This window comes from Phaeobacter sp. B1627 (genome assembly GCF_006265095.1).
In the GTDB taxonomy this organism is placed as follows: domain Bacteria; phylum Pseudomonadota; class Alphaproteobacteria; order Rhodobacterales; family Rhodobacteraceae; genus Epibacterium.
On record NZ_VCNK01000014.1, the window covers coordinates 114,433 to 220,036 of the forward strand.

Genomic DNA, 105,604 nt, shown 5'->3' on the forward strand with positions numbered 1-105,604 from the left:
TTCGTCCATAACTTCGCCCGCATCCTGGGCGAGAACGGCCAGATACCGGTGCTGCTGGCCGCCTGGGCCCCGCCGGTGGCCTCAATACTCTTGACGATGGGATTGCTCCTGCATGCCGAAGACGGTTGAATTCATGACACGTCAGCGCCGCCCTGTGCTGCTGGCGATGGTACCCCTGTGGCTGGGTCTGACCGGGGCGGCTGCGCTCGCGCAGACGGTGGCCACCCTCGCCCCCACCCCCCCTGCTTCGGCACCCGCGCAGGCGACCGAGGACGAGAACGCGCCCGCGATGCTGGTGGCCGACCGGGTCTTTATCTCACCCGGACACAAATTGGTGGCCGAAGGAAATGTCGAGGTCTTCCAGGGGGATATACGGCTTCAGGCCAACCGGATCGTCTATGACCGCCAGAACGGTATGCTGAATCTTGAAGGTCCGATCCGCATCGATCAGAGCGGCGCAATCACCGTTCTGGCCGATACCGCAGAGCTGGACAACGGTCTGCGCGACGGCATCCTGCGCGGGGCGCGGCTGGTGTTTGATCAGCAGGTGCAACTGGCCGCCCTGCAGATGACCCGGGTCGAGGGGCGGTATTCCCAGCTCTACAAGACCTCCGTGACCTCCTGCGATGTCTGTGACGACGGCCGCCCGCCGCTCTGGCAAATCCGGGCGGAACGGATCACCCATGACGAGCAGGAACGGCAGCTCTACCTGGAGAACGCGCAATTGCGGATCAGGGATGTGCCGGTCTTCTACTTTCCCGCCCTGCGCCTGCCGGATCCGACACTGAACCGCGCCAGCGGGTTTCTGATCCCGTCGCTGTCGAGCTCGTCCAACCTCGGGTTCGGTTTCAAACTGCCGTATTTCGTGACCATCGGCCCCCACAGGGACCTGACCATCACGCCCTATCTGTCGGCCGATACCACCACATTGGACCTGCGCTACCGCCAGGCCTTTCGCAACGGGCAGATCGAGATTTCCGGCGCGTTCAGCCGGGATGACATTCAGCCCGACGACGGACGCGGCTACCTCTTTGCCAGCGGCAGGTTCGACATCCAGCGCGGCTTCAGGCTGAGCTTTGATCTCAGGACGGTCTCTGATGACGCCTATCTCGCGGATTACGACATTTCCGACACCGACCGGCTCCGCTCCGATGTGACCCTCAGCCGGGCGCGACGGGATCAGCTGATCCAGATCGCGGCCTATAACTACAAAACCCTGCGGGACACGGAGAACCAGGATTTTGTGCCCGCGACCATCCTCACCGGGACGTTCGAACAACGCCTGTTTCCCAAACGGATCGGCGGCGAGCTGCGGCTCAGGCTGAACGCGACGCAATTCAACCGCGCCTCCTCTCTGGATGCCACCGCAACCGAGGCCAACGGGCGCGATGTTACCCGGGTCTCTGCCGACATCACATGGTTGCGCAGCTGGATCTTGCCCGGCGGCGTGGAAACCACCTGGACGGCGGGCATCGGGCTCGACAGTTTTGCCCTGTCCGATGATGCCGCCTTTGACAACGAAGCGAACCGGGTCACGCCCAAAACCGCGCTGACCTTCCGCCGGCCGATGGCGCGCCAGACGGCCTCGGGCGCCACCCAGATCCTGGAGCCGATCCTCCAGCTGGGGTGGACCAAGGTGAACGGCGATGATGTCCCGAACGAATCCAGCAACATCTCCGAATTCGATCAGGGGAACCTGCTCGCCCTGTCCCGCTTCCCCGAGGCAGATGCGCGGGAGGATGGCCGCTCTCTGGTCTACGGCGTGCATTTCTCGCATTTCGACCCCTCCGGCTGGGAGGCGACCGGCATCGTGGCACAGGTCCTGCGGTCAGATTCGCAGGACGGTTTCACCTCCAGTTCCGGGCTGGACGGGCAGAACTCCAATATACTGGTCGCCGGGCAGATCGGATTGCGGAACAATCTGACACTGACGGCACGGGGCCTGTTCGATGAGGAATGGTCCGTGTCCAAGGCAGAATTTCGCGGCGACATCAGCCGCGACCGGCTGACGCTTGCCGGCAGCTACCTCTGGCTGCAGGCCGACGCCGAAGAAGATCGCGACAGCGAAACATCGGAACTGTGGTTTGACGGCTCATATGCGCTGACCCCCGCATGGGAAGCAGGCGCCAGCATGCGATATGACATCACCGACGGCCGGGCCACCCGCGCGGGCATTGGTTTGACATATCGAAACGAGTGCGTGACCCTCGACCTCTCAGTCAGCCGTCGCTATACCTCCACCACAAGTGTTGAGCCGTCGACCGATTTCGGTTTTACACTGTCACTCAACGGCTTTTCCGTAAAAAGCGGCACCACAACAAGCAGGCGATCATGCAGCACAACGTAATTCTCCGCCGGGCCATCCGGGCCCTGATCAACCGGACGCGCACAGCTGCAGGCCTCGGCGCTCTGACCCTGTCGTTTGTGGCCGCTCTGCCGCTCTCACCGAGTGCCGCGCAGGGATTGTTTGCCCCGGCCATTATCGTCAATGAGGACGTGATCACCGCCTACGAACTGGAACAGCGCGCCTTGTTCCTGTCGGTTCTGGGCTCCGCGCAGGGCGATCCCCTCGTTGCCGCCCGCAAGGATCTGATCGAAGACCGGTTGAAACGGTCCGCAATGGCCGAGGTCGGGCTGACCCTCAGCGATGCGGAAATCACCGAAGGGATGCGCGAGCTGGCCGCGCGCGCCAATCTGCCGCTCGAGGACTTCCTCGCCCGGTTGCAACAGGCCGGTGTCGCCCCCGAAACGGTTCGCGATTTCGCCTCTGCCGGATTGGGGTGGCGTGAATATGTGCGGGGTCGTTACCTGTCCCGGGCGCGCCCGACAGAAGAAGAGATCGACCGCGCCATGGGCTCTGCCGGATCGGGCAGCGTTCAGGTTCTGCTTTCCGAAATCATCATGCCCGTGGATCAGAACAACGCCGCACAGGTCGAGGAACTTGCGACCCAGATCGCGGACGTGAAAACCAGCGAGGCCTTCGCGGCATCGGCGGCGCAGTTTTCCGCCTCTGACAGTCGTTTGGACGGTGGCCGCCTGCCCTGGATGCCCCTGACCCGTCTGCCGCCTCAGCTACAGGAGGTCGTGCTGGCCCTCAAACCGGGTGAAATCACCCGCCCGTTGTCGCTGCCCGGTGCGGTTGCGCTGTTCCAGATGCGGGGCCTGCGCGAAGTGGACGGCCGCAGCGCCCGTTTTGCCGCCATCGATTACGCGACATACCGCATTCCCGGTGGTCGCAGCGCCGACGCTCTGGCGCGCGCCAAGGAGGTCCGGGACGCGGTCGATACCTGCGACGACCTCTATGGCATCGCCAAGGATCAGGACCCGGCCGTGTTGTACCGCGGCAGTGTCGCCCCGGCGGACATCCCGCAGGACATCGCGCTGCAGCTGGCCAAACTGGACACAGGCGAATCCACCGCTGATATCACCCGCGACAACGGTCAGACCCTGCTTCTGGTGATGCTTTGCGGCCGCACGAGCGAGATCAACGCCACCCAGGAAGATGCCCGCCTCACGGTTGCCAACGCCCTGGTGCAGCAGCGGCTGAATGCCCTGGCCGACAGCCTTGTGGAACAGCTGCGGGCCAACGCGCGGATTGAGATGCGATGACACGACCGCCGCAGGTGATTGCGCTCTCCTGCGGCGAACCAGCAGGCATCGGACCCGAGATTGCCGTCGCGGCCTGGTCGCAGCTGCGCAGCTCCTGCCCGTTTGTCTGGATCGGCGACCCGCGCCACTTGCCGGCAGGAACAGAGTTCACCGAAGTCGCCACCCCGGCAGAGGCGCTCACCGTCAGTAGGAACAGCCTGCCCGTCCTGCCGATCCCCTTCGAGGGCGCCGCAACCCAGGGCACCGCGGATCCGCGCAATGCCACCGGTGTCATCCGGTCGATCGAGACGGCAGTCGCGCTGGTCACGGCCGGTCAGGCCTCTGCCGTCTGCACGGCGCCGATCCACAAGAAAGCGCTGATCGACGGAGCCGCTTTCGCCTATCCCGGACATACGGAATTCCTCGCCGCCCTCGCCGGTGTCGGACGTGTGGTGATGATGCTGGCGAGCGCCGAGCTGCGCGTCGTTCCGGCCACCATCCACATCCCGCTCTGCCAGGTGGCCGAGACGCTGACCCCGGCGCTCCTGCGCGAGGTGATCACCCTCACCGCAGAGGGTCTGACGCGCCAGTTTGGCATAGCCGCGCCCCGGATCGCGATCACCGGCCTCAATCCCCATGCCGGCGAAGGCGGTGCCATGGGGCAGGAAGAGCTGGCGTGGATGACCGGGCTGATCACACAGATGCAGGCCGAGGGCCATCTCCTGACCGGGCCTCATCCTGCCGATACTTTGTTTCACGCGGCCGCCCGTGCGCGCTATGATGCTGCAATCGCAATGTATCACGATCAGGCGCTGATCCCGATCAAGACGCTGGACTTCGACAAGGGCGTGAATGTCACCCTTGGCCTGCCCTTCATTCGCACCTCGCCCGACCACGGGACGGCCTTTGACATCGCCGGTCAAGGCATCGCATCGCCCTCCAGCCTGATCGAGGCGCTGAAGCTCGCCCAGACCATGGCCGCCTCCGTCTGAGCGCCCTACAATCGCGGTGACGGATGGCGCCCGCAAGCCGGTCACAACAGATCGGGGCAGATCAGGCCAAACCGTGGCATATCAGAAACAACCGCTTTCCAGATCGGTCCCAGCCGCCTATGAAGGCGCATCATGAGCGCCATCGACACACTCCCCCCGCTGCGCGAGGTCATCGCGACCCATCAGCTCTCGGCCCGCAAATCGCTGGGTCAGAACTTTTTGCTGGACCTGAACCTCACCGCCAAAATTGCGCGCCAGGCCGGCGATCTGTCCGGCTGTGACGTGCTGGAGATCGGACCCGGTCCCGGCGGGCTGACCCGGGGCTTGCTGAGCGAAGGCGCGCGCCGCGTGCTGGCGATTGAAAAGGATCAGCGCTGCCTGCCGGCCTTGGCGGACATCGCGGCCGCCTACCCCGGCCGGCTGGAGGTGATCAACGGCGACGCGCTGGAGATAGACCCGCTGGCCCATCTGACACCGCCAATCCGCATCGCGGCCAACCTGCCCTACAACGTCGGCACCGAGCTTCTGGTGCGCTGGCTGACGCCAAAAGAATGGCCGCCCGTGTGGCAGAGCCTGACATTGATGTTCCAGCGTGAAGTTGCCGAACGCATTGTCGCGCAACCCGGTTCCAAGGCCTATGGCCGTCTGGCGCTTTTGGCACAGTGGCGGTCCGACGCCAGAATTGTCATGTCGCTGCCGCCGGGCGCCTTTACCCCGCCGCCAAAGGTCAGCAGCGCGGTCGTCCACCTGACCGCCCTTCCCGAGCCACGCTTTCCCGCCGATGCGGCGGTGCTGTCGCGGGTTGTCGCCGCCGCGTTCAATCAACGTCGCAAGATGCTGCGCGCCTCTCTGAAGGGGATCAGCCCCGCGATTGAGGACCATCTGCGGGCCGCGGGCATCCCACCGACCGAACGGGCTGAACAGATCAGCCTGGAGGCCTTTTGCGCCCTCGCCCGCAGCCTCAAATCTCTGTAGCCACCGCAGGCAGGACCCGCCCGTCTTCAGGTTGACGACGTCAGATACGCATAAGACAGATACGCAAAAACCCCCGTGCGGCCGCATCGGGGGTTTTCATTGGCGTGCTAGGCTCCGATCAGAGATTACTCTGCCGCTTCCTGAGGCTCTTCCGGCTTGGGCTTCGGCTTCGGCTTTGCCCGGCTGCGCTTTGGCTTGGCCTCGGCATCGGGTTTCGCCTCGGAATGTCCGTCCGGATTGCCGTCTGGCATGCCATCTGAGGCGGGCTCTTTCGGAGCAGCAGGCTTGCGGTTGCGCGGTTTGCGGCTGGGGGCCTTCTTGACCTCGGGGGTCTCAGGGGCAGAGGTCTGCCCCTCCGGCGTCTCCACCAGACCGCTGCTTTCGCTCACGGGCGCTGCAGCGTCGCGCGGATCCTGGATCTCGGGCTGCGGGCCCTCACCGGAAGCCGCATCCGTCGTCGCTTCACGCTCCTGACGTTCAAGCCGCTCAGCCCGTTCCCGATCACGTTCGGCCTGGCGTTCACGGTTTTGCCGCTCCTGCTCCTCCCGACGAGTGTCGATTTCGCGCTGCGCTTCGTTCAGCATCCGCAGGTAGTGTTCCGCGTGCTGCTGGAAGTTCTCAGCCGCAACCCGGTCGTTGCTCAGCTGAGCATCCCGCGTAAGCTGATTATACTTATCGATGATTTGCTGCGGCGTACCGCGCACTTTACCTTCTGGTCCATTGCTGTCGAACACGCGGTTCACAACATTGACCCCATTCGGGCGATTTCGGTTCGACTTTGAACGCGAACGTGATTTGGACGATCTCATATGCCTAACGTCAGCCTTAATTCTAATTGTCGAAGTCCTCTACTGCGCATCCTGCGCTGGGTCTGCGAACTTTTTTGGGCTTGGCGTCGCCGAGAAAACTGTCGAAGTCCTCTTACAGCAGCGACACCTTGAGTAACCATTTTCCGACAGCACAAACAAGGGGGCAGTGCATGATATTTGACTCTTTTTTGTATTCCGCCGCCAAAATCGAGGAATTTCCGCCGAAATGTCACGTCTTCCGGCCCAAAACCACCCGGTCGCGCCCGTCCAGATCCTGCAGCCGGGTGACACCAACCAGCCCCGCTGCCCCCATCATTTCCGCAACCTCCGCCCCCTGGGTCGGCCCGATTTCCACAATCAGGCGGCCACCTTGCGTCAGATATGGCGCGGCGCTGCCGCAGATTTTGCGATAGGCCGTCAGACCATCGGCCCCATCGGTCAGCGCCATCTGGGGTTCATGGTCGCGCACCTCTGCCGACAGGCCATCCATTTCACTCAGCGCAATATATGGCGGATTTGAAACAATCAGGTCAAAACGCCCCTCGACGGCCGAAAACCAGTCTGATCGCCGGATATCCGCGCGCGCCTGCACCCGGTGCAGCACCGCATTCGCGCTGGCCTGCAGGCAGGCCGCCTCGCTCAGATCGACCCCAAGCCCAGTTGCCTGCTGCTGTTCGGCAAGCAAGGTCACAAGAATGCAACCCGACCCGATCCCGAGATCCAAAACCCGTTCAAAAGGATGCGCCAGCGCCGCCTCGATCAGCGTTTCCGTCTCGGGCCGCGGATCGAGCACATCCGCCGAGACTTTGAACCGTCGTCCGTAAAAATCCCGCTCCCCGACCAGATGAGACACCGGCACCCGGATCGCCCGCAGAGACACCAGCTGTTCATAGCGTTCGACAATCTCGGACGGCAGATCCTCCGGCGCGATCAGGGTGATGCGGCTGGCATCCACCCGGGCCGCATGTGCCAGAAGAACCCGTGCGTCCCGCGCCGGATCATCCACACCCGCCGCCCGGAGCCGCGCGGTCGCCGCGACCATGGCCTGCGCAGCGGTGGTGGTCATTGCCCCATCTCCGCCAGCATCTGCGCCTGGTGATCCGACGTCAGCGCATCGATGATTTCGTCAAGGTCGCCCCCCATGATCTGTTCAAGCTTGTAGAGCGTCAGGTTGATGCGATGATCCGACATCCGCCCCTGCGGAAAATTATAGGTACGGATCCGTTCGGACCGGTCGCCGGAGCCGACCTGGCTTGCGCGATCTGCGGAGCGTTCGGTATCGATCCGCTGCCGCTCCAGATCATAGAGGCGGGTCTTCATCACCTGCATCGCGATCTCACGGTTGCGGTGCTGGGATTTTTCCGAGCTGGTGACCATCAGGCCGGTGGGCAAATGGGTGATGCGTACGGCCGAGTCGGTGGTATTGACGTGCTGCCCGCCTGCGCCGGACGCCCGCATTGTATCGATCCTCAGGTCATTCGGGTCGATCTTGATGTCCACGTCTTCCGCTTCCGGCAGAACAGCGACCGTCGCCGCCGAGGTGTGGATACGCCCCCCGCTTTCGGTCACCGGCACACGCTGAACACGGTGCACGCCGCTTTCGTATTTCAACCGCGCAAAGACACCCTCGCCATTGATCCGTGCGACCAGCTCCTTGAGCCCGCCGAGTTCGGTGGACTGCTCTTCGATCACCTCGACCTTCCAGCCGCGGGCCTCGGCATAGCGGCTGTACATCCGGTACAGGTCACCGGCAAATAGCGCCGCCTCATCGCCACCGGTGCCCGGCCGGATCTCCAGAATCGCCGCCCGGCTGTCGGCCTCGTCCTTCGGCAGCAGGGCCAGCTGCAGCCGGTGTTCGGCCTCGGGCAAAGCCGCCCTGAGCGTCGGGATTTCCTCCAGCGCCAGCGCCTTCATGTCCGGATCGTCCAACATCTCTTCGGCATCGGCAAGATCGCTCAGAAGCTGCCGATAGGCACCGATCTGTTCCGCCACCGGGCGCAGATCGGAGTATTCCTTCGCCAGACGCGCGATATCGCCCCCAGGCCCATCGGCCATCGCCGCCTCGAGATACTGATAGCGTTGCAGGATCTGTTCCAGCCGGTCTTCGGGGATCATCGTCGGATCTGTCTCACTGTTTCGGGCGCCGTCAGGGCTTTGGCGCGGGGCTTCACCTGTGATAGGCTAGTGCCATGAAACATGCCAGTGTTCTTGTCTGTCTCGCCCTTCTGGTCGTCACGGCGGCCCGAGCAGATGTGACCGGCCCCGGCGGCAAGACCGTTGATTGCTATTGCACCGACAAACAAGGGGGCCGTATCGAATTGGGCGAAACCATCTGCCTGCAGGTCGACGGGCGCATGTTCATGGCCCAATGCCAGATGTCGCTCAATGTGCCGATGTGGCGCGAGGTACAGGAGGGCTGCCTGTCCGCGCGCGCCCACCAAACACCGGCGCCAGACAGCCTGCCGCAGCTGTAGCGCGCTCTTGGCCGGGCGAAGCCCGGCGCCCGGCCCAACAGGCGGGAGATTTCGCACGAAATCGAAGCGTCGGCGGGAGAGCCACCCCTGACCGGAGCGCACCCGCACTAACCTGCGCCCCCGCCCGACCCGCCGCAAGGCGCCATGGCGCGACCCGCCACAAGGCGGGATGGCCCGCGTGCAAATGCCCCGGCAGGGTCACCGGGATCACCGGCAGTTCAGCCCGCAGTTCAACCTTCTGGCACCTGCCCGGGGAGAATGCACAGCATCTCATAGATCAGATTCGCAGCCACCAATGCAGTATTGCCCGAGGTGTCATAGGGAGGCGAGACTTCAACCAGATCAAAGCCCACCACATTCAGCCCCTTGAAGGCGCGGATCAGCTCCAGGGCCTGCATCGTCGTCAACCCGCCGATCTCCGGCGTGCCCGTTCCCGGCGCAAAGGCCGGATCAAGACTGTCGATATCATAGGAAATATAGACCGGCCGATTGCCGATATCGCGACGGATTTCGGCCCCCATATTGTGCAGCGACCGGTTCCACAGCTCTGATGCGAGAAAATGCTGAAAGCCCCAGCCCTGGGGTTCTTTCAGGTCATCGGGACCATAGCCAGTCCCCCGGAGCCCGATCTGATACACTTTGTCATCCACCAGCAGCCCCTCTTCGTGGGCGCGGCGGAACACGGTGCCGTGGGTCTCTTTCTCGCCGAACATCTCGTCATTCACATCCGCATGCGCATCGATATGGATCAGCGCCACCGGCCCGTGTTTGCGGGCAATCGCGCGCAAAATCGGCAGGGTGATCGAATGGTCTCCGCCCATGGCGACGGGCATGACATCCTGCGACAGGATCGCATCATAGCTGTCTTCGATAATGCGGAGCGATTCCGGCAGGTTGAAGGTGTTGATTGCCAGATCGCCAATATCAGCGATGTTCAGGTGATCAAACGGAGCCCCGCCCGTGGTCATATTATAGGGCCGGATCATCGCGCTTTCGGCGCGGATCTGCTTGGGGCCGAACCGGGTCCCGGACCGCCACGAGGTCCCGATGTCCATCGGCACCCCCAAAACCGCAACATCCAGCCCGTCCAGCGAGGTCGCCTGCGGCAGGCGCATATAGGTATTGGGTCCCGAGAACCGGGCCAGATCATTGCCGCTGATCGGTTGATTGAACTCTGTCATCGCTCTCTCATCTTCCAGCCCAGAAGGCAGATAATACTCATTGCAACATGCGCGCCTGCGATTGCCGTGGCGCCGGTGGTATCAAAGGGAGGCGACACCTCGACCACGTCGCCGCCCTTGATGTTGATCCCGCGCAGCCCCTTGAGGATCGCCTCCGCCTGCGCCGAAGTCAAACCGCCCCAGACCGGCGTGCCGGTGCCCGGCGCATAGGCCGGATCGAGACAGTCGATATCAAAGGTCAGATAGACCGGCCGGTCCCCCAGTATCTCGCGGATACGGCGCGCGGTCTCTGCGGGGCCGATCTCGTGAACGGTGGGCGCATCGATCGTGGGCACGCCAAGAGTGTCCTCGTTGGTGGTGCGAATGCCCACCTGCACCGAGGTTGCAGGGTCGATGATGCCGGATTTCACCGCCTTGTAGAACATGGTGCCATGATCGACGCGGGTGAAATCATCATCGGCCCAGGTGTCGCTGTGGGCATCGAAATGCAACAGCGACACAGGCCCGTATTTCTCGGCATAGGCCTTCAGGATCGGGAAGCTGACATAGTGATCGCCGCCGATGGCAACCGAGGCCGTCTCCGTCGCCAGAATCCCCCGGATATGATCCGTCAGCGTATCCGGAAAGGCAGGCACATTGGCATAGTCAAAGGCCAGATCGCCATAGTCGACAATGGCCAGCTCGCTCGCCGGGCAGATGTCCCAACCATAGGGCGCATCCGGGCTCTGCAGCGCCGACGCCTCGCGCACGGCCCGCGGCCCCAGACGGGTGCCGGGACGGTTGGTCACCGCCTGATCGAACGGAATACCGGTGACGGCGATATCTGCGTGGGTCAGATCCTTGCTGTAGCGTCGTCGCAAGAACGACAACGCCCCGCCAAAGGTATTCTCGAAACTCAGACCTTTCAGGTCTTCTCGGGTGAACGCCTGATCCACCTGGGTCTTTGCGTCTTCCAACGCCATATCCGGCTGCTCCCTCTTCTCGGGTTGTGGCCCTCGCCATAGCGAAAGCGGACGGGCTTGTCATCCGAAAGCCCGCCCGGCTGTGAAACTCAGACCACCGGCTGTGCTTTCTCCACCAATCGGGCGAAAAACGACGCCCCAACGGGCGCGATGGCATCGTTGAAATCATAGTCCGGATGATGCAGGCCGGCTGTCTCTCCCTGACCGAGGAACAGATAGGCGCCGGGGCGGGCCTGCAGCATATAGGCAAAATCCTCCGCCCCCATTTCGCGCCCCCCGTCGGCCTCGACCTGCGAGGCCCCGGAGATATCGCGCGCCACATCTGCCGCAAAGGCCGCCTTTGCCGCGTCGTTGATGGTGGCGGGGTAGCCGACCTCATAGTCCAGCTCCGCACGGACGCCATAGGCCACCGCACAGCCTTTGACGATCTCGTCCAGACGGGTCATCACCATGCGCTGGACATCAGGATTGAAGGTCCGGATCGTGCCATTGATAAAGGCGGTTTCGGGGATCACATTGTCCGCCGTGCCGGTATGGATCTGAGTGACAGAAATCACCAGATCCTCGGTTGCGTGGTGGTTGCGGCTGACGATGGTCTGAATGGCCTGCGCCATGCCACAGGCGGCCATGACCGGATCCCGGGTTTCATGCGGCATTGCCCCATGCCCGCCCAACCCGGTGATATGGATGGTGAACGTGTCGACTGCCGCCATCAGAGGGCCCGGCGCTGTCAGAAATGCCCCCTCCGGCAGGCCGGGTGAATTGTGCAAAGCGTAAACTTCAGCGATGTCAAAGCGGTCCATCACCCCCTCTTCGACCATAATGCGGGCTCCGCCCGTGACCTCTTCGGCGGGTTGGAACAACAGCGCCACACGGCCCGCAAAATTGCGCGTCTCTGCCAGATACCTGGCCGCCCCCAACAGCATCGTGGTGTGGCCGTCGTGGCCGCAGGCATGCATGTTTCCCGGATGCGTGGACCGGTACTCCGCCCCCTCCGGCTCGGTGATCGGCAAGGCGTCCATATCGGCCCGCAGCCCGATGGTCGGCCCCTCGCCGCGGCCGTTGATAATCGCCACGATCCCGTTGGAGGCAATCCCGCCATGGATTTCGTCGACACCAAACCCTTCAAGGATTTCCGTGACATAGGCGGCGGTCTTCACGGTCTCCAGGCCCAGTTCGGGGATCTGGTGCAACCGGCGCCGCCAGATCTTCATATCCTCAGAGAAATCGGCAATACGATTGACGACCGGCATGGGGTGGACTCCTGTAAGATAGTCGGGAAAATGCACATCACCACACAACGCAGGCAGGTGCAATGAGTGACGACAGTCTGATCCACGACGAGACGGCAGGTATCGAACGGCTGCTGAAAATCATGCAACGGCTGCGCGACCCGGACACCGGATGCCCCTGGGATATCGAACAGGATTTCGCCTCTGTCGCCCCCTATACCATCGAAGAGGCCTATGAGGTCGCCGATGCGATCGAGCGCCGGTCCTGGTCCGAGCTGAAGGGGGAATTGGGGGATCTTCTGTTTCAGTCGGTGTTTCATGCCCAGATGGCCGATGAGGCGGGATATTTCAATTTTCAGGACGTGGTCACCACCATGTCGAACAAGATGGTGTCGCGCCACCCGCATGTTTTCGGAAACGAAGACCGCGAGAAATCCGTCGACCAGCAAGCGCAGGACTGGGAGAGGATCAAAGCTGCCGAGCGCGCGTCGAACGCCCAATCCGGCGCCCTTGACGGCGTGGCCGTTGGCCTGCCTGCGCTCCTGCGGGCCTTCAAATTGCAAAAACGCGCCGCGCGGGTCGGATTTGACTGGCCCTCGGCGCAGAATGTTCTGGCCAAGATTGCCGAGGAATCTGCCGAGTTGGTCGAGGCCCGCGAGCAGCTCAGTCAGACCGAAGTCGAAGAAGAATTTGGCGATCTGCTGTTCGTGATGGCCAATCTCGGTCGTCATCTGGGCGTCGAACCAGAGGCCGCCCTGCGCCGCACAAATGCAAAATTCACGCGCCGGTTCACCGCCGTAGAGGAAAAACTTGCGGCAATCGGAAAGCGCGCGGAGGACAGTGACCTCGACGAAATGGATGGTTTGTGGAACCAGGTCAAAGCCGAAGAAAAATCCCGCAACTGACCGCTCCGCCCACTGACTGCCCCGCCCGCAGGATGCAAGCGATAGCTGCCCCTAAATCAATCAGGCTGACGGAGTACCCCGCCCTTTTGGGCAGCGCCGCTCTGGACAAGCCATCGCAGGCTTGACACTGTCCCCCCTCAGCCAACGGAGACCACAATGAGAGCGCGTAAAATCATCATCGATACCGACCCCGGACAGGACGACGCGGTCGCCATTCTGCTGGCTTTGGGGTCGCCGCAGGACATCGATCTCTTGGGGATTACCACCGTGGCCGGGAATGTGCCGCTGGCGCTGACGCAAAAGAACGCGCGGATCGTTTGCGAGGTCGCAGAGCGCCGGGATGTGAAGGTCCATGCGGGCTGTGCGGCCCCGCTTGAGCGGGCCTTGGTGACGGCCGAACATGTCCACGGCAGAACCGGGCTGGACGGGCCGGAGCTGTTTGAACCGACCATGGCTCTGGCGGAGCAGAACGGTGTCGATTTCATCATCGAGAGCCTGCGACAGGAGGCCCCCGGGACGGTGACGCTCTGCCCGCTCGGCCCTCTCACCAATATCGCCGCCGCCTTTCGCAAGGCGCCGGACATCATCGGACGGGTGCAGGAAATCGTGCTGATGGGCGGGGCCTATTTCGAGGTCGGCAACATCACCCCCGCAGCCGAATTCAACATATATGTCGACCCCGAAGCCGCCCGCGAGGTTCTGGGCTGCGGTGTTGCCGTCACCATGATGCCGCTGGATGTGACCCACAAGGCGCTGGCCACCCCGGCCCGGGTGGCCGCCTTTCGCGATCTCGGCACCCGTGTGGGCAGCTTCACCGCCGATATGCTTGAGTTCTTTGAACGCTTCGATGTGGAAAAATACGGGTCCGAAGGCGGCCCCTTGCATGACCCATGTGTCATTGCCTACCTGATCAGGCCCGAGCTTTTCTCGGGGCGGCATGTGAATGTCGAGGTGGAGACCGCCTCCGAGCTGACCCTGGGCATGACCGTCGCCGACTGGTGGGGGGTCACGGATCGCAGCCCGAATGCGATGTTCATCGGCGATGTGGAAGCGGATGGCTTCTTTGCCCTGCTGACCGAACGTCTGGGTCGGCTATGAGCGCCTCGCTGCATCTTGCGGGCCCGGATGATCTGGAAAAGCTGCTGACTCTGGTGGCCAGTTTTCACGCCGAATGCGGCATCGACAGCACCGAGGAGCAACGCCGTGGCGCGCTGCTGCCACTGCTCGAAGGGATCCCCTATGGCGCGATCTATCTGATAGGCCCGGCCCGCGCGCCCATCGGCTATCTCGTCATGACCTTCAGCTGGTCGGTGGAATTCGGCGGGCTGGACGGGATGATAGACGAGCTGTTCATCCGGCCCGCAGTGCGGGGGCGCGGCATCGCAACCGAGGTTCTGCACGCCCTGCCCCGAACCCTCGGCGAAGCAGGCGTTGGTGCGATACATCTCGAAGTGGACCGCACCAACGAGGCCGCAATGAAGCTGTATCGGCGCGCCCGTTTCGAGCCGCGCGCGCAATATATGCTGATGAGCCGCAGGCTGTAGCCCGGGCTCAATTTTCAGCGTTCTCCTCAGTTTCCAGCGATCCGCTCAGTCTTGGGCGATCATCCCTGTGCCACTGGCGGCGGCGATTTGCTCGTCGCCAAGGGCGAACAGAATGGCGCAGGCCCCGTCACAGGCATGGCCCGCCGCCATCACCGTGGCGAGACGCACACCATGCTCCTGCGCCACGGCCAGAAGCCCCGCAATCCGCCGGGCCGCCGCCTCATCTCCGCCTGTGCCCGCCAGCCAGAGGGCGATGGGCGCATATCGCGGCTCTTCGAGCATGGCAGTTTCAAAGAGATGCAGGAAGGCGCCATAGTCGATCGCCTTCACTTCGCCATCAAGACGCAGACCACCCGGAACCCTGCTCCAACCGGCCTGCGCCTCCTGTCCTGACAGGGCGGTTCCAGACAGCGCAGTGCCAGACAGGGCGGTGCCAGACAGGGCGGCGCCAGACAGCGCGGTCCCGCAGATAAAACTCGCCATAAGAACCGCTATCAGTCGCGTTCCACGATACATGACATACCTCCAAATGCTTTCGAGGCGCCGCATTTGCAGGATGCGACAGGCTCAGCATGTCATGAAATCGTTACAAATGTCACGGCAGTCTCTGTGGAAGGGCGCAGCCCGGCCCCGTCAGGGGTGTGAAGGCCCAAAGTTTCAGCCGAACCGCTGCGCCCCCGACCGATCCTTCAGGGACGCAGCAACGGCACATGTGCCGCGCGGTCGAGGCCGATCACCCCGCTAAGACGCGGGTCATCCACGATCTCGATTGCACGTCCGTAGGGCACAAAACCCGCGCGCCTGTAAAATCCCAATGCCTGCGCGCTGTCCAACGTACAGGTATGCACAAAAAACCGTTTGATCGGGCGCGAGAATGCCCGATCAAACGCATGTTCCATCAGCCAGCGGCCCACGCCCCCACCGATCAAAGCGGGGGCGAGACCGAAAAACGACAACTCGCAATCGCCGTTTGGCATCCATTCCAGCTCCAGAAGGCCCAGATCCTCACCTGCTTTGTGAACCGACCACACTTCGACCGCCTCAGATGCCAGATGGGCCTTCAGCACATCCTCCGCCATCAGCAGGCGGGAAAACCACAGGTAGTCCTCGCCCACCCGGCGATAGAGCTTTCGGTACCATTCCAGATCGGGCGCATCATGCCGCAGGAGGGTCAGCTCCGCCGGCTTCTCCACCGCCCGCGCAACTGGGCGCGCTGTCATCTCGAGATAGGTCACAACCGCCGCGATCTTTCCGGGCGCTAGATCTGTGATGCCATCAGGCAGGGTCATGGGCCACTCCGCAGGCTGGGAAACAGGTTCCGCCTAGGTCTAGGGGCAGCGCCCCGTCATCGCAAGCGCTTGTGAAATATCGAAAGCTCTGGGTTTGATACGAAAAACGCCCCGGTGCAATGCCCGGGGCGCTCTCAGGATCATATGGCCGCGCGGCTCATCCCTTGAGGATGGACCGACCGGCATATTCCGCCACTTCACCAAGCGTTTCCTCGATGCGGATCAGCTGGTTGTACTTCGCGAGCCTGTCGGAACGCGCCAGCGAACCGGTCTTGATCTGGCCGCAGTTGGTGGCGACGGCGAGGTCGGCAATGGTTGCATCTTCGGTCTCGCCGGAGCGGTGGGACATCACGTTGGTATAGCCGGCCCGATGCGCCATCTCGACGGCCTCCAATGTCTCTGTCAGGGTGCCGATCTGGTTCACCTTCACCAGCATGGAATTGGCGCAGCCCTTCTCGATGCCCATCGCCAGACGCTCCGGGTTGGTCACGAAGAGATCATCGCCAACCAGCTGCACCTTGCCGCCCAGCGTATCGGTCAGCGCCTTCCAGCCCTCCCAGTCATCTTCGGACATGCCGTCTTCGATCGAGATGATCGGGTAGTCATTGACCAGCGCCGCAAGATAGGCTGCGTTTTCCTGCGATGTCAGGGTCTTGCCTTCTCCCGCCAGAACGTATTTGCCGTCCTTGTAATATTCCGTCGCCGCGCAATCGAGCGCCAGATAGATCTCCTCGCCCGGCTTGTAGCCTGCTTTTTCGATAGACTTCAGAATGAAATCAAGCGCCTCGCGTGAGGACGCGATGTTGGGTGCAAAACCACCTTCGTCGCCGATCCCGGTCGAAAGCCCGGCTGCGGACAGCTCTTTCTTCAGGGTGTGAAAGACCTCGGACCCCATACGCACGGCGTCGCGGATATTTTCCGCCGCAACCGGCATGATCATGAATTCCTGGATGTCGATCGGGTTGTCCGCGTGCTCTCCGCCGTTGATGATATTCATCATCGGCACCGGCAGGATGCGCGCCGCCGCACCGCCGACATAGCGATAGAGCGGTTGCGTGGTGAAATCTGCGGCCGCCTTTGCCACCGCCAGCGATACACCAAGGATGGCATTGGCGCCCAAACGCCCCTTGTTATCGGTGCCGTCCAATTCGATCATGGCCCGGTCGATCGAGACCTGCTCTGTCGCGTCGAACCCGACCAGCTCGTCGGCGATTTCACCATTGACGGCCGCCACGGCCTCCAGAACGCCCTTGCCCAGATAGCGGGCCTTGTCGCCGTCGCGCTTTTCCACCGCCTCATAGGCGCCGGTGGAGGCCCCGGAGGGCACCGCCGCGCGGCCCATGGTGCCGTCTTCGAGAACGATATCCACTTCGACGGTCGGGTTGCCCCGGCTGTCGAGGATTTCGCGGGCGTGAATGTCGATAATGGTGCTCATCGCAAATGGTCCCTCACTGTGACACGATTTGCCCTTGGTCATAACAAGCCCGTGTAAAAAGTAAACCGGATGCGTTATCGCTAACGGAGGCATTTCATGCGGTTTACCCCTCACAGGAGATATTTTTTACATCTTTGCGCGGCTTTCGGCCGGCCACCGCCCAGTTCAGCCCCCAGGCCACTGTCCCGTTCACCCTCAGTTCACCCCCAGCCCACCCTCCTGTCGCGGCAAAAATGACGCGTCCCGGGCCGCAATTTCGGACCAGATATCGCAGTCTCTTGTACAGATTCATTAACACAGCAAGCATACAGCCATGAACAACACTCCGGGTTTCCGTAGATTTCTGATCACCAATGCCCCGTATCTGTCGGCGGGCGCGATGCTGACATTCCTGTCCAGCTTTGGTCAGACCTTCTTTATCTCGGTCTTTGCCGGCCAGATCCGCGAGGAGTTCGGCCTCAGCCATGCCGGATGGGGTGGGCTGTATATGATCGGCACCACCGCCTCGGCACTGGTGATGATCTGGGCCGGTGGCTTGTCGGACATCCTGCGGGTCCGCCATCTCGGTCCGCTGGTTCTTTGCGGATTGGCGCTGGCCTGCCTCACTATGGCGTTCAATCACAGCCTCTGGCTGCTGCCGGTCGCGATCTTTGCGCTGCGGTTCTTCGGCCAGGGCATGAGCAGCCATCTGGCGGTGGTGGCAATGGCGCGCTGGTTCGTGGCGGCGCGCGGGCGGGCCTTGTCGCTGGCCGCCCTTGGGTTTTCCCTGGGCGAAGCTCTGCTGCCCCTGAGCTTCGTCGCCCTGATGACCGTGCTGGACTGGCGGGTGCTCTGGGTCATCAGCGCCGGTATCTGCCTCCTTGGCGCGCCGCTGCTGGCGCGGCTTCTGGCGCAGGAACGCACGCCGCAGTCCTCTGCCGGGGATGAAAGCGCGGCCGGCATGGACAACCGGCACTGGACCCGCTGGGACGCATTCCGCTCGCCGCTGTTCTGGTTCATGGTGCCTGCGGTTCTGGGGCCACCCGCCTTCAATACCGCGTTCTTTTTCCACCAGCTGCATTTTGCCACCACCAAGGGCTGGACGCATCTGGAACTGGTCGCCTTCTTCCCACTCTATACCGCGCTTTCCGTGGTCGCCATGATGGTCTCCGGCTGGGCGCTGGATCGCTGGGGCGCGGCGCGGCTGACACCGTTTTATCAGCTGCCCATGGTGGCCGCCTTCGTGATCTTTGCCACCGCCACCAGCGGCCCGGGCATCGGGGCCGCCTTCTTCTGTCTGGCCCTGACCACCGGCGCTCAGGCCACGTTGCCGAACTCCTTCTGGGCCGAACTCTTCGGGACCCGCAACATCGGAGCGATCAAGGCGCTGGCCACGGCCGTCATGGTCTTTGGCTCTGCCATTGGTCCGGGGCTGACCGGCCTTCTGATTGATCTGGGCTTCAGCTTTGATAGGCAAGCCTATGGGATTGCGATCTATTTCACAATCACGACCCTATTGATGATGGTGGGCGTCGGGCAGGCCCGCAAGCGCTTGCCGCCTCCTGCCGGAGGGGCCACCTAGGTCACGATGTCGCCCAACTGCCGGGCCGCCTGCCGGGCCACCTGCGCCAGCCGCCGTTCGCGCACAAACGTATAGAGGCCGGTCGCAATGATCAGCGCCGAGCCCGCCAGCGTCATCTGATCGGGGCGTTCTGCGAACACGATGGCGCCGCCGACCATCGCAAACACCAGGCGCGCGTAGCGAAATGGCGTGATCGCCGCCGCATCCGCCACCCGCGTCGCCGTGACGATACCGTAGTAGGCGATCACGCCAAAGACAGCGCCGCAGGCCAGCATCGCCCATTCAAACCCGGTCGGCGCAACCACACCCGTCGGTGAAATCACCAACAGGACGCCGCCCGCAACGACGACCGCCCAATAGGCCTGAACACTGACGAGCGACGACGGAATGGAAGCGTTCATGCGGCGGGTGATCAGGTCTCGGACCGCGACACACAGGACTGATATCAGAACCAGCAGCGCGTTGGGCTCAAACCCCGACAGTCCCGGCCTGATGATCATCAGCACCCCGACAAAGCCGACGAAAATGGCGGTCCACCGGCGCCAGCCGACCTGCTCGCCCAGGAACAGCGCCGCCCCCATGGTGATCGCCAGAGGGGTTGCCTGAAACACCGCCGCGACCACCGAAATATCGACCAGGGCCAGCGCCGTGGCAAAGCTCATCGCGGCGCCGCCCTCGGCCAGCGCCCGCAGCACCGGCAATGGCCGCCAGGCCGCAGGCACGAAAACGGAATGCCCCTGCAGCCACAACACCGCGAGAAACACGAAGCCTGCGCCAAAGCCGATCAGGATCAGGATCTGCCCCACCGGAATGGTGCCCGAGAGCTGCTTGATGAACAGGTCTTCGATGGTAAAACCCACCATTGCAAGAAGCAGCAGCACTATACCTTTGACGTTGTCCATGGTGTCGCCCTTCGGGTTGAGATCCGTCCTGTGTCAGACCTCCGCCTTCGCGCAGGGCACGCCCGGGGCGCAAGCGCAAATGCGACCAGCCAACAGCATAAGTTGTGAACCGCCGCATTCAAAACCGTGATGGCCCATTTGGCAGGCCCTCCGAAAGGCGCTCTCGAATGTCCTCTCGGGCCCGCCGCGCGCGATCAGCGCGCCTCAGCGTCCCTTGCGGATCGGCACACCGTAGAGCTCCAGCTTGTGCCCCTTCAGCCTGTAGCCGAGCTTCTGCGCGATTTTTTCCTGCAGCGCCTCAATGTCGGGGTCGCAGAATTCGATCACCTCACCGGTGTTGAGGTCAATCAGATGGTCATGGTGATCGCGGTCGGCATCCTCATAGCGGGCCCGGCCATCGCCAAATTCCAGCCGGTCCAGAATGCCCGATTCCTCGAACAATTTGACCGTGCGATAGACGGTCGCCAGCGAAATCCGGGAATCGAGCGCATTGGCGCGGGCATGCAGCTCCTCCACATCCGGATGATCGTCGCTGTCCTGCAGGATCCCCGCAATCGTGCGCCGGGGACCGGTCATACGCAATCCATGCGCTTCACATCGCGAGATGATGGTATCCGTCGTCATGCCTGTCCCTTCCCTTTGCCCGATCAGGGGTTCCTTGCTTGGCGCTTCTTTTTAGCGAATACAACCCCTGTCGAAAACAGCGTTCTGCGCGGATGCACCATTGACAAATGCCGCCCCGCAGGTCATGTGCCCCCACAGGCACACCCTCTGCCGCGTGAGCAGAGAGCCGAAGCGCCCCGGAATTCTTATGGATCCCGGCATGATATGTCCCCTGACCTCAGGCGGGCCTTTGCGTTTCAGACCGGCTCTTGTCGGGGTTGCCATGGTTCCAAGATCACGCGTGGGGCTACGTGCGAGAGATCGACCCGTCGGCATGAGGCCAGACGGAGTCGGAGATTTCCGCCCCACTCGAACGGGTGTCGCAGGCCAGAAAGCCGCGGCCCCGGCGGTATGCGTCGTTCTCTGACACGCCTGCCGAAGAAAGGCTATTTGTGACCGAATTTTCTACAATGGATCTGCCCGCGCAGCTTCTGACCCGTGTGACTGAAATGGGGTTCAAGGACCCGACACCAATCCAGGCACATGCAATCCCCCACGCCCTGCAGGGCAAGGATGTTCTGGGGCTGGCGCAGACCGGCACCGGCAAGACAGCCGCCTTCGGCATCCCGCTCGTGGCGCAGATGCTGGAATACGGCCAGAAGCCCGCGGCCAAGACCGTGCGCGGCTTGATCCTGGCCCCGACCCGCGAGCTTGCCAATCAGATTGCAGAAACGCTCAAGGGGCTGACGGACGGCACGCCGTTGAAAACCGGCCTTGTGGTCGGTGGCGTCTCCATCAATCCGCAGATTGCGCGCATCGCCCGGGGGACCGACATCCTGGTTGCCACCCCCGGTCGCCTTCTGGACATCCTCGACCGCCGCGCGCTCGACCTTGGGTCCTGCGATTTTCTGGTGCTGGACGAGGCCGACCAGATGCTCGACCTCGGGTTCATTCATGCCTTGCGCAAGATCGCCGCACTGCTCCCCGAAGAGCGTCAGACCATGCTGTTCTCGGCCACCATGCCGAAACAGATGAATGAAATCGCCAATGCCTACCTCAAAAGCCCCGTGCGCGTGGAGGTGACCCCTCCGGGCAAGCCTGCCGCCAAGGTGACCCAGTCGGTGCATTTCATCGCCAAAGCCGAAAAGCTGAAGTTGCTGAAAGAGCAGCTGGCCACCCATGAGGGTGAGCGGACGCTGGTCTTCGGGCGTACCAAGCACGGTATGGAAAAGCTGATGAAAGTGCTGGAGAAATCCGGTTTCAAAGCGGCCGCCATTCACGGCAACAAGAGCCAGGGACAGCGTGAGCGGGCCCTGCGCGCGTTCAAATCCGGCGAGATCACGGTTTTGGTTGCCACCGATGTGGCCGCCCGGGGGCTCGACATTCCGGATGTGAAATACGTCTACAACTATGAACTGCCCAACGTTCCGGACGCCTATGTGCACCGGATCGGACGCACCGCGCGGGCGGGCAAGGACGGCCAGGCCGTGGCCTTCTGCGCCCCGGATGAAATCGGCGATCTGAAGGCGATCCAGAAGACTATGGGGATCACCATTCCCGTTGCCTCCGGTCGCGCCTGGGAAGAGCTGCCCGATCCGGCCTCCAAACCGGCACGCGGCGGTGGCCGTGGTCGCCCCGGCGGCAGTGGCGGCGGACGCGGCAAATCCGCAGGCAAACCCGGCGGTGGACGTCGCCGCTTTGGCGGTGGTGGCAAATCTGAAGCACAGGGCGGCGGCGAAGCCCGCTCCGCAGGCGGCGGAGCATCCCGCCAGCGCCGGAAATCCTGACCCGGATCAGACCACCAGGTCAGCAGTCATGACCACAGGGGCGGGAGATCTCCCGCCCCTTTTGATCTGTGCCACAGGCACCGACAAAAGCGTTGGGCCGCGCAGGCCGCGCCGGAGGCGCGGCCTGCGCCCCCGCGCGACGCGAACCGCGGCGCAAAACCTCCTCTTTCCAGACAGCTGCCCAGAGACCTGTACAGATAAACGGCCAGATAGATCTCCAGACACCCGCCCGCCACCGCGCAGCGGGCAAGGTGCCGTCTTCAGTCAGTCAGGTCCCACAAAACGTGGCCTGCACCACCTCCCCCTCAGAGGGCGGGCGCCGCAGATCCTCAAACCCGGGCAGCGGTTCATAGGGGCGTGCAAGCGCCGTCATCAGCCGCTCAAACGGCGCAAGGTCACCGGCGACCGCAGCGGCTATCATCTGTTCAACCCGATGATTGCGCGGGATGAGAACCGGGTTGGCCCGGGCCATGACCGCCTCCGGGTCGCGCTCGCCTTCAAGCCGCCGCAACCAGCGGTCCTTCCACTTGTCAAAACCAGAGGGGTCCAGAAACTGATCCCGCGCCTCGGCGTCCATCAGGGCCCGGAATGTATTGGTAAAATCGGCCTGCCCTTCCGTCATCAGCTGCAACAGGTCGGTAATCAGCTCCGGATCATCGGCGTCTTCGGTCAGAAGTCCCAGTTTGGCCCGTAACCGCCTCAGCCGAGCCGCTTCGATCAGGCCCGGCATGGCATGGACGATCTCTGTTGCCTCTTCGACCGCGTCGCTGGGGTCCTCGTATTGCTGGATCAGCGCTGTCGCCAGTTGCGCCAAGTTCCAGACCGCGATCTCCGGCTGGTTGGAAAACGCATATCGCCCGGCACGATCGATGGAGGAAAACACCCGGTTCGGATGAAACACATCCATGAAGGCACAGGGGCCGTAGTCAATGGTCTCACCGGAAATGGAGCTGTTGTCCGTATTCATCACGCCATGGATGAACCCAACGCTCATCCAGGCCGCAATCAGCTCCACCTGCGCATCGCGCACGCTCCGCAACAGCCCCATCGGACCTCGGGCGTCCGGGGCGTGGCGCGCAATGGCATAGTCGGTCAGGGTTTTGAGAGCCGCCGTTTCTCCACGCGCGGCAAAGACCTGAAATGTCCCGACCCGCAGATGGCTGCGGGCCACCCGCGTCAGGACCGCACCGGGCAGCGCCCCTTCGCGCCAGATCGTCTCTCCCGTGGCGACGGCGGCAAGCGCCCGCGTGGTCGGGATCCCCAGAGCATGCATCGCCTCCGAGACCACATATTCCCGCAGCACCGGCCCCAGCCATGCCCGCCCGTCCCCGTTTCGGGAATAGGGGGTCGGGCCTGACCCTTTGAGCTGGATGTCGTGGCGGATGCCATCGGTGCCGACCACCTCGCCCAGCAACAGGGCGCGGCCGTCTCCGAGTTGCGGGTTGAAATTGCCGAACTGATGGCCCGCATAGAGCTGCGCCAGGGGTTCGGCCCCCTCCGGGATCTGATTGCCGCCAAAGACTGCGGCCAGTTCGGCCTCCTCGCTGGGCGCGATGCCCAATGTGTCGGCCAGTCCCGAATTGAAGGCCAGAAGACGGGGCGCCGCCACCGCCGTGGGCGCCTGTCGCGTATAGAACTGCGGCGGCAGTTGCGCATAGGTATTGTCGAATGGGATGTTGAGTGTCATGGGCGAAACATATGGCGTCGCGGCGCAATTACCACCCGGAAACGCCCCGCCCGAGCGGCGCCACGCAAATAAGGACCACCCCATGATGCACAACATGCGCGCAGAAGAGATCATTGAGACCCTGAGACTGGAGCGGCACCCCGAAGGCGGCTGGTATCGTCAGACCTGGATTGAAGAAACCGGCGCGCGTGATGCGCCAGAGGACGACGCCCCGCGCCCCAGTGGCACCTGCATCTATTTCCTGTTGCGCCGGGGCGAGGCCAGCCACTGGCACCGCGTGGACGCTACCGAGATCTGGCTGTACCACGCCGGGGCACCGCTGATTCTGTCGATGTCAGCGACGGACAGCGGCCCGGCCATCGACCATTTGTTGTCTCCTGACCTGAGACACGGACGGCCGCAGTTGATTGTCCCCAAGGACCATTGGCAGGCGGCCCGCAGCACCGGGGACTGGACGCTGGTGAGCTGCACGGTATCGCCCGGTTTCGATTTTTCGGGCTTTGAGCTGGCGCCTGAAACCTTTGATATTCCGCGTCAATCGCAGGCAAAATAGCGCTCTCATATCGGATCTTTCCGGGTCGTACCGGGGAGCAGGTATCAAAGGCCCGCATCAGGAGATGCGGGCAATCAAGAGCGCCGCCACAGAGCCCCACAGAGCACCACAGAGCGCCAGAAGGAGCGCTACCAGGAGCGCCACTGGTCGAGGGATGTCGCGAGGGATTTCGCGGCGGGCCTTGCCCGACGCGACCGGCCGCGCGCGCCCGTTCCGGGCGCGCGCGGCCCCGCCAAACCAGAGCAAAGCGCCCCGAGGCAGACGCTACCTCATCAGGCATCGACTGCAGGCAACCACCCCGCGGGGACCGTCACCACGCCTCCGCCCACGCAGGCCCGCACCCCCGTGGTCCGCGGGGCCGAAGTGGCCATGCCACGGGCAACACGCACGGCCAGATAGGCAAACGCCTGTGCCTCCAGCATGTCACCGTCGAGACCCACCGTCTCGACCGGTTCGACCGGGCAATCCAGCGACACCCGCAGCATTTCCATCAGCACCGGATTGTGCCGCCCCCCACCCGTGACCAGCACCCGCTCCGGAGGCTCGGGGCAATGCTGCATGCCCTGCGCCACGGCGGCGGCGCACATGGCCGTCAGCGTGGCGGCGGCATCGGCATCGCTCAGCTCTGTCACCAGACCGACCATTTCTGAGAAATCGTTCCGGTCCAGAGACTTCGGCGGCATTCTTGAAAAATACGGCTCGGCGAGAAACAGCTCCAGCGCACCGGTTTCGACGGATCCGTCGCTGGCAATCCGCCCGTCCTTGTCCATCTCCAGCCCCAGCCGGGCCTGAAGGAAATCATTCAGCGGCGCATTGGCGGGGCCGGTGTCAAAGGCCAGCAAGGCACCATCCTCCTCGGGGCGCGAATAGCGGGGATCCACATAGGTCAGGTTGCCGACGCCCCCCAAATTCAGAAAACACAACGGCTCGGCCGCGCCGATATAGTGCGCGCAGGCGTGATGGAAAAACGGCGCCAGCGGCGCGCCCTCCCCCCCAAGGGAGACATCATCCGAGCGAAAGTCCCAGACCACCGGCAGGCCGAGCGCCTGTGCCAGCACCGCCCCGTCGCCAACCTGCAGCGTCCCCTGCAGGCGCGGCGCGTGGGCAACGGTCTGGCCGTGGAACCCGATCACCTCGACATCAGTATGGGCGCTCAGCAGGTCGATATGCGCCTGCTCCACCACCCGGGCCGCCGCCACCACCTGAGGTCCGCTCCACTGTCCCAGGGCCGCCCGCAGGGTCTCGCGCTCCGCTGCCGAATAGGGCCGGAACCCGGCGCCGCCAAAGGCGAAAATCTCCCGGCCGTCCGTCTCCAGAACCGCAGCGTCAACCCCGTCCAGCGATGTGCCGCTCATGGCGCCCAGGGCGCGGACCGGCCCGGATTTGGAAATGGCTTTGCCCATCTCTGCCCTCTTTCATGCAAAACCGGGCCGTTTCGCCCGTTGCCCAGCAGTCTACACTGCGCATTTTGTCGCGAAAACAGGTTCCAACCCCGGCGGATGCGATTTATACCCGCGCTTGCAAATTCAAAAGCCGGGGCGTGCTATGACCTATCATCCAAAATCGGATTTCATCGCCATCATGATGGAGCGCGGGTTCCTCGCGGACTGCACCGATTATCAGGGCCTCGACGATGCTCTGGTGAACGGGACCCAGACGGCATATATCGGCTATGACGCCACCGCTCAGTCGCTGCACGTGGGGCATCTGCTCAACATCATGATGCTGCGCTGGCTGCAAAAGACGGGCCACCGGCCGATCACGTTGATGGGCGGTGGCACCACAAAGGTCGGTGACCCCTCTTTTCGCTCGGACGAACGGCCCCTGCTTGGCCCCGAACAGATCGACGCGAATATTGCGGGCATGCAGAAGGTGTTTGCCAAATATCTCAGCTATGGTGACGGCGCCTCAGATGCGCTGATGCTCAACAATGCGGAATGGCTGGATGAGCTGAACTACCTCGATTTCCTGCGCGATATCGGGCGCCATTTCTCGGTCAACCGGATGCTCAGCTTCGAGAGCGTGAAGTCACGCCTCGACCGCGAACAGTCGCTGTCGTTTCTCGAATTCAACTATATGATTCTCCAAGCCTATGACTTCCTCGAGCTGAACCGCCGCTACGGCTGCACCCTGCAGATGGGCGGGTCAGACCAATGGGGCAATATCGTCAACGGGATCGACCTGACACGGCGGGTTCTGGACAATGAAATCTACGGCCTCACCTCGCCGCTGCTGACCACCTCAGACGGTCGCAAAATGGGCAAATCCCAGGGCGGTGCCATCTGGCTCAATGACGAGATGCTCAGCTCATATGAGTTCTGGCAGTTCTGGCGCAATACGACCGATGCCGATGTGGGGCGCTTCCTCAAGCTCTATACCGAGATCCCTGTGGACGAATGTGACCGCCTCGGGGCTCTGCAGGGCTCCGAGATCAACGAGGGCAAGGTGATCCTCGCCAATGCGGTCACCAGCCTGCTGCACGGGCCGGAGGCCGCCCAGGCCGCAGAAGCCACCGCGCGCGAAGTGTTCGAGAAGGGCGGCATCGGCGATGATCTGCCCACCCTGACGCTCTCCTCCGCAGAGCTGGGCGACGGCATGTCCATCGTGCAGATGATCGTCAAGTCAGGCCTCGCCAAGACCGGCAAGGAAGCAAAACGGCTGATCGCGGAAAACGGCGCGAAAATCGACGACCAGCCCCTGACCGACGCGGGTCTGATGATCGACGCGAAAGCGCTGTCGGCTCCGATCAAACTGTCCGCAGGCAAGAAACGCCACGCTCTGGTTCAGCTGCAGGGCTGAGCTGCCACACCGCTCAACAGGCGCGGGCAAGAAGGGCTGTGTCTCTCTTGCCCGCGCCTGTTCCCCGACTTCGGATCATCCCGAGGCGCTCCTATTGCACCCTGTTGCACCGGACGCATGCGGGCATTCGCGCCGTCCGCACATCGGACCGGCGCCCCTCGCCCACAGTTTGCGCCCAAGCTGTGCGCCCAAAGTGTGCGCCCTGACGGCGAAGCCTCACAGAACCAGCAGATCAAGCACCGTCAGCACGACGAAAGTCGGAACCGACAGTAAACTGGCCAGAAGAACCGCAGCCGATTTTGTCATCCGCGCGCCAGGAGCTTCCTTTCCGTACACTTTAATCGCTTTTTTCATGGTTCCATTAACCCTCGCTTAGGTTTCAATCCGGTTAATGGCGCCATGTTTGATCTCGCCGCCTCAGATGCCATGCCCCGTACCACCCACCGCTCATCCCTCATTCCTGCGCTGGCGCAATCGCCGCACTTCGTGGCAGCCCTGCGCCATGCCGGACAGGCTCCGCTGCTGCTGGATCGACTGCAGGATATGGTCGTGCTGCGCCGCACCATCTGCGGCCTGCCCTGTGCCATGGTCAACCGCGCCGACCTGGTGAAACCCGCACGCCTGCTGGAGATCCTGCAGGAAGAGGGGTTGCGCCGCACTCCCGTCATCCTGTCGCCCGAACGACCGGTGCCGGAACTGGCCCGTCTCGGCGCCCTGCCCCTGATGACGCCCGCCAGTGTGGGGACCTTGGCAATCCATCAAAATCGTGAGGACCGGCGCGCGGGTCTGGAGCAGAAATGGCGCAACCGCCTGTCTCATGCCGAGTCGCAAGCGCTGCGGATCACGCGCCGGAATATGCCTCTCTCCCCCGACCATTGGTTGCTCCGGGCCGATGCGGCGCAACAACGCCGCCGTCGCTACCGCAGTTGGCCCGTGGCCCTGACCCTGGCCTATGCCGAGGCCAACCCCGGCTGTGCCAAACTGTTTGAGGCCTTCGATGATCACGAGCGGGTGGCCGGAATTCTGGTGCTCACCCATGGGGAGGGTGCGACCTATCACATCGCCCACAGCACGGAGCGCGGCAAAGACCTGTCGGCGCATAATCTGCTGATGTGGACGGCCATGGACTGGCTGGCCTCCAAAGGCATCCGGCAACTGGATCTTGGCGTGATCAACACAGAGGACGCGGCCGGGCTCGCGCGGTTCAAACTGGGCACCGGCGCCACCGTCGAGACGCTCGGTGGCACATGGCTCTTCTGGCCGCCACTCGGCCGGTGCCTGGCCCCTCTGGCCTCGATCGATCTCAACCTCATGGGGGCCTGAGCGCCCCGCGGCCCTCCCACGCGCCACCCGGCCCCGCTCCGGTCCCATTGCGGTCCCGTTTCGCTCCCCGCCCGCACATGACTGGACAGGGCTGCGCCACCGTGATTATCTGAACGCACGTTCATTTCAGGGGAGGAGCGCGGGATATGAAACTCGCAACAACACGCGCCGTCATCACCGGCGGCGCCTCAGGCCTGGGCGAGGCTACCGCCCGCCATTTCCGCACTGCGGGCGCAGAGGTCACAATATTCGATCGGGATGCGGATCGGGGGCAGCGGATCGCCGACAGTATCGGAGCCCATTTTGCGCAGACCGATGTGACCAGCGAAGCCTCCGTCCAGGCCGCCATTTCTCTGGCCTCAGAGCGCATGGGCGGGATCTCGGCCTGCGTCAACTGTGCAGGGATCGCCCATGCCATCAAGACGGTCGGGCGGGACGGACCGCACCCGCTTGCCGCCTTTCAGTCCACCATCGACATCAATCTCGTCGGCAGTTTCAACGTCTCCCGCCTGGCCGCTGCGGAGATCGCAAAGACGGAACCGGCGCCCGATGGGGCACGCGGCGTTATCATCAACACGGCCTCCATCGCGGCCTTTGACGGGCAAAAGGGGCAGGCCGCCTATGCTGCGTCAAAAGGCGGCATCGTTGGCATGACCCTGCCCATGGCCCGCGATCTGGCCTCTCTCGGCATTCGGGTGATGGCCATTGCTCCGGGGATCTTCATGACGCCGATGCTGGCCGGGCTGCCGGAGGAGGCGCAGGCGCAGCTGGCCGCCGATGTGCCGAATCCGGCGCGGCTTGGCCAGCCCGAGGAATACGCAAGGCTGGCCGGCTTCATCGTAGAGTTGGGCTATCTGAACGGAGAGGTCATTCGCCTCGACGGGGCCTTGCGGATGCGGTGATCTTTCTGGCGACACGCGCCTCCCTCCCGTCCCGGCTGCCCTGCCTTCTGCCAAGGGGGCACTCCGTTTGGGGGGGGGAGCGGCGCCGCGCGCGCCCGGCACGGGCGCGCGCGGCGCCGGTCGCTTTGGGCCGAAGGCCCAAAGCGAAACACCTCATCAGCCGTCGGCTTTCTCTTCCAGCGTCAGCCACTCTTCTTCTGCCAGAGCGAGCTTTTGCTGACGCTCGACCAGAGCCTCGGTCGCTTTTTTGAATTTCACCGGCTCGCGGCTGAACAACTCCGGGTCGGCCATCAACCCTTCCAGCTTTGCGATTTCCGCCTCCAACCGGGAGATTTCATCCGGCAGCACCTCAAGGCGATGCCTTTCCTTGAAGCTCAGAACCTCCCGGGGCGGCGCCGCTGCGGCCTTGGGTTTGACCTTTGACACCTTTTGCTTGTCCGCCTTGCCCGCGCCGTCCAAAGGGCCGCGCTGTGACAGATAATCACTCCAGCCCCCCGCATAGACCGTGGCCTTGCCCGCGCCCTCCATTGCAACCGTGGCCGTTGCCACCCGGTCGAGAAAATCCCGGTCGTGGCTGACCAGCAGGACGGTGCCATCGTAGCTGTCCAGCAGCTCTTGCAGAAGATCCAGCGTTTCCACATCCAGGTCGTTCGTCGGTTCGTCAAGCACCAGCATGTTGGAGGCGCGCGCCATCAGGCGGGCCAGCAGCAACCGGGCCTTCTCACCGCCGGACAGCGACCGTACCGGCGCCCGCACCTGGCGTTCGTCAAACAGGAATTCCTTCAGATATCCGACCACATGTTTGGGCTGGCCCCGCACCATCACCTGATCCGCCTTGCCGGAAATGCCCATCAAGGGATCGGCCGTCAGATTTTCCCAAAGGCTCGCATTGCCATCGAGCTGATCCCGCGTCTGGTCAAAGACGGCGATATCGAGGTTGGTGCCCAGTTTGATCTGCCCCGCGTCCGGCTGCTCCTGGCCCAGCAGTATCTTCAGCAAGGTCGTCTTGCCGATGCCATTGGGGCCAACAAAGGCAATCCGGTCGCCGCGCTGGACGGTGACCGAAAACCCCTCGATGATCTGCTTGTCGCCGAACCGCTTGCTCAGCCCCTCGGCCTCGATCACTTTACGTCCTGATTTCGGACCACTTTCCAGGTCCATCGCAGCGGTGCCCTGACGGGAAATCTGCGACGCACGATCCGCTTTCAGGTCCTGCAGGGCGCGCACCCGGCCCATATTGCGTTTGCGCCGGGCAGAGATCCCTTCCACCGCCCAGCGGCTCTCGGATTTGATCAGCCGATTGAGCTTGTGACGGGCCATGTCCTCCTCCTCCCAGACCTTGTCCCGCCAGGCTTCGAAATCCTCGAACCCCTTGTCCTGACGACGCACCTGGCCGCGGTCCACCCAGAGCGTCGCCCGCGTCAGGGCGCGCAGAAAGGCGCGGTCGTGGGAGATCAGCACAAAGGCCGCACGGGTGGCCGCCAGCTCGCTTTCGAGCCAGGAAATCGCCTCGATGTCGAGATGGTTTGTCGGCTCGTCCAGCAGCATCAGTTCGGGCGCCTCTGCCATCAGCTTTGCCAGCGCCGCCCGGCGCCGCTCGCCGCCGGATGCGGTATTGACCGGGCGGTCGGGGTCAAATTTCAGCCCTTCGCCCGCGCGCTCCACCTTGTAGAGTTCGCCCGGATCCAGCTCGGAGGCGGCAAAATCCCCGAGGGTTGCGAAGCCTTCCATCTTCGGGTCCTGCTCCATGTAGCCCACGGAATTTCCCGGCGGGATCACGACGGAGCCTGCATCGGCCTCCACCAGCCCAGCCATGACTTTCATCAGGGTCGACTTGCCAGAGCCATTGCGCCCGACCAGCGCCACCCGGTCGCCCGGTTGGACCACAAGATCAAGGTCGGAAAAGATCGGATCGCCGCCGAAGGTCAGCGAAATACCGTTCATCTGAAGGAGAGGAATACGTGCCATGACAGCGGAGCTAAACCGGGGCCGGTGGCGCGTCAACGTCAGAAGCGTCAGAACCGGGCAGCACCGGTGGATTTGCGAGGCTCTGCCTCGCGCTCCGAGGTATTTTTGAAAAGATGAAAAGCCACGGACCGGACGACCGCGGCAGCGCTCAGCCCATGACGGCGCGCAGGAGCCGCTTTCGGGCGGGCGGAATTGCGCCGATTTCCAGGCCGGTAAACACGTGAAGCGTGTTCATATGGGTGTCGACCACCGCATGATCGCTGACCCAGCCCCCCATCATCAGATAGGTCCGCAACAAGGGCGGCATCCGCAGCATTGCCTTTTTGGCATCGGGTTTGCGGCGCAGGCGGGCCGCGAAGCGAAACACATTCGGAGCTTTGACCTGCGGCAGCCAGCGTTTGGGGGCCAGATGGCGGTGTTTGAGCATGGCGAATGCATCGAGGTAATCCGTGGTCTCGGTGCCTGCGAAGGAGGAACATCCAAACAGCATCTGGACGTCCTGCCTGTCGACGAAAGTGGTCATTGCGCCCCAGGCCACCCGCAGAATGTCAGGGTCCTTCCAGGCCTGATGGATACAGAAGCGGCCCATCTCGACCATGCGTCCCTCGAAGTTCAAGAGCCCCGAGAGGTCGTAGTATTGCGCCGAGTAGCTGCGCTCCACATCTGTGCCGGCCTCCAGAACCAGCATCCGAAAGCAACAGACCAGGGTGTCTGTGCGGTTGTCTTCGACCAGGATGTGGGCGCAGGTCGCGTCGAAGTCATCCTGATCGATGGCCTCGGTCCGAAAGCACAGGGTCCGCAGCGCCCGGGCTGCCGCGATATCAGCCGGGCCCTGGGCCAGCCGGGCGCGATAGCGCCCTTTGCTCAGCAGGATACCAGAGCGGGCCTCCGGGGGGGCTGGTGACTGCGATGAGTGGGGGCGGAAACTGGCTGCCATGGGGTCGGGGTGCTCACGTTTGAGAATCGCCATCTGCGGATCGCCCGCGCCCGGGTCCGGGCACAGATCACAGTGACATCCGGCTAGCACATAACATGTGAAGCCCGGGTGACAGTTTCATCCCCCACACCACCCCCGCCTCACGCCCAGGGGTGAACTGCGATCCGGTCGACCGCAGCCGCCACCGGGTTACTGCTGCAGGAAGCTGCCCGGGTTGAAGTTGCCGAGGTTGCCGAGCAGCTGGCGCAGGAAGGTTTTGTCATCAAGGCTCGAGTCGGTCACCCGGCGCTCCAGCGGAATGGCCCGACCGTCCGCCAATGTGTAGCGTTGCACGCTGTCGACCACCCCGGCCTGATCGAAGGTGATCGCCACCAGATCGCGGGCGACAACCTTGGGCGCGCGGGCTCCGTAGAACTTCATGCGCGAGGTCACGTAATAATAGCCGCTGTCGTCCACGAAGGAGTCGATGGTGGGGGCGCCGACCGTTTCCGCCACCGAGTCGCGGGTATCAACGCCGACCACAACCTCGTTCAAGAGCTCCGGTCCGGGGATCCAGCCATGCTTGCGATACGTGGCCGTACAGGCCACAACGGTGGCCAGAACCCCGACAAGCAGCGCGGCTCGCAGCGCGGTTTTTACGGTCTTTGGTGTTGCAAACATGCGCTTCCCCTGCCCTTCGGCTTGATTAAGACTGAAGTCCCGATTACCTAAACCGGGCCTCTGGTTCAAGAAATGAAAGTGTTCACGTGAGTTCAGCCCCCTCTTCGCCAACCGCCCTCCGGGTGGCCGACCTGCCCCAGAACCGCCCCACGCGCTTTGCGCTGGTGCCGGAGTCCTCTGAATTGACGGAGATCGCGCGCGAGTTGGGTGTCGAAACCCTGCGCAAACTGCGCTTTGAGGGTGAGATTTCCGCACGCGGCAAACGCGACTGGGCGCTGAAGGGCAAGCTGGGCTTTACCGTGGTGCAGCCCTGTGTCGTGACACTGGAGCCGGTGACGACCCGCATCGACACGCCTGTGGAGCGGTTGTTCCTCGCCCGGATCGACACGCCTGAGGAAGAAGAGGTCGAAATGTCCGAAGACGATCACATCGATCCGTTGGGCGAAGAGATCGATCCCTATCTGGTCATGGTGGAATCTGTGGCCCTGCATCTGCCGCAGTATCCGCGCAAGGATGGTGCCGAACTGGGCCAGCACGTACACGCCGAGCCCGGCACCGCGCCGATGACCGACGAAGACACCCGCCCCTTTGCGGGGCTTGCGGACCTGATCAAACCCGCGGGCGCCGCCAGTGCGGAGAGCTCTGATGCAGCATCGGGAGAGGCACAGGGCGAGACACGGGGCGAGACACGGGGCAAGAAACCCAAACAGTGATCGCAGCTCATTCGGCGGTGGCTGCGGGCTTTGGCATCGCCGGGCGAGATCAAAAACAGGGCACTTTGGGAATTCGGGCTGGCGCTCGACACCGGGGTTCCCTAAAAAACCGCTTGCGCCGTCGAGGATTCGCAGTATTTTCGCGCGCTCATCGGAATTTTTGGTTGGACATCGGACAGGCAGCGGCCTACACGCACGTCACACCGCCCGTCAGACCGATTGACACGGAAATATGAAACGCGCCGAAAGGATCTGTCCTGACGGCCCCAGTTAGACAAAGGTTGAGACATGGCTGTCCAACAGAACAAAGTATCCAAATCGCGCCGCAACAACCGCCGCGCGCACGATGCACTGGTTGCTGCAAACCCGAACGAATGCTCGAACTGCGGTGAACTGCGTCGTCCCCACCATGTATGCCCGTCCTGCGGCCATTATGATGACAAGGAAATCGTTGCACAGGCCGATGAAATCGACCTCGACGAAGACGCGGCCTGAGCAATAACGGAATCACGGATGCCAGGCAGGCACGCAGTCGCATGACGGGTAACACCGCTCCATCGCAGGCAAATGCCCGCCGCACCGTGATTTCGGTGGATGCCATGGGTGGCGATGCCGGCCCTGCCGTCGTGGTTGCAGGCATCGCCAAATCCGCAAAGAAGAACCCGAATATCCGGTTTCTTCTGCATGGCCCCGTCGAACAGCTTGAACCTCTCGTGGCCCGCAGGAAAAACCTGAAGGACCGGGTTGAGATCCGTGACGCACGAGATGTCGTCACGATGGAGGACAAGCCCAGTCAGGTCATGCGCAATGGCAAGGGCACTTCCATGTGGTCTGCCCTTGAATCCGTGCGCAATGGCGATGCGGCGGGCGTCGTGTCCTGTGGCAACACCGGCGCGCTGATGGCGCTGTCGATGCTGCGCCTGCGCAAACTGCCCGGTGTCAACCGCCCGGCCATTGCGATTCTCTGGCCCTCCCGAAACCCGCAGGGGTTCAACGTGATGCTGGACGTCGGCGCGGATGTGCGGGCCGATGCCGAGGATCTGCTGCAATACGCGCTGATGGGCACCTCCTATACGCGCAACTCCATGGATCTGCCCTGTCCCCGTGTCGGCCTGCTGAATGTCGGCACCGAAGAACACAAGGGGCGCGCCGAGCTGAAAGAGGCCTACAGCCTGATTTCACGCAACGCTGAAAAAGCGAACTACGAATTTGTCGGCTTCGTGGAAGGCAGTGATATTCCCGGCGATATTGCCGATGTGATCGTGACCGATGGCTTTACCGGCAATGTCGCAATCAAGACGGGCGAAGGCACGGCGAGCCTGTTGCGCTCCGCCATGCGCGAAGCCTTTGAATATTCCGTGCTGTCCCGGCTGGCTGCCCTTCTCGCCTACACATCGCTGGCCCGCCTGTCCAAGCGGATCGACCCGCGGCGCGTCAACGGCGGAATTTTCCTCGGCCTCAACGGCACCGTTGTCAAATCCCATGGCGGCGCCGATGCGACCGGTGTATCCGCCGCTGTGAAGCTGGCATTTCTTCTTGCAGAACAAGGATTTGCGGAAAAGCTTGCAGCCCGGGTTGCATCCGCCGTAGAGCTTGCCCAAGATGACGCAACCTCCGCCGATGCGGAGCGCCCCGGCGACTCGACCTCCGGGATCAAGGAATAGAAAGCAGGCACTGGAATGACGCGACGCGCAGTGGTGATTGGCGCAGGGCACTACCTCCCCGAACGCATTGTTGAAAACGCGGAATTCGAGGCCACGCTGGATACCTCCGACGAATGGATTCGCTCCCGCTCCGGCATTGAACGGCGCCACTTTGCCGCCGAAGGCGAGACCACGTCCCAGATGGCCACCCGCGCGGCCCAGGCTGCGCTGAAATCCGCCGGCCGAACTGCCGACGACGTGGACGCCATTGTGCTCGCCACCTCGACCGCCGATCTGACCTTTCCCTCCGCAGCCACCATGGTGCAGTCACAGCTTGGCATGACCTCGGGCTTTGCCTTCGACGTTCAGGCTGTCTGTGCGGGCTTTGTCTATGCGCTGGCCAATGCCAATGCGCTGATTGCCTCCGGTCAGGCCGACCGGGTTCTGGTGATCGGCGCCGAGACCTTCTCGCGCATCATGGACTGGACCGACCGCTCGACCTGCGTTTTGTTCGGCGACGGGGCCGGAGCGGTACTGCTGGAAGCACAAGACGGCACGGGCAGCAGCGATGACCGCGGCATTCTTGCCACGGATCTGAACTCCGACGGGCGCTACAGGGACCTTCTGTATGTCGATGGCGGCGTTGCCACACAAAATACAGGCCATCTGCGCATGCAGGGCAATCAGGTCTTTCGCCACGCCGTGGAAAAGCTCGCGGCGACGGCGCATACCGCGCTCGACCGGGCGGGCGTTGCTGCGGATGACGTTGACTGGATCGTGCCGCACCAGGCCAATATCCGCATCATTCAGGGCACCGCAAAGAAAATGGGCTTGCCCATGGACAAGGTGGTCGTGACCGTTCAGGATCACGGAAACACCTCTGCAGCCTCAATCCCGCTGGCGCTCTCTGTCGGTGTCGAGCGGGGTCAGATCAAACCCGGCGATCTTCTGGTGACCGAAGCGATCGGCGGCGGGCTCGCTTGGGGTGCCGTGGTTTTGCGGTGGTAATGAGGCGGAAACAGCAGCTTCCAATTCATTGATATTGACAGGGAAATTCCTGACCCCCTATTGTTTCACAAAACAGCGGGGACTGGCGATGACCGAAAAAACGATTACACGAATGGATTTGAGCGAAGCCGTGTTTCGTGAGGTGGGCCTGTCCCGCAACGAAAGCGCACAACTCGTAGAGAGCATGCTGCAGCATATGTCCGATGCTCTGGTCCGGGGCGAGCAGGTCAAGATTTCGTCTTTTGGCACGTTCAGCGTGCGGGAAAAATCCGCCCGGGTTGGCCGCAACCCCAAGACAGGCGAGGAAGTTCCCATTCAACCACGCCGTGTTCTCACCTTCCGCCCGTCTCACCTGATGAAGGATCGCGTTGCCGACGGCAACCGCAGCTAAACCTTTTTCCGGTAGTTGAGTGCTGAACCAAACCAGCCCGCGGTCTGCGGGGCAACTGGCCGTAGTGTAGTTTCAGAAGGGTCGCCCTATGTCCAAGTCTCCTGACGCCTTTCGCACCATCAGCGAAGTCGCAGATTGGCTTGAAATCCAGGCGCATGTGCTGCGGTTCTGGGAAAGCAAGTTCACCCAGGTCAAACCGGTCAAACGGGCGGGGGGGCGTCGGTACTACCGCCCCAACGATATGCTCCTGCTCGGCGGGATTCAGCATCTCCTCCATGAAGAGGGCCTGTCGATCAAAGACACTCAGGCGCTGATCCGCGACAAGGGCGTGCAACACGTCCAATCGCTCTCCAAGCCGCTCGAAGCGGACGAAGCGGAGGACCTCGACGGCCCGCCCGCGCCGGTCAGCAAATGGGCAGATCAGCCAGACGGCGCCGAGCCCGCGCCCAAAGTCCAGCGCCGGTCACCCGCAGACCGGGATCCGCCGGAGGAACGCGCCAGCGCCTCGCGGCGACTGCCACCTCTGGCCCCGCCGCTCTCAGCCGCGCAACAGCAGATCCCACCGTCATTATCGGACTTTTCGGAGGTTCCCAAGGACAACGCCGCCCCTGCGAAGACGGCCGTCGACGATGCGGACCATGCGGCATCCGACGCGGCACCATTCCCGCTCGCGGGGGAGATCGAACAGGAACAGCCCGCCACGCCCGACTCCGCCTCGCTTGGCATGGAGCCCCCCGCAGAGGACGGTACCACGACGCCCCCCGTTCCTACAGAGCCAGCTTCTGCGGAGCCTGCGGCTGATGCCGACAGCGACCTCGCCCCACCCGCCCCCGGATCAGAGCAAATGGCGATGCCGATGGATCTGCCCGACGCCGCTGCCCCTGACCGCGAGATGCGACAGCCCTCGGCGCTGCAACCCGCAGGTGGCGGCATTGCCCCCGATGCCGCCGGTACTGCGGAGGCACAGCAGGATTTCTTTGCCGCCCCCTCCGTCGATGACATGCCCGCTGATGCCGATGACATGCCGCTCGCTCCCCTGTCGGACGACATCACAGGCCCCGCGCCGCAGGACGCCGTGGCCTCGATGGATCCGGACGCCGAAGCCACCGACGTGATCGCCGATCAGACATCCCACTTTCCCGATGAAACGCCGACCGCAGAGGCACCGGACCAGATCGCCCAGGATGACGCCGCCTTCGGTGGGGATGCCGCGGACCCGTCCGACGAGCCGGCCGCAGACTCGCCTGACGCATCGCCAGATGAGACCCCCACCCCATATCCGGCCACCGGGGACATGCCGGAAACGGCCCCAGGGCCCGAATCGGAGCAGGCCCCCGACGCAGGCAGCAACGACGGCGGGCAGGAGGAGCCGGAGGATGCCACCTTCGGGCACACCGCGCCGACTGACGATACCGAAGCCCCCGCTCTGCCCGAGGCCGAAGCCGAAGCCGAAGCCGCGCCGATGGTGGCTGCAGATGCCGCCGAACCGGCAATGAACCTTGCCGCCCCCGATTTCCCAGAAGAGCCATTGGCCGGATCGGACGCCGATGGTGCGCAGGAAGCCCCAGCGCCGGAGGGTCCTGCTATGTCTGCGGATGCCGCGCCCCTCACCGATCCGACGGAGCATGAAGCCGACGCTTTCGAAGAGGCCGCGCCTGCCGATGCAGAGCAGAGCGCCTCTGCGCAGACAGAAGATCCACGGCTCGGCACCCCAGAGGAGCAAGAGCCTCTGGCGGACGCCCCGGCAGCGGAAGACGCGGCAGCCGACGCTCCGATAGCTGAGCCCCCGATAGCCGACGAGCCAGTCGCAGAAGCCTTTGTCGCCGAAGACCATGGTGTCGAGGCTCCGTCGACCGCAGAATCTGATGCCGGGACCACACCCCAGGCCGGGCCGCTGCCTGACGCGACAGATGCGGAGCCAGTGTCCTCCGACCCCGCCCTCGCCGCGGCGCAAGAGGGACCTGCCCCCCGTGCCCGGGTGATCGAGATCGCCGATGAAGTCACGGTCGAGAGCGTGCCGGGGCTGTTGCGCCGCCTCTCTGCCCTTCCGGCCCTGTCCCCCGATATGCGCAGCCAGTTGAGCGAGATTGCAGAGGACTTGCGCAACACCCTGTCACGGGGCTGATCCTCTGCCACCACAGACCCTGTCGCTGCCACATTGAAAAAGCACCGGAAAAGCGAAATCGCCCCTTGCCCCCGCTGCAAAAAGAGGTAGAAAGCACCCTCAACGGGCTATGGCGCAGCCTGGTAGCGCGTCCGTCTGGGGGACGGAAGGTCGCAGGTTCGAGTCCTGCTAGCCCGACCAAAACAAAACGCCCGAGCGTTCGTCGCTCGGGCGTTTGTGTATCCGCTGCCTGCTTTGTCTTTGGTTTTCCATGGTATTTTTGCACAAGCGGCTCTGTGTGGGTGACAAGGCGATTGTGGCCTGTGGGAAATTGCGCCAGCATTCCCGGAACGCGATGAACGAGGGAAACCGCAGATGACCGGTGTTTTACCCAGCCAGACGATCCAGACAATGGTCGACCGTGGTGAGATTGCTCTGGCCGAACCGCTTCTGGAGGGACAGATCCAGCCCGCCAGTCTGGATTTGCGGTTGGGCACCATTGCCTACCGCGTACGGGCGTCGTTTCTTGCCGGACAGGGCCGCAGCGTGGCGGACCGGCTGCAGGAATTTGAGATGCACCGTATTGATCTGCGCGATGGTGCGGTGCTGGAAAAGGGCTGTGTCTATGTGGTCCCGCTGATGGAATCACTGGCGCTGCCCGCCAATGTGACCGCCGTCGCCAATGCCAAAAGCTCCACCGGACGGCTGGACCTGCTGACCCGGACCATCACTGACGGGGGCGAGGAATTCGACCGCATCCGCGCCGGCTATCACGGCCCCCTCTATGCCGAGATCTGTCCGCGCTCCTTCTCGGTTCTGGCGCGACCGGGCATGCGTCTGAACCAGATCCGCTTTCGCGACGGCCAATCCGTGTTGAGCGACCGCGAACTGGCCGCCCTTCACGCCGAAATGCCGCTTGTGGATGGCGAGGCGGTGATCGAAGACGGGCTCGGCTTTTCCGTTGACCTGCGCCTGCCGGATACGGACCTCGTGGGCTACCGGGCCAAACCGCATACGGGCGTGATTGATCTTGACCGTATCGGCGCCTATGAGGCCCGCGACTATTGGGAGGAAGTGCGCAGCGATCAGGGCCGTATCATCCTCGACCCCGGCGCCTTCTATATTCTCGTGAGCCGGGAGGCGGTGCATATCCCCCCCGAATACGCCGCTGAAATGGCGCCCTATCTGGCCATGGTGGGCGAGTTCCGGGTGCATTACGCGGGCTTTTTCGATCCCGGATTTGGTCATGTGGCGGCCGGTGGTGCAGGCTCTCGCGGGGTGCTCGAAGTGCGCTGTCACGAGGCCCCCTTCGTGCTGGAACACGGTCAGGTGGTCGGCCGTCTGGTCTATGAGCGCATGGCCGCGCTTCCGGATCAGCTCTATGGCGCGGGCATTGCCTCCAACTATCAGGGTCAGGGCCTGAAATTATCCAAACATTTCAAGACGCCGAAGTAGTCCCGGACGCGCGCACGTGCGCGCTGCGACCCTGCCCGTCACGCCTTCCCCCGTCACGCCATGGCAGTCAGCCTTCGCGCTCCTTCTCCCGCTCTGCCCGGCGTTCCCGGCGCGCCTGCCGCAGCGCCCTCACCCGCAGTCGCTCTTTTTCCTCGGCGGCAGTGCGACCGGCCACAGGCGCGCCGCTCCCAGCAGCAGAGCCCTTGCCCCGCCCCGACATCGCATTGATGCCCGCATTGATGCCGATATTCATCACCCGCCCGATCAGGCGGCGCAGCAGCATATTGGCAATTCGGTCAAATCCCATGGGCACCCTCGTTTCCGCTCAGATCAGTGGTTCACGTCGCCTACCTCCCTATATAGGGGCAAACGACCGGAAAATCCCGCATTTCGACGGTCGGCGGCCTAGTCCTCAAACAGTTCCGGCTGTTCGACGTCGTCGCGATGGTCCTCGCTGTCGCCCTGACCGATCGGAAAGGCACCGGGGGGCGGACGGTTTTCCAACAGCCCCGCCGCGCGCAGCTCTTTCAGGCCGGGCAGGTCGCGCGCACTTTCCAGACCGAATTGATCAAGGAAGGTCGGCGTGACCACAAATGTCACCGGCCGCCCCGGAGTCATCTTGCGCCGCCCCAGCCGGATCCACTCCATCTCCAGGAGCTGATCAATGGTCCCCCGCGACACGGAAACACCACGGATTTCTTCGATTTCCGCCCGCGTCACCGGCTGATGATAGGCAATGATCGCCAGTGTCTCGATGGCAGCGCGGGACAGTTTGCGGGTCTCTACCGTTTCCTTTTGCAACAGAAACCCGAGATCCGGCGCCGTCCGCATCGCCCAGGCATCGCCCACCCGAACCACTCGCACACCGCGCCCCTCATAGCGTTTGCGCAGATATTCCAACGCCTCGCCGGCGGAGCAGCCATGGGGCATGCGCGCTTCCAGATCCCGCACCGTCACCGGTTCGCTGCTGGCAAACAGGACCGCCTCGACCATACGCTCCTGCTCTGCCATCGGGGGGGCATCGAACAGGCTCTCATTGTGGGCATCCGGGCGCGGCGCGTCCGGCATATGGCTTGGGTGGTCTTCCATTACGTGTCCTCAGGCCGGTTGCGCAGCTGTATCGGGGCAAAGCTCTCGCTCTGGCGGATTTCCATCCTACCCTCTTTTACCAGCTGCAGCGAGGCCGCGAATGTGGCCGCCGTGGCAGAGCGCCGCCGCACCGGATCGCTGTGCCAGCCATCGGGCAGGTAGCTCAGCATATCGGTCCAGCTGCCGGTAAATCCCAAAAGCCCCCGCATGCGTTCGAGTGCTTCTTCCATGGTGTAGACGCTGTCGCGATCCATCACAAAGGGGCGGAATTCATCCTTGGTCCGAATGCGCGCATAGCCCTGCATCAGATCCAGAAGGTTGGCGGTATAGGTCACCGTCTTGATGCGCTGCACGTCCTCGGATTGGCCGCGAGCAAAGAAATCCCGCCCCAGCCGGTCCCGCCCCATCAGCCGCGCCGCCGCGTCGCGCATCGCCTGAAGACGCTCCAGCTGGAACGCCAGATGCGCCGCCAGCTCCGCGCCCGAGGGGCCGTCTTCGGTGGGGTCCGGCGGCAGCAGCAAGCGGGATTTCAGAAAGGCCAGCCAGGCCGCCATCACCAGATAATCCGCCGCCAGTTCGATCCGCAGCTCCTTGGCCTTCTCCACAAAGGTCAGATATTGCCGGGCGAGCTCGTAGACCGAGATCTGGCGCAGGTCCACCTTTTGCGTGCGTGACAGGGTCAGCAACAGGTCAAGCGGGCCCTCAAACCCATGCACGTCAACGATCAGCGCCTCCGCCTCGAGGCGCTCCTCGACCGAAAGCCGCGCATCTTCTGAAAATAGCGTCTCTTCGTCAGCCATATACCTGTCCGCCCATCAGGGCAGATAGTTCCGCTTCAGCCGCCTCTGTGTCAAGCGCCGTCGGTGTCCTGCGGCAGGCCAGGGCCGCCTCGGCGCGCCTTTGGGCGGTTGCGTTCATCGCGCCTGCGGCCTCGGCAACCGCCGCACGCTCCGCCAGCGGCGCATTGCAGAACAGCGCCACGTCGCAGCCCGCGTCCAGCGCCGCGCGCGCCAGGGTCTGCGGCGCCCCCTGCAGGGCCTTCATCGAGATGTCATCCGTCATCACCAAGCCGTCATAGCCGATGTCCTGACGGATCACCTCCATCATCACCGGCGACAGGGTCGCGGGGCGCGCGTCAAAGGCGTCGTAGACCAGATGCGCCGTCATCGCCATCGGCAGATCGCGCAGCGCCGTGAAGGCTGCAAAATCCTCCCGACGCAGCAGCTCTGCCGGCGCCGTCACATGGGGCAGATCATGATGGCTGTCCATGCTCGACCGCCCATGTCCGGGGATATGTTTCATCACCGGCACGACGCCGCCGTCCAGAAGGCCCTGCGCACAGGCGCGCGCACGATCAACAACGGACTGCAACTCGCTGCCATAACAGCGGTTTTTCAAAAATGGATGGGTCTCTGTCCCGGCAATATCGGCCAGCGGGGCGCAGTTGCTGTCGATCCCCAGCGCATGAAGCTCGGCCGCAATCAGACGCGCCCGCAGATACATCGCCCGCAGCGGGTCAGACGCCGCCTCCGCATGCTCCAGCGCCGGTCTCCAGTCTCGGGCCAAAGGCGCCCGCAGCCGCTGGACCCGCCCGCCTTCCTGATCGATGGTGATCAGACAGTCGTGACCCGCCGCCTCGCGCAGCTCGTCGCAGAGGGCGCGTAGCTGATCCGCACTGTCAACGTTGCGGGCAAACAGGATAAAGCCAAAAGGCGCTGCCTCGCGAAACAGCGCCTTTTCATCGGCCGTCAGACGCAGACCTTCGGCGTCGAGGATCGTGGCTCCGTACCGCATCCGCTCAGCGCATGGTGACCGGGATGCAATCGGCATTGCCCGCGACCAGAGCAGAACAGAACCGGCGCGCGTCCGAGAGATCCTCAAACCCATGGGCCCGCAGCCGATAGAAAATGCGCCCGCCGCTCTCTGCGCGCTGCACCACACGGGCCTTGTCGTCGAAATAATCGCCGAACTTCGCGCTGATCCGGGCCCACTCGCTGCGGGCGACCTCGGCGCTTTCATAGGCCCCGAGCTGGGCAAGACGGGTGCCGACGGCCAGGCTGTCTGCCGCCACATCAACGGCCACGCGGCGTTCTGTTTCAGGGGTTTCGGACGCCGCCGGAGCCGGGGCAAACCGGGCCGGGCGCACCTGAGGCCGCGGGGTGACCCGCACGCCGGGCGCATTGCGGATCGCCGCCGGGACTCGCACCGACGCAACTGACGCCAGCCCCCCTGCTCCGGCAACCGGATCAGGCTGCACGATGGCCGCCGAGGTCTCGCGCAGATCCTGCAACGGCACGGCGCCCTCCGTCAGCGAGGCGACCAATGCGTTGATGTCGTCACTGCGCCGCTCGATGGGCGACAGGGTCGCAGCCGCCATATCAACGGTCTGTTCCATGGCCTCATCCGTGGCAAGATCCAGCGCCGCCAGTCGGTTCTCGGCCTCGGCTTCAAGCGCGGCGGCAAATTCCTGATCCAGCGCGGCTTCGGCCTCTGCCGCTTCGGTCAGGGCCGGGATCGGCTGATCATCCTCGGTGAGCGCAATCGCCTGTGGTGCCAGTCGCAGGGTATCGGCCGGATCCTCGGCGATGCCATTGGCCGCAACCGCATTCACCGCCAGGCCCTGATGGTCCGCCGTTTCGCCGCCGGGATCTTCGGGCGCGATGCGCATGGGACCGGAGACCGCGCTCACCACCGGAACGCCGCTGACGTCCCGCATGATCAGCTTGTAGCCCCAGACGGAGATCGCCACCACAAGCGCCAGCGAAGCCGCCGCGCCCAGAACACCCGCCATCCGGCCCAGCTCTCCGCGCGGTGCTGAGGGTGGCGCAAACAATGCATCCTCATCCCCCGAGTAGCCGTCTCCGTAGTCATCGACATAATCATATCCGGCCTCGGGATAGGCCCCAGGCCCTGACCCGGCGACTGACCCGGCCGCAAACCCGGCCACTGACCCAGACGGGGCAGCCGCAGTCAGAGGCGTCCGCGTCACCGCCGCCGATGCGCTATATCCAAAACTCGGGAACCCCGCATCCGGCGCGTTTGGCGCCACGTGTGCCCCTGCATGCGATACGGGCGCTGCGGAATGGGCCTGCTCCTGCGCCGGCGCCCGGGAATATTGATGCGAGGAAAAAGGGTCAAACGCAGAGCCACCAGAGTCGCCATCACCCGTGGAAGAGCTGGCGCCCGCGCCAACCTGTGCAAAATATGCCATATCCGCCTCACTGCCCGTCACCGCCGGACTCCCACCGTTTTCACAGCGGGACAGCAGGCGTGTCGGGTCTCTTGATCTGCCTCAGACCGGCGGTTCGGGTGACTTTGGTGTCACATCTCCTGCGCCGGAGTTACGCCAAGAATACCAAGCCCGGCAGAAATGACAATGGAAACAGCCCGCGCCAGCGCCAAATTAGCATGTGTTGCCAATTGGCTGCTCTCATTAACAAATCGTAAACTATGATCAGATTTGCCGAGATGGTAGAGCGCGTGCAGATCGGATGCCAGATCGAACAGGTAAAAGGCGATGCGGTGCGGTTCGTTGCTGCGCGCCGCAATATCGACCTGCCGTGGCCATTCGGCAAGCTTGCGCGTCACCGTGAGCTGCGCCGGGTGGCTCAGCAGCGCAAGATCCGCCCCCTCCAGGGTGGCGTCATCCGTGGCCACGCCGGCCTCGACCGCCTTGCGCAGGGTCGAGTTGATCCGCGCATTGGCGTATTGCACATAAAACACCGGGTTGTCCTTGGACTGCTCCAGCGCCTTGTCGAGATCAAAGTCAAATCCCTGATCGTTCTTGCGTGTCAGCAGCATGAACCGGGTCACATCCGGCCCGACGGCCTCGACCACATCGCGCAGGGTGACAAAGGTCCCTGCCCGCTTGGACATCTTGAATTCCTGACCGTCCTTGAACAGCTTCACCAACTGGCAGAGCTTCACATCCAGCGGCACCTTGCCATCGGACAAAGCCGACACCGCCGCCTTCATCCGCTTGACATAGCCGCCGTGGTCGGCCCCGAAGATGTCGATCAGCATGTCGTAGCCACGGCTGACCTTGTCATAGTGATAGGCGATATCCGGGGCGAAATAGGTCCAGGCGCCATCGGATTTCTTGACCGGGCGGTCCACATCGTCGCCGTGATCCGTCGAGCGGAACAGGGTCTGTTCGCGCGGCTCCCAATCCTCGGGCTTCTTGCCCTTTGGCGGCTCCAGCACGCCTTCGTAGATCAACCCCTTGCTCTCGAGATTTGCCAGCGCCGCCTCGATCTTGCCGGTGCCGTAGAGCGATTTTTCCGAGTAGAAGACGTCCATCTTGACGCCCAGCATGGCCAGATCCTCGCGGATCAGATCCATCATCATGCCGGTGGAAAAATCACGCACCTGCTCCAGCCAGACCGCTTCCGGCTGGCCTACAAAGGCCGCGCCGAATTCCGCCTTCAGTGCGGCCCCCACGTCCCGGAGGTATTCCCCCGGATAGGTGCCGTCCGGGAATTCCACCGTCTGGCCATGGGCCTCAAGATAGCGCAGATAGGCCGACCGCGCGAGCACATCAACCTGCGCGCCGCCGTCATTGATGTAGTATTCCCGCGTGACCTCATAGCCCGCGAAATCCAGCAGGCTCGCCAGCGCGTCGCCAAAGACCGCCCCCCGCGTATGCCCCACATGCAGCGGCCCGGTCGGGTTGGCGGACACATATTCCACATTGACCTTTTTGCCCTGCCCCATGTCAGAGCGCCCATAGGCGAGCCCGTCGCCCAGTACCCGGCCCGGCACGCTCTGCCAGACCGACACATCCAGCCGCAGGTTCAAAAATCCGGGCCCGGCCACCTCGGCCGAGGTCACCCGCGCGTCCTGCGCCAGCTTTGCCGCCAGCGCCTCAGCGATATCGCGGGGCTTCATCGCCGCAGGTTTGGCCAGCACCATGGCCGCATTGGTTGCCATATCGCCATGCGCCGCATCGCGCGGCGGCTCGACCGCCACATTGGCGAAATCAAGCCCCTCGGGCAGGATCCTTTCGGCCGTCATGGCCGCGAGGCTGTCAATCACAAGCGTACGGATATCGGTAAAGAGGTTCATGTCTGGCATCCCATTGCGTCAGGTCAGCGGATACCGAGGGGCGCGCTCTGGGTCAACCGGAGAAGCGCCCGCGCCACCGCCGCCCCACTCCCCATCCGGCCTAGCCCGCCAGCCCCAGCTCCTCATGGAGATGCAGCGCAAACCGGTCCGTCATGCCCGCGATGTAATCCGACACGATCCGCGCCCGGTCCGTCTCCGTCCGGGCCGCGCGGATCTCATCGTGCCAACGCTCGGGCATGTCCATCGTATGGGCGAGGTAATAGGCAAACAGCGCCTGCACCACCCGGGACACCCGCTCCCGCACCACCATCACCGATGGTGCACGATACATCCGGGTGAAGAGAAACGCCCGGATCTCCTTCAGCTGGGACCAGATCTCCGGCGAGAACGTCACCACCGCGTAGCCCAGCGCCCGGATCTCCTCGACGGAGGCCGCACCGGAGCATGCGATCCTCGCCCGGGAAGTGTCGATCACATCGCCCACCATGACCCCGAAGACCCGCCGCAGCGCCTCATGCCGTCGTCGGCTCTGGTCGAGCCCCGGATAGGCCGCATCCACCTCGGCATAGGCCGGGCCGATGATCGGAAGCGCGCAGATGTCGTCGTCCGTGAACAGCCCCGCGCGCAGCCCATCGTGCAGATCGTGATTGTTGTAGGCCACGTCATCCGCCAGCGCCGCCACCTGCGCCTCGGCGCTGGCATGGGTGGAGAGTTCCAGATCGACCGTGGCATTACAGGAGGCCAGCGCCCAGGGCAGCTCCCCCACCACCGGGCCATTATGCTTTGCAATCGCCTCCAGCGTTTCCCAGGTCAGGTTCAGCCCGTCAAACTCCGCATAGTGGCGCTCCAGCACGGTGACGATCCGGATCGCCTGCGCGTTGTGATCAAAGCCGCCATAGGGGGCCATCATCTCGTGCAGCGCATCCTCGCCGGTGTGGCCAAAGGGCGTGTGGCCCAGATCATGCGCCAACGCGACCGCCTCGGTCAGCTCCTGATTGAGCCCGAGCGCCCCCGCAATGGTGCGCGCCACCTGCGCCACTTCGATGGTATGGGTCAGCCGGGTACGATAATTGTCGCCCTCATGTTCGACAAAGACCTGCGTTTTGTGTTTTAATCTGCGAAAGGCGCTGGCATGGATGATCCTGTCCCGGTCCCGCTGGAAGGGCGACCGGAAACTGCTCTCTTCTTCGCGGACACGGCGACCGCGCGACCGGTCGGGCATCGTGGCATAGGGCGCGTACATATGTTCTTTCCTCGGGAATTCTGATCGGAAATCTTGTCGCAACGCCCGCACCTTTCTATATTCCTGTAGACGCTGCAACACGCCATCGGAGAAAACCAGAATGCAACTGCCCCCAAAAGTGACGGATCGTGCCTTTGATCAGCTGGCCGTGATCGGGGCTGCCGATCAGGGTCAGGCCCTGCGCATCGCCGTCGAAGGCGGCGGCTGTTCCGGATTTCAGTACGAAATCGCGCTCGACACCCAAAAACCCGATGATCTCGTGCTGGAAGGCAAGGGTCAAAAAGTCGTGGTGGATGAGGTTTCGCTGCCGTTCCTCGAAAACGCCGTCATCGACTTCACCGAAGAGCTGATCGGGGCACGTTTCACAATCGAGAATCCCAATGCGACCTCAAGCTGTGGCTGCGGCACCTCGTTCTCCATGTAGGTGAGCTCTGTGGAGGCGGCTCTGTCGGTTGAGCGACCGCCAAGCACGGATCATAAAGTCGCACAGGCAACTGAAAACACGACGTTTACCGGCCCGCTCTCCAGGCGCCGCGCCGCGTTTGCATCTCATCCGAAGGCGTCCCGCCCCGCATGCGTGACCGCCCGCGTCGGCTGACCGGCGCAGGCGACAGAACCTGTGGTGCCGCGCTCTCCTCCCGTGAAGAAGCCGAGCGCCCCGCGCCCGCAGATTGCATCTGATCCCACACCAAAAAGACCCCGGAGGCGGCCACGACCGCCATCCCCAAAAAGGTCGAGACCAGTGGAATTTCACCAAAGGCGACAAGGCCGATCAGGGTCATCCAGACGAACTGCAGATTCAAAAGAGGCGCCACCGTATAGGCGGGCAGATGCCGCAGCGCCAGCACCAGCAACCAGCGGGCGCCGAACAACAGGACCGCATAGGCCACAACCCAGCCGCAATCCAACAGCGTCATCGGCCGCCACACGAAGGGCAACAGGCACAGCATAACCAGACCCAGGGTGAGATTCGGATAGAACACCTGCGCGAGCACATTGCTGTCGTAGCGACTGACGTAGCGCGCCATGACGATCGACAGCGTGCCGAAACTCATGCCCCCCATCGCCAGGACGGAGCCACGCACCCCGCCCACATGCACCCCCGGCTGCATCACCAACAGCCCGACCACGCCGACACAGAGCGCAAGCCAGACCGCAGGGCGAATACGTTCCTTGAGGATCAGCCCCGACAACAGCGCCGCCATCAACGGCATCAGGGCGACAAAGACAAACACCTCTGCCAGCGCCAGATAGCGAAACGCATAGTAAAAACACGTACAGGCCAGCACCGTCGCCCCTGCCCGCACCGCCATGCCCCCCGGGCAGCGCGTGCGCAATCGATCAGGGTGCCCCTGCACCCGGCTGGCCGCGAAACAGAACCCGGCCACCAACAGCCCCGACACCGCGAACAACTGCGCCGGGGCAAATCCGGCGGCCATGAATTTGGTGATACCGTCTGCTGCCGCAATCAGCCCGGTATAGGCGAACACCGCCAATATACCATGGGCCAACAGCCTCATGCAGAGCCAACCTGGCCGAAACGGGCGAAGGTCTCGAAGAATGGTTCGAACAGAGGCGTGCTGTGTTCGGCCCGGTGCACCACGTTGCGATCCTCGACGCTCAGCGTCTCCAGCAGCGGATCGCGGACCCGCAGCCACCCCCCCGGAGCCTCATCAAGCAGAGTATAGAGGGCCATGGACATTCCCCTTAACGCACCGGAGCCACGCGGCCCCTCGATCATTACCGACCCTGTGCAGTCTGCCTGAGAAAAAGCCTCGCGTCCAACCAGACGTTGAAACCAATTGCACATAAGGTAGGGATGGTAGTCGTCCTGCCCCACCCGGCCCTGCGCCGGGCGCAGCGTGAAACGCGCCGTTCTTTGCCCGAGCCAGTCCTGCCAGTCCTGCGGCGGGGTCTCGTTGCAGAAGACCAGCGCGATACAGATTTCCGCCAGCAGATCCGCATCCTGATCCAGATAGGCCACCAATCCCGCAAACAGCAGGCTTTGATGTTCCTCCCGGTCCAGCGCCAGCGGCGCCCGGCCGTATTCCGTCAGGTAGAACACAATATGGGTCAATTCATAGGCCGCCTTGCGATTGGGCACCGCAAAGCTGCGGCTCTGCCGCATGAAGGCGCGCAAACGGTCGTCCAGCCCATCGACACCGGTCAGCTCGACTCCGCGCCGCGCCAGCAGGCGCCGCGCCTCCGCCCGCTGCAGATCCGATAACTCGCCTGCTGCGATATCCTGTCGCGCGATCCAATCGGCCATCACCTCCGCCCGCGCCCCCGGCAGCCCCAGATCCTCAAGGTCGAGACAGATCGACAGGATGAACCGGTAGTATTGGCGAAAGAAATTCAGATGTCGCAAACTGCCTTCGTAAAATGGCAAAAGCGGCTCCAGCGCCAGCATGGGCGTTTTACAACCTGACGTTTCTAAAACGTTCAGCAGCTCCGCATTCTCCTTCAGCCAGAGCACATCCAGCCGATCCTTTCGAAACGAGGCGAAACTATCGATCAATTGCGGAACAAGCGCCTGAGAAGACCGCGCCCGCGCTGCGGAAAAGGAAACAACCTGACCCATTCGATCCTCAATTCGTCAATTTCTGAAATCATAGACGAGTGACCCGAAAATATTTCGGATCACTCCTGCCACAGCAATGCGCTGCTCAGTATTCCGCTCTCTGGCTTACTTTGCGGTCTCAAGGCAGGTGGACGACACCATCTGCGTTGCGTCGCCGGAGTGCATGTCGCTCTGCGATTCTGAAATACACGTGGAACTATATAGGGATACCTGTGACCCGGCATGCTCCCCCCCGAGGCAGGTCGAGCTGAACAAGCCGACATTCTCACCTGCGAAAGCACCTGTTTCGGCAGGAACCGCGACATATGTTTTTTTCAAAGCAACCATTGTTTTCTCTCCGTCAAAAAGTTCGATGATTCAAAAACTGCCAGCCATGTGAAATAATTCAAGAAAATAATCAGTCGAAAAATACATAAAAAAACTCTGCCACATTAATAGTGGTGATCAATAAATTGATTTCCGTCACCAATTCGACTTGCCCACAATAAATCCACAGAAAAATTCACAAGCCCATTTTTGCAAAGCGTTTTTAATTCCTCAGGGTTGATACCGGTAAAGTTGCGGAGCCTGACAACCAGAGCCCAAACGCGCGGCAAAACTGCCTGATTCTGCAGCAGAAAATACATGAGCGCCCCGGCCCAGAGAGCACCGGGCCAGGGCCTGCATTGCTTGCGAGACGGCGGGATTTCAGCGATAGAACTCCCGGGACAGCGCAGAACGGAGACCGACATGAAGATCGCCAGTTTCAACATCAACGGCATCAAGGCCCGCCTCAATGCGCTCGGGGACTGGCTGGACGAAGCCCAGCCCGACGTCGCCGTGCTGCAGGAGATCAAATCCGTCGATGAGGCCTTCCCGCGCGAGATGATCGAGGACCGCGGCTACAATCTGGAAACCCACGGTCAAAAAGGGTTCAACGGGGTGGCGATTCTGTCAAAGCTGCCGCTTGAGGATGTGCAACGCGGTCTGCCCGGCGACGACAGCGACACCCAGGCCCGATGGATCGAGGCGACGGTCGTGGGCAAGCAGGCGATCCGAATCTGCGGCCTCTATCTGCCCAACGGCAACCCGGTCGAGCTGAACGCGGATGGCAGCCCGGTTGCGGGCGGGAAATACGCCTATAAACTTGCCTGGATGGAGCGCCTCAGGGCCCGTGCAGAGGCGCTTTTGGCGGAGGAGATGCCCGCCTTGATGGCCGGGGACTACAATATCATCCCCCAGGCCGAAGATGCCAGCCGTCCCGAAGTCTGGCGCGACGACGCGCTGTTTCGGCCCGAAAGCCGCGATGCATTCCGCAGAATCGTCAACCTCGGCTTCACCGAAGCCTTTCGCAGCCGCACCCATGGCCCGGGCCACTACACGTTCTGGGACTATCAGGCAGGCGCGTGGAACCGCAACGACGGCATCCGCATCGACCACTTTCTGCTGAGCCCGCAGGCGGCGGATCTGTTGCTGGACTGCCAGATCGACAAGGACATCCGCGCCCGCGAGAAACCCTCCGACCATGTGCCGATCTGGGTCGAACTGGACCTCTGAAGACCCGGGTATCTGTGGGCCAGAGCTCTGTGCCCCGCTTGCGCCCTGATCCGGAAAACGTTCCGTGTGGCGACCGGGCAGCGGCGCGGGGTCGCGACGGGGGGGCCATCCGGGGACCGGCCCGGCCGCTGCCGCTACAGGCGGGGCGCCGTCCGGTCCTGCCGGGTCTCATCGTGGCGGTAGATCCAGTCGAACTGACTGACCATGCGCTGCGGCGCCAGCGCGCCTGCCAGACGTAAAATCCCATGCGCAGGCCAGCTCAGCGGCGCCCGCAGGTGGTATTTCCAGGCATTGCCACTGGCGGCCTCCACCACTTTAGCCGCCCTTGCCCGCCGCCGGAGCTGATAGGCCGACAAGGCGGCCGCGATATCGGGAGCCGCCGCCAGGCAATCCACCAGCGCATAGGCATCCTCCAGCGCCATATTCGCGCCCTGCGCCATGAAGGGGAGCGTCGGATGCGCCGCATCCCCCAGCAACGCAATGCCGTCCTGCCCCCAGTTCTGTGCGACCGGATGACGAAACAGGCCCCACAGCTTGACCTCGTCCACAGTGTCCAGCAGCTCCCGCGCGATGCCGCCAAACCCGGCGAAGGCCTGTCGGAGATTGTCGGGATTGTCGCCGTGGCTCCAGCTTTCCTCGGCCCAATTCCGTCGCGCCTGCGCAGCCACCAGATTGACCATTGACCCATCCCTGATCGGATAGGTCACCAGATGCCGCCCAGGCCCCATGAACACCTGCGCCTCGGGTGGCAGGCCCAGCCGATTGGGCACCGTCGCGCGCCAGGCCACCTGGCCGCTGAACCGGGGGGCGCGCACTGCATTCAGGGCCGGTCTCACCCGCGAATGGATGCCGTCAGCGCCGATGACCAGGTCCGCGTGGCACTTCGCCCCATTGGCCAGATGCACCGCCGGACGCGGGCCGGGCACCACTGTGCTGACCTTCTGCAACAGGCGCACCTGAACGCCCGAGCGGCGCACTGCATCGGCCAGCAGGTGGATCAGATCGGCCCGATGCACGAAATAATACCGCAGGTCCGGCGCATATTGGTCCAGATCAAGCCGCAGCACCTCGCGGCCATGGGCGTGATGGCGCAGGACCACGGCGCGGGCCCGTTGCGCACACCAGGCCAGATCATCCGCCAGCCCCATCGCCCGCAGCACTGCGACGCCGTTCGGGGTGACCTGCAGACCGGCACCGACCTCGGAGATCTCCTCGGCCTGTTCCAGCACCGTGACCTGCGCCCCCTTTTGACGCAGCAGATAGGCCACCGCGAGACCACCGATCCCCGCCCCGACCACCGATATTCTGACGTCCTTGAAGTTCATTCGCCCCTGACCTGCATTCCCCGTGCCATCGCTCATAACAAAAAAGCGCCGGATCAAAAGACCCGGCGCTTCATAAACTTGTGGATGTAGGACTTTTTTGGTGGTCCTAATCGTCGCGATGGACCTTCTCTCGACGTTCGTGCCGCTCCTGAGCCTCAAGGCTCATGGTTGCAATCGGACGCGCGTCCAGCCGTTTCAATGAAATTGGTTCCCCGGTGACTTCGCAGTAGCCATACTCGCCCTCGTCGATACGACGGATCGCAGAGTCGATCTTGGCCACAAGTTTGCGTTGACGATCCCGGGTGCGCAGCTCAAGCGCGCGGTCGGTCTCTTCGCTGGCACGATCAGCCACGTCGGGAATATTACGGGTGTTTTCCTGCAGGCCTTCAATGGTGTCACGGCTTTCATCCAAAAGCTCGGCTTTCCAGTTGTACAGCTTGCGGCGGAAATATTCCATCTGCCGTTCGTTCATGAACGGCTCGTCTTCAGCCGGGCGATAGTCCTCCGGCAGAAACGTTTCCTGCTTCATTTCGGCTCCTTCGGTCTGGCCCATCACCTTGGTCTCTGCAAATTTTCCAAGCATCAAAGCTCCCCCATGCCGCTGCGTTTATCGCCATGTGCGCCGAATGTCACTACACAATAATTCCACGCTGTGATTAAACCTGCACCTAGCATGTCAATTCGGCAATATTAGGGCGCAGCCTAAAGGAGACTCCATGCAATTTCAGGGCACTAAGGACTATGTCGCCACCGATGACCTGAAGATCGCGGTCAATGCAGCGGTCACATTGGAGCGCCCTTTGCTGGTCAAGGGAGAACCCGGAACCGGCAAGACGGAGCTGGCAAAACAGGTCTCCGATGCCCTCGGTTTGCGCATGATCGAATGGAACGTCAAATCCACCACCCGCGCCCAGCAGGGGCTATATGAGTATGACGCGGTGTCCCGTCTGCGCGACAGCCAGCTGGGCGACGAACGGGTGCATGATGTACGCAATTATATCCGCAAGGGCAAGCTCTGGGAGGCCTTCGAGGCGGATGAAAAGGTCGTCCTGCTGATCGACGAAATCGACAAGGCCGACATCGAATTCCCCAACGATCTGCTGCAGGAACTCGACAAGATGGAGTTCCACGTCTACGAGACCGGCGAAACTGTTCGTGCCCGCCATCGCCCGATCATGATCATCACCTCCAACAACGAAAAGGAACTGCCGGACGCCTTTCTGCGCCGCTGTTTCTTTCACTACATCCGCTTCCCGGATGCGGAGACGATGAAGAAGATCGTCGAGGTGCACCACCCTGAGATCAAATCCGACCTGCTCACCGCCGCGCTGACCCAGTTCTACGAGATCCGCGAGACCCAGGGGCTGAAGAAAAAACCCTCCACCTCCGAGGTGATCGACTGGCTGAAGCTGCTGCTGGCCGAGGATCTGACCCCCGCCGATCTGGCCCGCGACGGTGTCAATGCCCTGCCCAAGCTGCATGGCGCTCTGCTCAAGAATGAACAGGACGTGCATCTGTTCGAACGGCTGGCCTTCATGGCCAGACGCGGCCGCTAGGCGCCGCCACAGCCCCGTCCCCGTCGCAGGGGTCGCAACCCCAAAAGCACAGCTCGCGGCCCTGTCATTGCCCCGACTTCAAAATCTTGCCGCATTTCTGCGCCATTGCAGTAGGCTCGACCGGACGGCGTGCGCGGCAAGAGCGCGCGCGGAAAGGTCGGCGTGGAAGGTCGGCGTGGAAGACAGGTCGACGAAGACGGCTATGGAGACGAGGCGAGTATTACGAGTGACCTTGATACAGTTTTTTCCGGACGCCCTGTTGCCCGCCTTGCGGGCGACGTTGCGCAGCCCGCGGACAACGTTGCTCAGCCTGCGGATGAGGATCCGTCCCGCCCTGCTGGCGGCTCTCGGGCTGGCGCTTCTGGCCGGCGCCTGCAGCGATGGTGGCCCGCCCCCCACCCGCGCCGCTGCGGGGAATGCGCTCTCCCTGCCTCCGATCCGCACCTTTGCCACCACCGCCGCTCTGGCCCCGCAACGGTCCAACTCCGATATGGCCCGCGATTTTCTGGACCTGCATTTCCGTCTTGAGGGCGGCAGCACATTGCCGGTGCTGACACGGTTCGAGATGCCCATCGGCGTCGCCGTCACCGGCAGCCCGACCGCGACGCTGCGCCCGGATCTGGAGGCGCTGCTGCGCCGCCTGCGCCGCGAAGCCGGGATCGATATCCGCCTCACCCCGCCCGCCGAGGCCCGCATCACGATCGAGGCCGTGAGCCGCGACCGCATCCAGCGGGTCCTGCCTCAGGCGGCCTGTTTCGTGGTTCCCAATGTCAGCTCGCTTGACGAATACCGCCGCAATCGCCGCGCGCTGCAGACCGATTGGAAAAGCCTCCGCCGCCGCGACCGGCTCGCGATCTTCGTCCCCAACGACGTCAGCCCGCAAGAGCTGCGGGACTGTCTGCACGAAGAGCTGGCTCAGGCGCTGGGGCCCCTCAATGACCTCTACCGATTGCCCGATTCCGTCTTCAATGACGACAACATCCACGCCATTCTGACCGGCTTTGACATGCTGATGCTGCGCGCCACCTATGACCCTGCGCTGACGACCGGCATGACCCGCCCAGAGGTCGCCGCCCGCATTCCGGCCATTCTCGCCCGGCTCAATCCCGCAGGCGAGACGCGCCGCTCCGCCCCGCTCCCCGAAACCCCGAGAGCCTGGATCACAGCGGTGGAAACCGCCCTTGGCGCCTATGGCTCCGACGCGACCCGCAGCCGCGCCGCCCATGAGGCCGCCCGGATAGCCCGCGATCTCGGCTGGCATGATCATCGCCGCGCCTTTGGCCACTTTCTGCTGGGCCGCACCGAACAGAGCCGCGACACCGGGCTCGCAGAGGCGCATTTCCGCACCGCGCTCACCTTTTTCGGTCAGGGGCCCGACACCGCCAATCACCGGGCGCTGATCCAGTCCCGTCTGGCCGCCTTTGCGCTTCAGGCCGCAGAGTATGACAGCGCCGCGCGGCTGCTCGATCAGGCGATGCCTGCGGCAAAAGCCGGACAAAACGCCGCACTCCTGTCGACCCTCCTGATGATGAAGGCCCGCCTCGCCGACGCCCGGGGCCATCGCCGCGAGGCTGCGGCATTGCGCTCTGACAGCATTGGCTGGGCGCTCTACGGGCTGGGCACCGAGGCGACGATAGACCATCAACTGCGCCACCGGACGGCCGCCACCACTGCCGCCGCCACCCTGCGCTGATCCGACCAAACCGGCCCCAGGCGGGTATGGATGTGGGGCCTGAGAGGGCTGTTCGCCCCCCGTGCCTGCCCCCGTACTCGCCCCCGTGCTTGCCCCCGCCCTTGCATCCATCGTTGCACGGGTCTTTGCACTGGCGGCACGGCCGCGCTATACGCGGCAGAACCATTTGTCACAGATCCTTCGGCCGCTACCGGAAAAGCCCGCCGCCGCAGGACGCAAGCACCGGGAAGACCCACATGATCGTGATCCTCGCACTCCTCTCTGGCGCGGCCCTCGGCGCCTTCAAGGCCCGCAAACGTGGCGGCAACCTTGCCGATATGCTGCAATACGGGGCTGTCTACGCCATGATCTTTGGTATTCTCGGCCTGCTCGCCACCATCATTGCCCACCGTATGATCGTCAGCCCCTGACCCCCCGCGCCTCACCGGGCCTCATACCACCCCGCACGACGCCTCGCGCCGCGGATCGGAGAACGCCATGTTCCAGCCCTTTTTCGAGAACCTGCGCGCGGCTGCCGTGCCCGTCTCCCTGCGGGAATACCTCGCCTTTCTCGAAGGGCTGAAGGCCGGGCTGGCCACCTATGACATCGAGGCGTTTTACTTCCTCGCGCGCACGGTGATGGTCAAGGATGAACGCAACCTCGACAAATTCGACCGCGCCTTTGCACAGACGTTCAAAGGGCTGGAGGCAATCCCCGCCGAGGCCGTGATCGATGCGGTTGATCTCCCCGAGGACTGGCTGCGCAAAATGGCGGAGAAACACCTCAGCCCCGAGGAACGGCAGGAAATCGAGGCCCTCGGCGGCTTTGACAAGCTGATGGAAACGCTCAAGGAGCGGCTCAAGGAGCAGAAGGGGCGTCATCAGGGCGGCAACAAATGGATCGGAACGGCCGGCACCTCGCCCTTTGGGGCCTATGGCTACAATCCCGAGGGGGTGCGCATCGGCCAGAAGGAAAGCCGCCACCAGCGCGCCGTCAAGGTCTGGGACAAACGCGATTTCCGCAACCTTGACGGTGATGTGGAACTGGGCACCCGCAACATCAAGGTCGCCCTGAAACGCCTGCGCCGCTGGGTGCGGGAGGGGGCCCGGGATGAGCTGGACCTCGACGGCACCATCCGCTCCACTGCCGAACACGGCTATCTGGATGTGAAGACACGGCCCGAGCGGCACAATGCGGTCAAGGTCCTGTTGTTTCTCGATGTGGGGGGCTCCATGGACCCGCATATCAAAGTGGTGGAGGAGTTGTTTTCCGCCGCGCGGTCGGAATTCAAGCATCTGGAGTATTTCTACTTCCACAATTGCATCTACGAAGGGGTCTGGCGCGACAATCGCCGCCGCTGGGAGGCGCAGACCCCCACCCATGAGGTGCTCCGGACGTATGGGCCGGACTACAAATGTATCTTTGTGGGCGATGCCTCGATGTCCCCCTACGAGATCGCCTATCCCGGCGGCGCCAACGAGCATTGGAACCAGGAGGCCGGTCAGGTCTGGCTCGAACGGGCCCGGGCACAATGGGGGGCGCATCTGTGGATCAATCCCGTGCCCGAGGCGCAATGGGACTACACCCATTCGATCAGCATGATCCGCGAAATCTTCGAAGGCCGCATGGTGCCGATGACCCTCGCCGGACTGGATCGCGGCATGAAAGAGCTGATCCGCTGACCCCTGGCCGTCGGCGGCGACCCTGCGCCCTCTGCGCCTTGTCTTTTGCGCCTTGCGATTTCGCCTTCCCTTGCGTCTTGCGCCTTGCGCCTTGCGATGTCGCAAATACGGCGTCCTCTGACTGGGCAACCTCCATCTGGGTGGGCTGCGCCGGTCAGGGACCACAAAAAGTATCAGCCCTTCTGACGTTGTGTTTCGCGTGCGAAACAACAGGTCAGGAAGGCTGACATTTTCCCACAGCCACCCTATGACGGACCCGCGTCGCGTTTCACAGCACGGGGGGCGCTCCCGCCCCTTTGTCATGAGGCATAGCCTCCCTCCAAAGCGTTGGGCCGGGCGGGGGCCGCGCCGAAGGCGCGGCCCCCGCCCCCTCGCGATGCGCGGAGCGCAGCGCAAAACCTCAGCCGACCGCCAAACCGGGCGCATCCATCACCGCCAGAAGGCTCCTGCGCCCCGCCCCATCATGTTGCTGCCGCAACGACAGAGCACCTCGCGACAGGAATAGTCAGCAAACACCTTGTCCGCCCCGCGAAACCCGCCCATATCTGGACCATGCTCAGATTGACGCCCATCCTTCTCGCCGTGATCTACGGGTTGGTCATGTACCGGCTTTCGGTCTGGCGCACCCACCGTGAACTGGACGCCCGCTCCACCGAGCTGGCAGATCCCCGGCTGAAGCAGATGACCGACCGGCTTGCCGCCGCACTGGAACTGCCGCGCATCCCGGTCTACATCTATGAAATCGACCCGGTGAACGGGCTGGCGGCGCCCGACGGGCGGATCTTCATCACCCGGGGATTTTACCGCAAGTTCCGCAACGGCGAGGTCACGGACGCGGAACTGACCTCGGTGATCGCGCATGAGCTCGGCCACGTGGCGCTCGGCCACGCCCGCAAGCGGATGATTGACTTCTCGGGACAGAATGCGCTGCGTACGGTTCTGATGATGGTGCTCGGCCGCTATGTGCCCATCGTCGGCCCCTGGATCGCGGGAATGCTCGCCAACCTGCTGGCGGCGCGCCTGTCCCGCGGCGATGAATATGAGGCCGATGAATATGCCGCCGCGCTGCTCACCAAAGCAGGCATCGGCGTCGCGCCCCAGAAAAGCCTCTTCCGCAAGCTCGAAGCGCTGACCAATGCGCGCTCCGGCATGGCGCCCGCCTGGTTGATGAGCCACCCGAAGACCGACGAGCGGATCGCCGCGCTGGAGCGGCTGGAGGCGAAATGGGGCACGCCCTGAACGCGCAGGAGCCGCAACCTATCGGCTCAAAACGAACCGGCCCAAAACGCGCTGGTTGAAACGCACTGGCTGAAATGCTCAGGTCGAAACACGCTGACCGAAACGCACCAGCCAAACCTCGGACAAACCCCGGTCAAGCTGCCGCAACGGCAACCGCCCTGACACCGCCTCCGCCCCCTTGCAAGCTCCACCGCGCGCCCCCACCTTGGGCCTTCCAGCAAGGAGAAGGTTCATGCGCTATTCCGTCCTCGATCTCGCCCCCGTCCCGGAGGGAACCACCACGGCGCAGGCGCTGAAGAACAGCGCGGACCTGGCGCGCCACGCCGAAAGCTGGGGCTACCACCGGTTCTGGCTGGCGGAACATCACAACATGCCCGGCATCGCCAGCGCCGCGACGGCGGTGATGATCGGCCATATCGCCCAGGCCACCGCGACAATGCGGGTCGGAGCCGGTGGCATCATGCTGCCCAACCACGCGCCTTATATGGTGGCAGAAGCCTTTGGCACGCTGGCGGAACTCCACGGCCCCCGGATCGATCTCGGGCTCGGACGCGCGCCGGGCACGGATATGGCGGCGATGCGCGCCATGCGGCGCGGGCTGTCCACCGAAGCCGGGGACCGGTTCCCGCAGGATGTGCAGGAATTGATTGCCTTTCTCGGGCCACGGACTGAGGGGGCGCAGCTGCGCGCGATCCCCGGCGAAGGCACCAACGTGCCGGTCTGGATGCTCGGATCCAGCCTCTATGGGGCGCAGTTGGCGGCCATGTTGGGGCTGCCCTATGCCTTTGCCAGTCACTTTGCGCCTGCAGCGCTCGAACAGGCGCTGGAGGTCTACCGTCGGCAATTTCGCCCCTCCGCCACGCTGGACCAGCCCACCGCAATGATGGCGATCAATGTCTTTGCGGCCGGGACGGATGCCGAAGGGGAACGGCTGCGCACCACCATGCAGCAGGCCTTTGCCCGGTTGCGATTGGGCACGCCGGGCAAATTGCCCGCCCCCGTCGACGACATCTCTCACCACCTCAGCCCGGAGGTCCTGCTTGGCGTGAATGAGGCCCTGTCGATCTCGGCCACCGGCAGCATGGACACTGTCCGCGCCGAGCTGTCGCAGCTGATCGAGAGGTTCCGACCGGATGAGGTGATCCTGACCGGCCAGATCCACGACCACAGCGCGCGCCTCAGATCATTTGAAATCGCGGCAGAGATCCTTGCCGACGTCTAGCCTGTCGGCGGCGCGCGTCTGACAGGAACGGACTTGTTCGGGAAAGTCGGACCGGACGCGGGTCAGAGCGGACGCGGGACTGGACGCCAGCCAAGTTCACCAGTCCAGTTCGCCAGTGAGCTCGGGCAGTGTAGGCGGCCGCGCGCAGGCCGGAGTATGGGGCCCGAGTATGGGAGCGGCGCGGCCAGATGCCATTCCTGCCACGGCCCTGCCTCGGTGCTGTATCCTGTGCCCCCGGTTCTAGCCGAGGGCCTTTTTCTAGCCGAGGGCCTTTGCGATCCGCGGCAGACGTGCCTTTTTCAACAGCGGCCGCATCTCCCAGATCTGCTCAGACGGGATTTTTCCAGTCTGGGTCTTTCTGGACCGGGCGTTTCCGGCGAGGCGGTTGGCTTCGGCCAGAACACGCTGACCGACCGCCTCTATGCCCGCGCGATCCTGCAACCACAGCCCATAGAGCACCTCATCCGGACCCTGCCGACCCAGCCCTTCCTCCGCCAGAAGATGACGCGGGAAGTCTTTGATATTCATGGTAACAATCGCATCCGCATGACCTGATACCGCCGCCGCGAGGACGTGAATGTCATTCTCGTCCGGCAACCAGAGCCGCGCCGCGACGCCGGGCTTCACGGCCACGTCGGACTTGGGCCAGGCGGCCCGCAAAAGCGCGATCTCCGCCTGAGCCTGCGCCGGACCCTCCGGCCCGATCTTGACCGCAGCCCGCGCCCATTCACCCAGAATACGCTCTGACCAGAGCGGCGTGAAATGGCCAAGCTGCGCCGCCCCCAGGAGCATTTCCCGCATGACGGTCGGGTAGAGCACGCATGTATCCAGCAGCAGTTTCATTCCCCGCGCCCCTTCAGTTCCCCGTCACTTCCCAGTCACTTCCTGGTCAATCGAGACGGAAGAATACGGATTTCAGATAGCCACTTTCGGCCAGCTGCGGCATCTGCGGGTGATCTGCCCCGGCAGAGCCCGTATGCAGCAGTTGCGCCCGGCGCCCTCCCTTGCCGATCCCGCGCGCCGATGCATTGCGGAACCGGGTCAGATCGGCGGCATGCGAACAGGAACACAGCCCCAGGTAGCCGCCCGGCGCGACCAGCGGTGCCGCCAGCTTGGCGATCCGCTCATAGGCGCGCAGCCCTGCTTCAAGCGCTTGTTTTGAGGGCGCAAATGCCGGCGGGTCGCAGATCACAACATCAAACTGTGCGCCTTCCTCACCGAGGGCGGTCAACACCTCGAAGGCGTCTCCCTGCCGGGCGGTGAAACGGTCGCCAAAACCAGAGGCCTCGGCCCCCGCCTGCGCCAGTTCCAGCGCCGCTGCAGAGCCGTCAACGCAGGTGGCATGCCCTGCCCCGGCTGCCAGCATCGCCAGGCCAAAGCCCCCCACATGGGAAAACACATCCAGCACCCGGGCGCCCGGCGCCACCAGCCGCGCCGCAAAGGCCTGATTGTCACGCTGGTCGTAAAACAGGCCGGTCTTCTGCCCGCCGGTCAGATCGGCCATATAGGTGGCCCCGTTCATGATCACCGGCACCGGCGCATCGGGGGCGGTGCCTGTCAGAACCGCGCTCACATCGTCGAGCCCGTCCAGCGCCCTTGTCCGCCCCGAGGCATTCTTCAGAATGACCGTGCAGCCGGTGACCTCTGCCAGCGCCTCGGTCAGCGCCTGCAGATGAACCTCGGCCCAGGCCGCATTGGGCTGTACCACGCAGGTGTCGCCGAACCGGTCGATCACCACACCGGGCAGGCCGTCCGCCTCGGCATGCACCAGCCGATAGGCGGGCGCGTCATATAGCTGCGCCCGCAGCGCCTGTGCCCGGCTCAGCCGGTCGGCAAACCACGCAACATCGATCTGCGCCGCCGGGTCGCGGTCCAGCATTCGGGCGATGATCTTGCTGTCGGGATTCATCGCCACGAGGCCCAGCGTGCGGCCGGCCTCGTCCTCGAGCACCGCGAGACTACCGGGGGCCAGCTTTCGCGTGCGGCGGTCGGTCACCAATTCATTGGCATAGACCCAGGGAAAACCGTGGCGAAGCGCGCGCGCATTCGATTTGGGTTTCATCTTGACGCGCGGGCGCGGCAGGGGGGCGGGCATCGGAGCGGGGGCGTGATCATCGTCTGTCATGCAGTGCACATAGCCTGATGCGCGCCCTTGCCCAAGACGGAAAAGAGGCCTCTGGCGGGGGCCTCGTTCTTTTTGTCGCTTTTGCGCTTGGTCCCTGCCGCCTGTCTGCAACCTGCCTGCAACCTGTCTGCCGCCTGCCTGCTCCCAGCCTGCACCCGCCAGCACTCCACAGGCCAGCACTCACAGGCCAGACCACAACGATCCAGTCGGTTCGGGGGATTGAGCTGGCTCAGGGGTAGTGGACGGTCAGCCCGGAGACGGCCGTCTCATGCGGCGCCCGGAGCGTGCCGATCTCGGGGTGCGCCATAGCGCCCTGCTCCAACGCGAATTCGGGTAGCATCGCAATGGCCGGAACAATATCGGTCAGCGGCTCCAGCGTTGCATTGCGCGACGGCAGATCGACCGACCCGCATGCGGCCAGCGCCAGACCCAATCCTGATAGTGCGATTAGTCGTGTAAGTATCATGACGAAACCCTCCCAAGCCCGTCGGGCCTTCCGTTTAAACTCGTCCAAAGACTTTGCCCCTGAAACACGGCAGGAATCCGACGATATCGGAACATTTTAAGGAGTTGTTAACCATAACTGTGGCGCTTCTGTGCCCCATGCCGGTCGCAGATGTACCAGCCGACCGCCCCTTGCCGCCTTGAGCGGCGTCAGTCCCTTGGGCGGCTGCGCCAGCCACCACGGCGCCTTGGCCGGTGGTTAGGGTGGTCAGGGTGGTCGGCCGACGCGGCGCCGGAGGTCCCATCGGAGGGGTCACCGGGCCGCCCGGCGGTGAGACCTTCGCGCAGGACCGCCGTCATCGGGTGGTCGGCCTGCGCGGCACCGTAGTGGTCAAGCAGGGCCTTCAGCGCCGCCCTGGTATCCTGATCCAATGGTGCCGACAGCGCCCAATCGAGAAAGATGCTGCGGCATTGACCCGCGTCGATCCCCTCGATCCGGTAGGATTCCCGGATCAGCCCCTTGGGGTCCAGTTGCCGGGCGGTGAATTCGGTCTGTGACGTGCCAGAGGGCGTCATCTCAGGTGGGGTCATATCAGGTGGTGAGGTGGTCATTGCGGCTCTCCCTTGGTCCCGCGGCCGGCCCCGAGACAGGCATCAAGGCAGGCATCGAGGCAGGCGTCAATACGGCGGGCGCTGGCGTCATAGGCCCCTTCCAGCGCCTGTTGCAACTCCGCGATCCGGTCAAATCCTGCGCTGCGCAACACGAAGGCCGCGCCGCCTTCGCCGCGCACCGCAGCCCCCGCGCCCTTGCCGGAGATCAGCCGAACCGCGCTTTGTACCGACCAATATAGATCATAGGCCCGGGACAGGGCCTGTTCGTCCGCGGCATCGAGCCATCCGGTCGCGACAGCCGCCTGCAGCCCGCGAGAAACGCCGCTGCCCGCGGGGCTGCCGATGCTTCCGGTGGGGTCCGCCTCTCCCTTGAGTGTTTCCGGGGCGGTTTCGATCTCTGGGGTGCGGCTCTCTGGGGGGCGGCTCTCTGGGGTGCGCGCCAGAAGCGTGCCCGCCTGCGCCAGCAGTTCAATATCCAGCATCCGGCCGGGGCCGGTCTTTGCGTCCCAGGGGCCGTCCGGCGTCTTGGCGGCCGCCAGTCGCGCGCGCATCTCCGCCACCTCGCGCAGAACATCCGCAGGGTCGCGCGGCCGCGCCAGCAACTGGCCGCGAAACCCGGAAACATCCGCGCCCAGATCCGGATCGCCGGTGATCACCCGGGCCCGGGTCAGCGCCAGATGCTCCCAGACCCAGGCGTCATTTTCCTGATACTGGGTGAAGCTGGGCCAGCTCGTGGCCACCGGCCCCTGATTGCCGGAGGGGCGCAGCCGCATGTCGACCTCATAGAGGCGCCCCTGCGACATCGGCGCGGTGAGCGCGGTCACCAATGCCTGTGTGAGGCGCGCATAATAGGGGCGCACAGCCAGCGGGCGCTTGCCCTCCGACATCTCCGCCTCCTGCGGGTCATAGATAACGATCAGATCCAGGTCCGAGGTCGCCGTCAGCTGTCCGGCGCCCAGAGAACCCATGCCCAGGATGACACAGCCCCGCCCCGGCATCGGCCCATGTTTGGCGGCGAACTGAGCCGTCACCTGTGGCCAGAGCGCGGTGATCACCGCATCCGCCAGATCGGCGTAGTGGCGGCCCGCCTCGGCCGCAGTGATCAGCCCGCGCAGATGGTGCACCCCGGTGCGAAAGTGCCACTCGCGATGCCAGCGCCGGGTGAGGTCAAGCTGGCGTTCATAATCAGACTCGGCGGCCAGCGCCGACTGCAGACCGGCCACCAATGCCGCCCGTCCCGGCCAGGGCGCGAAAAACCCGCCGTCAAGCACCGCATCAAACACCGAGGAATTGCGCGACAGATATTCCGCCAACGCCGCAGAGGTGCCGACAATATCCACCAATAGGTCAATGAGTTGCGGGTTCGCCTCAAACAGGGAGAACAGCTGCACGCCGGCAGGCATCCCGGCCAGAAACCCATCCAGCGCCAGCAGCGCCTCGCCCGGATGTGCCGCGCGGGAAAGCCGGCCCAGCAGCTCCGGCTTCAGCCGTTCAAAGATCCGCGCCCCCCGGTCAGAGCGCAGCGCCGGATAGGTCCGCCAGCGGGCGATGACGCTCTGGTCGAGCGTCTCCGGCACGGGCGCCGCCACCGTCGCCGGGGGGGCGCAGGAGGGGGCAAAAAAGTCCTCGGTCAGCGCGTGGACCTCCTGCAGCCGGTCGCGCAGCTCCGCGATCAGCGCGGGCGGATCTGTGTCCATCAGACAGGCGATGCGCTGCAGCCCCTCATCCGCCGAAGGCATCCGGTGGGTCTGGGCATCATGCACCATCTGTATCCGGTGCTCCACCTCGCGATGCGCCCGGTAATGGCAGGCGAGCGTGTCGGTGACATCCGCCGAAATCCAGCCCGCCCGGGTCAGCGCTTCCAGCCCCTCGACCGTGCCCCGAACCCGCAGCGAGGGGTCGCGCCCGCCAGCAATCAACTGTCGCGTCTGGGTGAAGAACTCGATCTCGCGGATACCGCCCCGTCCGAGCTTCATGTCATGGCCCGGCACGGTGATCGGCCCGCCGGTGCCCTTGTTCTCGCGGATGCGCAGCCGCATGTTGTGGGCGTCCTCGATGGCGGCGAAGTCCAGATGCCGCCGCCACACGAAGGGGGTCAGGGTGCGCAGGAACCGCTCCCCCGCCGCGATGTCACCGGCACAGGCGCGGGCCTTGATATAGGCGGCGCGTTCCCAGGTCCGGCCGAGGCTCTCGTAGTAGCGCTCCGCCGCCACCATCGCCAGCGCCACAGGCGTCACCGACGGATCCGGGCGCAGACGCAGATCGGTGCGAAAGACATAGCCCTCCGCGGTGCGGTCGTTCAGGGTTGCGCTCATGTTGCGGGTTGCGCGCACGAGGGCCTGGCGGGCCTCCAGATAGTCGGACTCGGCGTAGCGGGTTTCGTCGAACAGGCAGATCAGATCGATGTCGGAGCTGTAGTTCAGCTCGTAGGCGCCCATCTTGCCCATCGCAAACACACACATGCCGCCGGCGGTTTCGATGTCGTCCTCGCTGAGCCCCGGCAGTTTCCTGCGCCGCATCAGCAGGGCGATTTCCGCTTTCAACGCCAGATCCACCGCCAGCTCGCCGAATCGCGTCAGCGTGGTGGTGACCTCCATCAGGGGCCAGTGCCCGGCGAGATCGCACAGCGCACACAAGAGCGCCACCCGCCGTTTGGCCGCCCGCAAGACCGACTTCAACCGGTCGGGCGGACAGTCCCGACAGGCCTGAAACAGGTGATCGCGCGCCTCGAAAGGGGCGTTGAGCGCGGTTTCGATCCAGTCCCGCTCCGACAGGATGAGCGCATTGAGATAGGGGCTGCTGCCGGCCGCACCGACCAGAAGCGCGCGCCAATCGGCAGGTAGATGGCCAAGCTGCGCCACCGCCTCGGCACCGATGGCGGGATCATAGGGGCGTGGACAGCGGGTCAGCAGAAGCGAATTTGTCATGCGAGGAGAGTGAGATGCGGCACCGGGGGCGTCAATCCCAAACCACGCGGCGGCGGCGGCTCCGGCGAATTTACCGGTCGCGGGCCAATTTAAAATTGGTAAAATGAGCCATTGAAATTCAAAAATCCTGTGCTAGGGTAATGCCTGATATGATCCATGTCGCGCCGGATACTGCGCAGCCCTGCCATTTCGAAAATGATGCAGGGACAGGAAAATTTCCCCCTCCTGCCTACTTTCACAGATCTAAAAGTTGATATACTTGCGGGCTGTGGTCACGCTCCTGTTTCGGGGACCGAGTGAAATAATTAACAAGTACCCTGTCCGGGCTGTTGCCTGTGTGGACGAGTAAACATTGACACGTGGTTTTGGGGCGTGATCACACCCCCCCCATAGTCCACCATTATCTGGCCCACCTCTCTCTGGCCCACTAGTATCTGGCCCATTAATATCAGGCACTGGCCAGCAGAGCATGCAGGCCGTCCACCCGTCACATTCCCGCCTGCCGAGATCTCCTCACGCATATCGCCGTCTTGCGCAGAGTCGTGGCGGATCCCGTTGTTGGCGATATGTTCGCTGGCGGCGAGCCGACTCTCGCGCCTGCCACGCCGGAGATTTGGTCAAACGCCCGCACAGCGAGTTCACCGCGAGTTAATGTGAAAAACATTTACATCCCTCTTGAAGAGAGGTCGGGTCCACCACATATGGGTGATGTAAATGATGTTTACATGCGGCTGCAAAGCCACCCAAAAGCAGTGGAGACACCTGATGACCAGTTACACAACCAACCTTCCGCCGACGCAGCACCAGGGCTGGCTGGCAAAAAGCGAAGCCTGGCTGGATGCCAGAGGCAAAGGCGCCTGGATCGCGACCATGGTGCTGGGATTCGTCTTTTTCTGGCCTGTCGGGCTGGCCATTCTTGCCTATATGATATGGAGTAAACGTATGTTCAAATCTGGCTGTCGCAACCGATCCACCCATATGCATCGCGGCTTTCACGCGATGAAATCGAGCGGCAACGGCGCGTTTGATGCCTATAAGGCCGATACGCTGGCGCGTCTGGAGCAGGAGCAGACCGATTTTGAATCCTTCCTGGCCCGGCTGCGCGCCGCCAAGGACAAGGCCGAGTTCGACGAATTCATGGAGGAGCGCTCCCGCAAGGTCAGCCCTGAAGAAGGTGACGAAGACGAGCGTGCAGCGGGTCAGGCCTGACTCTCAGCCCGGACGCCCTGACCTGGCGCTCTGACCAGCCTCTCTGGGTCCATGAGCAGACTGATACCACCGATGCCTCCGCCTTTGGGCGGAGGAGCCATCCCATCCGCAGGAGCCCCTGATGACCGCCCTCCCCGACCCGGACGTACAGGCCGAATTTTATGACGGCGTCACCGCCAAGCGTCTGTTTTCCTTTCTGATCGACAGCGTGCTGATCTTCATCCTCGCAGCCCTCGTAGTGCCGTTCACCGCATTTCTCGGCCTGTTGATGTGGCCTGCGCTCTATTTTGTTGTCGGCTTCATCTACCGGGTCGCCACGCTGAGCAACGGATCCGCGACCCTTGGCATGCGGTTCTGCGGGATCGAGCTGCGGGAATATTCCGGTAGCCGCCTCGATGGGGGAACGGCGTTTCTGCATACGGTGGGCTACACGGTGTCGATGGCGGTGGTTGTGCTGCAGGTGGTCTCGATCCTGCTGATGCTGACGAGCGCACGGGGCCAGGGGCTGACTGACCATATCCTCGGCACGGTGATGCTGAAACGGCGCGCCTGACGCGGTGGGTCCTGACGCGGTGGGTGCAGGGGGCGCTTTCCGTCCGCCAGGCGGCGGGCGCGAATAAACCCTTTTGCACAACACCACTTGTTACTTGCCGGGCGGTTGCTATCATCATGGCAATCCAGACAACAATAGTCAGAAAGCCGTTGTTCCCCGTATGCGCCATACGCTTCCGATTGCCCCACAGTTTTACGTGACCGCCCCGCAGCCCTGTCCCTATCTGGATGGCAGGATGGAGCGAAAGCTCTTTACCGCGTTGCAGGGGGACGGGGTCGATCAGCTGAACAGCTCGCTCAGCCAGCAGGGGTTTCGCCGCTCGCAGAATGTGCTCTATCGGCCGTCCTGTTCTGACTGCTCGGCCTGCATGTCGGCGCGGATCAATGTCTCGGCCTTTTCCGCGACGCGCAGCCAGCGCAAGACGCTGAACCGCAACCGGCATCTGGAGCGCCGGGCCACCTCGCCCTGGGCCACCGAGGATCAATACGCGTTGTTTCGCCGCTATCTGGACGAACGTCACGCCGATGGCGGCATGGCGGATATGGATGTGTTCGAATACGCCGCCATGGTCGAAGAGACCCCGATCCGGACCCGTGTGGTGGAATATCTCAACCCGGAGAACAATGCGCTCACGGCGGTTTCGCTCACTGATGTGCTCGATGATGGTCTGAGCATGGTCTATTCCTACTATGCGCCGGATTTGCCGCAGCAGTCGCTCGGGACATTCATGGTGCTGGATCATATCGAGATCGCACGCGAAGCGGGGCTGCCCTATGTCTATCTCGGCTATTGGGTGCCCGGCAGCCAGAAGATGGGCTACAAGGCCAAGTTCGCCGGGCTTGAGGTGTATTTCGGCGGCGGCTGGATTCCGGTCAAGGATCCGGCAGCCTTTGAGGCGGACCAGCATCCCCTCAGCAATGCTCCGATCGCAGAGCAGGTCGCCAATATCCAACTGCCGCAAGGGCAGCCGCGCAGAAGGTAGTCTCCAGAATGCAATCACTGCACGCGGTGTCGCTGATCATTCCCGACTATGACGCTGCCATTTCGTTTTACTGCGGCACGCTGGGCTGGACCCTGGCGGAGGATGTGGATCAGGGGCGCAAACGCTGGGTCCGCATTCTGCCCCCCGGCGCCATGCAGGGCAGCCTGATTCTGGCCCGGGCGGATACGCCGGCGCAGGAGAAGGTGATCGGGGATCAGTTCGCAGGCCGTGTGGGTCTGTTTCTCGCAACCGATGACTTCGCCCGCGACCATGGCGCGATGCAGGCGGCCGGGGTGATCTTTGAAGAACAGCCCCGCCACGAACCCTATGGCACAGTCGCGGTATGGCGCGACCCCTTCGGCAACCGCTGGGATCTGATCCAGTTCGCCTGATCCAGTTCGACCTGATCCGGTTCGGCGCCGTCAATGGCGGGGGACACTGCAGAACGGCAAAAGGCCCCACCTCTGGCGGGGCCCTTTTTGTTGGAACACTCTGCTTTCCTGCTACCGGCCGATAGGGGCCGACTGAGGCCGACTGGGGCCGATAATAGCGAGCCGGTAGCGGGCTGACACCACGGCGGTGTCAGTTCGGGATCAGCGCCGGGACAATGGTCACAATCGCCGGGAAGAACCACAGGATCGCGAGACCGGCCACCTGGATCAGCACGAAGGGCAGCACCCCACGATAGATATGGCCCGTCGTCACCTCTCGTGGTGCCACGCCGCGCAGGTAGAACAGCGCAAAGCCGAACGGCGGTGTCAGGAAGGAGGTCTGCAGGTTCACCGCCACCATGATGGTCACCCATTTCGGATCAAACGACCCGCCATAGATCACCGGCCCGACGATCGGGATCACGATGTAGATGATCTCGAGGAAGTCCAGAACGAAGCCCAGTATGAAGAGCACGATCATCACGATCAAAAAGACCGTCATCTCGTTGTCAAAGCTCCTCAGGAACTGCTGGATATAGTGTTCGCCCCCGAAGGAAATCACCACCAGATTGAGCAGCTGCGAGCCGATCAGGATGGTGAAGACCATGGAGGTCACCTTGGCGGTCTCTCGCACGATGGGGCTCAGGACGCCGCCCCGGAACAGCACCCAGCAGCCGTACAGCAGACCGAAGAGCGCGAACAGATAGCAGCTGTAGGCAAAGAAGAACGCGAAATAGCTCTCTGCCGGGACCACGTCCTGATTGATCCGCAGGTCAAAGTTCACCCCGGTCAGGATCGCAAGCGCCACCGCGAAGGTCGCCCAGATGATGATATTGCCGGACTGGCCCTCATCCTTGAGGCGACGATAGGCCGCCAGCATGATCGCGCCCCCTGCCCCCAGCGCCGCAGCCGGCGTCGGGTTGGTGATGCCACCGAGGATCGACCCCAGCACGGCCACGATCAGCACCAGCGGCGGGAAGACCACCCGGATCAGGTCGTTGCGGGCACAGCGCGCCGCCGCTTCCTTGCAGCCATAGAGCGCAAGCAGGCTCGGCAGCAGCATCCAGATCACCGTGCCCGTGGCCGATGTAGTGGGCGAAATCGCCACCACATCCACCAGCGCCAGGGCCAGCAGGCCAATGGCCCCGGCGATCAGCGGTGTGGCATCGCGCGATGGCGCAACGCCCCGGCCAATGGCCAGGACCAGGCCCAGCAGCACGATCATCGTCGCGATCCCGGAGCCGATGGGCGCCGCATTGGCGATCTTGGCCTCCAGCGCCTGGGACAGTTCCTCCTCCGAGAGTTTGGTGGCTTCGGCCACGCCGCCTGCGTCGTCGATTGCGGTCTGTTCGGCCACGGCCGCATCCCAGGCCGCCTGACCGTGAAGGTCGATCATTGCCGCCTGACATTGCGCGCTCACATTGGTGCGCAAGGAGGCCGTCTGACCCGCGTCGGAGAAGCTCGACACGACAATGTTCTGACTGCCGACCAGACCGAGGCTGCCGAGCAGGACGGTGCCCGCAACCAATGCGACCGGAACGCCCAAGAACCATGTCAGGCCCTCGCCGCGGGTGATCGGCTCTTCACTGGCGGTGCCCATGGAGACGGCCGGCGCCTTGTGCGGGTTCAGCAATGCATAGCCAAAGGCATAGAGCGCATAGAGCAGCGCCAGCAGGATGCCCGGCAGCAACGCCGCCTGAAACAGCGTGCCCACAGAGACGACCGCCGGTTCCCCGAGATAGGTCAGCGCATCCGAGCAGCCGACTTCCTGGGCGCGGGCCTCCTGTGCAGTGGAGTAGAGATCCCCCGCCAGCGTGCCGAGCAGAACGATCACGATCGAGGGCGGAATGATCTGCCCCAGCGTGCCCGACGCCGCGATGACACCGGTCGCAAGCTCCGGCGAGTAGTTGTTGCGCAGCATGGTCGGCAGGGCCAGCAGGCCCATGGTCACCACGGTGGCGCCGACGATCCCGGTGGAGGCCGCAAGGAACGCCCCCACCACGACGATCGACACCGCCAGACCCCCCGGCAGCGGTCCGAAGACCCGCGCCATGGTGGTCAGAAGGTCATTGGCGATCTTGGAGCGTTCCAGCGTGATGCCCATCAGCACGAACATCAAAACCGCCAGCAGGGTCTCGATCGAGGCGCCCGCCAGAACCCGCTCGTTGATCCGGTTGACGATGAACGACAGATTGCGGTCCATCGCCGTTTCCCAGCCCTGCGCGAAGACAGGCTCTGCCAGACGCGGCAGATCCGGGTATCGGAACACCGATATCACATCGGACTGCACGCCCGAGTCGATGATATCCCTGTAGGCCTGGCTCGACGTGTCGATGGCCTGGTGGATCAGCAGACCGGCGCTGTCGAGGGCTGCGATGATCCCGAAGGAGATGATCCCCGCACCGCCGATGGCAAAGGCCACCGGAAAGCCGGAGAGGATGCCTCCGAAGAGGCAGAGAAAGACGATGATCAGGCCGATTTCGACGCCATCAAGTCCGAATAGCATGTGAGCTGTCCCTTAGTTAATGAGCGCCTTCATAGGCTTCTTCACCGGCGCCAAGGGTATCCTTGTCGAGGTATTTTCCGTCCGCTTCCTCGCCTTCGACGAATTCAAGGAACGAGCGGTAGAAGAAGGCCACAGCATGCAGGAACACCAGTCCCGCAAAGGTCACCAGAAGGATCTTGAACAGGAAGTACCCGTTGAAGCCGTTGGGCGAAAAGCCGATGGTTTCGACGTTCCAACGCATCGCGCGGGCCTTCATGACGAGGCGGTCGAGTTGGTCAGAGGCCGAAGGTTTCGGCACGATCAGGTGGCGCCACAGGAAGAACCAGCCATACATCCACGTCAGCACCGCGACCGGCATCATGAACAGGAGCGAACCGACCATGTCGACGACCCGTTTGGCCCGGTGCGAGATCCCTGCATAGATCAGGTCGACGCGCACATGGCCGCCCTGCACAAAGGTGTAGGTGACGCAGAAACAGACCACGAGCGCATTATAGAGCTTCAGCTCCTCGGCGAACCAGGAGATGTCTTTCTCCAGCCCGATACCGAGCCCGAAACTCATGTCGGGGCGGGCAAAGACGCGCTGCATGAACACGATGATGATCTGCTGGATCACCATCAGCAGCCCCGCCCAGGCAAAGAAGCGGCCGCAGGCATTGGCAAAGCCTTCAAGCGCGCGCACGATGCCCCACATGAAGCCGCGGAAATACATTCCGAACGCCGTCACCACCAGAAACAGGGTGAAGACCACAAAGAAGAATTCGGTCGATCCCCCGTAGTAGACAAAGCGCATCACGGCTTCTTTGTCCTCGGTGGTGTTGGCCCAGGTCAGCCAGCCGAGCCACAACTCGGGGTGGGTGATGGCGTAGCCAAGATTGTAGAAAGCGCCCAATACACTTTGGATCAGCCACCACAGGAAGCTGCCAATTGCGCCAATAAAGGAAATACTCATGTCGTCCTGCATGGCTCCCCCGGAAGTTCAGCAGTCGGTCCGTCAGCTCTGACAACGGCAAGGCCGGAGACGCAGACGGGACCGCAAGTGCAAAAGAGATCCCCCGCTGTCACTGCGGGGGATCCGTGTCAGATCCACAAGGGACCGTTAGCCCAGAACGCGGTCGCGCTGCGCGGTGTAGGTGCCCGAGGACTGGTGGATCCAGGAAGACGAGGCCTTCATCGACGCCATGGCGCTGTCGTAGATCTTCTTGTACAGCTCATCGCCCATGTTTTCCTGATGCACTTCCATCGACGCCTTGCCGAAGGCATCCCAGACGCTGTCTGGGAAGGACATGACCTTGACGCCACCGGCCTGCAGACGCTGCAGTGCTGCGCCATTGTTGGCGAGGAACTGGCTGAGGTTCCACTGGTGGGCCTCTGCGGATGCGATCTCGATGACTTTCTGGTGTGCAGGCGACAGGCCTTCGAAGACCTCGCGGTTGGTGGCCACCGACAGACCCGCGCCCGGCTCGTGGAAGCCCGCAGCGTAGTAGGTCTTGGTGATTTCCTGGAAACCCGCCTTTTCGTCTGCCCAGGGACCGATCCACTCGGTGCCGTCAATGGCGCCGGAAGACAGGGCCTGGTACACTTCGGAGCCGGGGATGTTCTGAACGGAGGCGCCCAGTTTACCCAGCGCCTTGCCACCGAGACCGGGCATGCGGAATTTCAGACCGTTGAAGTCGTCAGGAGAGTTGATTTCTTTTTTGAACCAGCCGCCGGCCTGCGCGCCGGTGTTGCCGCCGAGGAAGGATTTCAGACCGAAGATCTGACCCAGCTCGTCATGCAGCTCCATGCCGCCGTCCTGATAGTACCAGTTTGCCAGTTCCTGCGCGGTCATGCCGAAGGGCACAGCCGTGAAGAAGGCATAGGCCGGGTGCTGACCGACGAAGTAGTAATCTGCACCGTGGTACATATCGGCCTGGCCGGCGGTCACGGCGTCGAATACTTCGAACGCACCGACCAGCTCGCCTGCGGCCTTGAGGTCAACGGTCAGGTCACCGTCGGTCATTGCGGTGATGCTGTCGGCGACGCGCTGCGCGGAATCATGAACCCCTGCAAGGCCACGGCCCCAGGTGGTGACCATGGTCAGCGTGCGTTTGCCCTGCGCATAGGCCGGAGCGGCCAGAGCAGCGGATGCAACAGCGGCGGAACCGCCCATTGCGGATGTCTTCAGAAAGGATCGGCGATCCATGTGGTATTCCTCCCAAATCGTAATGGCCGCCCCCGGTGCCTTGAACAAGCACCCTTCCTCGCGCGGCCCTCTTGAAGTGGCACAACCCTACTGCGCCCGTGAAACATGTGAATACCAATTACTGCGTAGAGACCCCGCTTTTTTGCCTCCCCCTTGGGCATTCTTTGCCTCTCCACTAGGCATTCCACGAACGATTCTGTCGCCGGTGCCCCCATCGGTGCGGCTACATTGCCCCTTTCCCGCGGTTCTGGGGTTTGATTCTTCGCCTGCTTGCCGTAACGATTCGACCCTCACATCCCCGCCCTGTCGCCAAAGGCCAAACCGGGAGCCTCCTGATGATCCGGTTTCTGTTTCGACCGAATTACGCACAGAAACTTTCGCTGCTGGCGACGCTGCCGCTGATTGTTGCCTGCCTTGCCATTGCGGCGCTGGTGGCGTCGCAGTCGCGGTCCATGGCGGAGCGCGAAATCCAGGTTCTTGAACGCCAGCTGCTCGAGGCAAAGAAAGCCGAGCTGCGCAACTACGTCACCCAGGCCCGCAACGGGTTCATGCATATCTACGGCCCCGCCGCCCCCGACGACCCGGAGGCCAAGGAGCGGGTGACCCAGATCCTGAGTGCGATGATCTATGGCAAGGACGGGTTTTTCTTTGTCTACGACTACGATGGCACCAATCTGGTCAGCCCGCGCCAGACCGATTTCATCAACCGCAACTGGGCCGGTCTGCGTGACAAGCGCGGGGTGCCGGTTGTCGACCGGTTCATCGACATCGCCCGCCAGGGCGCCGGGTGGCACAGTTTCATGTGGCAGAAGCCCTCGACCGGCGAAGAGGCGCAGATGATCGCCTATGTCGTCGGCCTGCAGGACTGGCAGTGGGCGGTGGGCACCGGGGTTTTCATCGATGACGTGCTGGCCTCTGTTGCCAGTTCGCGCGCCGAGCTGGAAACCAGGGTGCGGCGGACGTTTCTCTATATTGGCGCCATCACTCTGGTGGCGCTGATCCTCGTCTTTGCCTCCGGCATGCTGCTGAACATCCGCGAGCGGCGCCTGGCGGATGCCAAGCTGAAAGAGCTGACCCAGAGGGTGTTTGACGCCCAGGAAGAAGAGCGCGGACGGGTGGCGCGGGAATTGCATGACTCCATCAGCCAGCTTCTGGTCGGGGTGCGCTACGCGCTGGAAACGGTCAAACGCCGCCTTGGCGAGGATGCGCCAGTGACGGCACGGGAACCGTTGGACAAAGGCGTCAACGGGCTGGCCACCGCCATTGCCGAAGTGCGCCGGATCAGTCGCGACCTGCGGCCCGGGGTGCTGGATGATCTGGGGCTTGGGCCGGCGCTGAAGGCGCTGACCGATGACTTTGCGCAGCGGACCGGCATCGAGACCGAATTCTCCACCGTTGTGTTCCGCAACCGGCTGGATCAGGAGGCGAAGATCGCCCTCTACCGGGTTGCGCAGGAGGCTCTGACCAATATCGAACGCCACTCCGGGGCCACGAGGGTGACGGTGGATCTGCGCGGTCATGCCAAAGGGGCCACCCTGCGGATCAGCGACAACGGATCCGGCCTGCCGCCCCGGCAAACGCCCGGCGGGCCCGGTATCGGGCTGCGCAACATGCAGGAACGGATGGAACAGCTTGACGGCACCCTGCGCATTCTGTCATCTCGCGGCGCTGCATCCGGGCTTGGCGGTATCAAGGGCAGCGGCGGCGGCACGGTCATCGAGGCCAGCCTGCCGCTCAGCCATCTTTTGCCGCCGGGCGACGACGTGGTCGCGCATCGCGCGCCCTGAGGGGAGACCACCGGATGACCATTGTGCAGAACGGGCGAACACGCCGAAAGGGACCAGACATGCAAGAGGCCATTACCCGCGTGATGATCGTGGACGATCACCCGATGGTGGCCGAGGGCATTCAGTCGATCCTCGAGAGCTATGACGACATTGCGGTCGTGGGCGCGGTCTCTGGCGGGCGGGACGCGATCGCCCAGGCAGAAGCCCTGGCGCCCGATGTGATCCTGATGGATCTGAACATGCCGGATGTGGGCGGGCTGAGCGCGACGGAGATCATCCTTGAACGCCGCCCCGAGACCCGGGTTCTGATCCTGTCGATGCATGACAGTCCGGAGTATATTTCGACCGCGCTGAGCCATGGCGCCATGGGCTATGTGTTGAAAGACGTCCAGCCCGAGGAAATCAAGACCGCCATCGATGCGGTGATGCAGGGGCAGCAATATCTCTGCACCGGGGCGGCGGGATCGCTGTCTCCACGCGGCGACGGGGCCGGACGCGAGGCGCTGACCGGGCGCGAACAGACCATCCTGCTGGAACTGGCACAGGGCAAATCCAACAAGGAAGTGGCCGGAGCACTCGATATTTCCGTGCGCACGGTGGAGACCCACCGCAAGAACATCAAGCGCAAGCTGGGCATTTCCTCGACTGCGGGCCTGACCCGCTATGCGCTGGAACATGGCGTCCTGCAGGGCACCGGACGCGGCATCTGACGCGGCCGCCACTCCGCCCCGCCGCTCCGCCCCCGCCCGCTCTGGTCCGGCTCACTCCGGCCGTGCCTGCGCTGCCCGCCCGCCAGACCACAGCCATCTGCCAGCATTCACCTGCCCCCCCCCAAAAAAAGAGCTGTGCGGCGCGGTTCATGATTTCAAAACAGATCCCACCCAGCCAAAATTGTGCCGAAAATGTCGCGCGGGGACGCCAGCGGGTAATAAAATGTCCAAATCATCGCCCAAAATGAGCCTTTTCCCTGTTGACCCTCCCTGCTGCGGACCATAATGTCCGTGAAAACGCATGATGGAGACCTTTGAGCGATGCCAAGGCTAGTCGTAAATGTAGGACACACGCGCATGGGCCGGTGACGGTAGACCATACTCAATCCCATGCGCCTCCGATCCTCAAAATCGGGGGCTTTTTCATGCATACCGGACCAAGTCTGAAACCGGCGAGATGCTGAAACTGAAGATGCAGAAACTGACGCGAAGAAAGACGATGTCGTGAACTGGAGCAAAGCAGATGACACGTGAGATGACCGGCGCAAAGATGATTGTTCAGGCCCTGAAGGATCAGGGTGTGGACACCGTATTCGGATACCCCGGTGGCGCCGTCCTGCCGATCTACGATGAGATCTTCCTGCAAAATGACATTCGCCACATTCTGGTGCGTCACGAACAGGGCGCGGTGCATGCGGCCGAAGGCTATGCCCGGTCCACCGGCAAACCCGGCGTGGTTCTCGTCACCTCCGGGCCCGGCGCGACCAATGCGGTCACCGGGCTGACAGATGCGCTCTTGGACTCGATCCCGCTGGTGGTTCTGACCGGTCAGGTGCCGACGTTCATGATCGGCTCCGATGCCTTTCAGGAGGCCGACACGGTCGGGATCACCCGCCCCTGCACGAAACACAACTGGCTGGTCAAAGACACCGACCGTCTGGCGCCGACCATTCACGAGGCCTTTCACGTGGCGACATCGGGACGGCCCGGGCCGGTGCTGGTCGACGTGCCGAAGGACGTGCAGTTCGCCACCGGCACCTATCAGCCGCCAAAGCCCACGGCCTCGCACTACCAGCCTGCCGTCAAGGGCGACATGGAAGAGATTGTCGAGCTGGTTGCCGCCATCGAGACCGCGAAACGGCCCGTATTTTATACCGGCGGCGGTGTCATCAACTCCGGCCCTGCCGCAAGCCAGCTGTTGCGCGAACTGGTCGAGGCCACCGGCTTTCCGATCACCTCGACGCTGATGGGGCTCGGTGCCTATCCGGCCTCCGGTCCGCAGTGGCTGGGGATGCTTGGCATGCATGGGCTCTATGAGGCCAATATGGCGATGCACGGCTGTGATCTGATGATCAACATCGGTGCGCGCTTTGACGACCGGATCACCGGGCGCATCGATGCCTTCAGCCCGAAGTCCATCAAGGCGCATATCGATATCGACCCCTCCTCGATCAACAAGGTGATCAAGGCGGACATCCCGATCGTGGGCGATGTGGCCCATGTGCTGGAAGATATCCTGAAGGTCTGGAAATCCCGCGGCCGCAAGGTGAACCGGGAGGGGCTGGCGAAATGGCAGGGGCAGATCGACGACTGGCGCAGCATCAAATGCCTGAGCTACGCACCCTCGGAAACCACCATCAAGCCGCAATATGCGCTGGAGCGGCTCGAAGCGCTGACAAAGGGGCGCGACCGCTACATCACCACCGAGGTGGGCCAGCACCAGATGTGGGCCGCGCAATACCTGGGCTTTGAGGATCCGAACCGCTGGATGACCTCGGGCGGGCTGGGCACCATGGGCTATGGCACCCCGGCCTCGATCGGGGTCCAGGTGGCGCATCCGGACGCGCTGGTGATCAACGTTGCGGGCGAGGCGTCGTGGCTGATGAACATGCAGGAAATGGGCACCGCGACCCAATACCGCCTGCCGGTCAAGCAGTTCATCCTGAACAACGAACGCCTCGGCATGGTGCGCCAGTGGCAGGAGCTGTTGCATGGCGAGCGCTATTCGCACAGCTGGTCCGAGGCGCTGCCCGATTTCGTGAAGCTCGCCGAGGCCTTTGGCGCCAAGGGGATCCTGTGCAAGGATCCGAAGGATCTGGACGATGCGATCATGGAGATGCTCGACTATGACGGGCCGGTGATCTTTGACTGCCTGGTGGAAAAGCACGAGAACTGTTTCCCGATGATCCCTTCCGGCAAGGCGCATAACGAGATGTTGCTGGGCGATGCGGAGACGCAGGGCGTCATTCAGTCCGGCGGCGCTGTTCTGGTCTGATCAACATGAGTTGTTGCGGGGCGCGATCCTGATCGCCCCTGCCCCGAAATGCGAGGAAAGGGACTGACATGTCTGCCCTACACATCAAAAAAGGCGCCAGCAAACACTCCGCCTACAACCTGCGCCCGAATTTCTCCGATACGCAGGAACGCCACACGATCACCGTGCTGGTGGAAAACGAACCCGGCGTTCTGGCCCGCGTCATCGGTCTGTTCGCAGGCCGGGGCTACAATATTGACAGCCTGACCGTCGCCGAAGTGGACCACACCGGACATCTGAGCCGGATCACGGTGGTGACCACCGGCACGCCCCAGGTGATCGAGCAGATCAAGGCGCAGCTCGGCCGGATCGTACCTGTGCACGAGGTCACCGATCTGACGGTCGCCGGTCCCTTCGTGGAGCGCGAGCTGGCGATTGTCAAAGTCGTCGGAGAGGGCGAAAAGCGGGTCGAGGCGCTGCGGTTGGCGGATATTTTCCGCGCCAAGGTGGTGGACAGCACGCTCAGCAGCTTCATCTTCGAGCTGACCGGCGCGCCCGACAAGATCGACGCCTTTGCCGATCTGATGCGGCCGCTGGGCCTGACCAAGATCGCCCGCACCGGCGTCGCGGCCCTGTTGCGCGGCGAATGATCAAAGGCACCGGAGGGCCGAGACCCGCCCTGCCCGAACAATTCGGCCCCGTACAATCCGGCCCCGAACAATCCGGCAGGGGCTGGACGCTTTGGTGTCGGCCGACTGAGAGCTGGCTGGGTTGAAATGAGAAAACGCACCCCAAGGGGTGCGTTTTATGCAGTCGGGGACCAGACTTTCGGGGACCGGACGGGGACGGCGGGGACCGGGGCACACAGAACCGGGGGGGGGGCTCACGCCCGCAACAGCTCCGGAAACGGGAGGATTTTGGCGCTGGTTCTTTCCACAGATGGCGCTCCGTTTCGTTCCTGTGCGGTGCCTGTGCCTGCACCTGCCGCCGAGCGGTCATGCAATGGCCGGTCGGGGATCGACAGGGTGGTTATCTGCGCGCCCTGAAAACTGTTCTCGCGAGAACTGTTGTCATACCTGCGGGCATCCTTCGCCTGCTCGGTCGCCTCACCGCAATCTGTGCCAGTATGTGACCCACTATTTGAGAGGGGTTTTGGTGCCCGCAGTCGCCCGAGATTTGGCTCGCGCAATGCCATGTCGCGCCCGGGCGCATCCCGGCCGGCCCGAGTATCGCGGCGTGCAGATTCACCGCTGCCGCGCAATGCATCTGCCAGACCGCTGCGGCGGCTGTTCTCCACCACGCGCACATTCTCTGCGATCCGCAGCGCGCCCTCGTAGCGGGTTTCGAACTCAACAAGATCGCCCTTGCTCATCAAGAGCTGGCCGACAGCCCCCTCGGGCAGTAGACTATATGCTAGGTCTCTTTGATCCTCACACCAGATAACCGCCTTTTTCCGGGCAGCATCTGACCAGACGACAACTCCGATCATTGCGCGCACTCCGCGTTTGCCTGTCTCTATTGTGCGTCAAATCTGCGCCGTCAAACATCCCCAATCTCAAGAATTGGGAATTGCAATTTGTGTCGGCCTTGATACGGTACAGCGTCAGCCAAACCACTTTTGCCGCTATTTCGCGTCGGGTCCTGACGCCATCCAGGAGCACACCAACCGGAGTTGCGGAACTAACATGTTGAAAGCCAACCGATCTCCCGCTGAATTGAGAACCGTATTTGGCGAGAACCTGCGCCGCCTGTCGCGTGATTATCCCTCCATTTCGGAACTGTCCCGCCGCCTGGGGATCAACCGCACCCAGTTCAACCGCTATATTTCGGGAGAGAGTTTTCCCCGACCGGATGTGCTCGACCGGATTTGCAGCTTTTTCGGTGTTGACGCCCGTATCCTGCTGGAACCGGTGCAATTGATGGACCCGGTCAAGGAACACGTGGTCCACAGTGCCTATCTGAAGGAATTCTTCGACACCGGCATCACCCGGGTGACCGAAGAGGTGTTTCCATCCGGCTTTTACCGCTTTACCCGGCGCAGCTTTATCAGCGAGGACAGTTTTGTCGTGGGCATCGTCCATGTCCACCGGATCGATGGCGTCACCTATATCAAAGGCTACGAACCCCGGGCCGGCATGCAGTTTCAGGGGTTGTCGACCTCCGGCAGGACGCGTGAGTACCGCGGCTACATGACCTGCCACGAGGACGGCGTCGCCTTTGTCCTGAGCCGCCGGAACTCCTTGACCCATTCCTTCAACTACCTGGCCCGGGTGTCCGCAGCGGAAAACAGCCTCTGGACCGGCTATGTGGCGCGCTCCATCCGCGAAAGCGAAAGCGGCGAACGGGTGATCCGGATGATCTACGAATACCTCGGCCCGCAGGTAAAGGACGCCATCGCGGCGGCCCGCGGCGCAGGCTTTACCGATGCGCCGGACATTATCCCCTTTCACAAGCGGATGCTGCAGCTGGGCACGCCGTTCAAATAAAGGGGTGCGCCTCGGGCGTCCGGACCAGCCGGTACAGATGCCAGCTCGAATGGCCGAGCCAGGGCAGGACCACCATCAGCCCGAGAAACCCCGGCAGCAATGCGAGAAAGGTCAGGGCGGCAATCCAGAGGGCCCAGACGAACATCTGCAGCGGATGCGCCTGCACATAGGTGAAACTGGTGATCATCGCGGTGACGAAATCGATCTCGCGGTCCAGCAGCAGCGGCAGCCCCAGCACCGTGATCATGTAGATCAAGAGCGCAAATACGGCCCCGACGCCGCTTCCGACCGCCAGCATCAAAAGCCCCTGCCCGGTCAGGAAGACCTCGGTCGAGGTGGAGACATTGACCATCGGCATGTGGCCCAGGAACAGGGCAAAGATCATATGGCCGAGAAAAAACCAGAATAAAAACATCACAATGATGGTGGCGCACAGGGAGGGCAATTGCCGTGCGCCCTGCGCCACGATCACGCCGAAGATCCGCTTGCCCGTCAGGGGGTGCCCCATATCGATACGATGCGATACCTCATAGAGGCCGACGGCGGCAAAGGGGCCGATCAGCGGAAATCCGATGGCCGCAAGAACCAGCCAATAGCTGGTCCCGGTCTGCACTGTGATCCAGAGCATGGCCCAGCCAGCCAGCACATAGACCCCGGAAAAGAGCAGCCCATAGAACGGATGCGCGCGAAAGTCCCGCCAGCCGCACTTCAGCGCGGCACTCAGAAGCGGTGTGGTGACCGGCCTCAGGTCCGGCACGCCGAGGGGGCGTTCTGTCGTCGGATGAGCTGCGCTCTGCGTCATGATCCTGCCTCCCTTTTTGCCGTCTCTGTCGGCTGCGCTACCCGCTGTTGGCGGCCCTGACTCCTGTTGCTCGCGCTGGCTTCTGTGGGCTGTCCTGTCCTCTGATTGCCACCCCAGCCGGAGCCCCTCCCGTTCGGCCTGCCGCTGATCAGCCCTGCGTTGCGCCGCAGTGATACCCCTGCCCCAGCCCGAGAACAGTGGCGTCGCTGCCGTGCGGACCGATGATCTGCAGCCCTATCGGCAGCCCCTGCGCCCCGCGGCCGGAGGGCACCGCCAGCGCCGGAAGCCCCAGCAGGCTCGCAGGCACAACCACCTCCATCCAGCGATGATAGCTGTCCATTGCCGTGCCCGCAATCTCGGTGGGATATTGCCATTCGACTGGAAACGGCCAGCATTGCGCCGTCGGCAGCAGCAGCGCGTCATAGGTCTCAAACAAATGCGCAGCCGCCCGCATCCAATCGGAGCGGAGATCAGACGCCTCCTGAACCTGCGCCCCGGAGAGCGCCAGCCCCCGGTCGAATTCCCAGATCGCGGTCTCTTTCAGCTGCGCGCGCTGCCCCGCCAAGGGCCGCAACCGGGCCGCCACCGCATAGGACCGCAAGGTGATCCAAGATTGCCAGATCTGTGCCGCCGGAAAGGGGGCGTCCAGGCGGTCGATCCGGTGACCCAGGGCAGACAATCGGGCCAGTCCGGTTTCGCAGGTCTCCAGCACCCCCGGCTCCATCGGATAGGCGCCGCCCCAATCCCCGAGCCAGCCGAGCCGCAGCGGACCCGGAGACGACAGCGGCTGTACCGGATGCGCGCCGCGCGCCATTGGCACACGCGGATCGCCCCCCGCCATCACGTCCAGAAGCAGGGCGAGGTCTTCGGGGCTGCGCGCCATCGGGCCATTGCACGACAGCGGGTGCAGGAACAGATCGCCCTGCGGCTCCGATGGCACCCAGCCCCAGGTGGGGCGGAAGCCGTAGACCTCGTTCCAGCCCGCCGGGTTTCGCAGCGACCCCATCATGTCCGACCCATCCGCGAGCGGCACCATTCCGGTCGCCAGCGCGACAGCCGCCCCGCCCGAAGAGCCGCCGGCAGAGCGGCTCGGATCCACCGCGTTGCGCGTCGCGCCATAGACCGGGTTGAATGTGTGCGAGCCAAGGCCGAACTCCGGCGTGTTGGTCTTTCCGATGAAGATCGCACCGGCCGCGCGCAGATGCGCCACAAAGAGGTCGTCCGCTGTCGCCTCCTGGCCGGCAAAGATAGGCGACCCCAGCGCGCTGACGAGCCCCCTCGCATTGGCCAGATCCTTGATCGCCATCGGCAGACCGTGCAACGGCCCCCGATCCTCGGGCGGGACGGCATCCGCCGCACGCGCCTCGGCGCGCAGCTCCTCGGCGTCGCGCAGGGCGACGATTGCGTTCAATTCGGGATTGCGCTCGGATATCCGGGCCAGGCTGGCCTCCATCAGCGCCTCTGCGCTCAGTGACCCTGCCCGTATTTCGCGCGCCAGCTCCACGGCTGATCTCTCACACAGCGACATTTCATACCCCGTTCGATCCCATTCCCAAGGAGCCTAGGGCGCTGACAATGATCTGAAAAGTCCGAAAACCACGAAAAAACAAAACGGTCGCGTCCTGCCCGCAGGCCCCCGTCAGGGGGACTGCCACGCCCAACGCCGATCGGGCCGCGCAGCGGTCCGCAGCGGGGGCGGGAGAGCCACCGGCGACGGTTGGATTATGCGTCGCCCTGGGCGTCAGCGCGGCTCTTGCCGGACACTTTCATCGCCAGTGTTGCCGCCATGAACCCGTCCAGCGCACCATCCAGCACCCCTTTGGTATCCGAGGTCTCATGGCCGGTCCGCAGGTCCTTGACCATCTGGTAGGGCTGCAGCACGTAGGAACGGATCTGGTTGCCCCAGCCGGCATCGCCCTTGGCCTCATGAGCGGCGTTGATGTCGGCGTTGCGACGGTCCAGCTCCTGTTGATAGAGCCGCGACTTCAGCGCTTTCATGGCGATGTCGCGGTTCTGGTGCTGGGATTTCTCTGACGAGGTCACCACGATTCCGGTCGGAATATGGGTAATCCGGACGGCGGAGTCAGTTGTATTGACGTGCTGACCGCCAGCCCCTGACGACCGGTAAGTGTCGATCCGGATATCCGAGGGGTTCACCTCGATCTCGATATTGTCGTCGACCACCGGATAGACCCAGACCGAGCTGAAGGAGGTGTGCCGTTTCGCCGCCGAGTCAAAGGGAGAGATCCGCACCAGGCGGTGGACGCCCGACTCGGACTTCAGCCAGCCATAGGCGTTGTGGCCGGAAATCTTGTAGGCGGCGGATTTGATCCCCGCCTCTTCGCCTGCGCTCTCGGACTGCAGTTCGACCTTGTAGCCCTTTTTCTCGGCCCAGCGGACATACATCCGCGCCAGCATCGACGCCCAGTCACAGCTCTCGGTGCCGCCGGCGCCGGAGTTGATCTCGAGGAAGGTGTCATTGCCATCCGCCTCGCCGTCCAGCAGCGCCTCCAGTTCTTTCTCGGCGGCCTTCTCCTTCAGCGCTTTCAGCGCCTCTTCGGCATCGGAGACGACTTCCGCGTCCTCTTCCATCTCGCCCAATTCGATCAGTTCGATATTGTCAGCCAGATCCTGCTTGATGGACCCGTAGATATCGATGGCATCGACCAGCATCTGCCGGTCGCGCATCAGTTTCTGCGCCGCATCGGGATCGTCCCAGAGGTTGGGATCCTCGACCCGCGCATTGAATTCTTCCAGCCGGAATTGCGCGGTTTCCCAATCCATCCGCTGGGCAAGAAGGTCGAGCGATTTTTCGATATCAGCCACGATGTTCTGGATCTCGGCGCGCATGAGCTTTCCTTGAAGTCTGGTTTGAGTGTGGGTGATACCGCACGACCGGGACCACTACAAGAGCACGGACAAGCGGGACCGCCGCCCGCCTGCCCGTGCTCTGTGAGCCGGTCTGTGTCAGTAAAGTCCGCCGGAGCTGACATCCCCGAACGTCGCCTTGGGCCCCAGCACGGCCGTGCCGCCGCTGGAGGTGGTCACCTGACGTCCGGATTCGGTGACTTCTTCGATCAGCGGCAGGTTCGAGCCCATGCCAAAGCCACCGTCGAAGGTCATGCCAAAGATCGGCTCTTCGCCATCGCGGAAATACTCCGCCACCACATAGGCGCCGCTGGCCTCATTGGGCAGGCGCCCGCCGGTATAGCGGTCGATCTTGATGAAATGACCACCGGGCGGCACATCGAAGGGGCCGCCGCCGAATTTCTCCGTGGCCTTAGTCATGAACTGCTGAAACACCGGCCCGCAGAGGGTGCCGCCATAGGCGCCCCGCCCCATCGGACGCGGCTGGTCATAGCCGATATAGCAGCCCGCCACGATGTTCGAGGTGAAGCCCACGAACCAGGCATCGCGGCTGTCGTTGGTGGTCCCGGTCTTGCCCGCGGTCGGCACCGGCAGGTCAATGACGCTCGACGCGGTGCCGCGATCCACGACCCCCTTCATCATCGACGTCAGCTGGTAGGCGGTGATCGGATCCATCACCTGTTCGCGGTTGGTCACGATCCGGGGCGCCCGTCCGGGGTCCAGATCGGACCAGGAACAATCGACGCAATCGCGGTCGTCATGGCGATAGATCGTCTTGCCAAAGCGGTCCTGAATACGGTCCACCAGCGTCGGCTCCACCCGCTCGCCGCCATTGGCAAACATCGCATAGGCCGCCACCATCTTGTAGAGCGTGGTTTCCTCCGACCCCAGCGAGTTGGCAAGGAACGTCCCCATATTGTCATACACGCCGAACCGTTCGGCATATCCGGCAATCACCGGCATCCCGACTTCCTGCGCCAGACGGATCGTCATCAGGTTCCGGCTCATCTCGATCCCGGTCCGAAGCGGGGTGGGGCCGTAGAATTTGTTCGAGGAGTTCTTCGGCCGCCACAGGCCTTGCGGGGTGTCGATCTCGATCGGAGCGTCAATCACGATCGTCGCAGGGCTATAGCCGCTGTCGAGCGCCGCCGCATAGACAAAGGGTTTGAAGCTGGAGCCCGGCTGGCGTTGCGCCTGCGTGGCCCGGTTGAACACGGAATGCTGGTAGGAAAACCCGCCCTGCATCGCCAGAACCCGGCCCGAATTCACGTCCATCGCGACAAAGCCGCCCTGCACTTCGGGGACCTGGCGCACGGACCAGTTCTGCAGGGTCTCGCCCTCGCGGATCGCCAGCGCGTGGATCACATCGCCGGTCGCGAAATTGTCCTGAAAGTCGCCCTTCATCCACTTGATGTCAGAGCGCGGTACGGTGCCGGTGCCGCTGACGCTTTCGATCCCGAGGGTGAGCGCGTTCTCCTCGACCCGGAGTACCACCGCAGGCAGCCAGGCGCCGTCCATCGTGATGATGTCACGGGCCACATCGGCCTCTGCCAGCGCCGCGCGCCAGCTGTCCTCATCGCCAAGCGCCTCGGCAGGCAGGGTCAGTCCGGTGCCGCGCCAGACTTGGCGGGCGCGGTCGAATTTCTCCAGCCCCTTGCGCATGGCAAGGGCAGCCTCGGCCTGCATTTCCTCGTCAATGGTGGCGCGGATGGTGAAGCCGCCGGTAAAGAACTCGCCCTCGCCGAAGTCGACCGACAGCTGGCGACGCACCTCATCGGTGAAATAATCCCGCGGCGGCAGGGCGGTGCGGAAGGCGTCGAAATCGCCGTTCTGAACCGAGCGCAGCGGCTGTTCCACCTCGACCTGGTAGACCGCATCCGAGATGTAGCCGTTTTCCTGCATCTCGCGCAGCACATAGTTGCGGCGTTGCAGCAGGCGCTCGCGCTCGCGCACCGGGTGGTAATCCGAGGGCGCTTTGGGCATGGATGCCAATGTCGCGGCCTCATGGGGGGCCAGTTCGCCCAATGTCTTGTTGAAATAGGTCTGCGCCGCCGCCGTCACCCCATAGGAGTTCTGGCCGAGGAAGATCTCGTTCAGATAGAGTTCGAGGATCTTGCCCTTGCTGAGGGTTTCCTCAAGCCGGGTGGCGAGGATGATCTCCTTGATCTTGCGCTCGGCCTGACGGTCGCCGGACAGAAGAAAGTTCTTCATCACCTGTTGGGTGATGGTGGAGGCGCCGCGCACATTGCGGCCCCGCGACTGCACCGCCTCGACGGCCGCTGCGAGAATACCGCGCGCGTCGTAGCCTGCGTGGCTGTAGAAATTCTTGTCCTCGGCCGAAATGAAAGCCTGTTTCACCAGATCGGGGATTTCGTCCGACGGGGTGAACAACCGGCGTTCCTTGGCGAACTCGTCAATCATCTGCCCCTCGCCGGAATAGATCCGGCTGATGGTGGGCGGCTGGTATTGCGCCAGTGATTCATGGCTGGGCAGATCGCGCCCATAGACCCAGAAGATCGCGCCAACAGACAGTGCCAGCACCCCGATTCCTAAGGTTATGGTACTGAAAACAGCTCCGAAGATGGATAAAACAAACCTAAGCACAGTATGGGCCTCTCTCGCACGGTGCCGCTTATATAGGGCGCATCGTGACAAGCGTCAAAACGAGATGCTGTGACGCGCAGGACATCACCAGCCGGGAGTGGAAGTGATCATAGCAGATGTGCGGCGGGCTGTATCGTCACATTCCGACCCGGGTCCGTCGGCGGCAGAAATCGGCACATGTTGGCAGGGCCTCGCCCCCTCGGGGGGGGGCTACTGGCGTACCAGCGCCCGACGGGCCGTGTCCTCCTCGCGCCAGTCCAGAAGACCCTGCAGAATGGCCTGCGCGGCCTTGTTCCGCCAGGCGGGGTTGGTCAGATTCTCAAGATCCCGCGGGCTCGACATGAACCCCAGTTCGATCAGGATCGAGGGAATATCGGCGGATTTCAGCACCGAAAAACCGGCAGAGCGCAGGGGGCGGCGGTTCACCGGGCCGCCCTGCTCCATCAGCGCCTCGATTACCGACTGGGCCAGCGCCGTGCTGCGCGGATGGGTTTCCTGCCGTGCCAGATCCAGCAGGACGTCCGTCACCTCATCATCGACATTGCTGAGATCGCTGCCCGAGAGCAGATCGGCGCGGTCATGCCGTTCCGCCAGTTTGACCGAGGCCACGTCGGAGGCCTCTTTCGACAGGGTATAGACAACGGTCCCATGCGCCATGCCCTCGGAAACGGAATCCGCATGCAGCGACAGGAACAGATCCGCCCCTTGCTGATGCGCCATCGCGATACGCCGTTCGAGCGAGACGAAATAATCCCCCTCCCGGGTCAGCAGCACCTCAAAGGCGCCGGAGCGCACCAGTCGCTCGCCGAGGTCATAGGCGAAATCGAGCATCAGTTCCTTTTCCATCACGCCGCCGTCGGTCTCGGCGCCGGGGTCAAGCCCGCCGTGGCCGGGATCAAGCATCACCACCAGCGGAGCCTCCGGGTCGCGGGGGGGGCGGTCCTGCAGGACGGTGGGCGGCGGCAGATCGAGACGCGCGTCGCGGGGGGCGCCAGCCGCTGTGGCAAAAGCCTCGGCATCCGTGGGCACCAGCTGCACCGTCAGCGCGGCCGCCGCCGAGACCGTATCAATGGTCATCGAGGCGGCCGCGACCTCCATCGGCTCTGCCAGTTCCAGCACCATCCGCGACCAGCCCGGCACATAGCCGCCGAAGCGGATATTGCGTACCCGGCTGGTGGCGAGAAAATCCTGTGCGCTGAGGCCGGTCCAGTCGACCTCCTGAAAATCGAGCACCAGCCGGCGCGGCGCATCCAGGGTGAAGATGCGATAGGGCACCCCCTGGCTGAGGCGCAGATCCAGTTGCACCCCGCCCCGTCCGTCTACGGTCAGACGGCTGTCCTGCGGCATCACGCGGGCCAGCGCGGTGAACCCCTGCGCCACGGCGGGCACCGGCAGAACCATCAACCACAGGGCGGCAAGCATCACCGGCAGGGCGAGAAAAAGACGCCTCATCCGCGCGCCTCCATGAAGCTTTGCAACCGGGCCAGACCCTCTTCGATATCTGCCGTCGAGCGGGCATAGGAAAACCGCAGCGTGGTGGCGCCCCGCACCGGATCGAAGTCCAGCCCCGGGGTGACGGCCACCCCTGCCCGATCGAGGATTTCAGCCGCAAAGGCGCGACTGTCCGAGGTCAGATCCGCCACATCCGCATAGACATAGAAGGCGCCGTCCGGGGGCGCGATATTTGCAAACCCCGCCCTGGGCAGACCCTCCAGCATCAGCCGACGATTGCGGGTATAGACCGCAAGGTTGGCCTGCAGCTCCGGCTCGGATTCCATCGCGGCAAGGGCTGCGACCTGACTGGCGTGCGGGGCGCAGATGAACATGTTCTGGGCAAGGCGTTCCACGGTGCGGATGTGATCCTCGGGCACGACCATCCAGCCGACACGCCAGCCGGTCATGGAGAAATACTTGGAGAAGGAGTTGATCACATAGGCCTCGTCCGAGATCTCAAGCGCGGTCACGGCCTTCGCCTCATATTCCAGCCCGTGGTAGATCTCGTCCGAGATGAAACTCGCGCCCTCGGCCTGCGCGGCCTCCATCAGAGCGGCAAGGGCGGGTTTGTCGAGCATGGTTCCGGTGGGATTGGCGGGCGAGGCCACCATCAGCCCGGCCAGATCCTGCCCCCGGATATCAGCCGCGACCGGCTGCAGGCGGTTTTCGGGCGCAGTTTCGATGTCCACCGGCTGCAGTCCGAGCGCCCGCAAGATCTGGCGATAGGACGGATATCCGGGCGCCCCGATACCAACCCGGTCGCCGCTGTCAAAAAGCGCCGTGAAGGCGAGGATGAACGCCCCCGAAGAGCCCGGCGTGATCACCACCCGATCCGGGTTCAGATCCACATCATACCAATCGCCATAGAGACGAGCGATCCGGCGACGCAACGCGGGCAGCCCCAAGGCCACGGTATAGCCCATGGTCTCCGCATCCAGCGCCCCGGCCAGCGCGCGCCGCGCCTGTTCCGGCGCACCGGTCGAGGGCTGCCCCACCTCCATGTGAATAATGTGGCGGCCCTGTTCCTCGGCCTGACGGGCGGCCTCCATCACATCCATCACAATGAAGGGATCGACTTTGGAGCGGCTTGAGTTTCGCATGCTGATCTCCCATGGTGCGGCCATGAGTTTTGACCGCGTATTCCCCCCGGCGTCAATCCCGGGCAGGCTCCTGCATTGGCTTCTTTGCAGTCTGGTTTGCAGACTGGGTTGCAATCTGGCGGCAAAGAGGCGGCCGCCTGCCCGCCTGTCGCGCGCGCTTTCGATCTGCCTGCTGAGCCTTCTGCCGCTGGTGGCCGAGGCGCAATCGATCCGGCTGTTGCGGGATGCGGACATTGAACATGGGCTGGCGGAATTGGCGCAACCGGTGCTGCAGGCGGCCGGGCTCAATCCCCGGCGGGTGCGGATTCTGGTCGTCGACGACAGCGGCTTCAACGCCTTTGTCATCGATCAACGCGCCATTTTCGTCAATTACGGCCTGATCCTGAAGGCCGAAACCCCCGAGATGCTGCAGGCAGTTCTGGCCCATGAAGCGGCCCATATCACCAATGGCCATATTGGACGACGGGGCCAGAATGCCCGGTCGGCCAGCACTGCGGCGGGGTTCGGGACGGCGCTGGCCCTGCTGGCGGCGGCGGCGGGCGGCGGCGAGGCGGCGTTCGGGATTGCAGTCGGCACGCAATCCTCGGCGCTGCGCAGTTTCCTGTCCCACACCCGCGCCGAAGAGGCCTCGGCGGACCGCTCGGCGCTGGCGTTTCTGACCCGCGCCGGGATCAACCCCGAGGGCATGGTCGCATTGCACCGGATCTTTGCCGGTCAGGAGGTCCTGGGCTCTGCCCATCAGGATCCCTACATGCGCTCGCACCCGCTGACCCGGGACCGGATCCGCGCGGCAGAGGCCTATGTGGCAAGCCTCGGCCCGGGTGCCAGACCAGGTTCCGAACCAGGCGCAGTCAACAGCCCCGATGCGGCCTATTGGCTGGCCCGCGTCAAGGGCAAGCTGTCCGCCTTCACCCGCGCGCCGAGCTGGTCAAAGCGGCGGCTTCAGTCCGAAGGCTATGCCGATGTCAAACGCATGCGGGCCGCCATTGTGCACCATCGCCAGAACGATCTGGCGGGCGCCCGTCGCGAAATGCAGGCCTTGCTGGGCGCGCGGCCGCAGGATGCGTTTTATCACGAACTCTGGGGTCAGATCCTCTATGAGAACCGGCGCTGGTCAGAGGCGGAGGCGGCCTTTGGCCGGGCCGCGGCCCTTGCCCCGAATGAGCCGCTGATCCTGTCGGGCCTCGGGCGGGCACAATTGTCGTCCGGGCGGCCGGGCGCGGCTCTGGTCACGATGGAAAAGGCCCGGGATCTGGACTTTCGCAATGCGACATTGTTGCGCGACATGTCTCTTGCCTATGCGCAGACAAAACAATCCGGTATGGCAGCTCTGGTCACGGCAGAGCGCTATGCGCTACAGGGTCGACTGAAGGACGCAGGCCCCCATGCGCAGCGCGCGACGGGCCTGCTGCCGAATGGCTCGCCGGCCTGGCGGCGTGCACAGGACGTGCTGATCGCTTTTGAACAAGATGAGAAAAGGAAAAAGAAATGATTGCCCTGACCCGCATGGCCGCCATTGCGGCCTGCGCTCTCTCGCTCTCGGCCCCTGCGGTGCAGGCGTTTGATCTGAACACTATGTCCGCCGCCGACCGCGAGGCCTTTGGTGCCGCAGTGCGCAGCTACCTTCTTGAGAACCCGGAGGTCATCCTTGAGGCCGTGGATGTGCTGGAACAACAGCAGGTGAACGCCGAAGCCGCGCGCGACGCGGCGCTGGTGGCCGCGAGCCTGCCGGAGTTGCAGAACGACGGGTATTCATGGGTCGGCGGCAACCCCGACGGGGATATCACGCTGGTTGAGTTCATGGATTATCGCTGTGGCTATTGCCGCCGGGCGGCGCCGGAAATCGAAGCGCTGATGGCCAGCGACAGCAACCTCCGGCTGGTGGTGAAGGAATTCCCGATCCTGGGCGAGGCCTCTGTACTGTCGTCACGCTTTGCCATTGCCACCCGGCTGGAAGCGGGGGACGCGGCCTACAAGCAGATCCACGACACGCTGATCGCCTATACCGCCGAACCCAATGAGGTGGCCTTGCGCCGAATGGCCGAAGGGCTGTCGCTTGATGCGGAGGCGATTCTGGCGCGGATGGATGATCCCGAAGTGACGGATCAGCTGCAGCGGACGCGGGCGCTGGCGCAGCAATTGTCCATTTCGGGCACGCCGACCTTTGTGCTGGAGGAAGAAATGCTGCGTGGTTATCTGCCTGCCGATCAGATGCAGATCATGATCGAAGAGATCCGTGCGGCGCGGAGCTGATTGATCCAGACCCTGCCTGTGGGGGCTGCTGCCCCCACACCCCCGAGGTATTTGGGAAAAGATGAAAGAGCGGAGGTTACTCCGCCGCTGCGATATCCTGAGCGGCCTGTTCTTCTTGCTCTGTCTGATCATCCTGGGCTGCCTGTTCATCAAGCGCGGCGGCCTTTTTTTCGACTTCGCCAACGATGTGCTCGATCATCTGGTCATTGGACATCTTGTGGCTGGCCTTGCCTGCCAGATACACCATGCCTGCGCCTGCCCCGCCGCCGGTGAAACCGACATCCGTCATCAGAGCCTCGCCGGGGCCGTTCACCACACAGCCGATGATCGACAGGCTCATGGGGGTTTTTATGTGTTCGAGCCGTTGCTCCAGCGCTTCGACGGTTTTGATCACGTCAAAGCCCTGACGGGCGCAGGACGGGCAGGAAATGATGTTGACGCCGCGATGGCGCAGCCCGAGAGATTTCAAAATCTCAAATCCGACCTTGACCTCTTCGACCGGGTCGGCGGACAGGCTGACGCGCAGGGTGTCGCCGATCCCCATCCAGAGCAGCTGTCCGAGGCCGATCGCGGATTTGATAGTGCCCGACGTCAGGCCGCCGGCCTCGGTGATGCCGAGGTGAATCGGCGCGTCGGTGGCCTCGGCCAGCATCTGGTAGGCGGCCGCCGACATGAAGACATCAGAGGCCTTGACCGAGATTTTGAATTCGTGAAAGTCGTGATCCTGCAGAATTCGGATGTGGTCCATGCCGGACTCCACCATCGCATCGGGACAGGGCTCGCCATAGTTGTCCAGAAGATGCTTTTCCAGGCTGCCGGCATTGACGCCGATGCGGATGGAGCAATTGTGATCGCGCGCGGCACGGATGACTTCGGCGACCCGCTTTTTGTCGCCAATGTTGCCGGGGTTGATGCGCAGACAGGCGGCGCCCGCCTCGGCGGCTTCGATGCCGCGTTTGTAGTGGAAATGGATGTCAGCCACGATCGGAACCGGGCTTTCGCGCACGATTTCCTTGAGCGCCCGGGCGGAGGCCTCGTCCGGGACAGAGACCCGCACGATATCGGCACCGGCCTCGGCGGCGGACTGGATCTGCGCAACGGTCGCCTTGACGTCAGTCGTCAGCGTGTTTGTCATGGTCTGCACCGAGATCGGTGCATCGCCCCCCACCGGGACATTCCCGACAAAGATCTGACGGCTTTTGCGGCGTTCGATTGTCCGCCATGGACGGATTTGATTCAGGGACATAGTTGCCTCGTCCTGCCTGTGTCGCTTGGGCCATAGATAGGCCGACGCCCCGGAGCCTGCAATGGCTGTCGGGGGGGATCGGAAAATAGAGGTGGAAAAACCGGGCTTTTTCGCGCCGTCGGGCCCCTGTCAGCCCCCCGTCAGAGACAGATCAGTCGGTCGGCGGGGTGGTTTCGACCGCGCGCAGCTGCGCGACCATGGTTGCGAGCTCCTCATTCTGTTCCGCGTCGAGATCGGCAACCTGGAACCGCGTGCTGAGGGCGTCAGGCGAAAGTTCGATATTCTTGGTGACCTGACCGCGGGCCCCGACGGGACCATAATGCTGGCCGTTCACGGCGAAATAGATGGCGCTGCTTTCGCCGGTGCGCAGGCGGGGTGCATCCTCGGTCAGCGGGACCTCGAAGGTCTGGCCCGGCTCCATGATGGTTTCGAAGATAACGGAGCCATCCGCCGCCTTGACCTGCACCCAGGAGGGGCGCACGGCCAGCATTTCGACCATTGGGTTCACCGGTTCCAGAACCTGTGGCACCTGCAGATCAGGGGTTTCCTGTGCCGGAAGGGTCGCATCGGCGAGCAGGACCCCGGGTTGCTCCAGAGCCGCGAAATTCCCATGCGCGCGCGGGTCAAGCGTAGAGATCGGCGCATCCCGGGCCACCAGCACCGGCACCTCCAGCGCCTGAGGGCGGTAGAGACGGTCCAGCGCTTCGACGGCGGGATCCTCGGCAGGGCTGCCGGAGGCCAGCGGCGCAGTGGCGAGAGACGCGGAGGTCAGGGGATCCAGCTCTGCCAGCACCTCCGGGGTTTGCTCGACCGGGGCAAAGGTCACTTGCTGAATTTCGCGCAGAACCATCCAGCCGCCATATCCCAGACCACCGATCACGGCACAGAGGACCAGCAGCGAGCCGATTGCGCGCGGTTCAATCTGTGTCCAGAACCCATCGGAGACAGGCACGAAGGGCGTGGCCGAATTCATGAAGGCATCGCTGCCCAGCCCCTTGCCGGTTGCGGCACGCAGATCCCGGGGTTTCCTGACAGAGGCTTCGGACGACATGCCATGGGCCACGGAAAAACCGCTCTCGGCGCAGAATGCGTCGAAAGCAGTTTCAGAATCCATGTTCAGATAGCGCGCATAGGACCGCACATAACCGGCGATGAAGCCGGGCGTATCAAAGACACTCGGATCGCAGTTTTCGATGGCCGCGATGTAGGATGCCTTGATGCGCAACTCGCGTTGGACATCAAGAAGCGATTTTCCCATGGTGGCGCGTTCACCGCGCATCTGGTCCCCAAGACGCAGCTCGAAATCGTCAAAACTACGCGGTTTCGACGTCTCTTCACGAGTCTTCAGTGTGCGCTGAGTAAGGCGCCCGATCATGCCTGCTGTCCCATCAGTACCTGCCGTTTTGCGACATTAACCACATCGCGACCTGATTCTCGATTCGTCACGGCGGTTTAGTTGATGAAACGATAACACAATTACGTTTACTGAACAGTTACCAGTGGCTCAGCCGGCCAATTCGGCGCGATTTAGCGCACAATGCGACCACAGATTATCCATTGCCCGTACAAGTTGATCCATCTCAACCGGACCGTGCACCGGGGACGGTGTGAACCGCAGCCGCTCCGTTCCCCGGGGGACGGTCGGAAAATTGATGGGCTGGACATAGATCCCATGCTCCGACAGCAGCATGTCAGACAGCTTTTTCGTGTGAACCGGATTGCCGACAATCACCGGAACAATATGGCTGCCATGATCGATGATCGGCAGGCCCAGCATCTTCAGCCGCATCTTCAGCAGACGCGCCTGCTCCATATGCGTGTCCCGCAGTTCCGGCGCGGTTTTCAGATAGCGCACGGATGCGGCCGCTCCGGCGGCGACTGCGGGCGCAAGCGATGTGGTGAAGATGAACCCCGGCGCATAGGACCGGATAGCATCGCACATTTTTTCCGAGGCCGCGATATAGCCGCCCATGACGCCATAGGCCTTGGCCAGAGTGCCGTTGATAATGTCGATCCGGTGGGCGAGGTCATCGCGTTCGGTAACGCCGCCGCCGCGGGGACCATACATGCCGACCGCGTGCACCTCGTCGATATAGGTCAGCGCATTGAATTCATCCGCCAGATCGCAGATCTCTTTGATGGGGCCGAAATCACCGTCCATCGAATAGACACTCTCAAAGGCGATCAGCTTGGGCGCCTCCGGATCGTCCGCTTCGAGCAGTTCGCGCAGATGCGCCATGTCATTGTGGCGAAAGATCCGCTTGGCCCCGCCATTGCGACGCACACCTTCGATCATGGAGGCATGGTTCAGCGCATCGGAATAGATGATCAGCCCCGGCAGCAGTTTGGGCAGGGTCGACAGGGTGGCATCATTGGCAATGTAGGCGGAGGTGAACAGCAGCGCCGCGTCCTTGCCATGAAGGTCGGCAAGCTCGGCCTCCAGTTCCTTGTGGTAAACTGTCGTGCCGGAAATATTGCGGGTCCCGCCGGAGCCCGCGCCGGTGGCGTCGATCGCCTCGCGCATGGCCTTCAGCACCGCAGGGTTCTGCCCCATCCCGAGGTAGTCGTTGCCGCACCAGACGGTAATGTCCTGTTCGCTGCCATCCGGACGGGTCCAGACCGCATGGGGAAACTGTCCGCGCTTGCGTTCGATATCGATAAACGTCCGATAGCGGCCCTCGTCATGAAGGCGTTCAATCGCTGCGTCGAGTTGTGCGGTATAATCCACCGTCATCTCCATGGCTGTCATTGCGCGCCCCCGAAAGACCACACGTTTCGTCATCGTCATCGCGCGCCCGCGCCTGTCTGCACCGTGCTGCAGAAGCCCTGCCCCTCTGACACAGCCGCTGGAACCGGCAAGCGACCCGGGCCTGCACATCTGACCCTGTACATGGGACATAGAGCGCCGCCGCCCCATCCTCCTTGATACAGGTCAAATATATCTTTCCAAACGTTTTAGAACCATTCTTATTCTCAGGCAAGCACACGATCCCGCCATCCCGCCGCTTGTGCCTGTACAAAACGTCGCATCACCGCCGCAGGCGCACCCCAGCAGAAGCGCGTGAACCAGAAGAGACCGTCAGCCTCGGCCACTGTCCGCCGGTCTCTGCATGACAACTGTTTTGGTACAATCAGATATCTGGCCCTTCCGGAAGGGCGCTGCTAGGTTTCGCCGTGAGACCCGTTTGTGCGTTTTCAGCGGAGCAGATTTCCCGGGAACGACGCGACGGACTGCCCTTCAGGAGATCCAGATGTCCCTCACTACCGTCCTTGATAAAATTGACTCAGACCTGCCTGCCGCCACCGATCGGCTGCTGGAGCTGCTGCGCATCCCGTCAATCTCCACCGATCCCGCGTTCAAGGCTGATTGCGATGCCGCCGCCGACTGGCTGGTCAAGGACCTGAACGCCATCGGCATCAAGGCCGAAAAACGCATCACCCCCGGGCATCCGATGGTCGTGGGCCATGTCGGCGAGGAAAACACGGATGCGCCGCATCTGTTGTTCTACGGCCATTACGACGTGCAGCCTGTCGACCCGCTCGACCTCTGGAACACGCCGCCGTTTGAACCCCGGCTGGAAGAGACAGCGAATGGCACCGTGATCCGGGGGCGCGGCGCCTCTGATGACAAGGGCCAACTGATGACCTTTGTCGAGGCCTGCCGGGCCTGGAAGGCCGTGCACGGCACCCTGCCCTGCCGCATCACCTTTTTCTTCGAGGGCGAAGAAGAGAGCGGCTCGCCCTCGCTGATCCCCTTCCTCGAAGCCGCCAAAGAGGAGCTCTCGGCCGATATCGCGCTGATCTGCGATACCTCGATGGTGGCACCCGGCGTCCCTTCTGTGGCCTCGCAGCTGCGCGGCATGATGAAGGATGAGTTCACTCTGGTCGGCCCCAAGATCGATCTGCACTCCGGGCACTACGGCGGCCCGGGCCTCAACCCGCTGCGTGAAATCGCCAAGATCATCGCCTCGTTCCATGACCCGGACACCGGCGCGGTTGCCGTTGAGGGATTTTATGAGGGGGTGCACGAGGTTCCGGCCGACATCCTGCGCCAATGGAAAGACTGCGGTTTTGACGAAGCCGACTACCTGTCCAACGCAGGCTACACGGTTGCACACGGCGAGAAGGCCTATTCGGTTCTGGAGCAGCAATGGGCGCGTCCGACATTGGAAGTGAACGGGCTCTGGGGCGGCTATCAGGGCGCGGGCACCAAAACGGTGATCCCGTCAGAGGCACATTGCAAAATCACCTGCCGCCTGGTTGGCGACATGGATCCTGACGCGCTGCGCGAAAAGCTCCGACGCCACGTCGAAGCCCGGCTGCCGCAGGACTGCACCGTGAAATGGGATCTCGATCTCGAAGGCTCTCCGGCCTATGTCATCGACACCACCCGGCCCGAGTTCGAAGCCGCCCGGGGCGCGCTATCGCAGGAATGGGGGCGCGAGGCGGTGTTTTCGGGCATGGGCGGATCGATCCCGGTGGCCGGGTATTTCAAGTCGATCCTCGGCATGGATGCGATGCTGATCGGCTTTGCCAACGATGATGATGCAATCCACTCGCCAAACGAGAAATACGACCTGAGCAGCTTTCACCGCGGGATCCGGTCCTGGGCGCGGGTGCTGGACGCCCTGTCCCGGTCGTAGGACAGGCAGGTTTCAGGCTACCGGGGGCAGGTTTAGGGGGCGGAAAACCTGTGCCCCCGCCACCCCGCCCCTCTCTGTCCCCGCCCCTCTGGCCACACCGCTCTGGCGCTACTCAGGCCGACACAGGTCGGCGCGCACCAATTCAGGCCTGACGCTGATCTCACCTGCATCAGGCCAATGGCGTGGTACAGGGAGTTGGACGCGGACGGGGTTGAAAGCACACAGCCTAGAACGGGTGCAGTCTTGAACGGCTACGATAGCGAAGCTGTATGATGCCGAAAGCGGGCGCTGTTCAAAGTGTATTCAAAGTCGATCGGGGGAAAGTGGCGCGGTTGACGGGGCTCGAACCCGCGACCCCCGGCGTGACAGGCCGGTACTCTAACCAGCTGAGCTACAACCGCGCGCTTTTCACTGCTGCCACTGAACCGAAATCCGTGCCAGCTTCCCCATCCGGGGTGGTCCCTTTTCCCTTGTCTGGGCCTTCGGGCAAGGCTGAAAGTGGCGCGGTTGACGGGGCTCGAACCCGCGACCCCCGGCGTGACAGGCCGGTACTCTAACCAGCTGAGCTACAACCGCGCGCTTTTCAATGCTGTCATCGGACCGAAACCCGTGCCAGCTCCCCCATCCGGGGCGGTCCCTGTTCCCCTGTCGGGGCCTCCAGAGCGAGGCAGCAGTGGCGCGGTTGACGGGGCTCGAACCCGCGACCCCCGGCGTGACAGGCCGGTACTCTAACCAGCTGAGCTACAACCGCGCGCTTTTCAATGCTGTCATCGGACCGAAACCCGTGCCAGCTCCCCCATCCGGGGCGGTCCCTGTTCCCCTGTCGGGGCCTCCAGAGCGAGGCAGCAGTGGCGCGGTTGACGGGGCTCGAACCCGCGACCCCCGGCGTGACAGGCCGGTACTCTAACCAGCTGAGCTACAACCGCGTGATTTTCAATGCTGTCATCGGACCGAAACCCGTGCCAGCTCCCCCATCCGGGGCGGTCCCTGTTCCCCTGTCGGGGCCTCCAGAGCGAGGCAGCAGTGGCGCGGTTGACGGGGCTCGAACCCGCGACCCCCGGCGTGACAGGCCGGTACTCTAACCAGCTGAGCTACAACCGCGCGATGCTGCGTCCAGCACCGTGGCTGAACGTTGGGGTGTAATATTCGCAGGTCGCAGGGGGCGTCAAGCGCAGAAACGTCATTTTACGGGCTTTCTGACGAAAAAAAACGCACATAGGTACAAACCCCTGAAGTTCCACCCTTTTCCAAATCAAAGCCCCCTCGGCGCCGCAGCCGACCAGTGCCGGGCCCCCGCGCCGGAGCCGGTCAGGAGAACCTCCGGACGAGCCGAAGCGGGGCGCGCAGATCAAGGACGGCGAACAGGCAGGACAATTGCGTCATTGTGGGCCGGACGGGCTCATGCGCCCCGGTCAGGTTTGCGCGCGCTGATGGCATAGCGGTGTTCCGTGCGTCGCAGCAAAGATTTACGCCAGCCCAGCTGGGGCATCTGCGCCCGATGAATCGCCCCGAGCCGCCTGTCGATCCGAAGATCGACAAAGCCCGCCTGCCGCAACATCCCGGCCACCGCCTCGGCCCGCGCCCCCTGTGCAAAATGGACCTGCGACAGGATTTTCCGGTGGCGGGACATATCCCGAACCGATGAGCCACCCCGCAGACAGGAGACCATGCGCGCCAGCCAGCCGCCGGAGACGAAATCGCCATCCACCAGCAGGATCTGCCCGCCGGGGACAAGCACGCGGTGCCATTCAGCAAAAGCGGCCGCCGGATCGACCAAGGTCCAGACGAGATGCCGGGTGACGATCACGTCCATACTGGCATCCCTCAACATCGTGCATTCGGCATCCGCCTGCAGAAACGTGACCCCCGGAAGCTTTGCCCGCGCGCGCGCCAGCATCGGCTCTGACCAATCCAGCCCCGTCACGGCATATCCCAGCCCCTGGCACAGGCGGGCGATCTCTCCGGTGCCGGAGGCCAGATCCAGCAACCGACGTCCCTCGCCCGCACCAAGATGACGGCAGAACAGCGCGCGCCACGCCTCCGTCTCCGGCCCCTCCGCGATGCGGTGACCGGGGTCCTGATCAAATGTTGCAGCGCGATCCGACCAATACTCACGGATCTCATCGCGCAGAGTGTGATTGCCAGAAACCAGAGCGTCCCTGCTGTTTTTGCCGTCTATGCCGTCCATCCGAACCTCCGGGAGAGAGGTCCCTCTCTGCAGTTCCTGACTGTTCCTGTCAATATTGCGGATTGACGAAACTGGCTGAACTTACTAGGCGTGCCGAAACCATTCATCAGAGGATCGTAGAATGTCCCTTCGCTTCCGTCTTGGCGCCACCGCGCTGAGCCTTTTCGCAGCCAGCCTCGTGCACGCCGATCCCATCACCCTGACCGACATCGCCGGTCGCGAGGTCACCGTTGACGCGCCAGTTGAGCGCGTCATTCTGGGCGAAGGTCGGCAGATTTTCTTTGCCGCCGTTCTGGACGGTGAGAACCCATTTGAGCGGATCGTCGGATGGCGCGATGATTTTCGCCAGGCCTCTCCCGAGAGCTACGATATCTATGCGGAAAAATTCCCTGACCTGAAGGACATTCCCACCTTTGGCGGCTTCAAGGATGGCACCTTTGACATTGAACAGGCGGTATCTCTGGATCCCGGCGTCCTGATCATGAACCTCGAGGCCAAAGCCGCCACCGACGAAGCGGGCTATGAAGAAAAGCTGGCGAAAGTCGGAATTCCCATCGTCTACGTGGATTTCCGCGAAAAACCCTTTGAGAATACCGCCAAATCGATGCAGATCATCGGCCAGCTCTTTGGCGAGGACGAACGCGCGGCAGAGTTCAACGCCTTCTACGAGGAGCAGATGGCGCGGGTCACCGACGTGATCGAGGCGCAAACTGATCTGGACCGCCCGCTGGTCTTCGTTGAGCGCGCCGGCGGCTATTCCGATGATTGCTGCATGTCCTTTGGCAACGGCAACTTTGGCCGTTTTGTGGAGATCGCAGGCGGCACGAACATGGCCAGCGCGTTCATTCCCGGCACCTTCGGCACCGTGAACGGCGAACAGGTCATCGCCTCCAACCCGGATCAGATCGTGGTGACCGGCGGCAATTGGGATGCCTATGTGCCCGGCGGAAACTGGATCGGCGTCGGCCCCGGGTCGGACATGGCCGTGGCCACCAGCAAGCTGGAGGCGCTGATGAAACGGCCAGCCTTTACCGGCGTCAAGGCTGTCGAAGACAATGAGGTCCACGCCATCTGGCACCAGTTCTACAACAGCCCCTACAGCTTTGTTGCGGTGCAGCGGCTCGCGACCTGGATGCATCCGGAGCTGTTCCCCGAGCTCGACCCCGAAGCCACCCTGCAGGAAATGCACGCGCGGTTCCTGCCGGTGGACTACCGCCCCGGCTACTGGGTCTCATTGGACTGACTTCACCACTAAACTTGAGCGGGGCGGCCTTCGGGCCGCCTTTTGCCCGGAGACGACATGACCCCGATCACAACCGACGCCCCCCCTGCCACCGCTCTGGCCTATCGCAGCCTCGCCGCACGGCGCATCGCCATTCTGGTCCTGCTGGCGGCGCTGCTGGTTCTGTCGGTCGCGGTGGATGTCTCGCTGGGGCCTGCGCGCTATTCGGTCCCGGATGTGCTGCGGACGCTGTTCATGCCCGGATCGGCAGAGCTGCAGATGCGGGTGGTGGTCTGGGATATCCGGATGCCCATGGCCATTCTGGCGGTGACGGTCGGCGCCAGCCTGTCGCTGGCCGGGGCGCAGATGCAGACGATCCTCGCCAACCCGCTCGCCAGCCCGTTCACGCTGGGCCTGTCGGCGGCCGCCAGTTTCGGCGCAGCCCTCGCGATGGTTCTCGGCGTGGCCCTGTTCCCTGGGGCGATATCATTGATGGTTCCGATCAATGCCTTCGCCATGGCCATGGCGGCGTCCTTGCTGATCTTTGGCCTGTCGACCCTGCGCGGCGTGACGGTGGAAACCATCGTCCTGCTGGGGATCGCGCTGGTCTTCAGCTTCAATGCGGCGCTGGCTCTGCTGCAGTATTTCGCATCCGAGCAGGCCCTGTCGGCCGTGGTCTTCTGGACGATGGGCAGCCTGACCAAGGCCACATGGGGCAAGGTGGCCGTGACGGCCGTCATCCTTGCGGTCTGCACGCCTCTGTTCACCCGCCGCGCCTGGGCGCTGACAGCAATCCGGATGGGCGAAACCCGCGCGGCGGCCATGGGCGTGCCTGTGAAACGCCTGCGGCTCGAAGCGCTGTTCCTCGTCTCCCTGCTGGCGGCGGTGCCGGTGTCCTTTGTCGGCACGATCGGTTTTATCGGGATCGTGGGCCCGCATGTGGCCCGGCTGCTTTTGGGTGAAGACCAGCGGTTCTTTCTTCCTGGCGCGATGCTGTCCGGTGCGGTGATCCTTTCGGCCACATCGGTGTTGTCAAAGGCGATCCTGCCCGGCGCGGTCCTGCCCATCGGCATCATCACCGCGCTGGTGGGCGTTCCCTTTTTCGCCGCACTGATCCTGACGAAAGGGCGCAAATCATGGTGAGCTTGGCGCTGGACGGGATCACGGCCCGCTATGGACGACGCGAGATCCTCACCGAGGCCACGACGCCGCCGATTGCGGGCGGGGCGCTGACTGCGCTGGTAGGGGCGAATGCGGCGGGAAAATCCACGCTGTTTCGCCGTATCGCGGGCCAGATGCGCGGGCACGGCAGCGTCCGTTTCACCGGGGCCACACAAGACGACCTGCGCTACATGCCCCAGGACACGGCCATGAGCGCCGCACTGACGGTCTATGAAACGGTGATCCTCGCCCTCAAGCAAGGAACGGGCGGCTGGCGGCTGAGCGCGCAGGAACTCGCGGCGGTGGATGACGTGCTGAGCCGCTTTGGCATCGCGCATCTGGCAGAGCAGCAATTGCCGGAGCTCTCGGGGGGGCAGCGTCAGGCGGTCTCTATTGCGCAGACGCTCGTCGCCCGTCCCAAGGTGATCCTGATGGACGAGCCGACCTCCGCGCTCGATCTCTATCGCCAGTACGAAGTTCTCGAATCCCTGAACGCCTATGCCCGGGAAACCGGTGCCGTGATCGTGCTTGCGCTGCATGACCTCAACCAGGTGATGCGCAACTGTGCCACCACCATTGCGCTCGGCGAAGGCCGCATTCTCGCCTGCGGGCCAACCCCAGAGGCGCTGACACCGGACCTCATCCGCCGCCTCTATGGCATCGAGAGCCGCGTCGAACAGTGCTCGAAGGGGCGCCCCATGATGATCGTCGACGGCCCCTCCCCCCGGGCCGTCTGATCCGTCGCCTGCAGCGACACCGCCCTGTGGTCATCGTGCTCTATCCCGTCCGCTACGGGTGCGGGGATAGTCCGGGATACTCGGGGACCGTTGATCGGCATGGCTTTGTCTGGTGACCCGCGCCTCCCCGTGATAGCAGAAGAAAACCAATTCCATCACGCCGGACAAAGTATTCACGATGAGAGATTTCCCAAAGATCTGGTTCCTGCGCCACGGCGAAACCGCATGGAATGCCGAGGGGCGCGTTCAGGGGCAGCTTGAATCGGACCTCACGGAACGCGGCGTTGCCCATGCCCATCGCCAAGCGGAGCTGCTGAGCCCGATTCTCGCCGACCAGGCGCCCCCTTGCCTGGTCTCGCCCCTGCGCCGCGCGCAGCACACAGCACGCATCGCCCTCGGAGATCGCGCATTTGTCACCGAGCCGCGGCTTGCCGAAGTTCAGGCGGGCCGCTTTCAGGGCCTGACCCGGAGCGATATCGCCGCCGCATACCCCGACATTCATGCCACTGCAGAAACCAACCTCGACCTGTTCTGTTCCGCTCCGGAGGGGGAGGGATTTGCCAATTTCCAGGGTCGTGTTCTCAATCTGCTGCGGTCGCTTGAAACCCCGACAGTGCTGGTTGCGCATGGATTATGGGGGCAAGTGCTGCGCGGCCTGATCTGCGGTCTGGAGTTTGCAGAGATGGCAGCGCTTCCAAACGAACAGGGCTGCGTCTACGTGCTGGAAAACGGCTGCGAAACCGTGCTTCAGTAGGGGCGTCCGACCCCGTCTGGATTTTTTTCCAAAAACTGAGCAAATCCCCTTGCACTCCGTCGGCGCATTCTCTAAATCCGCCTTCACCGGGTGATTAGCTCAGTTGGTAGAGCGCTTCGTTTACACCGAAGATGTCGGGAGTTCGAGCCTCTCATCACCCACCACCTCCCTCCCTTAAAACGTTGGGATTTCCTGCCCAGTTTACCCGCTTTTGCGAAGTGCGCTGTGGTTCAGTGAACTTAAGAGCCTGCTTTAGCATTCAAAAAATCTAGGACATTGACCGCGTCGCTCATGTGTTCGGGCAGATAGCGGCCATATGTTGAGAACGTAATTGATGTGTTGCTATGCCCAAGCACTTGGCTCACTTTTTCAAGCGGGACCCCGCTGGCCAGCATTGTAACCGCTGCTGTGTGCCGAAGATCGTGGATCCGAACATGCCCGATCTTGGACCTAGTCACGGCCCCCTGGAAACCTTTCCGGATAGATTTGATCTGACCTCCAGCATATTCGATCACATGCTCTGACAGCGCGGCTTGGTGCGCAGCACTCAAAGCGACACGGGTGCTGGGGTTCATCGGGACCACGGCGCGTCCTTTTCTCGTCTGCGAGTCCTCGATGCGCAAATTGATAGTTCCGCGATCGAAATCCACCCGGTCCCATGTAAGGTCCAGAAGAGCTCCAACCCGTCCCGCTGTACCCAGGAGCAGGATCAAAGCGAGGCGGATGTGG

95 protein-coding genes and 7 tRNA genes (1 of these 102 cut by a window edge) are annotated in these 105,604 nt (G+C 63.3%); 48 read left to right on the top strand and 54 right to left on the bottom strand.

Translation table 11 applies throughout. From position 1 onward, the window contains the following. The 5 genes from lptG to rsmA form a co-directional block, all read left to right on the top strand. On the top strand, window positions 1-129 hold the final stretch of the coding sequence (lptG, locus tag FGE21_RS08520; protein WP_139662873.1) for an LPS export ABC transporter permease LptG. The gene continues 978 nt to the left of window position 1, outside the view; only the last 129 of its 1,107 coding nucleotides appear in the window; its start codon lies off the left edge, out of view; the stop codon is at window positions 127-129. After that, on the top strand, window positions 113-2,347 hold the full coding sequence (locus FGE21_RS08525) for an LPS-assembly protein LptD (protein ID WP_139662874.1): 2,235 nt from the start codon (window positions 113-115) through the stop codon (window positions 2,345-2,347). Before lptG ends, FGE21_RS08525 begins: the two co-directional genes overlap by 17 nt. Further along, window positions 2,332-3,609, top strand: a complete 1,278-nt coding sequence (locus FGE21_RS08530; RefSeq protein ID WP_139662875.1) for a peptidylprolyl isomerase — start codon at window positions 2,332-2,334, stop codon at window positions 3,607-3,609. Before FGE21_RS08525 ends, FGE21_RS08530 begins: the two co-directional genes overlap by 16 nt. Beyond that, window positions 3,606-4,580 (top strand): 4-hydroxythreonine-4-phosphate dehydrogenase PdxA, encoded by a 975-nt coding sequence (pdxA, locus tag FGE21_RS08535; RefSeq protein ID WP_139662876.1) that lies wholly within the window; start codon window positions 3,606-3,608, stop codon window positions 4,578-4,580. Before FGE21_RS08530 ends, pdxA begins: the two co-directional genes overlap by 4 nt. A gap of 132 nt (window positions 4,581-4,712) precedes the next feature. Beyond that, the gene (gene rsmA / locus FGE21_RS08540) at window positions 4,713-5,555 is read left to right on the top strand and encodes a 16S rRNA (adenine(1518)-N(6)/adenine(1519)-N(6))-dimethyltransferase RsmA (protein ID WP_139662877.1); all 843 of its coding nucleotides are present in this window, start codon (window positions 4,713-4,715) and stop codon (window positions 5,553-5,555) included. 125 nt (window positions 5,556-5,680) lie between these two features. On the opposite strand, the gene FGE21_RS08545 is transcribed toward rsmA, so the two are convergent. The 3 genes from FGE21_RS08545 to prfA form a co-directional block, all read right to left on the bottom strand. Next, the gene (locus tag FGE21_RS08545) at window positions 5,681-6,364 is read right to left on the bottom strand and encodes a DUF4167 domain-containing protein (RefSeq protein WP_139662878.1); all 684 of its coding nucleotides are present in this window, start codon (window positions 6,362-6,364) and stop codon (window positions 5,681-5,683) included. 229 nt (window positions 6,365-6,593) lie between these two features. After that, entirely contained in the window at window positions 6,594-7,430 is an 837-nt protein-coding gene (gene prmC / locus FGE21_RS08550; protein ID WP_139662879.1) for a peptide chain release factor N(5)-glutamine methyltransferase, read from the bottom strand. Then, window positions 7,427-8,479: a peptide chain release factor 1 gene (gene prfA, locus FGE21_RS08555; RefSeq protein WP_139662880.1), complete on the bottom strand. Its 1,053-nt coding sequence runs from the start codon at window positions 8,477-8,479 to the stop codon at window positions 7,427-7,429. The genes prmC and prfA overlap by 4 nt, the downstream gene beginning before the upstream one ends. A 74-nt stretch (window positions 8,480-8,553) precedes the next feature. Between prfA and FGE21_RS08560 the strand changes: the two genes are divergently transcribed. Beyond that, a complete protein-coding gene (locus FGE21_RS08560; protein WP_139662881.1) occupies window positions 8,554-8,838 on the top strand; it encodes a hypothetical protein in 285 nt (94 codons plus the stop codon). A gap of 230 nt (window positions 8,839-9,068) precedes the next feature. Here the strand turns inward: FGE21_RS08560 and speB (FGE21_RS08565) are convergent, their stop codons facing one another. The 3 genes from speB (FGE21_RS08565) to FGE21_RS08575 form a co-directional block, all read right to left on the bottom strand. Beyond that, on the bottom strand, window positions 9,069-10,019 hold the full coding sequence (speB, locus tag FGE21_RS08565; RefSeq protein WP_139662882.1) for an agmatinase: 951 nt from the start codon (window positions 10,017-10,019) through the stop codon (window positions 9,069-9,071). Next, the gene (speB, locus tag FGE21_RS08570; RefSeq protein ID WP_139662883.1) at window positions 10,016-10,981 is read right to left on the bottom strand and encodes an agmatinase; all 966 of its coding nucleotides are present in this window, start codon (window positions 10,979-10,981) and stop codon (window positions 10,016-10,018) included. The genes speB (FGE21_RS08565) and speB (FGE21_RS08570) overlap by 4 nt, the downstream gene beginning before the upstream one ends. A gap of 89 nt (window positions 10,982-11,070) precedes the next feature. Next, entirely contained in the window at window positions 11,071-12,234 is a 1,164-nt protein-coding gene (locus FGE21_RS08575; protein WP_139662884.1) for a M20 aminoacylase family protein, read from the bottom strand. A gap of 62 nt (window positions 12,235-12,296) precedes the next feature. Here FGE21_RS08575 and mazG point away from each other — a divergent pair, with 62 nt between their 5' ends. From mazG to FGE21_RS08590, 3 genes are all read left to right on the top strand, one after another. Then, entirely contained in the window at window positions 12,297-13,118 is an 822-nt protein-coding gene (gene mazG, locus FGE21_RS08580) for a nucleoside triphosphate pyrophosphohydrolase (protein ID WP_139662885.1), read from the top strand. 156 nt (window positions 13,119-13,274) lie between these two features. After that, window positions 13,275-14,216, top strand: coding sequence for a nucleoside hydrolase (locus FGE21_RS08585; protein ID WP_139662886.1), 942 nt, complete (start codon window positions 13,275-13,277; stop codon window positions 14,214-14,216). Continuing rightward, window positions 14,213-14,662, top strand: coding sequence for an N-acetyltransferase (locus tag FGE21_RS08590; protein ID WP_139662887.1), 450 nt, complete (start codon window positions 14,213-14,215; stop codon window positions 14,660-14,662). Before FGE21_RS08585 ends, FGE21_RS08590 begins: the two co-directional genes overlap by 4 nt. A gap of 45 nt (window positions 14,663-14,707) precedes the next feature. Here the strand turns inward: FGE21_RS08590 and FGE21_RS08595 are convergent, their stop codons facing one another. The 3 genes from FGE21_RS08595 to eno form a co-directional block, all read right to left on the bottom strand. Next, the gene (locus FGE21_RS08595; protein ID WP_176695392.1) at window positions 14,708-15,178 is read right to left on the bottom strand and encodes a hypothetical protein; all 471 of its coding nucleotides are present in this window, start codon (window positions 15,176-15,178) and stop codon (window positions 14,708-14,710) included. A gap of 173 nt (window positions 15,179-15,351) precedes the next feature. Then, entirely contained in the window at window positions 15,352-15,951 is a 600-nt protein-coding gene (locus tag FGE21_RS08600; RefSeq protein WP_139662889.1) for a GNAT family N-acetyltransferase, read from the bottom strand. A 157-nt stretch (window positions 15,952-16,108) separates the two neighbouring features. Continuing rightward, complete coding sequence (gene eno / locus FGE21_RS08605) at window positions 16,109-17,386, bottom strand: phosphopyruvate hydratase (protein ID WP_139662890.1); 1,278 nt, start codon at window positions 17,384-17,386, stop codon at window positions 16,109-16,111. 313 nt (window positions 17,387-17,699) lie between these two features. Between eno and FGE21_RS08610 the strand changes: the two genes are divergently transcribed. Beyond that, window positions 17,700-18,947, top strand: a complete 1,248-nt coding sequence (locus FGE21_RS08610; protein WP_139662891.1) for an MFS transporter — start codon at window positions 17,700-17,702, stop codon at window positions 18,945-18,947. On the opposite strand, the gene FGE21_RS08615 is transcribed toward FGE21_RS08610, so the two are convergent. Both FGE21_RS08615 and FGE21_RS08620 read right to left on the bottom strand, forming a co-directional pair. Continuing rightward, complete coding sequence (locus FGE21_RS08615) at window positions 18,944-19,849, bottom strand: DMT family transporter (protein ID WP_139662892.1); 906 nt, start codon at window positions 19,847-19,849, stop codon at window positions 18,944-18,946. The genes FGE21_RS08610 and FGE21_RS08615 overlap by 4 nt on opposite strands. A 204-nt stretch (window positions 19,850-20,053) precedes the next feature. Further along, on the bottom strand, window positions 20,054-20,473 hold the full coding sequence (locus FGE21_RS08620) for a Fur family transcriptional regulator (RefSeq protein WP_139662893.1): 420 nt from the start codon (window positions 20,471-20,473) through the stop codon (window positions 20,054-20,056). A 431-nt stretch (window positions 20,474-20,904) separates the two neighbouring features. Between FGE21_RS08620 and FGE21_RS08625 the strand changes: the two genes are divergently transcribed. Next, window positions 20,905-22,239: a DEAD/DEAH box helicase gene (locus FGE21_RS08625; RefSeq protein WP_139662894.1), complete on the top strand. Its 1,335-nt coding sequence runs from the start codon at window positions 20,905-20,907 to the stop codon at window positions 22,237-22,239. Window positions 22,240-22,507: 268 nt separating this feature from the next. Here the strand turns inward: FGE21_RS08625 and FGE21_RS08630 are convergent, their stop codons facing one another. Beyond that, entirely contained in the window at window positions 22,508-23,926 is a 1,419-nt protein-coding gene (locus FGE21_RS08630) for a YdiU family protein (protein WP_139662895.1), read from the bottom strand. Window positions 23,927-24,008: 82 nt separating this feature from the next. On the opposite strand from FGE21_RS08630, the gene FGE21_RS08635 reads away from it, so the two are divergent. Next, entirely contained in the window at window positions 24,009-24,479 is a 471-nt protein-coding gene (locus FGE21_RS08635; protein WP_255731451.1) for a cupin domain-containing protein, read from the top strand. 272 nt (window positions 24,480-24,751) lie between these two features. On the opposite strand, the gene FGE21_RS08640 is transcribed toward FGE21_RS08635, so the two are convergent. Next, the gene (locus tag FGE21_RS08640) at window positions 24,752-25,882 is read right to left on the bottom strand and encodes an anhydro-N-acetylmuramic acid kinase (protein WP_139662896.1); all 1,131 of its coding nucleotides are present in this window, start codon (window positions 25,880-25,882) and stop codon (window positions 24,752-24,754) included. A 142-nt stretch (window positions 25,883-26,024) separates the two neighbouring features. Between FGE21_RS08640 and tyrS the strand changes: the two genes are divergently transcribed. Then, on the top strand, window positions 26,025-27,278 hold the full coding sequence (gene tyrS / locus FGE21_RS08645; RefSeq protein ID WP_139662897.1) for a tyrosine--tRNA ligase: 1,254 nt from the start codon (window positions 26,025-26,027) through the stop codon (window positions 27,276-27,278). A 216-nt stretch (window positions 27,279-27,494) separates the two neighbouring features. On the opposite strand, the gene FGE21_RS20045 is transcribed toward tyrS, so the two are convergent. Beyond that, on the bottom strand, window positions 27,495-27,632 hold the full coding sequence (locus FGE21_RS20045; RefSeq protein WP_176695393.1) for a hypothetical protein: 138 nt from the start codon (window positions 27,630-27,632) through the stop codon (window positions 27,495-27,497). 45 nt (window positions 27,633-27,677) lie between these two features. Between FGE21_RS20045 and FGE21_RS08650 the strand changes: the two genes are divergently transcribed. Together FGE21_RS08650 and FGE21_RS08655 are read left to right on the top strand one after the other, a co-directional pair. Next, window positions 27,678-28,601 (top strand): GNAT family N-acetyltransferase, encoded by a 924-nt coding sequence (locus FGE21_RS08650; protein ID WP_139662898.1) that lies wholly within the window; start codon window positions 27,678-27,680, stop codon window positions 28,599-28,601. Window positions 28,602-28,747: 146 nt separating this feature from the next. Then, window positions 28,748-29,503: an SDR family NAD(P)-dependent oxidoreductase gene (locus FGE21_RS08655; RefSeq protein ID WP_139662899.1), complete on the top strand. Its 756-nt coding sequence runs from the start codon at window positions 28,748-28,750 to the stop codon at window positions 29,501-29,503. A 156-nt stretch (window positions 29,504-29,659) separates the two neighbouring features. Here the strand turns inward: FGE21_RS08655 and FGE21_RS08660 are convergent, their stop codons facing one another. The 3 genes from FGE21_RS08660 to FGE21_RS08670 form a co-directional block, all read right to left on the bottom strand. Further along, window positions 29,660-31,471 carry an ABC-F family ATP-binding cassette domain-containing protein gene (locus tag FGE21_RS08660; RefSeq protein ID WP_139662900.1) on the bottom strand — a complete coding sequence of 604 codons (1,812 nt, stop codon included), beginning with the start codon at window positions 31,469-31,471 and terminating at the stop codon, window positions 29,660-29,662. A gap of 148 nt (window positions 31,472-31,619) precedes the next feature. Then, window positions 31,620-32,441 carry a GNAT family N-acetyltransferase gene (locus FGE21_RS08665; protein ID WP_370285583.1) on the bottom strand — a complete coding sequence of 274 codons (822 nt, stop codon included), beginning with the start codon at window positions 32,439-32,441 and terminating at the stop codon, window positions 31,620-31,622. A 156-nt stretch (window positions 32,442-32,597) separates the two neighbouring features. Next, the gene (locus tag FGE21_RS08670; RefSeq protein WP_139662901.1) at window positions 32,598-33,068 is read right to left on the bottom strand and encodes an outer membrane protein assembly factor BamE; all 471 of its coding nucleotides are present in this window, start codon (window positions 33,066-33,068) and stop codon (window positions 32,598-32,600) included. Window positions 33,069-33,154: 86 nt separating this feature from the next. Here FGE21_RS08670 and FGE21_RS08675 point away from each other — a divergent pair, with 86 nt between their 5' ends. From FGE21_RS08675 to FGE21_RS08710, 8 genes are all read left to right on the top strand, one after another. Next, on the top strand, window positions 33,155-33,781 hold the full coding sequence (locus tag FGE21_RS08675; protein WP_139662902.1) for a DUF177 domain-containing protein: 627 nt from the start codon (window positions 33,155-33,157) through the stop codon (window positions 33,779-33,781). Window positions 33,782-34,069: 288 nt separating this feature from the next. Then, entirely contained in the window at window positions 34,070-34,276 is a 207-nt protein-coding gene (gene rpmF / locus FGE21_RS08680) for a 50S ribosomal protein L32 (RefSeq protein ID WP_005623419.1), read from the top strand. 41 nt (window positions 34,277-34,317) lie between these two features. Further along, window positions 34,318-35,445 carry a phosphate acyltransferase PlsX gene (plsX, locus tag FGE21_RS08685; RefSeq protein WP_139662903.1) on the top strand — a complete coding sequence of 376 codons (1,128 nt, stop codon included), beginning with the start codon at window positions 34,318-34,320 and terminating at the stop codon, window positions 35,443-35,445. Window positions 35,446-35,460: 15 nt separating this feature from the next. Continuing rightward, window positions 35,461-36,432 carry a beta-ketoacyl-ACP synthase III gene (locus tag FGE21_RS08690; protein ID WP_139662904.1) on the top strand — a complete coding sequence of 324 codons (972 nt, stop codon included), beginning with the start codon at window positions 35,461-35,463 and terminating at the stop codon, window positions 36,430-36,432. A gap of 88 nt (window positions 36,433-36,520) precedes the next feature. Further along, a complete protein-coding gene (gene ihfA / locus FGE21_RS08695) occupies window positions 36,521-36,823 on the top strand; it encodes an integration host factor subunit alpha (RefSeq protein WP_068247357.1) in 303 nt (100 codons plus the stop codon). 88 nt (window positions 36,824-36,911) lie between these two features. After that, window positions 36,912-38,948, top strand: coding sequence for a MerR family transcriptional regulator (locus FGE21_RS08700; RefSeq protein ID WP_139662905.1), 2,037 nt, complete (start codon window positions 36,912-36,914; stop codon window positions 38,946-38,948). Window positions 38,949-39,051: 103 nt separating this feature from the next. Then, window positions 39,052-39,128: transfer RNA gene (locus FGE21_RS08705), tRNA-Pro, on the top strand. A gap of 174 nt (window positions 39,129-39,302) precedes the next feature. Next, the gene (locus FGE21_RS08710) at window positions 39,303-40,382 is read left to right on the top strand and encodes a 2'-deoxycytidine 5'-triphosphate deaminase (protein ID WP_139662906.1); all 1,080 of its coding nucleotides are present in this window, start codon (window positions 39,303-39,305) and stop codon (window positions 40,380-40,382) included. Window positions 40,383-40,449: 67 nt separating this feature from the next. Here the strand turns inward: FGE21_RS08710 and FGE21_RS08715 are convergent, their stop codons facing one another. The 7 genes from FGE21_RS08715 to FGE21_RS08745 form a co-directional block, all read right to left on the bottom strand. Next, the gene (locus FGE21_RS08715; protein ID WP_139662907.1) at window positions 40,450-40,689 is read right to left on the bottom strand and encodes a hypothetical protein; all 240 of its coding nucleotides are present in this window, start codon (window positions 40,687-40,689) and stop codon (window positions 40,450-40,452) included. Window positions 40,690-40,787: 98 nt separating this feature from the next. Next, complete coding sequence (gene scpB / locus FGE21_RS08720; RefSeq protein ID WP_139662969.1) at window positions 40,788-41,450, bottom strand: SMC-Scp complex subunit ScpB; 663 nt, start codon at window positions 41,448-41,450, stop codon at window positions 40,788-40,790. Window positions 41,451-41,470: 20 nt separating this feature from the next. Further along, the gene (locus FGE21_RS08725) at window positions 41,471-42,271 is read right to left on the bottom strand and encodes a ScpA family protein (protein ID WP_139662908.1); all 801 of its coding nucleotides are present in this window, start codon (window positions 42,269-42,271) and stop codon (window positions 41,471-41,473) included. Then, a complete protein-coding gene (nagZ, locus tag FGE21_RS08730; protein WP_139662909.1) occupies window positions 42,264-43,265 on the bottom strand; it encodes a beta-N-acetylhexosaminidase in 1,002 nt (333 codons plus the stop codon). The genes FGE21_RS08725 and nagZ overlap by 8 nt, the downstream gene beginning before the upstream one ends. 4 nt (window positions 43,266-43,269) lie before the next feature. Then, window positions 43,270-44,682, bottom strand: a complete 1,413-nt coding sequence (locus FGE21_RS08735) for an SPOR domain-containing protein (RefSeq protein ID WP_139662910.1) — start codon at window positions 44,680-44,682, stop codon at window positions 43,270-43,272. Between the two features lie 110 nt (window positions 44,683-44,792). Further along, entirely contained in the window at window positions 44,793-46,535 is a 1,743-nt protein-coding gene (argS, locus tag FGE21_RS08740) for an arginine--tRNA ligase (RefSeq protein WP_139662911.1), read from the bottom strand. 100 nt (window positions 46,536-46,635) lie between these two features. Beyond that, window positions 46,636-47,778, bottom strand: coding sequence for a deoxyguanosinetriphosphate triphosphohydrolase (locus FGE21_RS08745; protein ID WP_139662912.1), 1,143 nt, complete (start codon window positions 47,776-47,778; stop codon window positions 46,636-46,638). A 100-nt stretch (window positions 47,779-47,878) separates the two neighbouring features. Here FGE21_RS08745 and FGE21_RS08750 point away from each other — a divergent pair, with 100 nt between their 5' ends. Beyond that, on the top strand, window positions 47,879-48,202 hold the full coding sequence (locus FGE21_RS08750) for an iron-sulfur cluster assembly accessory protein (RefSeq protein ID WP_139662913.1): 324 nt from the start codon (window positions 47,879-47,881) through the stop codon (window positions 48,200-48,202). Window positions 48,203-48,287: 85 nt separating this feature from the next. Here the strand turns inward: FGE21_RS08750 and FGE21_RS08755 are convergent, their stop codons facing one another. The 3 genes from FGE21_RS08755 to FGE21_RS08770 all read right to left on the bottom strand — a co-directional run bounded on the left by FGE21_RS08755 (window position 48,288) and on the right by FGE21_RS08770 (window position 51,111). Continuing rightward, window positions 48,288-49,298, bottom strand: a complete 1,011-nt coding sequence (locus FGE21_RS08755) for a DMT family transporter (protein ID WP_139662914.1) — start codon at window positions 49,296-49,298, stop codon at window positions 48,288-48,290. After that, the gene (locus tag FGE21_RS08760) at window positions 49,295-50,359 is read right to left on the bottom strand and encodes a hypothetical protein (protein ID WP_139662915.1); all 1,065 of its coding nucleotides are present in this window, start codon (window positions 50,357-50,359) and stop codon (window positions 49,295-49,297) included. The genes FGE21_RS08755 and FGE21_RS08760 overlap by 4 nt, the downstream gene beginning before the upstream one ends. A 431-nt stretch (window positions 50,360-50,790) precedes the next feature. Beyond that, window positions 50,791-51,111 (bottom strand): hypothetical protein, encoded by a 321-nt coding sequence (locus FGE21_RS08770; RefSeq protein WP_139662917.1) that lies wholly within the window; start codon window positions 51,109-51,111, stop codon window positions 50,791-50,793. Between FGE21_RS08770 and xth the strand changes: the two genes are divergently transcribed. Continuing rightward, window positions 51,089-51,895, top strand: coding sequence for an exodeoxyribonuclease III (gene xth / locus FGE21_RS08775; protein WP_139662918.1), 807 nt, complete (start codon window positions 51,089-51,091; stop codon window positions 51,893-51,895). The two genes, FGE21_RS08770 and xth, sit on opposite strands and share 23 nt — an antisense overlap. Window positions 51,896-52,029: 134 nt before the next feature. On the opposite strand, the gene FGE21_RS08780 is transcribed toward xth, so the two are convergent. Both FGE21_RS08780 and dksA read right to left on the bottom strand, forming a co-directional pair. Further along, a complete protein-coding gene (locus FGE21_RS08780) occupies window positions 52,030-53,220 on the bottom strand; it encodes an FAD-dependent monooxygenase (RefSeq protein ID WP_139662919.1) in 1,191 nt (396 codons plus the stop codon). Between the two features lie 106 nt (window positions 53,221-53,326). Beyond that, window positions 53,327-53,749, bottom strand: a complete 423-nt coding sequence (gene dksA, locus FGE21_RS08785) for an RNA polymerase-binding protein DksA (protein WP_139662970.1) — start codon at window positions 53,747-53,749, stop codon at window positions 53,327-53,329. Window positions 53,750-53,936: 187 nt separating this feature from the next. Between dksA and FGE21_RS08790 the strand changes: the two genes are divergently transcribed. The 6 genes from FGE21_RS08790 (at window position 53,937) to FGE21_RS08810 (ending at window position 60,592) form a co-directional block, all read left to right on the top strand. After that, complete coding sequence (locus tag FGE21_RS08790) at window positions 53,937-54,776, top strand: MoxR family ATPase (RefSeq protein ID WP_139662920.1); 840 nt, start codon at window positions 53,937-53,939, stop codon at window positions 54,774-54,776. 316 nt (window positions 54,777-55,092) lie between these two features. Continuing rightward, the gene (locus tag FGE21_RS08795; protein WP_139662971.1) at window positions 55,093-56,469 is read left to right on the top strand and encodes a DUF2927 domain-containing protein; all 1,377 of its coding nucleotides are present in this window, start codon (window positions 55,093-55,095) and stop codon (window positions 56,467-56,469) included. A gap of 236 nt (window positions 56,470-56,705) precedes the next feature. Continuing rightward, window positions 56,706-56,879, top strand: coding sequence for a hypothetical protein (locus FGE21_RS20050; RefSeq protein ID WP_176695395.1), 174 nt, complete (start codon window positions 56,706-56,708; stop codon window positions 56,877-56,879). 67 nt (window positions 56,880-56,946) lie between these two features. Next, on the top strand, window positions 56,947-58,131 hold the full coding sequence (locus FGE21_RS08800; RefSeq protein WP_139662921.1) for a VWA domain-containing protein: 1,185 nt from the start codon (window positions 56,947-56,949) through the stop codon (window positions 58,129-58,131). A gap of 552 nt (window positions 58,132-58,683) precedes the next feature. Beyond that, window positions 58,684-59,370, top strand: a complete 687-nt coding sequence (locus FGE21_RS08805; RefSeq protein ID WP_139662922.1) for a M48 family metallopeptidase — start codon at window positions 58,684-58,686, stop codon at window positions 59,368-59,370. 232 nt (window positions 59,371-59,602) lie between these two features. Then, window positions 59,603-60,592, top strand: a complete 990-nt coding sequence (locus FGE21_RS08810) for an LLM class flavin-dependent oxidoreductase (protein WP_139662923.1) — start codon at window positions 59,603-59,605, stop codon at window positions 60,590-60,592. A 258-nt stretch (window positions 60,593-60,850) separates the two neighbouring features. On the opposite strand, the gene FGE21_RS08815 is transcribed toward FGE21_RS08810, so the two are convergent. The 5 genes from FGE21_RS08815 to FGE21_RS08835 form a co-directional block, all read right to left on the bottom strand. Beyond that, a complete protein-coding gene (locus FGE21_RS08815; protein ID WP_139662924.1) occupies window positions 60,851-61,435 on the bottom strand; it encodes an RSP_2648 family PIN domain-containing protein in 585 nt (194 codons plus the stop codon). Window positions 61,436-61,481: 46 nt separating this feature from the next. Further along, window positions 61,482-62,717, bottom strand: a complete 1,236-nt coding sequence (locus FGE21_RS08820) for an RSP_2647 family RNA methyltransferase (protein ID WP_255731462.1) — start codon at window positions 62,715-62,717, stop codon at window positions 61,482-61,484. 229 nt (window positions 62,718-62,946) lie between these two features. Beyond that, window positions 62,947-63,183 (bottom strand): hypothetical protein, encoded by a 237-nt coding sequence (locus FGE21_RS08825; RefSeq protein ID WP_139662925.1) that lies wholly within the window; start codon window positions 63,181-63,183, stop codon window positions 62,947-62,949. Between the two features lie 188 nt (window positions 63,184-63,371). Further along, window positions 63,372-63,773, bottom strand: a complete 402-nt coding sequence (locus tag FGE21_RS08830; protein WP_370285589.1) for a hypothetical protein — start codon at window positions 63,771-63,773, stop codon at window positions 63,372-63,374. Further along, window positions 63,770-66,700, bottom strand: coding sequence for a glutamine-synthetase adenylyltransferase (locus FGE21_RS08835; protein ID WP_139662926.1), 2,931 nt, complete (start codon window positions 66,698-66,700; stop codon window positions 63,770-63,772). The genes FGE21_RS08830 and FGE21_RS08835 overlap by 4 nt, the downstream gene beginning before the upstream one ends. A 765-nt stretch (window positions 66,701-67,465) precedes the next feature. Between FGE21_RS08835 and FGE21_RS08840 the strand changes: the two genes are divergently transcribed. The 4 genes from FGE21_RS08840 to FGE21_RS08855 all read left to right on the top strand — a co-directional run bounded on the left by FGE21_RS08840 (window position 67,466) and on the right by FGE21_RS08855 (window position 69,836). After that, window positions 67,466-67,909, top strand: coding sequence for a DUF2852 domain-containing protein (locus FGE21_RS08840; protein ID WP_139662927.1), 444 nt, complete (start codon window positions 67,466-67,468; stop codon window positions 67,907-67,909). 121 nt (window positions 67,910-68,030) lie between these two features. Next, complete coding sequence (locus FGE21_RS08845; RefSeq protein WP_139662928.1) at window positions 68,031-68,462, top strand: RDD family protein; 432 nt, start codon at window positions 68,031-68,033, stop codon at window positions 68,460-68,462. Window positions 68,463-68,622: 160 nt separating this feature from the next. Further along, window positions 68,623-69,444, top strand: coding sequence for an arginyltransferase (locus FGE21_RS08850; protein ID WP_139662929.1), 822 nt, complete (start codon window positions 68,623-68,625; stop codon window positions 69,442-69,444). An 8-nt stretch (window positions 69,445-69,452) separates the two neighbouring features. Further along, window positions 69,453-69,836, top strand: coding sequence for a VOC family protein (locus FGE21_RS08855; protein ID WP_139662930.1), 384 nt, complete (start codon window positions 69,453-69,455; stop codon window positions 69,834-69,836). A gap of 190 nt (window positions 69,837-70,026) precedes the next feature. On the opposite strand, the gene FGE21_RS08860 is transcribed toward FGE21_RS08855, so the two are convergent. The 3 genes from FGE21_RS08860 to FGE21_RS08870 form a co-directional block, all read right to left on the bottom strand. Next, window positions 70,027-72,381 carry a TRAP transporter large permease subunit gene (locus tag FGE21_RS08860; RefSeq protein ID WP_139662931.1) on the bottom strand — a complete coding sequence of 785 codons (2,355 nt, stop codon included), beginning with the start codon at window positions 72,379-72,381 and terminating at the stop codon, window positions 70,027-70,029. 16 nt (window positions 72,382-72,397) lie between these two features. After that, window positions 72,398-73,345: a TRAP transporter small permease subunit gene (locus tag FGE21_RS08865; protein ID WP_139662932.1), complete on the bottom strand. Its 948-nt coding sequence runs from the start codon at window positions 73,343-73,345 to the stop codon at window positions 72,398-72,400. Between the two features lie 135 nt (window positions 73,346-73,480). Further along, window positions 73,481-74,566 (bottom strand): TRAP transporter substrate-binding protein, encoded by a 1,086-nt coding sequence (locus tag FGE21_RS08870; RefSeq protein ID WP_139662933.1) that lies wholly within the window; start codon window positions 74,564-74,566, stop codon window positions 73,481-73,483. A gap of 335 nt (window positions 74,567-74,901) precedes the next feature. Between FGE21_RS08870 and FGE21_RS08875 the strand changes: the two genes are divergently transcribed. From FGE21_RS08875 to ilvN, 4 genes are all read left to right on the top strand, one after another. Next, the gene (locus FGE21_RS08875; RefSeq protein ID WP_139662934.1) at window positions 74,902-76,353 is read left to right on the top strand and encodes a cache domain-containing protein; all 1,452 of its coding nucleotides are present in this window, start codon (window positions 74,902-74,904) and stop codon (window positions 76,351-76,353) included. 59 nt (window positions 76,354-76,412) lie between these two features. After that, window positions 76,413-77,063, top strand: coding sequence for a response regulator transcription factor (locus tag FGE21_RS08880; RefSeq protein WP_139662935.1), 651 nt, complete (start codon window positions 76,413-76,415; stop codon window positions 77,061-77,063). A 523-nt stretch (window positions 77,064-77,586) separates the two neighbouring features. Beyond that, window positions 77,587-79,338 (top strand): acetolactate synthase 3 large subunit, encoded by a 1,752-nt coding sequence (locus FGE21_RS08885; protein ID WP_139662936.1) that lies wholly within the window; start codon window positions 77,587-77,589, stop codon window positions 79,336-79,338. Between the two features lie 68 nt (window positions 79,339-79,406). Then, entirely contained in the window at window positions 79,407-79,967 is a 561-nt protein-coding gene (gene ilvN, locus FGE21_RS08890; RefSeq protein ID WP_139662937.1) for an acetolactate synthase small subunit, read from the top strand. Between the two features lie 233 nt (window positions 79,968-80,200). Here ilvN and FGE21_RS08895 read toward each other — a convergent pair whose 3' ends face one another. Then, window positions 80,201-80,806, bottom strand: coding sequence for a hypothetical protein (locus tag FGE21_RS08895; protein ID WP_139662938.1), 606 nt, complete (start codon window positions 80,804-80,806; stop codon window positions 80,201-80,203). A 196-nt stretch (window positions 80,807-81,002) separates the two neighbouring features. Here FGE21_RS08895 and FGE21_RS08900 point away from each other — a divergent pair, with 196 nt between their 5' ends. Beyond that, entirely contained in the window at window positions 81,003-81,803 is an 801-nt protein-coding gene (locus tag FGE21_RS08900) for a helix-turn-helix domain-containing protein (protein ID WP_139662939.1), read from the top strand. Here the strand turns inward: FGE21_RS08900 and FGE21_RS08905 are convergent. From FGE21_RS08905 to FGE21_RS08930, 6 genes are all read right to left on the bottom strand, one after another. Beyond that, window positions 81,796-82,605, bottom strand: a complete 810-nt coding sequence (locus FGE21_RS08905; protein ID WP_139662940.1) for a DUF2189 domain-containing protein — start codon at window positions 82,603-82,605, stop codon at window positions 81,796-81,798. The two genes, FGE21_RS08900 and FGE21_RS08905, sit on opposite strands and share 8 nt — an antisense overlap. Window positions 82,606-82,753: 148 nt before the next feature. Next, on the bottom strand, window positions 82,754-84,133 hold the full coding sequence (locus FGE21_RS08910; protein WP_139662941.1) for an amidase: 1,380 nt from the start codon (window positions 84,131-84,133) through the stop codon (window positions 82,754-82,756). Between the two features lie 194 nt (window positions 84,134-84,327). Then, window positions 84,328-85,455, bottom strand: a complete 1,128-nt coding sequence (gene prfB / locus FGE21_RS08915; protein WP_139662942.1) for a peptide chain release factor 2 — start codon at window positions 85,453-85,455, stop codon at window positions 84,328-84,330. Between the two features lie 117 nt (window positions 85,456-85,572). After that, window positions 85,573-88,077, bottom strand: coding sequence for a penicillin-binding protein 1A (locus FGE21_RS08920; protein ID WP_139662943.1), 2,505 nt, complete (start codon window positions 88,075-88,077; stop codon window positions 85,573-85,575). A 210-nt stretch (window positions 88,078-88,287) separates the two neighbouring features. Next, window positions 88,288-89,529: an N-acetylmuramoyl-L-alanine amidase gene (locus FGE21_RS08925; protein WP_139662944.1), complete on the bottom strand. Its 1,242-nt coding sequence runs from the start codon at window positions 89,527-89,529 to the stop codon at window positions 88,288-88,290. Further along, a complete protein-coding gene (locus FGE21_RS08930; RefSeq protein WP_139662945.1) occupies window positions 89,526-90,671 on the bottom strand; it encodes a pyridoxal phosphate-dependent aminotransferase in 1,146 nt (381 codons plus the stop codon). The genes FGE21_RS08925 and FGE21_RS08930 overlap by 4 nt, the downstream gene beginning before the upstream one ends. On the opposite strand from FGE21_RS08930, the gene FGE21_RS08935 reads away from it, so the two are divergent. Both FGE21_RS08935 and FGE21_RS08940 read left to right on the top strand, forming a co-directional pair. Continuing rightward, window positions 90,670-92,163, top strand: a complete 1,494-nt coding sequence (locus FGE21_RS08935) for a M48 family metalloprotease (RefSeq protein WP_139662946.1) — start codon at window positions 90,670-90,672, stop codon at window positions 92,161-92,163. The genes FGE21_RS08930 and FGE21_RS08935 overlap by 2 nt on opposite strands. Then, the gene (locus tag FGE21_RS08940; protein ID WP_139662947.1) at window positions 92,160-92,924 is read left to right on the top strand and encodes a DsbA family protein; all 765 of its coding nucleotides are present in this window, start codon (window positions 92,160-92,162) and stop codon (window positions 92,922-92,924) included. Before FGE21_RS08935 ends, FGE21_RS08940 begins: the two co-directional genes overlap by 4 nt. A gap of 76 nt (window positions 92,925-93,000) precedes the next feature. On the opposite strand, the gene ispG is transcribed toward FGE21_RS08940, so the two are convergent. The 3 genes from ispG to hemA form a co-directional block, all read right to left on the bottom strand. After that, window positions 93,001-94,170, bottom strand: coding sequence for a flavodoxin-dependent (E)-4-hydroxy-3-methylbut-2-enyl-diphosphate synthase (gene ispG / locus FGE21_RS08945; RefSeq protein ID WP_139662948.1), 1,170 nt, complete (start codon window positions 94,168-94,170; stop codon window positions 93,001-93,003). Between the two features lie 151 nt (window positions 94,171-94,321). Further along, window positions 94,322-95,545: a RodZ domain-containing protein gene (locus FGE21_RS08950; protein ID WP_139662949.1), complete on the bottom strand. Its 1,224-nt coding sequence runs from the start codon at window positions 95,543-95,545 to the stop codon at window positions 94,322-94,324. A 129-nt stretch (window positions 95,546-95,674) separates the two neighbouring features. Beyond that, on the bottom strand, window positions 95,675-96,910 hold the full coding sequence (hemA, locus tag FGE21_RS08955) for a 5-aminolevulinate synthase (RefSeq protein ID WP_176695398.1): 1,236 nt from the start codon (window positions 96,908-96,910) through the stop codon (window positions 95,675-95,677). A 511-nt stretch (window positions 96,911-97,421) separates the two neighbouring features. On the opposite strand from hemA, the gene FGE21_RS08960 reads away from it, so the two are divergent. Further along, the gene (locus FGE21_RS08960; protein ID WP_139662950.1) at window positions 97,422-98,813 is read left to right on the top strand and encodes a M20/M25/M40 family metallo-hydrolase; all 1,392 of its coding nucleotides are present in this window, start codon (window positions 97,422-97,424) and stop codon (window positions 98,811-98,813) included. A gap of 324 nt (window positions 98,814-99,137) precedes the next feature. On the opposite strand, the gene FGE21_RS08965 is transcribed toward FGE21_RS08960, so the two are convergent. From FGE21_RS08965 to FGE21_RS08990, 6 genes are all read right to left on the bottom strand, one after another. Further along, a tRNA-Asp gene (locus tag FGE21_RS08965) sits at window positions 99,138-99,214 on the bottom strand. 98 nt (window positions 99,215-99,312) lie between these two features. Next, window positions 99,313-99,389, bottom strand: a tRNA-Asp gene (locus tag FGE21_RS08970). A 98-nt stretch (window positions 99,390-99,487) separates the two neighbouring features. Beyond that, window positions 99,488-99,564 (bottom strand) — tRNA-Asp (locus FGE21_RS08975). 98 nt (window positions 99,565-99,662) lie between these two features. Continuing rightward, window positions 99,663-99,739, bottom strand: a tRNA-Asp gene (locus FGE21_RS08980). 98 nt (window positions 99,740-99,837) lie between these two features. After that, a tRNA-Asp gene (locus tag FGE21_RS08985) sits at window positions 99,838-99,914 on the bottom strand. Window positions 99,915-100,212: 298 nt separating this feature from the next. Beyond that, window positions 100,213-101,001 carry a class I SAM-dependent methyltransferase gene (locus tag FGE21_RS08990; protein ID WP_139662951.1) on the bottom strand — a complete coding sequence of 263 codons (789 nt, stop codon included), beginning with the start codon at window positions 100,999-101,001 and terminating at the stop codon, window positions 100,213-100,215. Between the two features lie 121 nt (window positions 101,002-101,122). Here FGE21_RS08990 and FGE21_RS08995 point away from each other — a divergent pair, with 121 nt between their 5' ends. From FGE21_RS08995 to FGE21_RS09015, 5 genes are all read left to right on the top strand, one after another. Next, window positions 101,123-102,244 (top strand): ABC transporter substrate-binding protein, encoded by a 1,122-nt coding sequence (locus tag FGE21_RS08995; RefSeq protein WP_139662952.1) that lies wholly within the window; start codon window positions 101,123-101,125, stop codon window positions 102,242-102,244. 57 nt (window positions 102,245-102,301) lie between these two features. Further along, the gene (locus FGE21_RS09000; RefSeq protein WP_139662953.1) at window positions 102,302-103,366 is read left to right on the top strand and encodes an iron ABC transporter permease; all 1,065 of its coding nucleotides are present in this window, start codon (window positions 102,302-102,304) and stop codon (window positions 103,364-103,366) included. Further along, entirely contained in the window at window positions 103,360-104,121 is a 762-nt protein-coding gene (locus FGE21_RS09005) for an ABC transporter ATP-binding protein (protein WP_139662954.1), read from the top strand. Before FGE21_RS09000 ends, FGE21_RS09005 begins: the two co-directional genes overlap by 7 nt. A 178-nt stretch (window positions 104,122-104,299) precedes the next feature. Next, window positions 104,300-104,875 (top strand): histidine phosphatase family protein, encoded by a 576-nt coding sequence (locus FGE21_RS09010; protein WP_139662955.1) that lies wholly within the window; start codon window positions 104,300-104,302, stop codon window positions 104,873-104,875. Between the two features lie 88 nt (window positions 104,876-104,963). Next, window positions 104,964-105,039 (top strand) — tRNA-Val (locus FGE21_RS09015). A gap of 75 nt (window positions 105,040-105,114) precedes the next feature. Here the strand turns inward: FGE21_RS09015 and FGE21_RS09020 are convergent. Then, the coding region (locus tag FGE21_RS09020; protein WP_139662956.1) for a site-specific integrase at window positions 105,115-105,604 on the bottom strand (490 nt) is incomplete at its 5' end.

What these genes read in the sequence shown, in the direction of transcription:
- FGE21_RS08525 (WP_139662874.1), top strand. Translation starts at nt 113, where the DNA reads ATGCCGAAGACGGTTGAATTCATGACACGTCAGCGCCGCCCTGTGCTG.
- FGE21_RS08530 (WP_139662875.1), top strand. Translation starts at nt 2,332, where the DNA reads ATGCAGCACAACGTAATTCTCCGCCGGGCCATCCGGGCCCTGATCAAC.
- pdxA (WP_139662876.1), top strand. Translation starts at nt 3,606, where the DNA reads ATGACACGACCGCCGCAGGTGATTGCGCTCTCCTGCGGCGAACCAGCA.
- rsmA (WP_139662877.1), top strand. Translation starts at nt 4,713, where the DNA reads ATGAGCGCCATCGACACACTCCCCCCGCTGCGCGAGGTCATCGCGACC.
- FGE21_RS08545 (WP_139662878.1), bottom strand. Translation starts at nt 6,364, where the DNA reads ATGAGATCGTCCAAATCACGTTCGCGTTCAAAGTCGAACCGAAATCGC.
- prmC (WP_139662879.1), bottom strand. Translation starts at nt 7,430, where the DNA reads ATGACCACCACCGCTGCGCAGGCCATGGTCGCGGCGACCGCGCGGCTC.
- prfA (WP_139662880.1), bottom strand. Translation starts at nt 8,479, where the DNA reads ATGATCCCCGAAGACCGGCTGGAACAGATCCTGCAACGCTATCAGTAT.
- FGE21_RS08560 (WP_139662881.1), top strand. Translation starts at nt 8,554, where the DNA reads ATGAAACATGCCAGTGTTCTTGTCTGTCTCGCCCTTCTGGTCGTCACG.
- speB (WP_139662882.1), bottom strand. Translation starts at nt 10,019, where the DNA reads ATGACAGAGTTCAATCAACCGATCAGCGGCAATGATCTGGCCCGGTTC.
- speB (WP_139662883.1), bottom strand. Translation starts at nt 10,981, where the DNA reads ATGGCGTTGGAAGACGCAAAGACCCAGGTGGATCAGGCGTTCACCCGA.
- FGE21_RS08575 (WP_139662884.1), bottom strand. Translation starts at nt 12,234, where the DNA reads ATGCCGGTCGTCAATCGTATTGCCGATTTCTCTGAGGATATGAAGATC.
- mazG (WP_139662885.1), top strand. Translation starts at nt 12,297, where the DNA reads ATGAGTGACGACAGTCTGATCCACGACGAGACGGCAGGTATCGAACGG.
- FGE21_RS08585 (WP_139662886.1), top strand. Translation starts at nt 13,275, where the DNA reads ATGAGAGCGCGTAAAATCATCATCGATACCGACCCCGGACAGGACGAC.
- FGE21_RS08590 (WP_139662887.1), top strand. Translation starts at nt 14,213, where the DNA reads ATGAGCGCCTCGCTGCATCTTGCGGGCCCGGATGATCTGGAAAAGCTG.
- FGE21_RS08595 (WP_176695392.1), bottom strand. Translation starts at nt 15,178, where the DNA reads ATGTATCGTGGAACGCGACTGATAGCGGTTCTTATGGCGAGTTTTATC.
- FGE21_RS08600 (WP_139662889.1), bottom strand. Translation starts at nt 15,951, where the DNA reads ATGACCCTGCCTGATGGCATCACAGATCTAGCGCCCGGAAAGATCGCG.
- eno (WP_139662890.1), bottom strand. Translation starts at nt 17,386, where the DNA reads ATGAGCACCATTATCGACATTCACGCCCGCGAAATCCTCGACAGCCGG.
- FGE21_RS08610 (WP_139662891.1), top strand. Translation starts at nt 17,700, where the DNA reads ATGAACAACACTCCGGGTTTCCGTAGATTTCTGATCACCAATGCCCCG.
- FGE21_RS08615 (WP_139662892.1), bottom strand. Translation starts at nt 19,849, where the DNA reads ATGGACAACGTCAAAGGTATAGTGCTGCTGCTTCTTGCAATGGTGGGT.
- FGE21_RS08620 (WP_139662893.1), bottom strand. Translation starts at nt 20,473, where the DNA reads ATGACGACGGATACCATCATCTCGCGATGTGAAGCGCATGGATTGCGT.
- FGE21_RS08630 (WP_139662895.1), bottom strand. Translation starts at nt 23,926, where the DNA reads ATGACACTCAACATCCCATTCGACAATACCTATGCGCAACTGCCGCCG.
- FGE21_RS08635 (WP_255731451.1), top strand. Translation starts at nt 24,009, where the DNA reads ATGATGCACAACATGCGCGCAGAAGAGATCATTGAGACCCTGAGACTG.
- FGE21_RS08640 (WP_139662896.1), bottom strand. Translation starts at nt 25,882, where the DNA reads ATGGGCAAAGCCATTTCCAAATCCGGGCCGGTCCGCGCCCTGGGCGCC.
- tyrS (WP_139662897.1), top strand. Translation starts at nt 26,025, where the DNA reads ATGACCTATCATCCAAAATCGGATTTCATCGCCATCATGATGGAGCGC.
- FGE21_RS20045 (WP_176695393.1), bottom strand. Translation starts at nt 27,632, where the DNA reads ATGAAAAAAGCGATTAAAGTGTACGGAAAGGAAGCTCCTGGCGCGCGG.
- FGE21_RS08650 (WP_139662898.1), top strand. Translation starts at nt 27,678, where the DNA reads ATGTTTGATCTCGCCGCCTCAGATGCCATGCCCCGTACCACCCACCGC.
- FGE21_RS08655 (WP_139662899.1), top strand. Translation starts at nt 28,748, where the DNA reads ATGAAACTCGCAACAACACGCGCCGTCATCACCGGCGGCGCCTCAGGC.
- FGE21_RS08660 (WP_139662900.1), bottom strand. Translation starts at nt 31,471, where the DNA reads ATGGCACGTATTCCTCTCCTTCAGATGAACGGTATTTCGCTGACCTTC.
- FGE21_RS08665 (WP_370285583.1), bottom strand. Translation starts at nt 32,441, where the DNA reads ATGGCGATTCTCAAACGTGAGCACCCCGACCCCATGGCAGCCAGTTTC.
- FGE21_RS08670 (WP_139662901.1), bottom strand. Translation starts at nt 33,068, where the DNA reads ATGTTTGCAACACCAAAGACCGTAAAAACCGCGCTGCGAGCCGCGCTG.
- rpmF (WP_005623419.1), top strand. Translation starts at nt 34,070, where the DNA reads ATGGCTGTCCAACAGAACAAAGTATCCAAATCGCGCCGCAACAACCGC.
- plsX (WP_139662903.1), top strand. Translation starts at nt 34,318, where the DNA reads ATGACGGGTAACACCGCTCCATCGCAGGCAAATGCCCGCCGCACCGTG.
- FGE21_RS08690 (WP_139662904.1), top strand. Translation starts at nt 35,461, where the DNA reads ATGACGCGACGCGCAGTGGTGATTGGCGCAGGGCACTACCTCCCCGAA.
- ihfA (WP_068247357.1), top strand. Translation starts at nt 36,521, where the DNA reads ATGACCGAAAAAACGATTACACGAATGGATTTGAGCGAAGCCGTGTTT.
- FGE21_RS08700 (WP_139662905.1), top strand. Translation starts at nt 36,912, where the DNA reads ATGTCCAAGTCTCCTGACGCCTTTCGCACCATCAGCGAAGTCGCAGAT.
- FGE21_RS08710 (WP_139662906.1), top strand. Translation starts at nt 39,303, where the DNA reads ATGACCGGTGTTTTACCCAGCCAGACGATCCAGACAATGGTCGACCGT.
- FGE21_RS08715 (WP_139662907.1), bottom strand. Translation starts at nt 40,689, where the DNA reads ATGGGATTTGACCGAATTGCCAATATGCTGCTGCGCCGCCTGATCGGG.
- scpB (WP_139662969.1), bottom strand. Translation starts at nt 41,450, where the DNA reads ATGCCGGACGCGCCGCGCCCGGATGCCCACAATGAGAGCCTGTTCGAT.
- FGE21_RS08725 (WP_139662908.1), bottom strand. Translation starts at nt 42,271, where the DNA reads ATGGCTGACGAAGAGACGCTATTTTCAGAAGATGCGCGGCTTTCGGTC.
- nagZ (WP_139662909.1), bottom strand. Translation starts at nt 43,265, where the DNA reads ATGCGGTACGGAGCCACGATCCTCGACGCCGAAGGTCTGCGTCTGACG.
- FGE21_RS08735 (WP_139662910.1), bottom strand. Translation starts at nt 44,682, where the DNA reads ATGGCATATTTTGCACAGGTTGGCGCGGGCGCCAGCTCTTCCACGGGT.
- argS (WP_139662911.1), bottom strand. Translation starts at nt 46,535, where the DNA reads ATGAACCTCTTTACCGATATCCGTACGCTTGTGATTGACAGCCTCGCG.
- FGE21_RS08745 (WP_139662912.1), bottom strand. Translation starts at nt 47,778, where the DNA reads ATGTACGCGCCCTATGCCACGATGCCCGACCGGTCGCGCGGTCGCCGT.
- FGE21_RS08750 (WP_139662913.1), top strand. Translation starts at nt 47,879, where the DNA reads ATGCAACTGCCCCCAAAAGTGACGGATCGTGCCTTTGATCAGCTGGCC.
- FGE21_RS08755 (WP_139662914.1), bottom strand. Translation starts at nt 49,298, where the DNA reads ATGAGGCTGTTGGCCCATGGTATATTGGCGGTGTTCGCCTATACCGGG.
- FGE21_RS08760 (WP_139662915.1), bottom strand. Translation starts at nt 50,359, where the DNA reads ATGGGTCAGGTTGTTTCCTTTTCCGCAGCGCGGGCGCGGTCTTCTCAG.
- xth (WP_139662918.1), top strand. Translation starts at nt 51,089, where the DNA reads ATGAAGATCGCCAGTTTCAACATCAACGGCATCAAGGCCCGCCTCAAT.
- FGE21_RS08770 (WP_139662917.1), bottom strand. Translation starts at nt 51,111, where the DNA reads ATGTTGAAACTGGCGATCTTCATGTCGGTCTCCGTTCTGCGCTGTCCC.
- FGE21_RS08780 (WP_139662919.1), bottom strand. Translation starts at nt 53,220, where the DNA reads ATGAACTTCAAGGACGTCAGAATATCGGTGGTCGGGGCGGGGATCGGT.
- dksA (WP_139662970.1), bottom strand. Translation starts at nt 53,749, where the DNA reads ATGAAGCAGGAAACGTTTCTGCCGGAGGACTATCGCCCGGCTGAAGAC.
- FGE21_RS08790 (WP_139662920.1), top strand. Translation starts at nt 53,937, where the DNA reads ATGCAATTTCAGGGCACTAAGGACTATGTCGCCACCGATGACCTGAAG.
- FGE21_RS08795 (WP_139662971.1), top strand. Translation starts at nt 55,093, where the DNA reads ATGAGGATCCGTCCCGCCCTGCTGGCGGCTCTCGGGCTGGCGCTTCTG.
- FGE21_RS20050 (WP_176695395.1), top strand. Translation starts at nt 56,706, where the DNA reads ATGATCGTGATCCTCGCACTCCTCTCTGGCGCGGCCCTCGGCGCCTTC.
- FGE21_RS08800 (WP_139662921.1), top strand. Translation starts at nt 56,947, where the DNA reads ATGTTCCAGCCCTTTTTCGAGAACCTGCGCGCGGCTGCCGTGCCCGTC.
- FGE21_RS08805 (WP_139662922.1), top strand. Translation starts at nt 58,684, where the DNA reads ATGCTCAGATTGACGCCCATCCTTCTCGCCGTGATCTACGGGTTGGTC.
- FGE21_RS08810 (WP_139662923.1), top strand. Translation starts at nt 59,603, where the DNA reads ATGCGCTATTCCGTCCTCGATCTCGCCCCCGTCCCGGAGGGAACCACC.
- FGE21_RS08815 (WP_139662924.1), bottom strand. Translation starts at nt 61,435, where the DNA reads ATGAAACTGCTGCTGGATACATGCGTGCTCTACCCGACCGTCATGCGG.
- FGE21_RS08820 (WP_255731462.1), bottom strand. Translation starts at nt 62,717, where the DNA reads ATGACAGACGATGATCACGCCCCCGCTCCGATGCCCGCCCCCCTGCCG.
- FGE21_RS08825 (WP_139662925.1), bottom strand. Translation starts at nt 63,183, where the DNA reads ATGATACTTACACGACTAATCGCACTATCAGGATTGGGTCTGGCGCTG.
- FGE21_RS08830 (WP_370285589.1), bottom strand. Translation starts at nt 63,773, where the DNA reads ATGACCACCTCACCACCTGATATGACCCCACCTGAGATGACGCCCTCT.
- FGE21_RS08835 (WP_139662926.1), bottom strand. Translation starts at nt 66,700, where the DNA reads ATGACAAATTCGCTTCTGCTGACCCGCTGTCCACGCCCCTATGATCCC.
- FGE21_RS08840 (WP_139662927.1), top strand. Translation starts at nt 67,466, where the DNA reads ATGACCAGTTACACAACCAACCTTCCGCCGACGCAGCACCAGGGCTGG.
- FGE21_RS08845 (WP_139662928.1), top strand. Translation starts at nt 68,031, where the DNA reads ATGACCGCCCTCCCCGACCCGGACGTACAGGCCGAATTTTATGACGGC.
- FGE21_RS08850 (WP_139662929.1), top strand. Translation starts at nt 68,623, where the DNA reads ATGCGCCATACGCTTCCGATTGCCCCACAGTTTTACGTGACCGCCCCG.
- FGE21_RS08855 (WP_139662930.1), top strand. Translation starts at nt 69,453, where the DNA reads ATGCAATCACTGCACGCGGTGTCGCTGATCATTCCCGACTATGACGCT.
- FGE21_RS08860 (WP_139662931.1), bottom strand. Translation starts at nt 72,381, where the DNA reads ATGCTATTCGGACTTGATGGCGTCGAAATCGGCCTGATCATCGTCTTT.
- FGE21_RS08865 (WP_139662932.1), bottom strand. Translation starts at nt 73,345, where the DNA reads ATGCAGGACGACATGAGTATTTCCTTTATTGGCGCAATTGGCAGCTTC.
- FGE21_RS08870 (WP_139662933.1), bottom strand. Translation starts at nt 74,566, where the DNA reads ATGGATCGCCGATCCTTTCTGAAGACATCCGCAATGGGCGGTTCCGCC.
- FGE21_RS08875 (WP_139662934.1), top strand. Translation starts at nt 74,902, where the DNA reads ATGATCCGGTTTCTGTTTCGACCGAATTACGCACAGAAACTTTCGCTG.
- FGE21_RS08880 (WP_139662935.1), top strand. Translation starts at nt 76,413, where the DNA reads ATGCAAGAGGCCATTACCCGCGTGATGATCGTGGACGATCACCCGATG.
- FGE21_RS08885 (WP_139662936.1), top strand. Translation starts at nt 77,587, where the DNA reads ATGACACGTGAGATGACCGGCGCAAAGATGATTGTTCAGGCCCTGAAG.
- ilvN (WP_139662937.1), top strand. Translation starts at nt 79,407, where the DNA reads ATGTCTGCCCTACACATCAAAAAAGGCGCCAGCAAACACTCCGCCTAC.
- FGE21_RS08895 (WP_139662938.1), bottom strand. Translation starts at nt 80,806, where the DNA reads ATGATCGGAGTTGTCGTCTGGTCAGATGCTGCCCGGAAAAAGGCGGTT.
- FGE21_RS08900 (WP_139662939.1), top strand. Translation starts at nt 81,003, where the DNA reads ATGTTGAAAGCCAACCGATCTCCCGCTGAATTGAGAACCGTATTTGGC.
- FGE21_RS08905 (WP_139662940.1), bottom strand. Translation starts at nt 82,605, where the DNA reads ATGACGCAGAGCGCAGCTCATCCGACGACAGAACGCCCCCTCGGCGTG.
- FGE21_RS08910 (WP_139662941.1), bottom strand. Translation starts at nt 84,133, where the DNA reads ATGTCGCTGTGTGAGAGATCAGCCGTGGAGCTGGCGCGCGAAATACGG.
- prfB (WP_139662942.1), bottom strand. Translation starts at nt 85,455, where the DNA reads ATGCGCGCCGAGATCCAGAACATCGTGGCTGATATCGAAAAATCGCTC.
- FGE21_RS08925 (WP_139662944.1), bottom strand. Translation starts at nt 89,529, where the DNA reads ATGAGGCGTCTTTTTCTCGCCCTGCCGGTGATGCTTGCCGCCCTGTGG.
- FGE21_RS08935 (WP_139662946.1), top strand. Translation starts at nt 90,670, where the DNA reads ATGCTGATCTCCCATGGTGCGGCCATGAGTTTTGACCGCGTATTCCCC.
- FGE21_RS08930 (WP_139662945.1), bottom strand. Translation starts at nt 90,671, where the DNA reads ATGCGAAACTCAAGCCGCTCCAAAGTCGATCCCTTCATTGTGATGGAT.
- FGE21_RS08940 (WP_139662947.1), top strand. Translation starts at nt 92,160, where the DNA reads ATGATTGCCCTGACCCGCATGGCCGCCATTGCGGCCTGCGCTCTCTCG.
- ispG (WP_139662948.1), bottom strand. Translation starts at nt 94,170, where the DNA reads ATGTCCCTGAATCAAATCCGTCCATGGCGGACAATCGAACGCCGCAAA.
- FGE21_RS08950 (WP_139662949.1), bottom strand. Translation starts at nt 95,545, where the DNA reads ATGATCGGGCGCCTTACTCAGCGCACACTGAAGACTCGTGAAGAGACG.
- hemA (WP_176695398.1), bottom strand. Translation starts at nt 96,910, where the DNA reads ATGGAGATGACGGTGGATTATACCGCACAACTCGACGCAGCGATTGAA.
- FGE21_RS08960 (WP_139662950.1), top strand. Translation starts at nt 97,422, where the DNA reads ATGTCCCTCACTACCGTCCTTGATAAAATTGACTCAGACCTGCCTGCC.
- FGE21_RS08990 (WP_139662951.1), bottom strand. Translation starts at nt 101,001, where the DNA reads ATGGACGGCATAGACGGCAAAAACAGCAGGGACGCTCTGGTTTCTGGC.
- FGE21_RS08995 (WP_139662952.1), top strand. Translation starts at nt 101,123, where the DNA reads ATGTCCCTTCGCTTCCGTCTTGGCGCCACCGCGCTGAGCCTTTTCGCA.
- FGE21_RS09000 (WP_139662953.1), top strand. Translation starts at nt 102,302, where the DNA reads ATGACCCCGATCACAACCGACGCCCCCCCTGCCACCGCTCTGGCCTAT.
- FGE21_RS09005 (WP_139662954.1), top strand. Translation starts at nt 103,360, where the DNA reads ATGGTGAGCTTGGCGCTGGACGGGATCACGGCCCGCTATGGACGACGC.
- FGE21_RS09010 (WP_139662955.1), top strand. Translation starts at nt 104,300, where the DNA reads ATGAGAGATTTCCCAAAGATCTGGTTCCTGCGCCACGGCGAAACCGCA.